The sequence below is a fragment of the Pseudomonas fluorescens genome, assembly GCF_902497855.1.
Taxonomy (GTDB): domain Bacteria; phylum Pseudomonadota; class Gammaproteobacteria; order Pseudomonadales; family Pseudomonadaceae; genus Aquipseudomonas; species Aquipseudomonas fluorescens_BI.
Genome location: NZ_CABVHU010000004.1, coordinates 115,344 through 228,202 on the forward strand (window position 1 = coordinate 115,344; position 112,859 = coordinate 228,202).

General features: G+C 60.2%; 106 protein-coding genes and 1 pseudogene (2 of these 107 cut by a window edge). 48 read left to right on the top strand and 59 right to left on the bottom strand.

What is annotated here, in order from left to right:
- The 4 genes in view from F8N96_RS10340 to F8N96_RS10355 are tightly spaced (at most 36 nt apart) and all read left to right on the top strand, a layout consistent with a single transcriptional unit that may run on beyond the window.
- Nucleotides 1-29 carry the final stretch of an extracellular solute-binding protein gene (locus F8N96_RS10340; RefSeq protein ID WP_150797714.1) on the top strand. The gene continues 1,099 nt to the left of window position 1, outside the view, so the window shows 29 of its 1,128 coding nt (coding positions 1,100-1,128); its start codon lies off the left edge, out of view; the stop codon is at nt 27-29.
- Nucleotides 30-53: 24 nt separating this feature from the next.
- Nucleotides 54-971 carry an ABC transporter permease gene (locus F8N96_RS10345; protein WP_150797715.1) on the top strand — a complete coding sequence of 306 codons (918 nt, stop codon included), beginning with the start codon at nt 54-56 and terminating at the stop codon, nt 969-971.
- Entirely contained in the window at nt 968-1,765 is a 798-nt protein-coding gene (locus F8N96_RS10350) for an ABC transporter permease (RefSeq protein WP_150797716.1), read from the top strand. The genes F8N96_RS10345 and F8N96_RS10350 overlap by 4 nt, the downstream gene beginning before the upstream one ends.
- Before the next feature lie 36 nt (nt 1,766-1,801).
- Nucleotides 1,802-2,890 (top strand): ABC transporter ATP-binding protein, encoded by a 1,089-nt coding sequence (locus tag F8N96_RS10355; protein WP_150797717.1) that lies wholly within the window; start codon nt 1,802-1,804, stop codon nt 2,888-2,890.
- A gap of 1,257 nt (nt 2,891-4,147) precedes the next feature.
- On the opposite strand, the gene F8N96_RS10360 is transcribed toward F8N96_RS10355, so the two are convergent.
- From F8N96_RS10360 to F8N96_RS10395, 8 genes are all read right to left on the bottom strand, one after another.
- Nucleotides 4,148-4,744: a cytochrome c3 family protein gene (locus F8N96_RS10360; protein ID WP_064677490.1), complete on the bottom strand. Its 597-nt coding sequence runs from the start codon at nt 4,742-4,744 to the stop codon at nt 4,148-4,150.
- Nucleotides 4,745-4,753: 9 nt separating this feature from the next.
- On the bottom strand, nt 4,754-5,239 hold the full coding sequence (locus F8N96_RS10365) for a nitrate reductase cytochrome c-type subunit (RefSeq protein ID WP_128870382.1): 486 nt from the start codon (nt 5,237-5,239) through the stop codon (nt 4,754-4,756).
- 11 nt (nt 5,240-5,250) lie between these two features.
- Nucleotides 5,251-7,755: a nitrate reductase catalytic subunit NapA gene (napA, locus tag F8N96_RS10370; protein ID WP_150797718.1), complete on the bottom strand. Its 2,505-nt coding sequence runs from the start codon at nt 7,753-7,755 to the stop codon at nt 5,251-5,253.
- Nucleotides 7,752-8,012, bottom strand: a complete 261-nt coding sequence (locus F8N96_RS10375) for a chaperone NapD (RefSeq protein WP_128870384.1) — start codon at nt 8,010-8,012, stop codon at nt 7,752-7,754. Before F8N96_RS10375 ends, napA begins: the two co-directional genes overlap by 4 nt.
- 33 nt (nt 8,013-8,045) lie before the next feature.
- Complete coding sequence (gene napE / locus F8N96_RS10380) at nt 8,046-8,213, bottom strand: periplasmic nitrate reductase, NapE protein (RefSeq protein WP_064677494.1); 168 nt, start codon at nt 8,211-8,213, stop codon at nt 8,046-8,048.
- Nucleotides 8,214-8,419: 206 nt separating this feature from the next.
- Nucleotides 8,420-10,864, bottom strand: coding sequence for a hypothetical protein (locus F8N96_RS10385; RefSeq protein WP_150797719.1), 2,445 nt, complete (start codon nt 10,862-10,864; stop codon nt 8,420-8,422).
- A 505-nt stretch (nt 10,865-11,369) separates the two neighbouring features.
- A complete protein-coding gene (locus F8N96_RS10390) occupies nt 11,370-12,269 on the bottom strand; it encodes a bestrophin family protein (protein ID WP_150797720.1) in 900 nt (299 codons plus the stop codon).
- Between the two features lie 308 nt (nt 12,270-12,577).
- Entirely contained in the window at nt 12,578-13,429 is an 852-nt protein-coding gene (locus F8N96_RS10395; protein WP_150797721.1) for a CAP domain-containing protein, read from the bottom strand.
- A gap of 141 nt (nt 13,430-13,570) precedes the next feature.
- Here F8N96_RS10395 and F8N96_RS10400 point away from each other — a divergent pair, with 141 nt between their 5' ends.
- Nucleotides 13,571-14,191, top strand: a complete 621-nt coding sequence (locus F8N96_RS10400) for a cell wall hydrolase (RefSeq protein WP_150797722.1) — start codon at nt 13,571-13,573, stop codon at nt 14,189-14,191.
- Between the two features lie 71 nt (nt 14,192-14,262).
- Here the strand turns inward: F8N96_RS10400 and F8N96_RS10405 are convergent, their stop codons facing one another.
- Nucleotides 14,263-14,748 carry an adenosine-specific kinase gene (locus F8N96_RS10405; protein ID WP_064677499.1) on the bottom strand — a complete coding sequence of 162 codons (486 nt, stop codon included), beginning with the start codon at nt 14,746-14,748 and terminating at the stop codon, nt 14,263-14,265.
- Nucleotides 14,749-14,949: 201 nt separating this feature from the next.
- On the opposite strand from F8N96_RS10405, the gene F8N96_RS10410 reads away from it, so the two are divergent.
- The gene (locus F8N96_RS10410) at nt 14,950-15,150 is read left to right on the top strand and encodes a YbdD/YjiX family protein (protein WP_064677500.1); all 201 of its coding nucleotides are present in this window, start codon (nt 14,950-14,952) and stop codon (nt 15,148-15,150) included.
- Here F8N96_RS10410 and F8N96_RS10415 read toward each other — a convergent pair.
- Entirely contained in the window at nt 15,147-18,635 is a 3,489-nt protein-coding gene (locus F8N96_RS10415) for a hypothetical protein (RefSeq protein WP_150797723.1), read from the bottom strand. The genes F8N96_RS10410 and F8N96_RS10415 overlap by 4 nt on opposite strands.
- A 125-nt stretch (nt 18,636-18,760) precedes the next feature.
- Between F8N96_RS10415 and F8N96_RS10420 the strand changes: the two genes are divergently transcribed.
- Entirely contained in the window at nt 18,761-19,693 is a 933-nt protein-coding gene (locus tag F8N96_RS10420) for a GlxA family transcriptional regulator (RefSeq protein WP_150797724.1), read from the top strand.
- A gap of 239 nt (nt 19,694-19,932) precedes the next feature.
- The gene (locus F8N96_RS10425; protein WP_150797725.1) at nt 19,933-20,910 is read left to right on the top strand and encodes a nitrilase-related carbon-nitrogen hydrolase; all 978 of its coding nucleotides are present in this window, start codon (nt 19,933-19,935) and stop codon (nt 20,908-20,910) included.
- Nucleotides 20,911-21,472: 562 nt separating this feature from the next.
- Here the strand turns inward: F8N96_RS10425 and F8N96_RS10435 are convergent.
- Nucleotides 21,473-22,171, bottom strand: a complete 699-nt coding sequence (locus F8N96_RS10435) for a dienelactone hydrolase family protein (RefSeq protein WP_150797726.1) — start codon at nt 22,169-22,171, stop codon at nt 21,473-21,475.
- Nucleotides 22,172-22,226: 55 nt separating this feature from the next.
- Nucleotides 22,227-22,742, bottom strand: coding sequence for a DoxX family protein (locus F8N96_RS10440; protein ID WP_150797727.1), 516 nt, complete (start codon nt 22,740-22,742; stop codon nt 22,227-22,229).
- 266 nt (nt 22,743-23,008) lie between these two features.
- Between F8N96_RS10440 and F8N96_RS10445 the strand changes: the two genes are divergently transcribed.
- Both F8N96_RS10445 and F8N96_RS10450 read left to right on the top strand, forming a co-directional pair.
- Nucleotides 23,009-24,511, top strand: coding sequence for an aldehyde dehydrogenase family protein (locus F8N96_RS10445; RefSeq protein ID WP_150797728.1), 1,503 nt, complete (start codon nt 23,009-23,011; stop codon nt 24,509-24,511).
- Between the two features lie 59 nt (nt 24,512-24,570).
- Nucleotides 24,571-24,921, top strand: a complete 351-nt coding sequence (locus tag F8N96_RS10450) for a BON domain-containing protein (RefSeq protein ID WP_150764254.1) — start codon at nt 24,571-24,573, stop codon at nt 24,919-24,921.
- Between the two features lie 74 nt (nt 24,922-24,995).
- Here the strand turns inward: F8N96_RS10450 and F8N96_RS10455 are convergent, their stop codons facing one another.
- Both F8N96_RS10455 and cynS read right to left on the bottom strand, forming a co-directional pair.
- Nucleotides 24,996-25,655 (bottom strand): carbonic anhydrase, encoded by a 660-nt coding sequence (locus F8N96_RS10455; protein WP_150764253.1) that lies wholly within the window; start codon nt 25,653-25,655, stop codon nt 24,996-24,998.
- Nucleotides 25,656-25,715: 60 nt separating this feature from the next.
- A complete protein-coding gene (gene cynS / locus F8N96_RS10460) occupies nt 25,716-26,183 on the bottom strand; it encodes a cyanase (RefSeq protein WP_150797729.1) in 468 nt (155 codons plus the stop codon).
- 123 nt (nt 26,184-26,306) lie between these two features.
- Here cynS and cynR point away from each other — a divergent pair, with 123 nt between their 5' ends.
- Nucleotides 26,307-27,212 (top strand): transcriptional regulator CynR, encoded by a 906-nt coding sequence (gene cynR, locus F8N96_RS10465; RefSeq protein ID WP_150797730.1) that lies wholly within the window; start codon nt 26,307-26,309, stop codon nt 27,210-27,212.
- On the opposite strand, the gene F8N96_RS10470 is transcribed toward cynR, so the two are convergent.
- The 3 genes from F8N96_RS10470 to F8N96_RS10485 form a co-directional block, all read right to left on the bottom strand.
- Nucleotides 27,198-27,500: a hypothetical protein gene (locus F8N96_RS10470; protein ID WP_150797731.1), complete on the bottom strand. Its 303-nt coding sequence runs from the start codon at nt 27,498-27,500 to the stop codon at nt 27,198-27,200. The two genes, cynR and F8N96_RS10470, sit on opposite strands and share 15 nt — an antisense overlap.
- Before the next feature lie 141 nt (nt 27,501-27,641).
- On the bottom strand, nt 27,642-27,971 hold the full coding sequence (locus F8N96_RS10475) for a hypothetical protein (RefSeq protein WP_150797732.1): 330 nt from the start codon (nt 27,969-27,971) through the stop codon (nt 27,642-27,644).
- A 533-nt stretch (nt 27,972-28,504) separates the two neighbouring features.
- Nucleotides 28,505-28,996 carry a GNAT family N-acetyltransferase gene (locus F8N96_RS10485; protein ID WP_150797734.1) on the bottom strand — a complete coding sequence of 164 codons (492 nt, stop codon included), beginning with the start codon at nt 28,994-28,996 and terminating at the stop codon, nt 28,505-28,507.
- A 283-nt stretch (nt 28,997-29,279) separates the two neighbouring features.
- Between F8N96_RS10485 and F8N96_RS10490 the strand changes: the two genes are divergently transcribed.
- The 18 genes from F8N96_RS10490 (at nt 29,280) to F8N96_RS10575 (ending at nt 46,218) form a co-directional block, all read left to right on the top strand.
- Complete coding sequence (locus tag F8N96_RS10490) at nt 29,280-30,626, top strand: outer membrane beta-barrel protein (protein ID WP_150797735.1); 1,347 nt, start codon at nt 29,280-29,282, stop codon at nt 30,624-30,626.
- A 105-nt stretch (nt 30,627-30,731) separates the two neighbouring features.
- Complete coding sequence (locus tag F8N96_RS10495) at nt 30,732-32,042, top strand: ABC transporter substrate-binding protein (protein WP_150797736.1); 1,311 nt, start codon at nt 30,732-30,734, stop codon at nt 32,040-32,042.
- Between the two features lie 25 nt (nt 32,043-32,067).
- Nucleotides 32,068-32,793, top strand: coding sequence for an ABC transporter ATP-binding protein (locus F8N96_RS10500; protein ID WP_150797737.1), 726 nt, complete (start codon nt 32,068-32,070; stop codon nt 32,791-32,793).
- 21 nt (nt 32,794-32,814) lie between these two features.
- Nucleotides 32,815-33,507, top strand: a complete 693-nt coding sequence (locus F8N96_RS10505) for an ABC transporter ATP-binding protein (protein ID WP_150797930.1) — start codon at nt 32,815-32,817, stop codon at nt 33,505-33,507.
- 2 nt (nt 33,508-33,509) lie between these two features.
- Nucleotides 33,510-34,373 (top strand): branched-chain amino acid ABC transporter permease, encoded by an 864-nt coding sequence (locus tag F8N96_RS10510; protein ID WP_150797738.1) that lies wholly within the window; start codon nt 33,510-33,512, stop codon nt 34,371-34,373.
- The gene (locus F8N96_RS10515; RefSeq protein ID WP_150797739.1) at nt 34,373-35,407 is read left to right on the top strand and encodes a branched-chain amino acid ABC transporter permease; all 1,035 of its coding nucleotides are present in this window, start codon (nt 34,373-34,375) and stop codon (nt 35,405-35,407) included. The genes F8N96_RS10510 and F8N96_RS10515 overlap by 1 nt, the downstream gene beginning before the upstream one ends.
- Nucleotides 35,408-35,557: 150 nt before the next feature.
- Nucleotides 35,558-36,475, top strand: coding sequence for a transporter (locus tag F8N96_RS10520; RefSeq protein ID WP_224794086.1), 918 nt, complete (start codon nt 35,558-35,560; stop codon nt 36,473-36,475).
- A 63-nt stretch (nt 36,476-36,538) separates the two neighbouring features.
- Entirely contained in the window at nt 36,539-38,266 is a 1,728-nt protein-coding gene (locus tag F8N96_RS10525) for an FAD-dependent oxidoreductase (protein WP_150797740.1), read from the top strand.
- Between the two features lie 61 nt (nt 38,267-38,327).
- Complete coding sequence (locus F8N96_RS10530) at nt 38,328-38,714, top strand: c-type cytochrome (RefSeq protein ID WP_150797741.1); 387 nt, start codon at nt 38,328-38,330, stop codon at nt 38,712-38,714.
- A gap of 35 nt (nt 38,715-38,749) precedes the next feature.
- A complete protein-coding gene (locus tag F8N96_RS10535; protein ID WP_150797742.1) occupies nt 38,750-39,211 on the top strand; it encodes a nuclear transport factor 2 family protein in 462 nt (153 codons plus the stop codon).
- Between the two features lie 116 nt (nt 39,212-39,327).
- Nucleotides 39,328-40,257: a LysR family transcriptional regulator gene (locus F8N96_RS10540; protein ID WP_150797743.1), complete on the top strand. Its 930-nt coding sequence runs from the start codon at nt 39,328-39,330 to the stop codon at nt 40,255-40,257.
- Nucleotides 40,258-40,385: 128 nt separating this feature from the next.
- Entirely contained in the window at nt 40,386-40,892 is a 507-nt protein-coding gene (locus F8N96_RS10545) for a hydroxyquinol 1,2-dioxygenase (protein WP_150797744.1), read from the top strand.
- Between the two features lie 45 nt (nt 40,893-40,937).
- Nucleotides 40,938-41,957 (top strand): hydroxyquinol 1,2-dioxygenase, encoded by a 1,020-nt coding sequence (locus F8N96_RS10550; protein ID WP_150797745.1) that lies wholly within the window; start codon nt 40,938-40,940, stop codon nt 41,955-41,957.
- A 104-nt stretch (nt 41,958-42,061) separates the two neighbouring features.
- Nucleotides 42,062-43,525 (top strand): aldehyde dehydrogenase family protein, encoded by a 1,464-nt coding sequence (locus F8N96_RS10555; protein ID WP_150797746.1) that lies wholly within the window; start codon nt 42,062-42,064, stop codon nt 43,523-43,525.
- A gap of 8 nt (nt 43,526-43,533) precedes the next feature.
- A complete protein-coding gene (locus F8N96_RS10560; protein ID WP_150797747.1) occupies nt 43,534-44,601 on the top strand; it encodes a maleylacetate reductase in 1,068 nt (355 codons plus the stop codon).
- 76 nt (nt 44,602-44,677) lie between these two features.
- Complete coding sequence (locus F8N96_RS10565) at nt 44,678-45,550, top strand: dioxygenase (protein ID WP_150797748.1); 873 nt, start codon at nt 44,678-44,680, stop codon at nt 45,548-45,550.
- Between the two features lie 3 nt (nt 45,551-45,553).
- Nucleotides 45,554-45,865 (top strand): YciI family protein, encoded by a 312-nt coding sequence (locus tag F8N96_RS10570; RefSeq protein ID WP_150797749.1) that lies wholly within the window; start codon nt 45,554-45,556, stop codon nt 45,863-45,865.
- Nucleotides 45,866-45,870: 5 nt separating this feature from the next.
- On the top strand, nt 45,871-46,218 hold the full coding sequence (locus tag F8N96_RS10575; RefSeq protein WP_150797750.1) for a Rieske (2Fe-2S) protein: 348 nt from the start codon (nt 45,871-45,873) through the stop codon (nt 46,216-46,218).
- 27 nt (nt 46,219-46,245) lie between these two features.
- Here the strand turns inward: F8N96_RS10575 and F8N96_RS10580 are convergent, their stop codons facing one another.
- Nucleotides 46,246-48,195, bottom strand: coding sequence for a DNA topoisomerase III (locus F8N96_RS10580; RefSeq protein ID WP_150797751.1), 1,950 nt, complete (start codon nt 48,193-48,195; stop codon nt 46,246-46,248).
- A gap of 767 nt (nt 48,196-48,962) precedes the next feature.
- Between F8N96_RS10580 and F8N96_RS10585 the strand changes: the two genes are divergently transcribed.
- Nucleotides 48,963-49,331, top strand: coding sequence for a DUF427 domain-containing protein (locus F8N96_RS10585; RefSeq protein ID WP_150797752.1), 369 nt, complete (start codon nt 48,963-48,965; stop codon nt 49,329-49,331).
- Nucleotides 49,332-49,496: 165 nt separating this feature from the next.
- Here F8N96_RS10585 and lldD read toward each other — a convergent pair whose 3' ends face one another.
- The 3 genes from lldD to F8N96_RS10600 all read right to left on the bottom strand — a co-directional run bounded on the left by lldD (nt 49,497) and on the right by F8N96_RS10600 (nt 54,177).
- Nucleotides 49,497-50,639: an FMN-dependent L-lactate dehydrogenase LldD gene (lldD, locus tag F8N96_RS10590; protein WP_150797753.1), complete on the bottom strand. Its 1,143-nt coding sequence runs from the start codon at nt 50,637-50,639 to the stop codon at nt 49,497-49,499.
- A gap of 98 nt (nt 50,640-50,737) precedes the next feature.
- Nucleotides 50,738-52,360 (bottom strand): MFS transporter, encoded by a 1,623-nt coding sequence (locus F8N96_RS10595; RefSeq protein ID WP_150797754.1) that lies wholly within the window; start codon nt 52,358-52,360, stop codon nt 50,738-50,740.
- Nucleotides 52,361-52,530: 170 nt separating this feature from the next.
- On the bottom strand, nt 52,531-54,177 hold the full coding sequence (locus F8N96_RS10600; protein WP_150797755.1) for a GMC family oxidoreductase: 1,647 nt from the start codon (nt 54,175-54,177) through the stop codon (nt 52,531-52,533).
- Nucleotides 54,178-54,310: 133 nt separating this feature from the next.
- Between F8N96_RS10600 and F8N96_RS10605 the strand changes: the two genes are divergently transcribed.
- Nucleotides 54,311-55,207 carry a LysR family transcriptional regulator gene (locus tag F8N96_RS10605; protein ID WP_150797756.1) on the top strand — a complete coding sequence of 299 codons (897 nt, stop codon included), beginning with the start codon at nt 54,311-54,313 and terminating at the stop codon, nt 55,205-55,207.
- 589 nt (nt 55,208-55,796) lie between these two features.
- Here F8N96_RS10605 and F8N96_RS10610 read toward each other — a convergent pair.
- From F8N96_RS10610 to F8N96_RS10625, 4 genes are all read right to left on the bottom strand, one after another.
- Complete coding sequence (locus tag F8N96_RS10610; protein WP_150797757.1) at nt 55,797-56,906, bottom strand: DNA alkylation repair protein; 1,110 nt, start codon at nt 56,904-56,906, stop codon at nt 55,797-55,799.
- A 153-nt stretch (nt 56,907-57,059) separates the two neighbouring features.
- On the bottom strand, nt 57,060-58,868 hold the full coding sequence (locus tag F8N96_RS10615; RefSeq protein ID WP_150797758.1) for a monovalent cation:proton antiporter-2 (CPA2) family protein: 1,809 nt from the start codon (nt 58,866-58,868) through the stop codon (nt 57,060-57,062).
- 181 nt (nt 58,869-59,049) lie between these two features.
- Complete coding sequence (locus F8N96_RS10620; RefSeq protein WP_150797759.1) at nt 59,050-59,373, bottom strand: protealysin inhibitor emfourin; 324 nt, start codon at nt 59,371-59,373, stop codon at nt 59,050-59,052.
- A complete protein-coding gene (locus tag F8N96_RS10625) occupies nt 59,370-60,434 on the bottom strand; it encodes a M4 family metallopeptidase (protein ID WP_150797760.1) in 1,065 nt (354 codons plus the stop codon). The genes F8N96_RS10620 and F8N96_RS10625 overlap by 4 nt, the downstream gene beginning before the upstream one ends.
- A 146-nt stretch (nt 60,435-60,580) precedes the next feature.
- On the opposite strand from F8N96_RS10625, the gene F8N96_RS10630 reads away from it, so the two are divergent.
- Complete coding sequence (locus tag F8N96_RS10630; protein WP_150797761.1) at nt 60,581-60,919, top strand: FKBP-type peptidyl-prolyl cis-trans isomerase; 339 nt, start codon at nt 60,581-60,583, stop codon at nt 60,917-60,919.
- Nucleotides 60,920-60,922: 3 nt separating this feature from the next.
- Here F8N96_RS10630 and F8N96_RS10635 read toward each other — a convergent pair whose 3' ends face one another.
- The gene (locus F8N96_RS10635; protein ID WP_150797762.1) at nt 60,923-61,954 is read right to left on the bottom strand and encodes a D-cysteine desulfhydrase family protein; all 1,032 of its coding nucleotides are present in this window, start codon (nt 61,952-61,954) and stop codon (nt 60,923-60,925) included.
- A gap of 203 nt (nt 61,955-62,157) precedes the next feature.
- On the opposite strand from F8N96_RS10635, the gene F8N96_RS10640 reads away from it, so the two are divergent.
- Complete coding sequence (locus F8N96_RS10640) at nt 62,158-62,634, top strand: MEKHLA domain-containing protein (protein WP_150797763.1); 477 nt, start codon at nt 62,158-62,160, stop codon at nt 62,632-62,634.
- A gap of 585 nt (nt 62,635-63,219) precedes the next feature.
- Here the strand turns inward: F8N96_RS10640 and F8N96_RS10655 are convergent.
- The gene (locus F8N96_RS10655; protein ID WP_150797764.1) at nt 63,220-63,504 is read right to left on the bottom strand and encodes a DUF3077 domain-containing protein; all 285 of its coding nucleotides are present in this window, start codon (nt 63,502-63,504) and stop codon (nt 63,220-63,222) included.
- A 444-nt stretch (nt 63,505-63,948) separates the two neighbouring features.
- On the opposite strand from F8N96_RS10655, the gene F8N96_RS10660 reads away from it, so the two are divergent.
- A complete protein-coding gene (locus tag F8N96_RS10660; protein ID WP_150797765.1) occupies nt 63,949-64,263 on the top strand; it encodes a hypothetical protein in 315 nt (104 codons plus the stop codon).
- Between the two features lie 12 nt (nt 64,264-64,275).
- Here F8N96_RS10660 and F8N96_RS10665 read toward each other — a convergent pair whose 3' ends face one another.
- The 7 genes and pseudogenes from F8N96_RS10665 to F8N96_RS10695 all read right to left on the bottom strand — a co-directional run bounded on the left by F8N96_RS10665 (nt 64,276) and on the right by F8N96_RS10695 (nt 69,165).
- Nucleotides 64,276-65,043 (bottom strand): anti-sigma factor family protein, encoded by a 768-nt coding sequence (locus F8N96_RS10665; RefSeq protein WP_150797766.1) that lies wholly within the window; start codon nt 65,041-65,043, stop codon nt 64,276-64,278.
- Nucleotides 65,040-65,537, bottom strand: coding sequence for an RNA polymerase sigma factor (locus F8N96_RS10670; RefSeq protein ID WP_150797932.1), 498 nt, complete (start codon nt 65,535-65,537; stop codon nt 65,040-65,042). Before F8N96_RS10670 ends, F8N96_RS10665 begins: the two co-directional genes overlap by 4 nt.
- 55 nt (nt 65,538-65,592) lie before the next feature.
- Nucleotides 65,593-66,125, bottom strand: a pseudogene (locus F8N96_RS10675) (tetratricopeptide repeat protein).
- 81 nt (nt 66,126-66,206) lie between these two features.
- Nucleotides 66,207-67,160 (bottom strand): D-2-hydroxyacid dehydrogenase family protein, encoded by a 954-nt coding sequence (locus tag F8N96_RS10680; protein WP_150797767.1) that lies wholly within the window; start codon nt 67,158-67,160, stop codon nt 66,207-66,209.
- Between the two features lie 13 nt (nt 67,161-67,173).
- Nucleotides 67,174-68,199, bottom strand: coding sequence for an alpha/beta fold hydrolase (locus F8N96_RS10685; RefSeq protein WP_150797768.1), 1,026 nt, complete (start codon nt 68,197-68,199; stop codon nt 67,174-67,176).
- Between the two features lie 85 nt (nt 68,200-68,284).
- A complete protein-coding gene (locus F8N96_RS10690; RefSeq protein ID WP_150797769.1) occupies nt 68,285-68,719 on the bottom strand; it encodes a YqaA family protein in 435 nt (144 codons plus the stop codon).
- Nucleotides 68,719-69,165 (bottom strand): DUF411 domain-containing protein, encoded by a 447-nt coding sequence (locus F8N96_RS10695; protein WP_150797770.1) that lies wholly within the window; start codon nt 69,163-69,165, stop codon nt 68,719-68,721. Before F8N96_RS10695 ends, F8N96_RS10690 begins: the two co-directional genes overlap by 1 nt.
- Nucleotides 69,166-69,590: 425 nt before the next feature.
- On the opposite strand from F8N96_RS10695, the gene F8N96_RS10705 reads away from it, so the two are divergent.
- Nucleotides 69,591-69,779: a hypothetical protein gene (locus F8N96_RS10705; RefSeq protein WP_064677543.1), complete on the top strand. Its 189-nt coding sequence runs from the start codon at nt 69,591-69,593 to the stop codon at nt 69,777-69,779.
- A gap of 19 nt (nt 69,780-69,798) precedes the next feature.
- Here the strand turns inward: F8N96_RS10705 and F8N96_RS10710 are convergent, their stop codons facing one another.
- Complete coding sequence (locus F8N96_RS10710) at nt 69,799-70,170, bottom strand: hypothetical protein (RefSeq protein WP_064677544.1); 372 nt, start codon at nt 70,168-70,170, stop codon at nt 69,799-69,801.
- A gap of 251 nt (nt 70,171-70,421) precedes the next feature.
- On the opposite strand from F8N96_RS10710, the gene F8N96_RS10715 reads away from it, so the two are divergent.
- Nucleotides 70,422-72,767 carry an acylase gene (locus F8N96_RS10715; RefSeq protein ID WP_150797771.1) on the top strand — a complete coding sequence of 782 codons (2,346 nt, stop codon included), beginning with the start codon at nt 70,422-70,424 and terminating at the stop codon, nt 72,765-72,767.
- 56 nt (nt 72,768-72,823) lie between these two features.
- Here the strand turns inward: F8N96_RS10715 and F8N96_RS10720 are convergent, their stop codons facing one another.
- Together F8N96_RS10720 and F8N96_RS10725 are read right to left on the bottom strand one after the other, a co-directional pair.
- The gene (locus F8N96_RS10720) at nt 72,824-73,825 is read right to left on the bottom strand and encodes a FecR family protein (RefSeq protein WP_150797772.1); all 1,002 of its coding nucleotides are present in this window, start codon (nt 73,823-73,825) and stop codon (nt 72,824-72,826) included.
- 171 nt (nt 73,826-73,996) lie between these two features.
- Nucleotides 73,997-78,892 (bottom strand): dermonecrotic toxin domain-containing protein, encoded by a 4,896-nt coding sequence (locus tag F8N96_RS10725; protein ID WP_150797773.1) that lies wholly within the window; start codon nt 78,890-78,892, stop codon nt 73,997-73,999.
- A gap of 238 nt (nt 78,893-79,130) precedes the next feature.
- On the opposite strand from F8N96_RS10725, the gene F8N96_RS10730 reads away from it, so the two are divergent.
- Nucleotides 79,131-80,171: an Ldh family oxidoreductase gene (locus F8N96_RS10730; RefSeq protein WP_150797774.1), complete on the top strand. Its 1,041-nt coding sequence runs from the start codon at nt 79,131-79,133 to the stop codon at nt 80,169-80,171.
- 152 nt (nt 80,172-80,323) lie between these two features.
- Here F8N96_RS10730 and F8N96_RS10735 read toward each other — a convergent pair whose 3' ends face one another.
- Nucleotides 80,324-80,641 carry a DUF883 family protein gene (locus F8N96_RS10735; protein WP_150797775.1) on the bottom strand — a complete coding sequence of 106 codons (318 nt, stop codon included), beginning with the start codon at nt 80,639-80,641 and terminating at the stop codon, nt 80,324-80,326.
- Between the two features lie 165 nt (nt 80,642-80,806).
- Here F8N96_RS10735 and F8N96_RS10740 point away from each other — a divergent pair, with 165 nt between their 5' ends.
- The gene (locus F8N96_RS10740) at nt 80,807-81,058 is read left to right on the top strand and encodes a hypothetical protein (RefSeq protein ID WP_150766575.1); all 252 of its coding nucleotides are present in this window, start codon (nt 80,807-80,809) and stop codon (nt 81,056-81,058) included.
- Nucleotides 81,059-81,112: 54 nt separating this feature from the next.
- Here the strand turns inward: F8N96_RS10740 and F8N96_RS10745 are convergent, their stop codons facing one another.
- On the bottom strand, nt 81,113-82,030 hold the full coding sequence (locus tag F8N96_RS10745; RefSeq protein WP_150797776.1) for a LysR family transcriptional regulator: 918 nt from the start codon (nt 82,028-82,030) through the stop codon (nt 81,113-81,115).
- Between the two features lie 84 nt (nt 82,031-82,114).
- Between F8N96_RS10745 and F8N96_RS10750 the strand changes: the two genes are divergently transcribed.
- Nucleotides 82,115-83,038, top strand: coding sequence for a carbon-nitrogen hydrolase family protein (locus F8N96_RS10750; protein ID WP_150797777.1), 924 nt, complete (start codon nt 82,115-82,117; stop codon nt 83,036-83,038).
- Between the two features lie 21 nt (nt 83,039-83,059).
- Here F8N96_RS10750 and F8N96_RS10755 read toward each other — a convergent pair whose 3' ends face one another.
- The 4 genes from F8N96_RS10755 to F8N96_RS10775 form a co-directional block, all read right to left on the bottom strand.
- Entirely contained in the window at nt 83,060-83,602 is a 543-nt protein-coding gene (locus F8N96_RS10755; protein ID WP_150797778.1) for a GNAT family N-acetyltransferase, read from the bottom strand.
- A gap of 51 nt (nt 83,603-83,653) precedes the next feature.
- Nucleotides 83,654-84,133, bottom strand: coding sequence for an LEA type 2 family protein (locus F8N96_RS10760; RefSeq protein WP_150797779.1), 480 nt, complete (start codon nt 84,131-84,133; stop codon nt 83,654-83,656).
- 112 nt (nt 84,134-84,245) lie between these two features.
- Entirely contained in the window at nt 84,246-85,697 is a 1,452-nt protein-coding gene (locus F8N96_RS10765; RefSeq protein ID WP_150797780.1) for a nucleobase:cation symporter-2 family protein, read from the bottom strand.
- A 215-nt stretch (nt 85,698-85,912) separates the two neighbouring features.
- Entirely contained in the window at nt 85,913-86,806 is an 894-nt protein-coding gene (locus F8N96_RS10775; protein ID WP_150797782.1) for a LysR family transcriptional regulator, read from the bottom strand.
- Between the two features lie 101 nt (nt 86,807-86,907).
- Here F8N96_RS10775 and F8N96_RS10780 point away from each other — a divergent pair, with 101 nt between their 5' ends.
- Nucleotides 86,908-87,999, top strand: a complete 1,092-nt coding sequence (locus F8N96_RS10780; RefSeq protein ID WP_150797783.1) for a polyamine ABC transporter substrate-binding protein — start codon at nt 86,908-86,910, stop codon at nt 87,997-87,999.
- 13 nt (nt 88,000-88,012) lie between these two features.
- Nucleotides 88,013-88,972: an agmatinase gene (gene speB / locus F8N96_RS10785; RefSeq protein WP_150797784.1), complete on the top strand. Its 960-nt coding sequence runs from the start codon at nt 88,013-88,015 to the stop codon at nt 88,970-88,972.
- Between the two features lie 125 nt (nt 88,973-89,097).
- On the opposite strand, the gene F8N96_RS10795 is transcribed toward speB, so the two are convergent.
- On the bottom strand, nt 89,098-90,150 hold the full coding sequence (locus F8N96_RS10795) for an aldo/keto reductase (protein ID WP_150797785.1): 1,053 nt from the start codon (nt 90,148-90,150) through the stop codon (nt 89,098-89,100).
- Nucleotides 90,151-90,455: 305 nt separating this feature from the next.
- On the opposite strand from F8N96_RS10795, the gene zapE reads away from it, so the two are divergent.
- From zapE to F8N96_RS10810, 3 genes are all read left to right on the top strand, one after another.
- Entirely contained in the window at nt 90,456-91,574 is a 1,119-nt protein-coding gene (zapE, locus tag F8N96_RS10800; RefSeq protein ID WP_150797786.1) for a cell division protein ZapE, read from the top strand.
- A 16-nt stretch (nt 91,575-91,590) separates the two neighbouring features.
- Nucleotides 91,591-92,172, top strand: coding sequence for a DinB family protein (locus F8N96_RS10805; RefSeq protein WP_150797787.1), 582 nt, complete (start codon nt 91,591-91,593; stop codon nt 92,170-92,172).
- Nucleotides 92,173-92,263: 91 nt separating this feature from the next.
- Entirely contained in the window at nt 92,264-92,674 is a 411-nt protein-coding gene (locus F8N96_RS10810; RefSeq protein WP_150797788.1) for a hypothetical protein, read from the top strand.
- A gap of 65 nt (nt 92,675-92,739) precedes the next feature.
- Here the strand turns inward: F8N96_RS10810 and F8N96_RS10815 are convergent, their stop codons facing one another.
- The 4 genes from F8N96_RS10815 to F8N96_RS10830 form a co-directional block, all read right to left on the bottom strand.
- A complete protein-coding gene (locus F8N96_RS10815) occupies nt 92,740-92,943 on the bottom strand; it encodes a hypothetical protein (protein ID WP_150797789.1) in 204 nt (67 codons plus the stop codon).
- 100 nt (nt 92,944-93,043) lie between these two features.
- Nucleotides 93,044-95,281, bottom strand: coding sequence for a TonB-dependent siderophore receptor (locus tag F8N96_RS10820; RefSeq protein WP_150797790.1), 2,238 nt, complete (start codon nt 95,279-95,281; stop codon nt 93,044-93,046).
- Between the two features lie 255 nt (nt 95,282-95,536).
- Nucleotides 95,537-97,282 (bottom strand): phosphoethanolamine transferase CptA, encoded by a 1,746-nt coding sequence (locus F8N96_RS10825; protein WP_150797791.1) that lies wholly within the window; start codon nt 97,280-97,282, stop codon nt 95,537-95,539.
- A gap of 198 nt (nt 97,283-97,480) precedes the next feature.
- Nucleotides 97,481-97,663, bottom strand: coding sequence for a DUF6026 family protein (locus tag F8N96_RS10830; protein ID WP_128869788.1), 183 nt, complete (start codon nt 97,661-97,663; stop codon nt 97,481-97,483).
- Between the two features lie 247 nt (nt 97,664-97,910).
- Between F8N96_RS10830 and gnd the strand changes: the two genes are divergently transcribed.
- Genes gnd through F8N96_RS10845 form a run of 3 tightly spaced genes read left to right on the top strand, consistent with a single transcriptional unit; the run spans nt 97,911 to nt 101,253 of the window.
- Nucleotides 97,911-98,915, top strand: a complete 1,005-nt coding sequence (gene gnd, locus F8N96_RS10835; protein WP_263596452.1) for a phosphogluconate dehydrogenase (NAD(+)-dependent, decarboxylating) — start codon at nt 97,911-97,913, stop codon at nt 98,913-98,915.
- Nucleotides 98,912-100,435 (top strand): glucose-6-phosphate dehydrogenase, encoded by a 1,524-nt coding sequence (zwf, locus tag F8N96_RS10840; RefSeq protein ID WP_150797793.1) that lies wholly within the window; start codon nt 98,912-98,914, stop codon nt 100,433-100,435. Before gnd ends, zwf begins: the two co-directional genes overlap by 4 nt.
- A complete protein-coding gene (locus tag F8N96_RS10845; RefSeq protein WP_150797794.1) occupies nt 100,432-101,253 on the top strand; it encodes an HAD family hydrolase in 822 nt (273 codons plus the stop codon). The genes zwf and F8N96_RS10845 overlap by 4 nt, the downstream gene beginning before the upstream one ends.
- A 130-nt stretch (nt 101,254-101,383) precedes the next feature.
- On the opposite strand, the gene nhaB is transcribed toward F8N96_RS10845, so the two are convergent.
- The 3 genes from nhaB to F8N96_RS10860 all read right to left on the bottom strand — a co-directional run bounded on the left by nhaB (nt 101,384) and on the right by F8N96_RS10860 (nt 104,803).
- Nucleotides 101,384-102,886, bottom strand: a complete 1,503-nt coding sequence (nhaB, locus tag F8N96_RS10850) for a sodium/proton antiporter NhaB (RefSeq protein ID WP_150797795.1) — start codon at nt 102,884-102,886, stop codon at nt 101,384-101,386.
- A gap of 78 nt (nt 102,887-102,964) precedes the next feature.
- Entirely contained in the window at nt 102,965-104,254 is a 1,290-nt protein-coding gene (locus tag F8N96_RS10855) for a hypothetical protein (RefSeq protein WP_150797796.1), read from the bottom strand.
- A 282-nt stretch (nt 104,255-104,536) separates the two neighbouring features.
- Complete coding sequence (locus tag F8N96_RS10860; protein ID WP_150797797.1) at nt 104,537-104,803, bottom strand: hypothetical protein; 267 nt, start codon at nt 104,801-104,803, stop codon at nt 104,537-104,539.
- Between the two features lie 341 nt (nt 104,804-105,144).
- Here F8N96_RS10860 and F8N96_RS10865 point away from each other — a divergent pair, with 341 nt between their 5' ends.
- Nucleotides 105,145-106,470 (top strand): sigma-54 dependent transcriptional regulator, encoded by a 1,326-nt coding sequence (locus F8N96_RS10865; RefSeq protein WP_150797798.1) that lies wholly within the window; start codon nt 105,145-105,147, stop codon nt 106,468-106,470.
- Nucleotides 106,471-106,521: 51 nt separating this feature from the next.
- Here the strand turns inward: F8N96_RS10865 and F8N96_RS10870 are convergent, their stop codons facing one another.
- The 8 genes from F8N96_RS10870 to pnuC all read right to left on the bottom strand — a co-directional run.
- Nucleotides 106,522-107,826 carry an autotransporter domain-containing protein gene (locus F8N96_RS10870; protein ID WP_150797799.1) on the bottom strand — a complete coding sequence of 435 codons (1,305 nt, stop codon included), beginning with the start codon at nt 107,824-107,826 and terminating at the stop codon, nt 106,522-106,524.
- 44 nt (nt 107,827-107,870) lie between these two features.
- A complete protein-coding gene (locus tag F8N96_RS10875; RefSeq protein ID WP_150797800.1) occupies nt 107,871-108,614 on the bottom strand; it encodes a hypothetical protein in 744 nt (247 codons plus the stop codon).
- A gap of 44 nt (nt 108,615-108,658) precedes the next feature.
- The gene (locus F8N96_RS10880) at nt 108,659-109,339 is read right to left on the bottom strand and encodes a C39 family peptidase (RefSeq protein WP_150797801.1); all 681 of its coding nucleotides are present in this window, start codon (nt 109,337-109,339) and stop codon (nt 108,659-108,661) included.
- A gap of 63 nt (nt 109,340-109,402) precedes the next feature.
- Complete coding sequence (locus F8N96_RS10885; protein ID WP_150797802.1) at nt 109,403-110,419, bottom strand: heme utilization protein; 1,017 nt, start codon at nt 110,417-110,419, stop codon at nt 109,403-109,405.
- 62 nt (nt 110,420-110,481) lie between these two features.
- A complete protein-coding gene (locus F8N96_RS10890; RefSeq protein ID WP_150797803.1) occupies nt 110,482-111,060 on the bottom strand; it encodes an adhesin in 579 nt (192 codons plus the stop codon).
- A 1-nt stretch (nt 111,061) separates the two neighbouring features.
- Nucleotides 111,062-111,505, bottom strand: coding sequence for a hypothetical protein (locus F8N96_RS10895; RefSeq protein ID WP_150797804.1), 444 nt, complete (start codon nt 111,503-111,505; stop codon nt 111,062-111,064).
- A gap of 353 nt (nt 111,506-111,858) precedes the next feature.
- A complete protein-coding gene (locus F8N96_RS10900) occupies nt 111,859-112,383 on the bottom strand; it encodes an AAA family ATPase (RefSeq protein WP_150797933.1) in 525 nt (174 codons plus the stop codon).
- Nucleotides 112,380-112,859: the 3' portion of a nicotinamide riboside transporter PnuC gene (pnuC, locus tag F8N96_RS10905; protein WP_150797805.1), read on the bottom strand. The gene runs 84 nt beyond the window's last position; the window shows 480 of its 564 coding nt (coding positions 85-564); its start codon lies beyond the right edge, outside the window; it ends in the stop codon at nt 112,380-112,382. The genes F8N96_RS10900 and pnuC overlap by 4 nt, the downstream gene beginning before the upstream one ends.

The window sequence follows — 112,859 nt, forward strand, 5'->3', positions numbered from 1 at the left end:
ACTTCTGGTCGCAATACAAGGGTGCCTGACGAGACGCGTGGGAGGTGGTCGCAATGATTTCAGACAAGCTTAAGACTTCACCGTCGGTGCTGGCCGACAGCGCACCCAGCCGACGGCGGGGCCGCAAAAGAACCGTGCGCCTGCCCTGGTACGGCCTTGGTTTTTCGCTACCGATCCTGATCTGGCAGTTGATCTTCTTTGTGTTCCCGCTGGCATTCCTGGTGGCGATCAGCTTCTGGCTGGTTCGCAACTTCCGCATGGTGCCGACCTTCGAGTGGCTGAACTGGAGCTACATGTTCAGTCGCGGCTTTTTCTGGGATGCCTACCTGCATACCCTGGCCATGGCGGCGGGCGCCACGGTGCTGGTGAGCCTGGTGGCGTTCCCCTGCGCCTATACGATCGCCTTCAAGTTCCGCGAGTCGACGAAACAGTTGCTGGTATTGCTGCTGATCACGCCGTTTTTCACCAGCTACCTGGTGCGCACCTATTCGTGGCAGGTGTTTCTCAGCGATAACGGCATCTTCAACGCCGCGCTCGGTCTGCTCGGACTGGAGCCCTTGGCGATGCTGAACACGACGTTCGGTACCTATGTCGGCTACTTCACGCTGTGTCTGCCGCTGGTGGTGTTGCTGCAGCTGTTCAGCCTGATGTACATCGATCGCTCGTTGATCGAGGCCGCGCACAACCTCGGCTGCGGACGCCTGCGCACGGTCATCCTGGTGGTGATCCCGTCGGCACGGATCGGTATCGTGGTCGCGGCGCTGTTCTGCTTCATCCTGACCTTCGGTGACTTCGTCAGCCCGCTGTACCTGGGCGGCGGCCAGCCACCGACCTTGAGCACCCTGATCACCGACACCACCAAGTCCGGCCAGCAATGGCCACGGGCGGCAGTGATCGCCACGATGATGATCCTGACGCTGCTGATCACGGCCTTTGCTGCGGTTCGCTTCGCATACCGGAGACGCCCATGAACGAGCATCGACTGATCAACTTCCTGCTGCGCAGCTTTGTCGTACTGGTGTTCATCTTCATCTTTACCCCCATCGCGGGCAGCTTCGTGTTCTCGTTCAACATCGACCGCTTTCCGTCGTTGCCCCTGGGCGGCTTCAGCCTGCACTGGTACCAGGCGATCGCGGCTGATCCGGCGGTCTGGCAGGCCTTCGGCAACAGCCTGAAAGTGGGTGTGGTGGTGTCGCTGGTCTCGACCCTGCTCGGGTTCACCGCGGCGTACACCGACTTCCGATACCAGTTCTTCGGCAAGTCGATCTACATGGCGCTCGCAATGCTGCCGCCGACCATCCCGGTGGTGATCATGGGCCTGGCCATGCTGGCCTTCCTGTCGCGGGTCGGGCTTTCCGGGGAGATTTACGCGGTCATGATCAGCCACATCGTCATGTGTGCGCCGTTCGCCATGGCGGTGATCAGGATGCGTCTGGCGCAGATGGATCCGAACATCGAGGCCGCTGCCTGGAACCTGGGGGCCAACCAGTGGAAGGCCATGCGTTACGTGATCCTGCCATTCACCGCGCCGAGCATCTTCGCCGCGCTGTTCGTGACCATGGCGGTGTCCTTCGATGAGTTCGCCGTCGCCTGGTTCGTCTCGGGGCTTAACGAGACGGTCCCGGTGCGCATCCTCAACACCTTGCAAGGGCAGGTGAGCCCGACCATCAACGCGATCGGCACCATTGTTTTCATCACGACCATGACCCTGGTGATTCTGGCGCAGCTGCTGTTGATGCGCCGGCGCAAGCCCGCGACGGCCTGATACCACCTCAACCATCCGAACCCGAAGGACTCAGCCATGACTCAACCGCTGGTGGTATTCGACAACGTGGTCAAGCATTTCGGCAGCTATATGGCCGTCGAACGCATGAACCTGGACATCTACAAGGGCGAGTTCGTCGCGATCATGGGGTCCAGCGGATGTGGCAAGACCACCACGCTGCGCATGCTCGCGGGGCTTGATAAACCCAGCGAGGGCGAAATCCGCCTGAACGGTGAGCGCATCAATGACCTGTGCTCATGGGAGCGGGAGACGCCGCTGGTCTGGCAGAATCTGGCCCTGTTCCCGTTTCTCAACGTGCTGGAGAATGTCGAATTCGGCCTGCGCATGAGAGGCATGGCCAAGGCCGAGCGGCGCAAAAAGGCCCTGCACTGGCTTGAGCGGCTGGACCTGGCGGAGTTCGCCACGCGGGATATCAGCCTGCTGTCCGGTGGTCAGCGGCAACGGGTGGCGCTGGCGCGTTCGTTGGTGACCGAACCGCCGATCCTGCTGCTCGACGAACCCCTGAGCGCGCTCGATGCTCACTTGAGCGTGCGCATGCAAGGCGTGCTGACCGGCCTGCAGAAGGACCTGGGTATCACCTTCGTCTACGTCACCCACAGTCAATCCGAAGCCTTTGCCATGGCCGATCGGGTGGTCATCATGAGCCGGGGCCGGGTGGAACAGATCGGCTCGCCGCAGGAGGTGTTCCTGGAGCCGCATAATCGCTTCGTCGCCGAGTTCGTGGGCGGTAAAAACATCCTGTGCGGCACGGTCGCCGGCTTCGACGATGCAGGGCTGGTTCGCCTCGATTCGGCGCACGGCCAATTCCAGGCGCGACTGCCCCAGGGTAAATCGGTGGTCCCCGGCGAAGACGTCACGGTCTGCGTCAGCGCCGAGCATATCGACCTGACCGCGCAACCGATGCGGCACAACCGGCTGGCGTGTACCGTCGTCGGCGAAGAGTTCATTGGTTCGATGGTCAACATCTACCTGGAAACCAGGGATGGGCTCGAGTTGCAGGTGCAGAAGCCGCATGCCGATTACCACCGGCTTGGGGTGAACTGCGGGCAGGAGATCTTCGCCGAATGGGACGGTGTGCACGCGCTGATACTGCGCGGCGACTGAAGAATCGCCCACTTCCGATCTTTGCCGGACGCAGCATTTGTGAACACCCCGATCCCATGTAGGAGCTGGCTTGCCAGCGAAGGCGGCATATCATTCAACATCTTCATTGACTGACCCACCGCTTTCGCTGGCAAGCCAGCTCCTACATTGGGTCTTTGCCGGACGCAGCATTTGTGAACACCCCGATCCCATGTAGGAGCTGGCTTGCCAGCGAAGGCGGCATATCATTCAACATCTTCATTGACTGACCCACCGCTTTCGCTGGCAAGCCAGCTCCTACATTGGGTCTTTGCCGGACGCAGCATTTGTGAACACCCCGATCCCATGTAGGAGCTGGCTTGCCAGCGAAGGCGGCATATCATTCAACATCTTCATTGACTGACCCACCGCTTTCGCTGGCAAGCCAGCTCCTACATTGGGTCTTTGCCGGACGCAGCATTTGTGAACACCCCGATCCCATGTAGGAGCTGGCTTGCCAGCGAAGGCGGCATATCATTCAACATCTTCATTGACTGACCCACCGCTTTCGCTGGCAAGCCAGCTCCTACATTGGGTCTTTGCCGGACGCAGGATTTGTGTACACCCCGATCCCTGTAGGAGCTGGCTTGCCAGCGAAGGCGGTATATCATTCAACATCTTCATTGACTGACCCACCGCTTTCGCTGGCAAGCCAGCTCCTACATTGGGTCTTGCCGGACTCGGGATTTGTGTACACCCCGATCCCTGTAGGAGCTGGCTTGCCAGCGAAGGCGGTATATCATTCAACATCTTCATTGACTGACCCACCGCTTTCGCTGGCAAGCCAGCTCCTACATTGGATTTTTGCCGGACTCGGGATTTGTGTACACCCTGATTCCTGTAGGAGCTGGCTTGCCAGCGAAGGCGGTATATCATTCAATATCTTCATTGACTGACCCACCGCTTTCGCTGGCAAGCCAGCTCCTACATTGGGTCTTTGCCGGACGCAGGATTTGTGTACACCCTGATTCCTGTAGGAGCTGGCTTGCCAGCGAAGGCGGCATATCATTCAACATTTTCATTGACTGACCCACCGCTTTCGCTGGCAAGCCAGCTCCTACATTGGGTCTTTGCCGGACGCAGGATTTGTGTACACCCCGATCCCCGTAGGAGCTGGCTTGCCAGCGAAGGCGGCATATCATTCAACATCTTCATTGACTGACCCACCGCTTTCGCTGGCAAGCCAGCTCCTACAGGGGATCTTTGCCGTTCGCGGGATTTGTGTAGGCGGATGAAAACCTACCAGCCCTTGACCCCACTCATGTCCGGCAGCTTGTGGGCAATCCCCTTGTGGCAGTCGATGCAGGTGGCTTCACCCTTGGCCAGGGACGTCGAGTGCATGGCAGCGGCGCGTTTGCCCTGGCGGGTGAAGTCCATGAACTCGAAGTTGTGGCAGTTGCGGCATTCGCGCGAGTCGTTGGCCTTGAGCCTGGCCCACTCATGTTCGGCCAGCTCGCGGCGCAGGGCGACAAATTTGTCGCGGGTATCGATGGTGCCGAAGATTTTGCCCCAGACCTCCTTCGAGGCTTGCATCTTGCGTGCGATTTTATGGGTCCATTCGTGGGGCACGTGACAGTCCGGGCAACTGGCGCGCACACCTGAACGGTTGGTGTAGTGGATCGTGTCCTTGAGCTCGACGAAAACGTTGTCACGCATTTCATGGCAGGAGATGCAGAACTTCTCGGTGTTGCTCAGCTCGAGCGCCGTGTTGAAACCACCCCAGAAAATGATCCCGGCGATAAAGCCCCCCAGCGTCAGAAAGCCCAGGCTGTAATAGAGGCTCGGCCGACGCAGGATGCCCCAGTAGTCCTTGAGCAGGGCGAACAGTGCTTTCATCTTGCCTCCTCAGGGTTTCTGCGCGGCGTTGGCGTCGTCTTGCAATATTTTATCGATGGTCTCGAAGTTGTTGCCTACCAGGGGCAGCACCTCCGTTTGCGGCACATGGCACTGGTTACAGAAGTACCGACGCGGTGACACCGCCGCCAGCGCCTGGCCGTCGCGGTCCATGTAGTGGGTGATACTGATCATCGTCGCCTGGCTGCGCGCGCTGTTGGCACGGCTGTGACAAGACAGGCACTTGTTGCCGTTGATGTCGATTTGATAACCGCGAATGCTGTGGGGGATGGTGGGCGGCTGGTCCGGGTAATTGCGTTCGCGCTTGAGGTCCTTGTTTTCTTCGTTGGCGATGGGCGGGGCCGGCATGCTCTGGGTCAAGGTGCCACCGGGTCGGCGCCCGTCCGGCCCGGAGGCATCGAGCGGGTAGTCGACGTCTGCAGCCATCACCACGCCGATCGCAGCGAGCAGGAGCAACGGCAGGATTCGAAAAGGCATGACGGTTCTCCTCAGGCCACGCTGATCAACTCGATGCGTATCGCGCATTTTTTGTAGTCGGTTTGCTTGGAGATCGGGTCGGTGGCGTCGAGCGTGACCTTGTTGATCAGCTTGTTGGCATCGAAAAACGGCACGAATACCAGCCCTTGCGGCGGTTTGTTGCGCCCGCGGGTCTCGATGCGCGCGCGGATTTCACCGCGCCGGCTGATCAGCTTCACTTCACTGCCGCGCCTTGCCTTCAATGCCTTGGCATCGTCGGGGTGCATGTACACCAGGGCGTCCGGCACCGCTTTGTACAGCTCTTCGACACGCTGGGTCATGGTGCCGGTGTGCCAGTGTTCGAGCACGCGGCCGGTGCTCAGCCAGAACGGGTAATCGGCGTCCGGGGCTTCGGCCGGTGGCTCGTAGGGCAGGGCGAAGATGATCGCCTTCTTGTCCGGGTAACCGTAGAACTGCACCTCGCTGCCTTTCTCCACGTACGGGTCCAGCCCCTCGCGATAGCGCCAGCGGGTTTCCTTGCCGTCGACCACCGGCCAGCGCAGGCCTCGTTCGCTGTGGTAACGGTCGAACGTGGCCAGGTCATGGCCGTGGCCGCGGCCGAATTGGGCGTATTCCTCGAACAAACCTTTTTGCAGGTAGAAACCGAAGGCCTTGGCTTCATCGTTCTTGTAGCCGGCTTCCAGTTGCTCGACGGGGAACTGGTCGACCTGGCCATTTTTGAACAGCACCTCGAACAGGGTCTTGCCCTTGTACTCAGGCGCCTTGGCCAGCAACTCGGCGGGCCAGGTTTCGTCGGTGGTGAAACGCTTGGAAAACTCCAGCAGCTGCCACAGGTCGGACTTGGCGTCCCCCGGGGCGGTCACCAGTTGATGCCAGAATTGCGTCCGTCGTTCGGCATTGCCAAACGCACCTTCCTTCTCCACCCACATGGCGCTGGGCAGGATCAGGTCGGCGGCCTGGGCGGAAACCGTGGGATAGACGTCAGAGACAATCACGAAGTTTTGCGGGTTACGCCAACCCGGCAGCACTTCCTGCATGATGTTCGGCCCGGCGTGCATGTTGTTGCTGGCCTGGGTCCAGTAGACGTTGAGCACGCCGTCCTTGAGCATGCGGCTCTGTTCCACCGCATGAAAACCGGGTTTCTCCTGAATGGTGCCGGCGGGCAGCTTCCAGATTTTTTCGGCGATGGCGCGGTGCTTGGGGTTGGTCACGACCAGGTCGGCGGGCAAGCGGTGGGAGAAGGTCCCGACCTCGCGCGCGGTACCGCAGGCCGACGGCTGGCCGGTCAACGAGAAGGGGCTGTTGCCCGGTTCGCTGATCTTGCCCGTGAGCAAGTGGATGTTGTAGATCAGGTTGTTGGCCCAGACGCCGCGGGTGTGCTGGTTGAAACCCATGGTCCAGAACGACACGACCTTGCGCTTGGGGTCGGCATACAACTCGGCCAGGCTTTTGAGTCGTTCAGCCGGGACACCGGTCTCCTTGGCGGTTCGCTCCAGGGTATAGGGTTTGACGAACGTTGCGTATTGCTCGAAGGAAATATCCGTCCAGGTGTTGGCCTTGGCCGCGTTTTTCGCCTTCATTTCCCGTGGGTCGTCAGGGCGCAGGCCGTACCCGATGTCATCGGCGCCTTGGGCAAACCGGGTGTGCTTGCTGATGAAGTCCTGGTTCACCGCACCGCTTTCAATGATGTGGTTGGCGATGTAGTTGAGGATCATCAGGTCAGTTTGCGGCTTGAACACCATGGGGATGTCGGCCAGTTCGAAGCTGCGATGCTCGAAGGTGGACAGCACGGCGACTTTCACGTGAGGCTGGCTCAGGCGCCGGTCGGTGACCCGGCTCCAGAGCACCGGGTGCATCTCGGCCATGTTCGAGCCCCAGAGAACGAAGGCATCGGTGGCTTCGATGTCGTCGTAGCACCCCATCGGCTCATCCATGCCGAAAGTGCGCATGAAGCCCATCACCGCCGAGGCCATGCAATGGCGGGCGTTGGGGTCGATGTTATTGCTGCGAAAGCCGCCCTTCATCAGCTTGTTGGCGGCATAGCCTTCCCACACCGTCCATTGCCCGGAACCGAACATGCCGACCGATCCGGGCCCTTTGCTCTTCAAGGCTTCCTTGAACTTGAGCTCCATGATGTCGAAGGCTTTTTCCCAGCTGATCGGCTGGAATTCGCCCTGCTTGTCGTACTGGCCATTGCTCATGCGCAACAGCGGTTGGGTCAGGCGATCGACGCCATACATGATTTTCGACAGGAAATAGCCCTTCACGCAGTTCAACCCACGGTTGACCTCGGCCTTGACGTCGCCGTGGGTGGCAACCACCCGGTTGTCCCGGGTCGCGACCATCACGCTGCAGCCGGTGCCGCAGAAGCGGCAGGGTGCCTTGTTCCAGTCCAGGGTCACCATGTCCGCTTCGGTCACCAGATTACTGGCGGAGGTCACGATCGGCAGGCCGGCAGCGGCGGCGGCAATGGCGGCGGCCTGGGCCTTGACGAATGCTCGGCGACTCATGCTCATTCGATGTCTCCTTCGGGTTCGAGGAGTTCGTGGTAGATCAACGCGGCGTTGAGTACGCCCGGCAGGTTGTTGATCTGTTCGATGCGTTGCAGAATCTGGCTTTCGTGCACGGCCTCGAGGACCACCACCAGTTTTCCGGCCGCACTTTCCTGATGCAGTTCCAGGCCCTCCAGTAGACGCAGGTTGGCTTTGACGGCGTCGAACAATTCGGGGCGGGCAAGTACGACAAGACTGGCAATATGCAGAGCTTCGTCCATGTGCTGGCTCCAATAGGCCTTGGGCAACGGCTATTAGTTGGGAGGGCCCGGTGGTCCATACAGCATCTGGAAAAACCAGACGAGAAAGCCGTAGCCGCCAACGATGGCGACCGACAGCAGCGGGAAGAGGCAGACGACAAGAAAGAGGAACAGCCGGGTTTCCTTGCGGCGCTCGGGTTTGCGTTCTTCAGCCAATGGCATCGAGCAATCTCCAGCCGAACTTTGCAATCAGACTAGATCACGATGTTTTTGCGGGTTTCCTGGCAGGGGTATTTAGCGACCGGCGGTGAATTATCATGACAACGGTGGTGCAGCCGCTATAAAACGGTAAACCATTACTTCGTTTGGTTACCGTTAATCAGGCGATGTCGGCACTTCAGTCCGTTTGCCGAGGCGTTCCGGGCCGGTCATCTCGACACGCGATCACACACGGCCTGCCTGGTCGCCAGACGAAAAAAATAATCCTGATACCAGCGCTTGTAGCTTTCCTGCGCTTCGGGATCGGCCTGTTGCAGGACTTCCATCAACCTGGCCTCGGGCACTTCTTCCCAGCGGATCGTTGGCTGGTAGGGGACGTAGCTGCGTGTGGCGTTCTCCAGTGCGATCAGCTGAATGATTGGAAAGTCTTGCCCAAGGCTCCCTGCCAACGCCGTACGAAAGAAGCGTTGCAGTAGCACGAAGTCTTCCAGCGGCGCCATGAAGTCGTCGTACGAAGGGCTGTAGAGTTGGGCTTTCAAGTAACCTGGCAGACGGCTCGATACTCGCTGGCGCAATTGCTGGAGTCCACGCGCAGGGAAATCCATCGCGATGGTGCTCGCTTCGCCATTCACCTTATCGGGAGCCTGCCCGCGCCCAAGGGAAAAGGTGGTGTGGACCCAAATGTCGATATTTCCAAGATGGTCGGGCGAGCGTTTCATCCAAGCCCAGTCTGGTCCTGCCGAGACTCGACGCTCCCGGAACTGCGGTGTGTGATCTTCCGTCAGCCGGTACTGCTCCGGCAGGCCTGGACCCGCTACATCGGGCACCTTGCCGGGAGAAGCGTAGGCAGCCGTGAACGTGTCGAGCAGCCGATCCGCCTCTGCCAGCCGGCAGCCCAGCGGGGTATCGGTCAGTACCGGATGGGTGTAGGTCACGCGGCTGATCAACTTCCCGTCACCGGGCGCACTCGTCACGGCCACCACTCGACCATCCCCGGCGTAGCGCAATGCCTGGTTGACGATAGCCGCATCATAGGCGCCAAGATTGACCCATTGATCATTCGACATGATCTCCAGAATGACTTTGGTGGTGGTGGCGGCCGTTGCTGGTTGAAGGGTCCAGCGAATCTGGTTGGCATCAATCCCTACCGGGTAAAAGTCCTGGTCGATCACTATTTTCCGGATGCGCAAGCCGCTTGAAGCCACTTCGAAGTCAGGGGCTCCAGGGAGCTGTGGATCGTAGCCACCCAGATGTTCTTGCAATGCTGCGTTCATCGGAGGCGGGTGCAATCCGGCGACCGCGGTGCTGACCGCCTCGGCGATTTTCGCTTCCCGCAGGGCTTCGGGGCTTGGCGTCCAGCCCTGGCCCTCGGCCGCATTCAGCGACCTGACCAGGGTGCGAGCGTCGTCTGTCGCTTCAAAGGAAGCCTGACGCGCCGCGACCGCAGGCACACCGGGCCGGGCAGAACGCCTGAGTGCTTCGGTTACCCAGTTCTTCGCCCAGGTGTGCGTCCAGGTTCTGACGGCGTTCCTGCCCAGGTCTTTAACCAGTATTTTGGCTTGCCTGCCCAACTCTGTCGTGGGTATGGCATTGACTGGCCCAAAGGCTTGGTCCAGCACTTGTGCAACCAGTTTTTCCTGGGCATCCAGGGGGGCGAACGGGGTGCCATGGCGCTGCTCGAGCACTGCGGTCAATGTTGCCAAGAGCTTGGGGTTTTGCTGTTCCAGGCGCGCGACCGAGGGGGCTAGCGCCTGCTCGATCTGTTGTTCTGCTTTGACAATGCCTGACTTGTCCTCGAGCACATCGCCGAGCGTCGCTGCGACTTCGCGCCGGATTTTCGTCGCGCTGTCGGCAGAGGCGGACACTTCGATGCGCTGACCGGTCAGGGCTGCACGGACAAATTCAGATTCGCTGCGGTTTGAATGCGTGACCTGCACCCATTGCTCGAAGACAGGGCTGCGGGTCATGTCACTGAGGGCTGCCCGGACGAAAAGCCGGGTGGCGGCCTGGACTGCAGGGACCGCAGTATCTGGATTGGCGGGTTCGGCGTCGGGATTTTTTAGTGGAGGAATGGCGGACAGTGCTTCTTCCATGTCCCGTTGCGCTAGTTGATCTGCCGCATTCATCCGAAGGTTGTTGACCATCAGCTGCATGTTGTAGACCAAGGGTTCGGCGCTCCAGCCAATCAGGGAAATAATGAACAGAGCGGTGGTGACATGAGGCACAGGTGTTCTCACCGAGGCGGGGTCTTTGCGCGATTCGTCGCTGGACAGCGTGGGTGCCTGGCGCGCCGCCACGTACAACGAAAGGCCAACGCCGAGTAAGCCGAGGATGCCCAGGATTGTGCCGTATTGGCCGATTGCCCTGGTCACGCCAAGGATCGACTGTGCGGGGTCAATGACTGTCTGGGATACGACACGGGTGCTTGAAGACAGGAAACGGCATGCCAGCATGAGCAGGATCACGGTGCCAATGATGATGGCCCCTTTCCACGCTAGATGTCGGACGCGTTTGAGCACCGTCAGGCTGCCTGTACGCGTCTTGCTTGCTGGACGATCGATCGTCTTGCGTCGAAATTTGCCGAGAACCACCAGCCAGACATGACACACGGCCCACAGTACAACAAGCAGTGTCAGGATGGCGTACGGGCGCATGGCGTTCTCCGGCAGACACGGCGCTTGCTTTCACAGCCTTGACCGCAGAACGCGACTGCCGTGCCGATCTTCCCCGATGCACAGAAAATCGAACCCCCACGTTGCTGTGCACGGCTGTCTGTACAGGGGCGCCGAAATCCTGATACCGCCGTGCCACCCTAGCAGTAAGGTTGCGAAATATTGACAGTGCAACCCGATGAGACGAACGGCCCGCTCGACGCATCGCTGACGGGTTTCTGCAAGCGGTTTAACGCAGCCTGTTCAGTTGGCGCTGCCCATCAGCTGTGACCCAATGCAATGGCAAACGAGACCACGATCATGCAGGCAAAGGCAAAATTGAGATTCATGAAGTTTTTTTGTCCTGACTATTCGAATGGGCGACATCTTGCACAGCCCAAGGCCAAATGAAAAATTCGGCTTCATGATTTGAATGATCGATCACATTGATGGCGGGGCGGCGAGTGCACGTCTGCGCAACCCAACCGTCCTGTTTTAAGGCGCGACCTCAGCGCAACACATAATCCACCGGCTCCAGGACCGGGGGAAGTTGCGTCGCGCCCAGCGCCGCCAGCACTTCCCGTTCGATGGTGCGCACCATGGCATCGGTGGGCAGGTCGTTTTCGTCGCGGCCGAACGGGTCCTCCAGCTCATCGCCGATCGCATCCAGGCCGAAGAAGGTGTAGCTGACGATCGCGGTGAACACCGGCGCGAGCCAGCCCAGCGGTTCGGCCATGGCAAAGGGCAGCAAAACGCAGAAGAGGTAGGTGGTTCTGTGCAGCAACAGGTTGTAGGCAAAGGGCAGGGGCGTGTGTTTGATTCGTTCACAGACTGCCTGGGACCGGGTCAGGTCGGTCAGGTGGTTGGCCATCAACGTATAGCGCCACTCACTGATCGCCCCCGACTCGCCCAGTGCCGAACACTGCTGGCCGACTTCGATCAGGATGCGACCGCTGAGATCGGGGACGTTGCCCGTGGGCATGGGTTCAAGCCAGTCACACGCGGCATCCAGTTCCTTTTCCGAACGCAGTCTGGCGTTGAGCGCATGGGCGAAACCGCACAGGTTACGCAGGATAATCTGCCGCTCGTTCGCGTTCTTGATGACCTGGGTTTCACGAATCATCGAGCGGATCCCGACGATCATTTCGCCCCAGGCTTTTCGCGCTTCATACCAGCGGTCATAGCAGGCGTTGTTGCGAAAGCTCATGAAAATCGACAGGGACAAGCCCAGCAAGGTGAAAGGCGTGGCGTTGACCTTGGCAAAGTAGCTGGGGTGCAGGGTTTCGACGAGCACGATGACGCAGGCCAGCAACGTGACCATCAGGCTGCGCAAGGCAATCCGCTTGGCGATCGAGCCCTTGAGCGCACTGAGGATGTTGATCAGGTTGGGTTTGGGTCTGACGATCATGCTGGTCTACCTGCGCAGGCGTCCGCCTGGATGGGGACTGCGCTGTTCACGGACGGGTTTGCGCAGGCTAAATGCAACGTGGCAGGGCGTCCAATCATTGGTTATGACCGGTTGATCGACAGAGTCTATGACTGGCACGCGTTGTGAGGCTGGCCCGGCCCCTTGTAGGAGCGAGCTTGCTCGCGATGGACGACAACGATGACGCGTGCTGTCTGGATGAACGCGCCGCTCTTGAGTCCATCGTCGGAACGCCGCCCGGAGCAAGCTCGCTCCCACTGATAGCTGTAGGGGCTTGAATATCCGGGGAATTATGGCGTACCAAACATCGCCGTCCAGTAGATCCCCGAATCACTCTTCGGATCAACCGCATACGCCGCGCCCAACTCCTGGAACCCGGGGTTCATCAAATTCGCGCAGTGACCAGGGCTGGACACCCAGCCATCCACCACCCTGCGCACGGTGTCCTGCCCGGCGGCGATGTTCTCGCCGATCTGCTGGCCGCTGTAGCCCGCCAGTTCAGCCCGATCCCCCGGCGTGCGGCCATCGCGGTCCTTGTGATCGAAGTAGTTGTTGTTAGCCATCGAGCGCGAGTGAGTCTCGGCCGCCGTGGCCAGCGTGGCGTTCCAGGCCAGTGGCGTGGTGGCGGCAAAGGATTGCGTACCGCACTGGCGTGCCCCGCTGCGGGCGACATTGATTTCGGCCAGCAACTTCTGGCCCTCCGCCTGCCAATCGCCGAGGCGCCCGCTCAACAGCGGACGGGCGAGCACGATGCGCCATTCACGGTCCTGGCGGCTGACACCGATGTCGACGAATTGCGGGTCCAGCACCACCTGACAGAAACTCTCGCGAATCGCCGTCATGGCGGACTGTGCGTCACGGGGACCGGACAGGCTGATCGCCTGCACATTGACCATCGGATACCCCGCCGTTGCCAACGCCTGCTGCAGATTGCCGATGCTGGTGGCGGACAGCGCCAGCCGTGGATCGCCCGCCAGCGGCGGCAACTCCGGTGAAGCCTGACCCGCGCATGGCTGCGACTGGCTGCGGTAGGTGTTGATCGAGTCGATCAGCTGTTTCTCGTCGGCCGCCAGCGCATTCACGGCGCACAACAGCCCCAGTGTTAACGTGGCAATACAGCTGACGGATGAAATGAAACGCATGGCAATCCTCCTTGAACGGACTGCGGCCATAATGCGCGAAGTTGCCCCCTTGAAGGCAACGGATTTTTCAGATTCCGTGGCGTGATTGCCATCATTTCACTACTACACTGAAGCGATACTGCCCACCGAGTCATTTCGATCATGCGCCCCCATTGGATAGCCACCTGCTTTGCCATGATGCTGCTTGCCGGTCCCGCCATCGCCGCTGATCAACAGAAAAAAATACAAGCGGCCGAGAGCAAGGCCGAGGTGCTTGAGCAAAAAGCCGCAGAGAACAGCGGTCCCGCGCCGGCGCCCAAAGCCGAAGCCATCACCCAGTCAGAAGTCCAGGCCGTGGACCCCGCCGGTGCCGCGCCGCTGGACGATGCGATCACCTGCCTGGCCCGTTCCATTTATTGGGAAGCCAAAGGCAAGAATTCCGCCGACATGAAAGCGGTCGCCAATGTCGTCATGAATCGACTGGGCCATGAGGGCTTTCCGGATACGGTGTGCGGTGTGGTCAAGCAAGGCTCCGAAACCAAGAGCTGCCAGTTCTCGTGGTGGTGTGACGGGCGCCCCGATTCGGTCCAGGAAGAGGTGCCTTACGCCCTCGCCAAGGAAATCGCGCGCAAGGCGCTGAACAAGCAACTGCCTGATCGTACCCGCGGCGCGCTGTATTTCCATGACCGCACGGTGAAGCCGGGTTGGGCCAGGGAGTACATCAGGACGGCGGATATCGGCTTGTTCCGGTTTTACAAGCCCCATGGAAAGTCGGCGAAGTAGCGCCACGCTTTTAGCCGGGCATTGCCATTGCCGCGCGGGTCTTGTTGTTGACGAGATGCCCGCACTGTCACTCAGAATTTGTAGCCAATTTGCCGCAACAGGTTTTTGCGCCCCAGGATGTCGTCTTCGCTTTCAATGCCCTTGGCACAGAACCCATCGACGACGCCCAGAATCGCGCGTCCCTGGTCCGTCTCGGCGAGTATCACTTCGGTCGGATTGGCCGTAGCGCAAAAAATCCGGCACACCTCCGGCACCATCTTGAGCGTGTTCAAGACGTTCAGCGGATAGAACCCGTCCCCGAGAAAAATGATGAAACTGTGGCCCGCGGCGATGGCCAGTGCATTCTTTTGGGCCAGTTCGATCATGGCCGGATCGGTGCCGGACCAGCGCACCAGGCATTGGCCGGAGGCTTCGCAGAACGCCACGCCAAACTGGATGCCGGGCACGGTATTGACCAGCGCTTCGTGGATGTCTTCGACGGACTTGATGAAGTGCGTCTGACCGAAAATGAAGTTCGTCGCTTCGGGTTTGTCGATGTTCACGGTGATGAGTTGCATGTCAAACGCCTCCTTTCACGGTGTTGCTGCAGGCTGTCGGCTACACATCAAGCATAGCTATTCACAGCCCGCTATCGTACTGGGGATCAGGTGTCACGGCTGTGGATACGTGAACATACAAAGGCCCCGTGGGCTGACACATTGCAGATACAAAACTGCGGTTACATGGGGGCGTCCCAACACTGCATAGAGAGATTTGCCATGTACCGCAGACTGCAGCAGGTCGCCAGGCTGTTTAGCCAGAGTGCGCGTTTGATGGTCGGGGTTCCCGATTACGACAACTACGTCGCGCAAATGGCGATCAATCATCCCGGCGAGCCGGTCATGACCTACCCGGCGTTTTTCCGCGAGCGTCAGGAAGCCCGCTTCGGCCGTGGCAAATGCAATACCCGCTGCTGCTAGAACTTCGCGTAGTTCAAGGCATCGACGATGGCCGAACCACCGATCCCGGTCAGCGACAGCAGCAGCGCCCTGATCAGCGGATCTTCGGAGTAGCGTGAGAACGAGCCGGTAGCGAGCGTCGCCACCCGCTCGCGGATCATCTTGAACTTGGCGTAGCCAGGCGTCGTTTCGGGTGTTTCCAGCAGGTAGGTGTCGAGCCGTTGCAAGGCCAGCGTACGGGACTTTTCCGCTGCACGGCGCAGCGACAGCGCGGAGACCAGCAGAATCAGCGCCGTCAGCAGGTATGAAAAGATCAGGCTTGGCGGTGTCGGCCAGTTATCGAACAGGCTGCTGCGCGAGGCGAACAGGATCAACAGGACCACCGTCGGCGCATAGATGAGGCGGCTGACAGCTGAGGTGCGCTTGGCGATCAGTTGCAAATCCACCCATTCGTCGATGCACGGATGCTTGAGCAGGCCAAAGGTTTTCTTGTGCTGCAGCTGCAGGGAGCCGGGCCAGATCGCATGATGCTCGCTGAGATGGCGGATGAATCGCGTCAGCAGCAGATTGGCGTCCACCACCCAGAACACCAGGAGCTGGAACACCAGGGTGGGAATCAGCCAGCTCATCATCCACGCCATCGAGTCACCCCGCACGGGCATGCCCTGCATGGGCCAGACGACAAACAGCACGCTGGTGACCACTACATAAACCCAGGTGGCGAGCATGGCCCGCAGCATCCGCGCACCGAAGGAACCACAGACGCAGTGCTCCCCCCAGAAGCGGGCGACGACGATCGTCTTGCGCCCATCCGTGCACGCGGCTTGTGCCGGTGCGCAGGACTTTGACCATTCCTCGCTCGCGTTCAGCAGCGGGAAGAAAATCAGCATGAGGAAATGTCCCAGCTCGTTGCTCCAGCGCCGACACTTCCAGTTTTTGCCTCGGCGAATCAAGCCTCGAACCTGGCCCCACAAGGTCATCTCGTATTGGCGCATGTGCAGGCGCAAATGGTACGCGGCTTCGATCTCGGCCCGGTTGATGCGCAGGTTGCGCCAGCCCCATGCCAGCGCCGAGAGGGAGATCAATACCGCCAGCAGTCGCAGGGCCATGGTGGGCCAGGCACTGATGCCTTCAAACAGGAACATCGGCTCGCCGAGCCCGTTGTCGGTCAAGGTGCTGCGCATCTGGTACGCCAGCATCAGGGCCAGGATGAACATGACCAGGGGGACCACGATGTACCAGGCCCGGGCGTTGTACAAGCCAGTGTCTGCGGTAGTCGTCGATGCCTTGGCCAACGCCAGTTGCCTGGCCGAGCGCCGGGTCAGGTTTGACGAAACGATACCCAGCAGGATCAGCACGAAGGTGAACCAGAGGAACTCCGCGTGCCAGAACCGTGTAGCGATAAAGGCGCAGGTCGCCGCCACCATGAACAGCGTGATCGGCACACCGCGGACCCAGGCCAGCCGCGCATCGTGATTAGCGTGCGGGCCCTCGATCCGCCACCAGACGATAAACCCGCCGAGTAACAGCAGGGTGAGCGTCAGCGGCCCGGCCCAGAAGAATGACTGGGACTGCTTGAATCGATCGCGAATCGATTGGCCGGGCTCGGGGTAGGGCGGTGGCGATCGGTCCTGCAGGCACCGCAGGGCCATCAGGTCGTGGGGCCGGACGCCTCGATCGGACTGCGATTGTGTCGGAGCTTCACAGGTTGCCGGACGCGATGCGGTGAGCCGACTGGCCAGGGCAATGAAGCCGCTGATGCCCACTTCATAGATGCCCGGCGACAGCAGCTCCGATTTCGAATAGTCGAATTTCGCGCGTTTGGCATCGAAGGGTTGCGGTGCCAGTGCGGCCAGCACCGAGATGAACACCGCACTTTGCAGGCTGTCGCGAAACGGCGGCACGTCCTGTTGCAAGGCGCGGGTCAGGGTCAGGCCATAAGGCGCGGCGAGTATCAGGTTGCGCGTGGTTTGCGCCTGGCCCCGTTGCAGCATGCGGGCATCAAGGTCGGTGGAAAAGTACAGTTTGTACGGCATCCGGCTCTTGAGCGCCTGCAGCACCAACAGCTTGTCGTAGGCGTCGACCCCCAGCACACCGATCGCGCCGATGCCGCTTTCGCCGTTGCGTCGGTAGGCTTCGTCCTCGCGGGCAATGTGGTCGGCGAGCCGCCGCAAGTAATCGAGCTGGGAGTTGCCGTCGGATTTTTCCAGGGGGCTGAGATCGATTTGCGTGGCGTCTTTATTTTTACCAGGACCAGCACCGGCGCTTTTATCATTGCTCGCGGACTCCTCCGGCAGGCGTCCGTCCAGGCCACGCAAATAGCTGAAGCGCAGAATCCACTGATCGACCACGTCCCTGTGGTTGTTTTCGTCACTGCCCAGGCGCGCATCATTGGTGACCTGCGTCTTGAAGCTTTCGATCAGGGCGCGGCTGTAGAAACTGTCCCATTCGGCAATCAAGGCAATGCGATTGCCACTGCGGCGAAGGTCGCGGGTACAGGGCGAGCCGATCCGCTGCAGCGTGCCTTGGCTACAACGCAAACCGGTGGCCGGATCGACACGGCGCAACTTCAGTTCCTCGAGCATCAGCTGCGTCATGGTGCCGTCGTCGCTGACGGTGCGCAGCAACTTCATGGGGACCCGGTTTTCCAGCGCTGGCGACAGTTTCCGGTAACCGCGCTCCAGGGTATCGTTATCGGCCGTGGCCAGCGGTGAGTAGATTTCCACGGTGGACGTGGCCTTGCCGACGTCCTGGTCCTGGTACATGTCGCGCAGGACGGTCGAGGTAGAAGGGCCGATGACCTTCAGGACGGCGTTGGCGGGTGGTTCGGAACATTGATCAGGCGTGCAGGCTGTACTGATTTTGCTGGTCAGGGTCTGGCGCAGTTGCTCCAGTTGCTGCAGCGGCGTTGAACCGAGCGCGTCCTGTTTCAACCAGAACACGATCGTTCGGTCAGGAGGCGGTGGCGCACCTTCGAGTGCCGTTGGCGGATCGAATGGATTGGAAACGAATATTTCATAGGGCACGTCGACGTAACCGGATTTGGGCGGGACCTCAGGCGACAGGCTGGCGGCGAGTCGCAAGCAATGGATGTACTGTTCCTGATCCGGTACCCGGTGAGAGTTCTTGAACCCCGCCAGCAGGGCGTAACGCATGCGCCGGCGCCGTTCGACTTCATCGGCGTAAGGGCCGCCTTCGACCAGCGCCACCATGATGTCGGGGGCCGGTTTTGCTCCGGCCAACGGTGATATGCCGGGGCTGCAGACGATCTCGGCATCCGGGTTCTTGCTGTCCGCGAGTTTCTTGCGATAACGCTCGACCGCATCGAACGGGTCTTGCCACAGCCGCGCTTCGATGGGCAGTTGTGCCTGGAACTGGGCGCCGATGGGGCGCGGCTCAAGGAAGGGTTCGCGGTTGAGGGCGAACATCGACACCACCAGACTGAGGATAACCGCACTGCCTGGCAGCCAGAAGGCCAGATTAGTGCCAGAACCATTGCTGTCCATGGCCTGTGCCTCGTGTTTTCGGGCAACTGTTAACAGTTAGGTATAGACCTGATTGGCGCGTACAGTGCAAAGTTGATGGCCTGAAAGTAGGTCTTGCAACATTTACAGCCAAACGAGACAACGCCATGCTCCACATCGGACTCATCGTCTACCCCGGATTTCAGGTGCTCGGTCTGGCCATGTGCGCCACCTTCGAGTTGGCCAATACCGCCACCGATGAACCGGTCTACCGCATTTCCTTGCTGTCCGAACACGGCGGCACGGTGCAGACCTCCGCCGGGTTTGGCGTGGAAACCACGGCGTTCGACCAGCGCTCGTTCGATACGCTGCTGGTGATGGGCGATAACCTGATCCGTCCGGTTTCTCCTGGCATGGTGGAATTCTTGCGCAGTGCCAGCCGGACCACCCGGCGCCTGGGGTCGATCTGCACCGGTGCGATCCCGCTGGCCGAGGCGGGTTTGCTCGATGGCCGGCGCGCGACCACGCACTGGTGTCATGCCCCGGCGCTGCAGAAGGCGTACCCCGAGGTGAAGGTCGAAGAGGACCGGATCTTCATCAACGACGGTAATCTCTGGACTGCCGCGGGGATGAGCGCCTGTGTCGATCTGGCGCTGGCCCTGGTGGAAAAGGACCTGGGCGCGGAAATTGCCCGGCGGGTGGCGCGGCAACTGGTGGTGTACCACCGACGGGCGGGTGGGCAGTCGCAGTTTTCGGTGATGCTGGAACTGGAGCCCAAGACCGATCGCATCCAGGCTGCGTTGACCTATGCCAAGCAGAACCTGAAGTCGGCGTTATCGGTCGAGGAACTGGCAAGTGCGGCCAATCTCAGCCCTCGGCAGTTCAGTCGCGTATTCCATGCCGAAACCGGGCAATCGCCGGCCAAGGCCATCGAAAACCTGCGGGTGGAAGCGGCGCGGTTGATGATGGAAACCGGTCGGCACCCTATCGACGTGGTGGCGACCGATACCGGGTTTGGCGATCGGGAGCGGATGCGTCGGGCGTTTATCCGGGCGTTCGGGCAGCCACCGCAGGTGATTCAGCGGGCCAATCGCGGATGATCACCGTCAGTACAGCGGGATTCCTGTGGCGAGGAGCAAGCCCCTGTAGGAGCTGGCTTGCCAGCGAAGGCGGCATATCATTCAACATCTTCATTGACTGACCCACCGCTTTCGCTGGCAAGCCAGCTCCTACAGGGGGGACGGTGTCCTGAAAGGTGGTGTATATGACATTTCAGTCGGAATATTATTAGCGTAATTTTAATCTCGTTGGAGTCCACTTCCTCAATGAGATCACCGTCATGACCCTCGTAAAAGCCGCCGCCGTACAAATCAGTCCTGTTCTTTACAGCCGTGAAGGCACCGTCGACAAAGTAGTGCAGAAGATTCTCGAACTCGGTGATCAGGGCGTGCAGTTCGCCGTGTTCCCGGAAACCATCGTGCCTTATTACCCGTACTTCTCGTTCGTGCAGTCACCGTTCCAGATGGGTGCCGAGCACCTCAAACTGCTGGATCAGGCCGTCACTGTTCCTTCGGCCGCCACCGAAGCCATCGGTGCCGCCGCCAGACAGGCCGGCATGGTGGTGTCCATCGGGGTCAACGAACGTGATGGCGGCACCCTGTACAACGCGCAGTTGCTGTTCGATGCCGACGGCACGTTGATCCAGCATCGGCGCAAGATTTCTCCGACTCATCATGAACGCATGATCTGGGGCATGGGCGACGGCTCGGGTTTGCGCGCCACCGACAGCGCTGTGGGGCGCATCGGCCAACTGGCGTGCTGGGAACATTACAATCCGCTGGCCCGCTACGCCTTGATGGCCGATGGCGAACAGATCCATGCGGCGATGTATCCAGGGTCGTTTGCAGGGGAGCTGTTCACTTCGCAAATGGAAGTCAACATCCGTCAGCATGCGCTGGAGTCGGCATGTTTCGTGGTCAACTCCACGGCCTGGCTGAACCCTGAGCAACAGGCGCAGATCATGGCCGACACGGGGTGTCCCCTCGGTCCGATTTCCGGTGGTTGCTTCAGCGCCATCATCAGCCCGGATGGGGTGGTGCTGGGGTCGCTGACCGAAGGTGAGGGCGAGGTGATTGTCGATCTCGACATGGGGCTGATCGACAAGCGCAAACGGATGATGGATTCCCGTGGGCATTACAGCCGGCCCGAGCTGTTGAGCCTGCTGATAGACCGTACGCCGACGGCGCACGTGCATGAGCGCAGTGCGCATCCGCAGCTGGCTGCCAATCGACAATTGGAAGAGATGTGCGCTGGCTGATGAAGGCAGCCTGATACTGCGGATGTACCCGGCCCCTGTGGGTGGTCTGCCAGCGAAAGCGGACTGGCATCCGACATCGATGTCGACTGTCACGCCGCCTTCGCCGGCAAGCCGGCTCCTACAGGGCATCGGGGGCGCACACAAATCCTGTGGCCGGCAGAGATCCCCTGTAGGAGCTGGCTTGCCAGCGAAGAGGCCGTGTCGGTCGACATCGATGCCGACTGTCACGCCGCCTTCGCCGGCAAGCCGGCTCCTACAGGGCATCGGGGGCGCACACAAATCCTGTGGCCGGCAGAGATCCCCTGTAGGAGCTGGCTTGCCAGCGAAGAGGCCGTGTCAGTCGACATCGATGCCGGCTGTCATGCCGCCTTCGCCGGCAAGCCGGCTCCTACAGGGCATCGGGGGCGCACACAAATCCTGTGGCCGGCAGAGATCCCCTGTAGGAGCTGGCTTGCCAGCGAAGAGGCCGTGTCGGTCGACATCGATGCTGACTGTCAGTCCGCCTTCGCGAGCAAGCCCGCTCCCACAGGAATCGCGGCGTACACGAATATCGCGACCGGACTTACAATTCCTGACCCAAAAAGATCAACGTATTGCCATGGGCCTCAGCCGCCGCCCGCTGGTTGTAGCTGTCACGATGGGAGCAGTTGAAGCCATGTTCGGCCTCCGGGTACACGACGATTTCCACGTTATCGTTGTTCTCGAAACGTTCGGCAATTTTCTCCACGGCGTCCAGCGGAATGTGGCTGTCCTCTTCACCGAAATGCATCAGCAGCGGCACTTCGATCTCATCGGCGCGCTCCAGTTGGTTCTGGATGCCGCCGCCATAATAGGCCACGGCCACGTCCACCAGCCCGTTCGCGGCGGTGTGGTAGGACAGCAGGCCGCCAAAGCAGTAGCCGATGGAAGCGATCCCGCCGTCCAGGCCCGGCTGGGCTTTCAATGCGTCGATGGCCAGTCCGATGTCTTCCTGGGCCTTGCCGACGTCGGTGGCGTTCATCAACTCGACGGCGCGTTTCCAGCCGGCTTCGTCGTAGGTCAGTTCGATGCGCTGGCCGCTGCGCCAGAACAGGTCCGGTGCGATGACCAGGTAGCCGTCGGCAGCGTATTGCTCGGCGACCGAGCGAATGTGTTCATTCACGCCGAAGATCTCCTGGATCAGCACGATCCCCGGACCCTTGCGGGTATGCGGGATGGCCAGGTAAGCGCCGAATTTACCGTCGGCGCTGTCGATCTCGATCCATTGGGTGGTCACGCTCATGATGGCTCCTGTCTACACAAGTGAAGTGGGAAGTGAAGCTTGCCACGGTAACATTTCAACGAGAGTTGTGACGCCAGAAGAATCGAGCCAGCAGTGCATCGACGCTGAGCTTGCCGGCGCCCGAGAGCAACAGCGGCATAAAGGCCGCCAGGTAGATCAGCGGCAGCTTGAAGTTGCCGTGCCCCTTGTCGCTGATGGCGTAACCCTGGGCAAGCTCACTCAATGTAGACCAATCGGCCGGCCAGTGAACGGCGGCGGTCGCGACAAGGGTCACCACGATCAGGATGAAGGCCGAGACCCGCGTTCCCAGGCCGATCAACAGGGCGAGGGCGCAAATCAGTTCGGCCCACATCGACAGTTCCCAGTTCAATGTGGCGGACACGTAATTGAACGGAAACGGGAAGCGGTCCTGGATATCGGCGAACCAGTTCTGGCCATTGAATTTTTCCAGGCCGGATTCGAAGAACTCCCAGGCGAGGAACACCCGCAAGGTCAGGGGCGCAATCCAGCTACCGGCACGATCGAGGTTCAGGTGCAGGCCTTTGACGGCCGAAGTGAGTGAGGTGCTCATGGACGTAATCTCCATTCAGTCAGGGAGGTGAAGCAATGGCCGGCGTGGCCGATCGAAGGGCATATTTCATCAGGCAGGTGTGTCTGCGGTGTGTCTTTTGCGGCGGGTTATAGGGGCGTGGTGTGTCGGCAAGGGGGCTGTACACAGACTGATACACAGGAAACGCAAATCAAAAAATGTGGAGCAGGTTTCAAGGCATCGATAATGACGCTCTATGGATTTTGCTATACATTTTCCAACCGCCCATTTCATGGTGTAACCGATTCATGTCTCTTGCGCTCGAACGTCTGGTTGCTGGCACCCCGATCCCTTTCGCCGGTAACCGTGTCACGGTGGTCAGCCCCGAACTGGCAGCGCGCTTCCAGCCCGGTGACCACTTGCTGGTGGAGCAGCTCAGCGGTGAATTGTTGCTGATTCCGGTGGCCGACCAGCAAGCGGCGACTGTCGCGATCGAACGGGCGCAAGCGGCATTCAAGGCGCTGTCCGCGGTGTCGGATCAGGCGATCAGCGCGTTCTTCGATCTGTTCGCCCAACGCCTGGAAACCCAGGATTGCTGGGCCTTGATCGAAGCCGCCAACCTGGCGGACATCGAACGCGCCAAGGCACGCGGACGTTCCACCACGCGCCTGCTGGCCGATGAGCGCATGCGCCGCGACATGATCGCCGGCCTCAGGGCCTGGCGCGATGCGGCGGCCACCCGGGGCAAAGTGATCAGCTGTGTCGAGCATGACGGCTGGAAAGTCGAGCAAGTGGTGTCGCCCCTGGGCATCGTCGCCTTTGTCTTCGAAGGCCGTCCAAACGTCTTCGCCGACGCGGCGGGCGTGTTGCGCACAGGCAACACCGCGGTACTGCGCATTGGCAGCGATGCATTGGGCACCGCCCAGGCGATCGTCGCCCACGCGCTGAATCCGGCACTGGCCGACGCCGGGCTGCCGACCGGCGCCGTGTCGCTGGTGGAAAGCGTCAATCACGCCGCCGGTTGGGCGATGTTCGCCGATCGACGCCTGTCGCTGGCCGTGGCCCGTGGTTCGGGTCGGGCGGTCAGCCAGTTGGGCAGCATCGCGCAACAGGCCGGCACGGCCGTCAGTCTCCACGGTACCGGCGGCGCCTGGTTGATCGCGAACCAGGACGCCGATGCCGGGCGCTTTGCCGCTGTGGTGCGCAATTCCCTGGACCGCAAGGTCTGCAACACCCTGAACGTTTGCCTGATCCACCGCGACCGCGCCACTGAGCTGGTGCCGCTGTTTCTCGAAGCGCTGCAGCAGGCCGGTGCCGCACGGGGCCAGGGCTGCAAGCTGCACATCGTCGAGGGCAGCGAGGCGTATTTGCCGAAAGACTGGCTGACCGCGAGCGTCGAGGTGTATCGCGCCGAAGGTTATCAATCCGAACCCTTGGCCGAACCGCTGCCCGAAGATCAGCTGGGCCGCGAGTGGGAATGGGAAGAAACCCCGGAAGTCAGCCTCAAGATCGTCGAGGACCTGGACCAGTCCATCGCCTTGTTCAACCGCTACAGCCCGCAGTTCACCGTGTCGTTGATCAGTGACGATGCCCAGGCACAGGAGCGCTTCTACAACGCGGTCAACGCGCCTTTTGTCGGCAACGGCATTACCCGCTGGGTCGACGGGCAGTACGCGCTGAACAAACCGGAGCTGGGTCTTTCGAACTGGGAGAGCGGTCGCCTGTTCGCGCGCAGCGCCATTCTCTCCGGTGATGGGGTATTCACCATTCGCAGTCGCATGACGCAGACCGATCTGTCGGTCAAACGCTGAATCGGCAACGGGCGGCCGCACTATAATGAAGGTATGTTCGTGTGGCGGAGGGTTGCACCATGAAACGTCATTCCTTTGAGCATTACTCTCATAACCTGGAAATGGTCGCGCACGACGCGTGGATTACCACCCGGGTGAAATCGGCGCTGGCGATGGCCAAACCAGGCCTGGGCCTGCATATCCATGTCAAGACCCTGGCGGGCAAGGTGCTGTTGAGTGGCCTCGTCGACACCCATAGAGAGTGCGAGCAGGCTGTTGCGCTGGCCCGTTCGGTCAATGGTGTCGTCGACATCGATGCCAGCGGCTTGCAGACGCACGTGTTCACACCGGGAAGTGTCCCAGGTGCGCCCGACGGCGAAGAGAGCACCGAGTATCGGGCACCCACGTCAAGGAAGATGGACGACAAATGATTGCCGCGATTGCCTGAGTGCAGCGCTCCCCTGAGCCGGGACGCTGCCTGGTTCGTTTCCCGGACCGCATTCGTTCAAGCTACTTCAGCCGCTTTGCCATAAACCGCACAGAGGGTCGGGTGCTCGGCCAGCGACACGAACGTGCGGCTGCTGCCATCCAGGGCATCGATCGAACCGGTTTCGATGTCATAGACCCAGCCATGCAAATTCAGCAGGCCTTTTTCCTGGGCCAGCCGTACGCTGGGATGCGTCTGGATATTGGCCAGTTGGGCAATCACATTTTCCCGCACCATGGAACTCACCTTCGCCGCGCCATTGGCGTGAGAGCGGGATTCGTTGATGACTTTTGCCGACTCGGCGTGTTGCAACCAACCGCTGACGGCCGGCAGGTGATCCATGCAGGTGCACTGGGCAACGGCGGTCATGGCACCGCAGTCGGAGTGGCCGCAGATCACAATGTCAGTCACGCCGAGCACGGCGACCGCATATTCGACCGTGGCCGATACACCGCCTGGATGCGGGCTGTAGGAGGGCACGATGTTGCCGGCGTTGCGGATGACGAACAGTTCGCCGGGCTCTTGTTGGGTCAGCAGTTCCGGCACGACACGGCTGTCGGAACAGGTGATGAACAAGGTGCCCGGATGCTGGGTGGTGGCCAGGTGTTTGAACAGGTCGGTCCGTTGTGGAAAGACCTCGTTCTGGAACTTTAAAAAACCTTCGATGAGCGCTTTCATACTGATGTTCTCCTGTGTGGCTCGGGGTCAGCCCGCACATGGGTGCGGGCCGGTATCCACTTAGAAAGGACGCAGCGGCAAGAACTTGCCGTCGAGGGTTATCACCGCGCGTGAGCCGCCTTCCGGGTCCTCGACCTTTTTCATGTCGAGCTTGAAGTTGATCGCACTGATGATGCCGTCGCCGAATTGCTCGTGGACCAGGGCTTTCAAGGTGGTGCCGTAGATCTGGATCATTTCGTGGAAGCGGTAGATGGTCGGATCGGTCGGGATCCCCGCGAGGCTGCCGCGCAGGGGAATGATCTGCAGGCGGGCCACGGCGTCGGCATCCAGGTCGAGTTTGTCGCCGATCACTTGGGCGGCGCTTTGCGGCAGTGGGTGCTGGCCGAGCAGGGCGGCGGTGACGTAGGCCAGGCCGAGGCCGGTACCCTCTGCCAAGTCCTGCCACGACAGATTTTTGCGCGCCTTGGCATCAAGGATCGAGGTAGTCAGGGCCAGACTCGGGTCGTTGTAAGCGTGGGACTGTTGCATGGGGAGTTCTCCTGTCGGCGTTGTGTTGCTTGGGTGTGGAGCAATATTCGGCTGATTGATCCATAGCGTCCAAGACCGATATACAATGCAATGCATAAGTACTGCCTATAGATAGGACTGCCCATGCTGCTGCGACATCTGCGCTATTTGCTGGCGGTCGCCGACCACGGCGGCTTCACCCGCGCCGCCGAGGCGCTGCACGTCTCCCAACCGACCCTGTCGCAACAGATCCGGCAACTGGAAGAAACCCTGGGCGTGAGCCTGTTCGACCGGACTTCGCGCACGGTCAAACCGACCGATGCGGGCCAGGCCTACATCGAGTGCGCACGTCGGGTATTGGTGGAGCTGGAGGCTGGCAAACGTGCGCTGCACGATGTGAAGGATTTATCCCGTGGCACCTTGCGACTGGCGATGACGCCGACCTTCATGGCGTACCTGGTGGGGCCGTTGGTGCGCGACTACGCGGCGCGGTATCCGAATATCCATCTGCAGATTTTCGAGTTGTCGATGGACGATATCGAAGCCGGTCTGGTGGATGACTCACTGGATATCGCCATCGCGTTTACCCAGGTCAGGCATACCGACATCGAGGCGATCCCGGCGTTTACCGAAACCCTGGGGGTGATGGTGGGACGCGATCATCCCCTGTACGAAAGTCAGGCGGCGTTGTCTGCCGACGAGTTGGCGCGGTTGGAGTTTGCGCTGCTGACCACCGACTTCGTCACCCGTAATCGCATCGATGAGTACTTCGCCCTGGAGCAGATCACACCGAAGGTGGTGATCGAGGTCAACTCGGTGAGCACCTTGCTCGAAGTGATCCGGCACACGGCCATTGCCACCATCCTGCCGGAACCCATTGCCACCCAGGACCGTGCGTTGCGCAAAATTGCGCTGCTGGGGGAGGCGCCCAGGCGAGGTGCTGCGCTGCTTCGGCGCAAAAACAATTATCACAGTGCGGCGTCGGTGGCCTTTATGGAGCTGGTGTTGGCTGCGGTTGCGGAGGAGTCGGCGAGTTCAATCATCCACTGACTGGCACACGCCGTTGGGTGCCTTGCCGGTCGAGGACACGGTCACGGAGTCGTCATCGGCGAGGACGATATAAATCGTGACGCCCGAACCCTTGGCTTCGAAGCGACGATCGTCGATGGCTTTGGTGGTGGCTTCCTTCTCGTTGATCAATACGGGGCCGTCCTGATCGGCGTGGACGACAATCGTACCGGGGCAGTCCACATCGAATGAGGGAATGCCAGGGACGCTGTTGGCCTGGGCAAGATGGGTCATGACCAGCAACACCAGGAATGTCAGGGTACTTTTCATCGCAAGTCTCCAGGGACCAACAGCGCATAGGGTTAACGATAGCTTTGTTTTGCTGTGCCCGAGACAAACAAAAAGGCCCCGCTCGATTTGACGAGCGAGGCCTTTTTCATTAACGGGGTGGAATAAAACCCCAGGGAGGATTCAGTAGAACCGGTCAATCACCCGAACTTCGTTCTGGTTCTGCATCGAGGCCCACGCCTGTTTCAGCGTTTGCAGGACATTACCGATGAAGTCCTTGTCCGCCGCGGCTTTCTTGCCGACATAACCCTGGCCGCGACGGTACATCTTCAGTCGGGCAAGCAGGTTCTGGTTGTTCCGGTCGAACTCGGCTTCATGGGCATGCGGCGACAGGCAGTCGATATGCACCTGGCCCGACTTGCTGATCCACAGGATATGGCTGTCGTGGCTGTCTTTTTGCGCCGCGAACATGCGAGCCAGTTCATCGATGGTGGGTTGATTGTTCAGATTCATAATAAAGCCCCTTGACCATTTGGTGATCTTTCAAAGTTGATTCGCTAATACAGGTAGCCCATCGGTTAGTTGATCCCTGGCACCGAAACCAGGACGTCAGCGGTCGACCGACAAAAATGACGGGGTCCGCGTCTGTTGCATGTAGTCGTGTTGAATAACTGCTACGCAATTGCGTCACAACGAAGAGAAGCAGCGAAAACCTTCAGGCCACTGCCGACATTTTCAGGGTCGGCCACAAGCTTCATGAGGATTGATCGCCAGCGCTTCTCGCCCTTGTACTGGACGTTCAGGCCAGGTCAGCTTCTTCAATCTGCCTTGTGGGCAGCGTGCATCCGGGAAAAACAGCTCGGCGGTCAGACGAGCTTGCTCAAACGTGTTGCCTGTACTCCCGATCGGGGAGACATCTGCATCATGCAAGGGCAAAGCGGAGGCGTCAACGGTTTTGTAGTGATTATTTTTGCTCACTACATATTGTCGGACAAAGCTGTTTGGAATTAGCCAGGCGGCAGGAAAAGCGCCATTCAGGGTAACGGCTACGTGCGCTGGAAGCGGTAAAAGGTACAGGGGTAACCGTCCACCGGTCTTTGATGCAGGGTGAACTCGCCACCGGTGAATTGGGGCATCACGATCGCCCAGAACAACCGCGCCGGCTGGTTCGCATCGATGTGGAAAATCTGCCATTGACCGGGGAATCGGTTCAAGAGGGTGGAAACGACAAACCTCGCGACGCCTTGGCCACGAAAACGTCGACTGACGAAAAGGTAGCCGATGTTGAAGTGGGCGCCCGGTAGATGGACGACGTCATCCACAGTTACGAAACCGGCCAGCTCGTCGTCGACCTTGATCAGGAAAGGCCTGGTCGCGGGGTTGCGCCAGTAATCCAGCAGCGGCTGGAAATTGAAGAAGCCATGCCCACCGAGTTTCAACGGCAGCCACTCGCTGACGTCATACAGGTAGAACTGCATCAGGTTTTCTATCGTCTCCAGGTCGTCGCGCTGGGCGGCGTGCAGTTCTATAGATGGCATGGGGGCTGGCTCCTGATGGTGGGCTACGGGAACACTAGACCATTCTGAGCGAAGGGTTTTCGTGCCGGATTGTTCTGAATACGCAAACACTGAAGTCGCCGAGAATGGAATTGTTGGCGTAGTGACGGGCTTGTAGCCTTCAATACGCCGAACACTGCGATCTGCTGAGGATCGAGTGGAGCCCAGGCCAGGGCTCATCAAGTCAGACACCTTCACGTCATACCTTGCTTTCGGACTTTTCCCCCTTGGGGGTTGGCTCCTGATAACAATAAGGAAGGCAGGTATGAGTATTCGTGCATGGGCATGTGCAGCAACCCTGTTCGCCCCCGTTTTGGGTGCCGGCATATTATTTCCCGCAATGGCTTGGGCCGCAGACGACCCGATGGGCTCACTGGTACGTGGGGTTTTCGGCGATAGCCTAGAGCGTGAACATGGCATCAAGGTCTACGGCTGGGGCCAGGTGGGTGTGAGCTACAACAACAACGGCACGGATGACGTCAGCAAACAAAGCTTCTTCACCTCCGACGAAGGCGTGAACCTCAACCAGTTCGCCTTGGCCGTGGAAAAGAAACCCAAGGGCAATGTGATCGGTCGTGTCGGACCGTTTCCCGGCCCCATGCCGCAAGAGGCTGACTGGGGCTTCAACGTCACGGCGCTGTACGGCAAGGATGCGCGCTTCTTCAAGACCTACGGCTGGGACGAGGACTGGAGTGTCAATCGCGACAACAAGGCCGAAGACGAAGCGTTCACCATTGCACAGGCCTATGTCGACTTCTACTTTCCGGTGCTCGGCGGTTCGAACCTGATGATCGGGATTTTCCACACGCCGCTGGAAAACGAAATCGGCTTCGCCTTGCCGTCCCCGGCGCCGAGCGACTTCTACTCGCACACCTATTCCTTCATGCACGGCCCGGCCAAGCACGCCGGTGCGCTGTACTCGTTCAAGCTGCCCTCGGCGCCCGGGGAAAGCATGCTGGGTTTCGAACTGGGCGTGGTGCAGGGATGGAACAACCTGCAGGACCCCAACCATGATCCAGACATCATCGCCAACGTGCGCTGGCGCTCGGCGGATTTCACGACCTGGATCGATTGGGAAAACATCTATGGCAACGGCGCCGGTGACAGCTTCGCTGACTGCAGTTGCGGCTCGCCATTGCCGGCCGGCACCAAGGATGACGATTACAAGCGCGTGGCCTCTTACCTGACCCTGTCGCAGGTGCTCGACCCGAACAACCGCGTGGCCCTGGAGTTGAACTACGGCAAGCAGGAACAGGGGGCTTTCGCCGGGTTTGCCAATAAAAACGATGCCACCTGGTACGGGACGGACATCAACTGGTATCACCGAATCAGCGAAAATCTGATGTGGAACAGCCGCGCCGAGTGGTTCTACACCGATGCGCCCGTGCACGTGTTGATGGCCAATATCGACCCGCACACCGGGATACCCGATCCAACCTGGGGCAGTTTCTACGGCGTGACCACCAACCTGGCCTGGACGCCGACACCCAACGTTCGCCTGCGACCGGAATTGCGTTACGACATCCATTCGGGGCCCGGTCGCGATGCCTACGCCGACGGGCAAAAGGACTCGCAACTGGTCGCATCATTCGACGTCAGCTTCTTCTTCTAAACCGACTCTTTTCGTTTACCCCTGACCCTGCGTGATGGCCCGGCCGCCGCGCTGCGAATGTGTTCGTCCGGACTTTGCCGACCTGCAGCCGCCCTGGAGTACTACATGACCGACAACAACGATAAAAACCTGTTTGGCCGCGACTTCTCGCGCCGTGATTTCCTGCGTAGCACCGGCGTGGCTGCCGGTGGCGTGGCGCTGGCCAGTGTGCCGTTCAACTTTGCCCTGGGCAGTGAGCGGGTGATCAAACTCGGTTACGTCAGCCCGCAGACCGGTCCCTTGGCACCGTTTGCGGCGGCCGACAATTACATCATCGAATCGCTCAAGCAGGTGTTGAAGAACACGATCAACGTGGGCGGCAAGGCCTATCGACTGGAAGTCATCGTCAAGGACAGCCAGTCCAACCCCAACCGCGCGGCGGAAGTGGCGAGCGCGCTGATCCTGTCTGATCAGGTCGACCTGATGCTGGTGTCGTCGACGCCGGAAACCACCAACCCGGTTTCCGACCAATGCGAAATCAACGAGATTCCGTGCATTTCCACGGTTGCGCCGTGGCAGCCGTGGTTCTTTACCCGCGGTGGCAAGCCGGACCAGGGGTTCGAATGGACCTATCACTTCTTCTGGGGCCTGGAGGATGTGATCGGCACTTACAGCGCCATGTGGGGCGCCATGCCGTCCAACAAAGTGGTCGGCGGTCTGTTCCCCAACGATGGCGACGGCAATGCCTGGGGCGATTCGAAACTCGGCTTTCCTCCGGTGTTGGCGCAAAAGGGTTTCCAACTGGTCGACCCCGGTCGCTTTCAAAGCCTGACCGACGACTTCTCGGCACAGATCGCCACGTTCAAGAAGGCTGAGGTCGAGATCGTCACCGGTGTGGTCATTCCACCGGACCTCAGCACCTTCTGGACCCAGGCTCGCCAGCAGGGTTTCAAGCCCAAAGCGGTGTCGGTCGGCAAGGCGTTGCTGTTTCCCACCGCGGTCGAGGCATTGGGCAAGGCCGGCAACAACCTGTCGACCGAAATCTGGTGGAGCCCGACGCACCCGTTCAGTTCGTCATTGACCGGTGCCAGCGCCGGGCAACTGGCCCAGGGTTTCACCCAGGCCACCGGCAAGCAGTGGACGCAACCGCTGGGTTTCGTGCACGCCCTGTTCGAACTGGCGGTGGACATCCTCAAGCGCACCGAAGAAATCGGCAACCCGCACGCAGTCCGCGACGCCTTGCTCAAGACCGACCTCAACACTGTGGTCGGGCCGATCAACTGGAACAACGGACCGGTGAAGAACGTCGCCAAGACACCGTTGGTCAGCGGCCAATGGCGCCTGGGCAATGACAATAAATACGACCTGGTCGTGACCAGCAATGCCACCGCCCCGGCGATTCCGTTGGGTGGCGAGATGCAGGCCATTACCTATTGATCGCTGGAAAAGACACGGGTGCACCATGCAACAGCCACTTCTGCAAATGAACGATGTGCACAAAAGCTACGGAGCGGTGAAGGTCACGGACGCGATGAGCCTGACCCTGCAACCGGGCGAAGCCCTGGGCATCATCGGTCCCAACGGCGCGGGTAAAAGCACGCTGTTCAACCTGATTGCCGGGGGCGTGGCGGCCGACAGCGGCACGATCCATTTCGAAGGCCGCAACGTCACTCGCGAACCGGTGTTCAAGCGGTGCCAGCAAGGCATTGGCCGCTCCCACCAGATTCCGCATCCGTTCGTGAAAATGACCGTGTTCGAGAATTTGCTGGTCGGCGCTACATTCGGTGCGCGATTGCGCGACAAGGAGGCCAATCAGTGGTGCGCGCAGACCCTGGAGCTGACGGGCCTGATGCACAAGGCCAATGTGCTGGCCGGCTCGCTGACACTGCTCGACCGCAAGCGCCTGGAAATGGCCCGCGCGTTGTCGACCCAACCGCGGCTGTTGTTGCTGGATGAAATCGCCGGTGGCCTGACCGAACCGGAGTGCCTGGCGCTGGTGGAAACCATTCAGGGCATTCACAAGGCCGGCGTCGCCATCATCTGGATCGAACACATCGTGCATGCCTTGCTGGCGGTGGTCAGCCGCCTGACGGTGATCAACTTCGGCGCCAAATTGGCCGAAGGGGAGCCGCGCAGCGTGATGGCCGATCCTCGGGTCCAGGACATCTACATGGGCATCGGGAGCTGAAGCATGTCGACGAATGAAAACCTGTTATCGATCGAAAAGCTCTGTGCCGGCTACGGTGACTTTCAAGCGCTGTTCGATATCAGCCTGACCCTCGAGGCGGGCGAAACCGTGGCGATCATCGGTTCCAACGGTGCGGGCAAATCGACGTTCCTGCGCTCTCTGGCGGGGCTGATCAGGAACCAGCCCGGCGCCATCACCTTCAAGGGCCAGGCCATTGGCGATCTGGCGGCGAATCAGGTGCTGGAGCGAGGCATCGCCCTGGTGCCGGAAGGCAGGAAGCTGTTTCCCTCGTTGAGTGTCGAGGAAAACCTGCTGATCGGCGCCTACAGCAAGCGCCCGGGTTCCTGGACGCTGGCGCGGATCTACCAGCTGTTTCCGGTGCTGGAAAAACTGCGCAAGCGCCCCGGCACCGCACTGTCCGGTGGCCAGCAGCAAATGGTCGCGATTGGCCGGGGCTTGATGGCCAACCCGCAACTGCTGTTGTGCGACGAGATCAGCCTGGGCCTGGCGCCGACGACGATCAAGGACATCTACGCTGCGCTGCCTTCGATCAAGGCTGACGGCACCACGGTGATTCTCGTCGAGCAGGACATCAATCAGGCGCTGAGTGTCTGCGACCGTTTCTATTGCTTCCAGGAAGGGCGCGTGTCCCTGACTGGCCGGCCCGGGGACGCGGACAAAGCGCAAATCAAAGCCGCGTACTTCGGGATCTAGTGATGGAATGGCTCAATACTTTGCTTCAAGGCATGTTGCTGGGTGGCCTCTACGCGATGTTTGCGGTGGGGCTGTCGCTGATGTTCGGCATCATGCGCCTGGTCAATATCGCCCATGGCGACTTCATCGTGCTGGCCTCTTACCTGGCGCTGATGGTGGTCAACCATCTGGGCTTCAGCCCGCTGGCAAGCCTGCTGATCGTGGTGCCGCTGATGTTCTGTTTCGGCTATCTGCTGCAGCGGCTGTTGCTCAACAGAACACTGGGCCAGGACATCCTGCCGCCCCTGCTGGTGACCTTTGGCCTGTCGATCATCGTGCAAAACGTACTGCTGGAATTTTTCAGCGCCGACAGCCAGAAGCTGTCCCAGGGCGACCTCGAAGTCGCCAGTGTCGGCTTCGGCAGCTTGAGCGTCGGCGTCATGCCGCTGATTGTGTTTTGCAGTGCGTTGCTGATCATCGGCGGTCTGCAGTTGCTGTTCTACAAAACCGCAGTGGGCCGGGCGTTTCGCGCCACCTCCGATGACCAGCAAACCGCACGGCTGATGGGCGTCGACAACGCGCATATCTTCGGCCTGGCCATGGCACTGGCGATGGCCGTGGTGTCGATTGCCGGGGTGTTCCTGGCGATTCGCACCAGCTTCGACCCGACGGTGGGGCCGGCGCGTCTGTTGTACGGATTCGAGGCCGTGATCATCGGCGGGTTGGGCAGCCTGTGGGGCACCCTGGCCGGCGGGGTGATCCTCGGTGTGGCCCAGGCGTTGGGCGCAAAAATCGATCCTGGCTGGCAAATTCTCGCCGGTCATCTTGTGTTCCTGCTGATCCTGGTCGTGCGCCCGCGTGGCCTGTTCCCTCGGAGTGTCGACTGATGAATGCCCTGAATAATCCCGCGCTCGGCTATCGCGTACAACGCACGACCACCAGCAGCCTGGTCGGTCTGTCATTGCTGGGCCTGTGTGTGTTGGTGTTGATCAGCGCGCCATTCTGGGCCGATCGTTCAAGCCTGCGGCTGGTGGTGGAGTTCGCCTATTACCTGGCGCTGGCGCAGATGTGGAACCTGCTGGCCGGTTACGCCGGCATGGTTTCGGTGGGGCAGCAGGCGTTCGTCGGTCTCGGCGGTTACCTGTTGTTCATGCTGGCCAGTCAATTCGGTGTGCCGCCATTGTTCGCGGTTTTGCTCTCGGGCGTGCTGGTGGCGTTGTTGGCGATTCCCACGGCCTTGATCGTGTTTCGACTGCGCGGTGCCTACTTCGCGATTGGCACCTGGGTCGTGGCCGAAGTCTTTCGCCTGGGCCTGGCGCAGATGAGCAGCCTGGGCGGCGGTTCCGGGCAGAGCCTGACGGCGGCGATCGTGCGGCAGATCGGCAACGACCGCGACGAGCGCGAGATGCTCATTTACTTCACCGCATTGGCCATCGCCATTGCCACCGTGGCGGTAGTGTTCTTTGTCCTGCGTTCGCGACAGGGCCTGGCGTTGGCTTCGATTCGTGACTCCGAACCGGCGTCCGGCAGCCTGGGGGTCAACACCTTCCGCACCAAGTTGATGGTGTATGTGCTGGCGGCCGGTTGCACGGGCGTGGTCGGCGCGCTGATCTTCCTGCAAAAACTGCGTATCTCCCCGGATGCCGCGTTCAGCCTGCAGGACTGGACGGCAGTGGTGATCTTTATCGTGATCATCGGCGGCATCGGCACGCTGGAGGGGCCATTGATCGGCACGCTGATCTACTTCCTGTTGCGCGGCTGCCTGGCACAGTTCGGCGCGGTGTACATGATCATCCTCGGCGTGGTCGCGGTGGTGATGATGCTCAAGGCTCCGCAAGGGGTGTGGGGGCTGATCAGCGAGCGTTTCGGCTGGCAGGTTTTCCCGATGCAGCGGCGGTTGTCAGTCCACACCACCCCATAAACGCGCCCACCCACACTGTTTGCAATTCACGAACACAGAAGTCGCTGACATTGCAATTGTTGGCAGGCAGCGCCGCGCTTATCGTCCGCTGCGCAATGACAGCGCCGGGCATTGAACACAAACAACAATAACAATAACTGGAGAATGTCGATGAGAGCTGGATTCGGTCTCGCGATGAACATGGCAGGTGTTGGGCTATGTGTTTTGGGTAGTTCGTTTTATCCGGGCGACAAGGCGCAAGCGTCGGGCATTCCTTTTGCCAGCAACAGGCCGCAAAGTTTTCAATTCAGTTCCGACTTCACAGAGCCCTATAACTCGGTCGGCCAGGAGTTTGAATACAACGACGACCGTAAACGCTTTGACGATCATGGCAACAAGGTCGATGGCAGCAATACCGACACCTTCGTTGGCCTGACGTCGTTGCTGCACTACTGGAAGATGGACGGCCTGCCCAATACCGGCTTTATCGCCAGCATTACCCTCCCGGAGATCGCGGTTCGCGGCAATGGCACGCGGGTCAGCGGGTTCGGCGATCCGCTGGTTGGCGGCCTGGTCTGGTACAACCCGACACCCTTGCGCACCCTCGGTATGCAAGCCTACGTGCAGCTGCCGACCGGGGCGGACTCGGTCAGCAGCGATACCTATGCCTTGTGGCCTTCACTGTTCTACAACGAATGGCTGGGCAAGGTGAACATCGACCTGTTGGTGGGCGCGATCATTCGCGGCAAGGGCCCGCACGACACCGACCCCGGCGACACCGGTCACGCCAACCTGCGCCTGGGCTACAACATCGTCGATCGTCCGACATACCAGGTCACGCCCTTCATCAGTGCCGATTACCAGAAAACCTTCAGCTCCGATGATCGCGACAACAACACCATCGCGTTCTCTGAATCCAACGAAACCGCGCTCGGCGCCGGTGTGCTGTTCCAGCTCAAGCCCGGTGTGCAGAAGGTGTTCGCCCAGAAAATGTGGGACCAGGTCTCCATCCACTATTCCAAAGGCGTGGAAGGGCGCAATACCACCGTCACGGACGGCTTGTTCGTGCAGCTCTGGCATTACTGGTGAGTCATCGACGCCTGCCTGCGTCCTGTGATTTGCCGTTGTGACCTATTGTTCCGGAGAATAAAAATGACTGAAGAAAAGCAGAAACTTGCCCTGTCTCGCCGCAGCTTTATCAAGGCCGGCGCTGCCGGTACTGCGGTCGCCGCGCTGTCGGGTGTGGCGGCGCGGGCGATGGCCAGCGACGAACTGCCGTTTGACACAGAGCACGACATTGTCGTCGTCGGCGGTGGTGGCAGCGGGTTGCCGACCGCCTTGTTCTCTCGCTGGCTGGGTAACGACGTGGTCATCCTGGAAAAGGCCGGCAGCCCTGGCGGTACCGCGGCCAAAGCGGCGTTCTGGTACTGGGTGCCGAACAACAAGCCGATGCGTGACGCCGGCATGGTCGATGAAAAACCGGATTACCTGCGTTATGTCGCCCGTCTGACACGCCCGCAATCCTACGATGCGTCGTTGCCTAAACTCGGCCTGTCGGACTGGGAATACGAGATGTGCGAAGCGATCTATGACAGCGCCTCGCCCGCCGCCGAACTGTTGGCCGAACGCGATGCGCTGCCTTACCGCCATTGCCCGGACGTGCCGGACTACTGGGCTGAATTGCCCGAAGACAAAGCCAGCAAAGGCCGGGTGTTGCTGCCCAAGGAAGCCCGACCGAGCATGTCGGACGGCGGTCGGGTGGCGATCCGCACGCTGACTGCGGCGGCCAAGCGTGACGGCGTGCAGATTCGCACCGGCGAACGCGTGGTGAAAGTGATCCTCAACAGCAAGGGCGAAGCGGTCGGTGTCGAAGTCGAAACCGAAGAGGGCACGCGTCAACGGGTCAAGGCGCGCAAAGCGGTGATTTTCGCCACCGGCGGTTTTACCCACGATCCGGAACTGCGCCGCAACTTCCTCAACGCCCCGGTGTACGGCGGCTGCGCGGCCCTGACCAATGAAGGCGATTTCATCCGGATTTCCAGCGAACTGGGGGTGCAATTGCGCAACATGAACTACGCGTGGTCGTGCCCGATCCTGTTGGAAAAAGCCTTGGCCAAGGACGGTTCGATGTCCGGTATTTTCACCATGAACGGCGATTCGATGCTGATGGTGAACAAGTACGGCAAGCGCGTCGTCAACGAAAAAACCGTTTACAACGAAATGGTCCCCACCTTCTTCCAGTGGGACGGCGATAAAGCCGAATACCCGAACCTGGTGATGTTTTCGATCTGGGACCAGCGCGCCCAGGACTACTGCAGCAGTGACGAGTACGGCTCGCCCATCGTGCCCAAGGGCGGCAACGACCGCCATGTGGTCCGTGGCGAAACCCTGGAAGAACTGGCCACGAACATTGCGGCACGGCTCGACAAACATGCCAGCGATATTGGTGGCATGAAGCTCAGCCCGCAATTCAATACCAATCTGAAAGCCACACTCAAGCGTTTCAATGAACTGGCGAAGAAGGGCAAGGACCTGGACTTCCAGCGTGGCGAGCGGGTGATTCAGGGGGTGTTCACCGGCCCGGTCAAACCCGACCGCAGCGGCAACCTGACGCTGTACCCGTTGGCCGCGAAAGGCCCGTATTACGCGGCGTTGATCACTGGCGGCAACCTTGACACCAAGGGTGGGCCGAAAACCAATTCCCTCGGCCAGGTACTGAACAACGCCGATGCACCGATTCCCGGGCTTTACGGCGTCGGCAACTGCGTGGCATCGGCATCCGGTCGCGCCTATTGGGCTGGCGGTTCGACGCTCGGCCCGATCATCGCCTTCGCCTATCGCGCGGCCAACCAGGCCCACAAAGAACCGACCCGAAGCTGAATCAATCCCGAGCGGCGATCACTCGCGGCTCCCACCACCGTGATTGCATGAGAACAACGACATGACGCATTTTCTCCTACGCGCCCCGGCCCTGTTGATGCTGGCGGCAAGCTTGGGCCTGACGGGCATCGCTCAGGCTGACGATCTGGCGCTCGCGCAGAAACTGGCGACCAACCATTGCGCGGTCTGTCACACCTTCGATAAGGGCGGACCACCGGGGCAGGGGCCGAACCTGTTCGGGCTGATCGGTCGCAAGGCCGCAAGCGAGAACTTCACCTACAGCGACGGCTACAGCAAAACCATGTCCGGCAAGGTCTGGGATGAACAACTGCTCGACGCCTGGCTGACCGACGCCCAGGCCGTCGCGCCGGGCAGTGCCATGGTGTATTCCCAGGACGACCCGGCCAAACGGCAGAAGATCATCGCGTACATCAAGTCGCTGCACTGACAACCATCCTTCCCAAACACAAGACGCAGATAACCATGATCAGCACCCTGACAATGACCGACGAGCAACGCAAATCCATCGCCCTTGAATACCTCAAGGCCTTCGACAACGGCGGTATCACCTCCACCGGCGGCAGCATTCTCGACCTGTTCGCCGACGACGCCCAGGTGCTGTTTCCCAAGTGGGGACTGGCCACCGGCCGCGAGCAGATTGGCCAGATGTTCACTGACCTGGGCGGCCGCTTGAAGTCGATTACCCACGACTACGCGCATTTCAACTGGATACTCACGGGCACCGACACCCTGGTGTGTGAAGGCACCAGTTTCGGCGAACATGTCGACGGCCACTGGCGTGCAGGCGTCCCTACACCGGCCGGCGCCGGTTACTGGGCCGACGTATTCGAAATCCGCGATTTCAAGATCCAGCGCTGCTTCATTTACCTGGACCCTGATTACGGCAACAAGGACACCGCGCGCTACCCCTGGCTGAATCGCTGATCAGCGGTAGACGCGCTTGCCCGGGATACGGCCGGCACAGGGATGTGGAGTGCGACGGGCCGACAGGCTAACCTCGGTGTTCCTGTAAGAACAAAAACATCCAGAGAGCCTGCCCCATGGATCGTTTACTCAGTGTCGAAGCCTTTGTGCGAGTGGCCGAAACCGGCAACTTCGCCAAGGCGGCCCAGCAATTGGGCGTGACTCGCTCGGTGATCACCCACCGCATACAACAACTGGAACAGTTCATCAACGCGCCGCTGTTCCATCGCAGTACGCGGCATGTCCGGCTTTCCGAGGTGGGAGAGACGTATTACAAGGAATGCGCGGACATGGTCGCGAGTTTCAACTCGCTGACCGAGCACATGCGCGAGTTGCGCGCCAAGCCCACCGGCAAGCTGCGGGTGCAGATGCTGCCCGGCTTTGCCATCGGTCACTTCGGCAGGTTGCTGGCCGAGTTCACGCGGCTGTACCCCGACATCGAGGTCGACGTCATCGTCAATGACCGGGTCGTGGACCCGATCGAGGAGGGCTTCGATGTGGCGTTCCAGATGTTCCCGCCGATGGCCGAAACCCTGATCGAGCGCAAGTTGTTCAGCGTGCGCCGATTGTTCTGCATGTCACCCGATTATGCCGCCGAGTTCGGCGTGCCCACGCACCCGCAGGAATTGCTGCAACACAAGATTGCCTTGTACGAGGGCTACCCGTCGCGCAACCGCTGGATCTTTACCGGCGCGGACGAGCAAGTGGAGCTGAGCCTGCCGGGCCAGGTGCGCTCGAATTCGGTGCATTTGCTGCGTGATTACGCGTCAACCGGGGTCTGCATTGTCTGTTTGCCGACACTGGTGGCCAGTGACGATCTGCTCAGTGGGCGGCTGATTCCGGTCCTGCCCGGGTACGCACTGTCGTCTTTCAATTTTTCTGCGGTATACCCGGCCACCCAGCGCCGGGCCTTGAAGGTGCGCACGCTGATCGATTTCCTGGTGGAAAACTTCGGCGATGAACCCTGCTGGGACAAGCCCCTGCTGGAGCGTGGCTGGGTACGCTGAGCGGTACGTTCGCGGCGCCAGTGTTTGCGTTTCGCGAACACTGTTGTCGGCGACTCTCTAATTGTTCCTGACGGAGCGGCGACGTACTGTTGGCTCACTGTTACTACAACAACAAAACGGTGAAAACCATGAGTAGCGCGGCAATCGAAACGGTCTTCGGCTCGCTGGACAAGTACAGCAAAGGGTCGGTTGAAATCATCAGCGGCCAGGCCAGTCATTACGCCTTTTCGAACATTTTCGAAGTGGCGGAAAAATCTCTTCCTTATGAAAAAGTCGTCGTCGGCCTCAACCTCGGCTACGTCATTGAAACCCTGCGCGCCGAAGGCCAGTCGCCTTGGTACACGGCAGCGCACGACGAGTTCGCCATCGTCATGGACGGTGAAGTACGGGTGGATTTCCTCAAGCTCGATGCGCCTTTGAAAGACGGCGAGGGCACTCGCCTGGCCGGTGAAGTGGCTGGTGAAGTGCAGGGGGGCAAACCTATGGGTTACGTGTTGCTCAAGCGCGGTCACCAGTGCCTGCTGCCAACCGGCACTGCGTATCGCTTCGAAGCCAGCCGTCCGGGCGTGATCCTGCAGCAGACCATCAAGGGACCGTTGTCGGTCGAGAAGTGGGCCGACATCTGCTTCAAGTGATCACCGCCTTCCCATCCAACAAAAAGCAACAAGAGGAATCCCGTCATGGCCATGCTTGAAAACGCTGCCGATAACACGGCTTTCGCCGACGACGAAGTCCAGGTCAGCGCGCCCCATGCCGTCACTGGCTATAGCTCCTTCAAACTCGGTGCCTTCGAACTGTCGCGCGACGAGTATTTTGCCCGTATCACCTGGCCGGCCAAAGGCCAGACCCGTTCGCACCTGATTCCGGTCGATGCCTTCCTGCGAGCCATGATGCGCGACGTGGCCTGGGGCTTTTTCTATGGCTGGGTCAACTTCGACCACGTCATTGGCACTCGCAATTACTACGGCAAAGTCGACCTGTACGCCGGCACCTTCAATGGCACGCTCAAGGCCGCAGGCGTCAACTACACCGAAAACTTTGAAACACCGCTGATCATGGCAACCTTCAAGGCCATCCTGCGGGACTGGACCAACGCCACCTTTGACCCGTTCGCGGCGCCGGAAGAAACCGGCTCGGCATTCGGTCGCAAGAACGGCGACAACATCGAGGCCATCGAGCGTTTCCGCATCGCCACCAAACGCATGCCTGGCCTGAAAGACGATTCGCCACTGCGTAACGATTTGCCGATCAATCGCCAGTTCATCGACGTTGACCAGGATGAACCGGAAGTTCACGCGGCCGAAGGTTTCGAAGGCGAGTTGCATGCCTTCAGCCTGTTCAAGTACCTGTCGCGCTCCGACGTGACCTGGAACCCGTCGGTGACTTCGGTGTGCAAGGCCAGCCTGTTCTGCCCGACCACCGAGGAATTCATACTGCCGGTGTTCCATGGCAATGACCGGGTCGAGTGGTTCCTGCAGATGTCCGATGAAATCATCTGGGACGTCGGCGACAAGGACGACGGTAACCCGCGGGCGCGCATCACCATGCGTGCCGGCGACATTTGCGCCATGCCGGCGGACATTCGCCACCAGGGCTATTCGACCAAGCGCTCGATGTTGCTGGTGTGGGAAAACGCCACGCCGAACCTGCCGCAACGCTACGAAAGCGGTGAGCTCAAGCCGTACCCGATCGAGTTTTAAGACCTTTGTCTTGCCCGGCATCACGTTGGGCCATTCAGCAGGGCATGCGCTCAAGAATCAAGTCGTCAGACACTGCGCCATCGGCGCGGTGCGAGGGAAATATTATGCAAAATCAGCTCTATATCGATGGCCGGTTCGTGGATGCGGTCGCCGGCGGCACCATTGACGTCGTGTCGCCCCATGACGGCTCGTTGATCACTCGCGTCGCTGCCGCCGAAGCCGCTGACATCGAACTCGCGGTCGCCGCGGCCAAACGTGCATTTGCGGCCTGGTCCGCCCTGGGCGCCGCCGAACGCGGGCGCTTGTTGCTCAAGCTGGCCGACAAGATCGAAGAGTGCGGCGAAGAACTGGCCCAGCTCGAATCCCTGAACACCGGCCATCCGATCCGTGATTCCCGAGGCCTCGACGTTCCCCGCACGGCGGCCTGTTTCCGGTACTTCGGCGGCATGGCCGACAAGATCGAAGGTTCGGTGATCCCGGTCGAAGCCGGGTTCCTCAATTACGTACAGCGCAAACCGATCGGGGTGGTCGGGCAGATCGTGCCCTGGAATTTCCCGCTGATGTTTACCAGTTGGAAAATGGGCCCGGCACTGGCCGCGGGTAACACCATCGTTATCAAACCCTCGGAAATCACACCGCTGTCGACATTGCGCATTGTCGAACTGATGACCGAAGTCGGCTTCCCCAAAGGCGTGGTCAACGTCGTGCCGGGTTACGGTCATACCGCGGGCCAGGCGCTGGCCGAGCACCTTGATGTGGGCAAGATTGCCTTTACCGGCTCGACGGCGACTGGTCGGCGGATCGTTGAAGCGTCGAAAGGCAACCTCAAGCGCATCCAGCTGGAGTTGGGTGGCAAGGGCGCCAACATTGTGTTCGAAGACGCCAATCTGGAAGCGGCGGTCAATGGCGCAGCCTGGGCGATCTTTCACAACCAGGGGCAAGCCTGCATCGCCGGTTCGCGGTTGATTCTGCATAAAGACATCGCTGACCGGTTCCTGGAACGCTTCATCGCCCTGGCCAGATCCATTCGCCTTGGCGATCCGATGGACCCCGAAACCGAAATGGGTCCGCTGACGTCGGCGCTGCATCGCGATCGCGTACTGGCCTACATTGAGATCGCCAAAGAGCAGGGCGGCAAAATCCTGGCCGGTGGCAAAGCGCCAGACGATGAAAGATTGGCCAATGGTTTTTATGTCGAACCGACCGTCGTAGAGGCATCACCCGAGGATCGTGTGTGCCAGGAAGAAGTCTTCGGCCCCTTCGTCACCGTCGTGCGGTTCAGCACCGACGAAGAAGCCCTGGCCATCGCCAACAGCACTGAATACGGTCTCGGCAGCGGCCTGTGGACGCAGAACCTGGCCCGCGCGCACAAAATGGCCGAGGCCATTCACGCCGGCATGTGCTGGGTCAACTGCTATAAACGCGTCAGCCCCGGCAGCCCGTTTGGTGGCGTCGGACAATCGGGCTACGGCCGTGAAATGGGTTTTGAAGCGATTCACGACTACACCGAAGCCCGCTCGGTCTGGGTCAACGTCGACGCGAAAATCCCTGCGCACTTCAAACGCTGAGGCCTGTCATGAATCCTTTTGTTTACCAAAGCCTGCCGACCCGTGTGGTGTTCGGTTGGGGCAAGCTCTCGGCGCTGGCTGAAGAGATCGAGCGCCTGGGCGCCAAGCGCGCGCTTATCCTCACCACGCCGGAACAACAAGCGCTGGGCGAACAGGTCGCGGCCTTGCTCGGTGATCGCGCTGCGGGTGTCTATCCCAAGGCGGTGATGCATGTGCCGTTGGAAGTGGCGCAAGCCGCTCGTGTCGAAGCGGCCCGTCTCGATGCCGATTGCTGTGTCGCCATAGGCGGTGGTTCGACCATCGGCCTGGGCAAGGCGATCGCGATGGATTCGGGGCTGCCGATCGTGGCGATCCCGACCACTTACGCCGGTTCGGAAATGACCCCGATCTACGGGCTGACCGAAAACCGTCTGAAGAAGACCGGGCGCGATCCCCGGGTTTTACCGAAAACCGTGATCTACGATCCACAACTGACGCTGACCTTGCCCGCGCAGATTTCCGCCTGCTCGGGGATGAACGCCATGGCGCACGCGGTTGAAGCGCTATATGCCCAGGACGCCAACCCGATCATCGGTTTCATGGCCGAAGAGTCGATTCGCTCGCTCGCGCTGGCACTGCCGGGCGTGGTCAACGATCCCCAAGACCCTGAAGCTCGCAGCCAGGCGTTGTATGGCGCGTGGCTGGCGGGCATTTGCCTCGGTTCAGTGGGGATGGCCTTGCACCACAAGCTCTGCCACACCTTGGGCGGAACGTTCAATTTGCCCCACGCCCAAGCCCATGCGATCGTTTTGCCACACGCTGCGCATTACAACCGCGAGTCTGCCGCAGGGCCGTTGCAGCGTGCCGCTCGCGCCTTGGGGGGCAGTGAGGCCGGCGAGGTCGGTGCATTGTTGTATGCACTGAACCAGAAGCTGGGCATTCCACTGGCCCTGGCTGATCTCGGCCTGCCTGAAAGCGGACCGGCCGACGCGGCGCAAATCGCCTGTGCCAGTCCCTATTACAACCCGCGGCCGTTTGAACAGGGCCCCATCGAAGCGCTGCTGACCCGCGCCATGAAAGGCCTGGCGCCAGCCTGATCCACCCCGCGCCGGGGGATATACTCCCCGGCATCCGGGGTTGGCCATAACATTTATCCTCGTCGAAATAACAACAATGACCGATCAAGATAAAACCGTGGAAACATTGATCTCCGAGCAGGCGGTCAACAGCTTCAGCGCCGCTCCCGACGCACGTTACAGGCAGATCATGCAAAGCCTGGTGCGTCACCTGCACGCGTTTGTCAGTGACGTCGCACTGACGGAACAGGAGTGGTTTGAAGGCATCCGCTTTCTGACTGAGACCGGCCATAAGTGCGATGGCCTGGTGCGCCAGGAATTCATCCTGCTGTCCGATACCCTGGGCGTGTCGATGCTGGTCGATGCGATCAACCACCGGCACAGCGCCAACGCCACCGAGACCACCGTGTTCGGACCGTTTTTCATCGAAGGCATGCCGGAGCGTGAGTTCGGTGAAAACATGGCATTTACCCCAGGCGAGACGGCGCTGGTGCGCGGTCGCGTAGTCGATACCCAGGGCAATCCGCTGGCCGGTGCCGTACTGGACGTCTGGCAAACCGCCGACAACGGCCAGTATTCAGGTCAGGACACCGAACAGCCCTTTGGTAATCTGCGCGGTCGCTATCGGACCGATCCAGATGGCTATTTTGCGATTCGCACAATTGTCCCGGTGTGCTATCCGATCCCCACCGACGGTCCGGTCGGGCGCATGCTCAATGCCGCCAACCGGCACCCGTGGCGGCCTGCGCACCTGCATTTCATGATCGATGCGCCGGGTTATCGCAAACTGGTCACTCACCTGTTCAATCACGATGATCCGTACCTGGAGTCCGACGCGGTATTTGGCGTCAAACAGTCGTTGCAGGTGATCTATGAGGACCGAGTGGTGCACGATGACTTGTCCGCCAGACTGGGTATGAACCTGCCGTTCAAACGCGCGTGTTACGAATTCGTCATGGAAGCAGAGTGAATCATGGGACAGTTTTTTGCGGTATTCGCTACCGATCACCCGGGCTCTCTGGCTTTGCGCCAGCGCTTGCGACCCAGTCATCAAGCGCACCTTCGAGCGACCGATAGGCATCGGGTCATCGTCCGGCTCGGTGGGCCGACGCTCGATGAGGCCGGGGCAGCAATGAATGGCACCTTGCTGGTGATCGAGGCGGGCAGCCTGCCGGAGGTGGAAGCGTTCATCCGGGACGACCCGTATGTTCAGGCCGGACTGTTTGCCAGTATCCAGATCCGCCCCTGGCACTGGAGTCTTGGCAATCCGGAATTACGCGGCTGATCACCATGACGACCATTACGTTGTGCCAACTGGATGACATCCCTGACGGTGGCGCCCTGGGTTTACCCCAACACCGACAATTGCATCCGGCCGGGCTGGTGGCGGTGCGTCAAGGCGAGCAGGTGTGGGTCTACATCAACCGCTGCCCGCATTTTTCGGTACCCTTGGACTACCGCCCGCAAGAATTCTGCACCTATCGCGGCAAGGTCCTGATGTGCGCGCATCACAGCGCGATGTTTCGTTTCGAAGACGGGCACTGCATCGACGGGCCCTGCAAGGGTGCGCAATTGGAGTCCGTGCCGGTGCGGTGGGTCGAAGACTGCCTGGTCATACAGGTGGTGAACGCGCAGTGAGTGACTGAACATAGAGCGGTTTCAGCCCTACGCCTTGCTCGCCGGTTTCGCCGCGCGTCTGGTGCCCGTCGAAGGCTTGCGCTTGGCGGGTTTGCGTTTGTTTTTCCATGGCGTGGCGGCACGACCGGCCGGGCTGGCCGGCCCGCTGATGGTCAGGTTCAAGCCGGCGCAACGGGCGACTTGCTTGCTCATCCAGGCGGCCTGTTTGGTGACGAATTCTTCCAGGCTCATTTCCCCGCTTTGCACCATGTCCAGCGCCTGTTCCCAGATCGCTGTGGTCCCGGGGTCGGCAATGGCGCGCGGCACCGCATCGATCAGGCTGAACGCGGCCGGGGTCGCGGCCAGGGCCTTGCCGTTCTTGATCAGGTAACCGCGGTCGAGCAGACCCTGGATGATCGAGGCCCGGGTCGCTTCGGTGCCGATGCCGGTGGTGTCCTTGAGTTTTTGCTTGAGCAGCGGATCTTCCACCAGTTTGGCGACGTTCTTCATGGCCTTAATCAGATCGCCTTCGGTAAATGGCTTGGGCGGTTGGGTCCAGAGGTCCTTGAGCTTCACCTCGGCCACTGCGCAATCGCGCCCTTCGGCCAAGGCCGGCAAGGTTTGCGGCGCCGGCGCCTCGCGACCCTTGGCCGGGGCAAGGGCCTCGGGCAGGGCGCGTTTCCAGCCGGGCTCGACAATCTGCTTGCCCACGGCGCGCAAAGCCTCACCGGCACAGTCGAAGTCGGCCTGGGTGCGGTCGTATTCGTGGTTGGGCAGAAACTGCGCCAGGTACCGCGCGCGAATCAGCGTGTACACCGCCCGCTGCTTGCCCACCAGCCGCTCAAGGTTTTTTGCCGCCGCGGTGGGAATGATGCCGTGGTGAGCGCTGACCTTGGCATCGTTCCAGGCCCGTGAGCGCCGCTGGGGCTCCAGGTGGTCGTTCAAGGCGTTCAGCGTCGGGTCGGCCTGCCTCAGCGCCGCCAGGATGCCCGGCGCTTCGCTGTGCTGGCTCAGCGGCAGGTAGCCGCAGTCGCTGCGCGGGTAGGTGATGACCTTGTGGGTTTCGTAGAGCGCCTGGGCGATATCGAGGGTTTCCTGGGCGCCCAGGCCAAGTTTTTTTGAGCAGACTTCCTGCAAGGTGCCGAGATCGAACGGCAACGGCGCCACTTCGCGCATCCGCTCGGTCCGCAGCTTGATCACCCGGGCACTCGCCGCGCTGCTCATTGCCGCCGCCGCTTGCTGCGCCAGCGCCTGATTCAGGCAGCGGTCCTGATCGTCGCACGCGTCGGAGGCCGCCCGCCATTGCGCGGTGAATGCGGTGCCGTCGTGCAGCAGTTGCACGTCGATGGCCCAATAGGCGACCGGGACGAAATCGGCAATGCTGCGATCGCGATCCACCACCAGGCGCAGGGTCGGCGTCTGCACCCGGCCGACAGGCAATACGCCCTGATAACCGGATTGACGCCCCAACAGCGTGAACAGCCGACTCATGTTCATCCCGATCAGCCAGTCGGCCCGTGAGCGCCCCAGTGCCGAATGATAAAGACTGAAGGTTTCGGCCCCCGGCTTGAGCGCCGCCAGCGCCTTGCGGATCGACGCATCGTCCAGCGCCGACAGCCACAGTCGCCGGATCGGCCCGCGATACCGGCAATGTTCCACCAGCTCCCGGGCAATCATTTCGCCCTCACGGTCGGCGTCTGTGGCGATCACCAGTTCGGTGGCCTCGCCGAGCAAGCGTTTGACGGCCTTGTACTGGCTGGCAGTACGTGGCTTGACCGTCATTTTCCACTTCTCTGGAATGATCGGCAGGTCCGCCAGCACCCACCGCTTGTAACGGGCGTCGTAGGCGTCCGGCGGTGCGGTTTCCAGCAGATGGCCGATGCACCAGGTCACCGTGACATTCGTTCCCAGCCAACAGCCGTCGCCGCGACGCCTGGCGCCGAGCGCGGCCGCAATGTCTTTGGCCTGGGAGGGTTTTTCACAGAGGTACAGCTGCATGGCCACCGTCGTCGATCAGTGTTCGAGAGGTGTACAGAATGGCCGGTGATGAGCGCCGGAGCAATCTTTATCTGTATGGATGTACAGGCCGTGCGTTGCCGTTGATTGCAAAGGGTGTTTTCTACCCTGTGCCAGGGTTCGTTCTACCACTGTAGCAAGGGTATAAATGACCCTGGCCAGAGCGGCCGCCTTGATAAACAGACTGTTATGGTCTGGCACGAATAATGAGTTGCATAAGAGCAAACGGTCCATCGGCAAAACATCCTGCGACGATGGCCACACCCAGTGGGGCGATTCTTATGTTTGAAGTTTTCGGTGGCAACCTCGAGCAGACTGCCGAGTGTTTTGCAGCGCAACTTGCTGTCTCCAGACGCCCGGACCCCGTGGACGATGCGTGTTCAAGGTCGCGAAGACGATGGTCGATCGCCGGCCTGTTGTGGGCGGGCGTCGTGGGATGCCTGCTGGTTCAGTCATGACTCAGAACGTACGAGCCGGCAATGCTCGCAGCCTCAGCGTCGGCCTGAATTACCGCTTCTGAAGGGCAATGCCCCTTGTCGGGTATAGGGCATCCCTGGTTGACTCCCCGGTGGTGAGGTAGCACGCTCCCGTTTGGCTGCGAAGCAGTCGCGATGGCGAAATCAGGGTTATACCTGAAGTCAATGTTGCAGATTTTGCGGCCGTTGCGCCCGAAAACGCTGACCGGCCCGCGAGACCCCACGGACCCTCGCCGCAGTAGCGTGGGCGCTCCCGATAACCAGGAGAATCCGATGAAAAGCTCCGGTCCCAGTCCTGTCATCACCATTGCAGAACAGCCAGGCTGCCTCCTGGTGAAGTTTCATGGTATCCAGGTAGCCGCGTCCTCACGAGCGCTGGTGCTGCTGGAGGCCAATTATCCTCCGGTGTACTACGTGCCCCGGGAGGACATCGACGAAAAATGTTTCGCCCGCACCGACCACACCAGCTATTGCCCCTACAAAGGCGATGCCAGCTATTTCAGCCTGCAGATCCCGGGGCATGAAGGCGCCAATGCGGCATGGAGCTATGAAGATCCGAAAGTGTCTGTCGATCAGATTAAAAACTACGTGGCGTTCTATCCAGATCAAGTGACGTTCGAGGTTCTGAAAGACGTCGAGTGATGGTCGCGCCCAGGACATGAACGCCCCGTATAGGCGTAACGCCGTTCATTGTTGGAGCGAGCTTGCTCGCGATGGACTAAAGGGCGCCGCGTTCAGCCAGTCAACACGCGTATTCGTTAACGACCATCGCGAGCAAGCTCGCTCCTACAATGAACAGGGTTCAACTCATCGAACAGCAGCAACCAAGGTGGATTCATCGATCTGACCAATTGAAGTCACCCCGGTCAATGTCATCGCCACGCGCATCTCCTTGGCGAAGATAGCCAGCATATTCTCCACCCCGCGTTGACCGTCGACAGCCAGTGCATAGGCCATCGAGCGCCCCAGCATTACGCCTTTTGCGCCCAGCGCCAGCATCCGCACGACATCGAGACCCGAACGAATCCCGGAGTCGACCAGCACCGACAGATCATTGCCGATGGCTTGCATGATCGGCGGCAATGCCTTGGTGGTGGAGAGCACGCCATCGAGCTGTCGCCCACCATGGTTCGACACGACGATGCCATCGGCGCCAAAACTGACCGCGTCCCTGGCGTCCTGGGGGTCGAGAATGCCTTTGATGATCATCGGGCCTTTCCAGAACTCACGAATCCACTCCAGGTCGCTCCAGCTGATCGAAGGGTCGAAGTTGTTGGCCAGCCAGCCCATGTAGTCTTCGAGCGTGACCGCCTTGCCCAGGTACTTCGACACATTCCCCAGATCGTGAGGGCGGCCCATGACGCCTACGTCGAAGGCCCAGGCGGGGCGGGTCATGGCCTGGAGAATTCGCCGCGAGGCGGCAAAAGGCCCTGACATGCCCGAGTGTGCATCCCTGTAGCGGGCGCCGGGGGTGGGCATATCCACGGTAAACACCAGGTTCTGCACCCCGGCGGCCTTTGCCCGCTCCAGCGCGTTTTTCATGAACCCCCGGTCTTTGAGCACATACAGCTGAAACCAGAGGGGTTGTTGGCTTTGGCTCGCGACTTCCTCGATCGAACACACAGACACCGTGGACAGGCACAGCGGGATGCCTTTGTTTTGCGCCGCTTTCGCGGCCTGCACTTCACCCCGACGGGCGAACATGCCCGTCAGGCCGACCGGCGCCAAAATGATCGGCATTGCCAGCGGTTGGTCGAAGAGGGTGGTTTCCAGGCTCAGGGTCTCGACGTTTTTCAGAATGCGTTGACGCAGGCTGATGTCGGCCAGGTCGGCGCTGTTGGCCCGCAGCGTATGCTCGGCATAAGCGCCGCCATCGATGTAGTCGAACAAAAAACGCGGAAGTTTGCGGCGGGCTGCCTCGCGATAGTCGGATGCGGATGAAATGATCATGGTGCCTCGGTCTGGAGAGTGGCGGGGCGATGGTTGCGTCAAGCGATCAGATTAACGAAAACGCCCCGGGTTGCGGGGCGTTTTTTTTGCACTTGCTGTCAGTTGGTGTCCAGATCCACGTTCTTGGTCTCACGCAGGCAGATCATCCCCACCACCAGGCTCACCCCGGTAATCAGCACCGGGTACCACAGCCCGTAAAAGATGTCCCCGGTGTACACCACCAGGGCAAACGACACGGTCGGCAGGAAACCGCCGAACCAGCCGTTGCCGATGTGGTAGGGCAGGGACATCGAGGTGTAGCGGATGCGGGTCGGGAACAGTTCGACCATCAGCGCCGCCAGCGGGCCGTAGCACATGGCGGAGATGATGATCAGCACCACCATCAGCGCCACGATCATGGACTTGTTGACCTGTTGCGTGTCGGCTTGTGACGGATACCCCGCCAATGTCACCGCGCCGCGCAGGGCCGCTTCGTCGTAACCATCGATTTTCACGTCGCCGACACTGACCTGCACGCCGCTGCCGGCCGGGGCCGCTGCGCTGGTGTAGGGCAAGCCCTGTTTGACCAGGAAGGTCTTGACCTTGTCGCACGGGCTGTCGAATTTCGCCTTGCCCACCGGGTCGAACTGGAAGGTGCAGGTGGCCGGGTCCGCCAGCACGGTGATCGGTGCCTGACGGCTGGCCTGGTCGATGGCCGGGTTGGCGTAGTGGGCGATGGACTTGAAGATCGGGAAGTACAGCGCGGTGGCTAGCAGCAGGCCGATCATCAGCACCGGTTTGCGCCCGACCTTGTCCGACAGCCAACCGAAAAAGATGAAGAACGGCGCGCCGATGATCACGCTGACGATCAGCAGGCTGTTGGCCAGGGCCGGGTCCATTTTCAGGAACTGGGTCAGGAAGAACAGCACGTAGAACTGCGCGGCGTAGAAGGTCACTGCTTGCCCGGCGTTGATGCTGAACAGGGCGATCAGCACGACTTTGAGGTTTTCCCATTTGCCGAAGGAATCGCGCAGCGGCGACTTGCAGAGTTTGCCTTCCTCTTTCATTTTCACGAAGGCCGGCGACTCGTGCAGGCTCATGCGAATCCAGGTCGAGATGCCCAGCAGGATGATCGAAAACAGAAACGGAATCCGCCAGCCCCAGACTTCGAACTGGTCACCGGTGAAGTAGCGGCACGCCAGGACCACCAGCAACGACAGCAGCAGGCCGAGGGTTGCAGTGGACTGAATCCAGCTGGTGTGAAAACCGCGCTTGCCCATGGGCGCGTGTTCCGCGACGTAAGTGGCAGCGCCGCCGTATTCACCGCCCAGGGCCAGGCCCTGAAGCATGCGTAGCACCACCAGAATGATCGGCGCGGCAATGCCAATGCTGGCATAGGTCGGCAGCAACCCGACGCAGAAGGTCGCCACGCCCATGAGAATGATGGTGGCGAGGAAGGTGTATTTACGCCCGATCATGTCCCCGAGCCGGCCGAACACCAGCGCGCCGAATGGCCGCACGATGAAGCCGGCGGCGAACGCCATGAGCGCAAAGATGAAGGCGGTGGTGTCGTTGACCCCGGCGAAAAACTGTTTGCTGATGACCGCCGCGAGGGCGCCGTAGAGGAAAAAGTCGTACCACTCGAACACCGTCCCGAGTGATGAGGCAAAGATGACTTTCTGGGTCTCGCGGCTGGTCCCCGCACTGCGTACGGCTTCCAGTGGTTGAACATGTTCTGACATATCGTATCCCTCACAGTGATTGTTTTTGTTGTTCCACTGTCGGCACCGGCTTGGTGCCGCTACTGTCGATGTATCGCGTGTAATCGTCCTGCAGGCGTTCATGTTGTTTGTGCCTGACACACAACCCCTGTAGGAGCTGGCAAGCCAGCTCCTACATGGAGTGTTCATGTTCAGGCATTCGTGACCCGTTCCATGGGTGAGATCAGGCTCCTTGCGGTGGGGTTTAGGATCAATTGCGCGGCTTTCTCGCCAATCATCAGCGTCGGCGAGCAGGTGTTGCCCGAGGTGATGCGCGGCATGATCGAGGCGTCGGCGATGCGCAGGCCGGGGATGCCATGAACGCGCAGCTCGGCGTCGACCACTGCGTCCGCGTCATTGCCCATGCGGCAGGTGCCGACCGGATGGAAAATCGTGGTGCCAATTCGCGCGGCGGCTTCGTGCAATTCTTCTTCACTCTGCAAGCTGTCGCCGGGCAGGTACTCGACCGGTTTGAAGGCTTGCAGGGCCGGAGCCGACACGATGCGCCGGGTCAGGCGAATGGCGTCGGCCGCGACCCGCAAATCTTCTGGATGGCTTAAATAATTGGGCTGGATCAGCGGCGCTTCCTGCGGGTCGGCAGAGCGAATCTCAATGCGACCCCGACTTTGCGGCCGCAGATCGCAGACCGATGCGGTGAACGCGGGGAAAGCGTGCAAGGGTTCGCCGAAGCGTTCCAGGGACAGCGGCTGCACATGGTATTCAAGATTGGCCGAGGTCTGCTCCGGCCCCGACCGGGCAAAGGCGCCGAGTTGGCTGGGCGCCATGGACAGCGGGCCGCTGCGGTCATACAGGTAACGCAGGCCCATGCCCATCTTGCCCCACAGGCTGCCGGCAATCTGGTTCAGGGTGCGGGCGTTCTGCAGTTTGTAGATCATCCGCAGCTGCAGGTGATCCTGCAGGTTGCCGCCAACACCGGGCAGCTCGTGGGCGACGCCGATGCCCAGGCGTTGCAGCAGCGGGCGCGGGCCGATCCCGGAGCGCTGGAGGATGCTCGGTGAACCGACGGAGCCGGCGCACAGGACGATTTCCTTGCGTGCCTTGAAGGTTTTCGCCTGGCCTTGCCAGCGTGCACTGACTGCGCGTGCGCGACCATTCTCCAGCAACACACGGTCGACTTCGACGTCGGTCAACAGGGTGAGATTGGGACGGTTGCGAATCGGTTTGAGAAAGGCTTTGGCCGCATTCCAGCGGACCCCGGCCTTCTGATTGACCTGGAAGTAGCCACAGCCTTCGTTGTCGCCCTGGTTGAAGTCTTCGATGCTGGCGATGCCGCTTTGCCCGGCTGCCCTTTGGAAGGCATCCAGGATCGGCCACGACAGCCGTTGACGCTCGATCCGCCATTCCCCGGCTGCGCCGTGATATTGCGAGTCGCCGGCAAAGTGGTTTTCGCTTTTCTTGAACAGCGGCAACACATCGTTCCAGCTCCAGCCGGGATTGCCGTCGGCGGCCCAGCCATCGTAGTCGCCGGCCTGGCCGCGCATGTAGATCATGCCGTTGATCGAGGAGCAGCCACCCAGCACCTTGCCTCGCGGATAGCTCAGGGCGCGGCCTTGCAGCCCGGGTTGCGCTTCGGTCTTGAAGCACCAGTCGGTGCGCGGGTTGCCGATACAGAACAGGTAACCCACCGGGATGTGAATCCACGCATAGTTGTCGCGACCGCCGGCTTCGAGCAGCAGCACCCGGTGTTGCGGGTTGGCCGACAACCGATTGGCCAGCAAACAACCGGCCGGTCCGGCACCGACCACTATGTAGTCGAATTCATCAAGGGAAGTCTGCATCCCTGACCTCGTAGTGTTGTTCTTGTCGTCAGTCATCCTAGTTGTTAGCTTTCGTCAAAAGAATGTTAGTTTTTGCGCAGCCGCTGTGCGTTTTTAGACAGCGCCTTTAACAGCGAAGCTTCAAGGATGATTCATGTTCGACTGGAATGACCTGCGGTTTTTTCTCGAATTGCAACGCAGCGGGCGTTTGCTCACCGCTGCGCGCCGTTTGAACACCACCCACGCCACCGTGGCCCGGCATATCGAGGCCATTGAAAAGAGCCTCGGCACCGCACTGTTTGTCCAGCACGCCCAGGGTTATGAACTGACCCCGGCCGGCGAAGCGCTGCTCAAGCACGCCGAAGCCATGGAAAACGTCGCCTTGCTGGCCCAGGAAGAAATCACCCAATCCACCGCGCCCCTGGGCAAGATTCGGGTCGGGGTCACCGAAGGCCTGGGCATCATGTTCCTCGCCAGCCGCATGAACGGCCTGTTCGAGCGGTATCCGGGGCTGGAAGTGGAGCTGGTGGCGGTGCCGCGCTTCGTCAGCATCCTCAACCGCGAAGCCGAGATCAGCATCCACCTGGAACGCCCGGCCGCCGACATGCTGGTCACCCGCAAACTCACCGACTATCGCCTGGCGCTCTATGCCAGCCAGGACTATCTGGACCGCTCGCCGGCGCTGCACAGTCGCGAAGATCTGGGGCGCCATGCCTGGATCGGTTATGTCGACGACCTGCTGTTCAGCCAGGAATTGATGTTCCTCAACAGTTTTTGCCGCAACCCGCAGGTGGTCTTCCACAGCACCAGCGTCATCGCCCAGCAGCAGGCCGCGCGCTCGGGGTTGGGGATCGCCGTGTTGCCGTGCTACATGGCCAGCGCCGATCCCGGTCTGGTGCCGTTGTTGCCGCAGGAAAGCATCCAGCGCAGCTACTGGATCAGCACCCGGCGGGAGTTGCACAAGTCGGTGCGGCTGCGGGTGTTGTGGGATTACGTGGTGCAGCTCTGCGAAAGCGAACAGGCGTTGTTGCTAGGCCTCGATCCCCTGTAGGAGCTGGCTTGCCAGCGAAGATCTATTAGCCAATACATATGTCGACTGACACACCGCCTTCGCTGCGGTGCGGCGATCCGACAAGCCAGCGCCTACAAGGGTGGCGGTGTATCAGCCAGTTTATTTATCGACTGACACGCCGCCTTCGCTGGCAAGCCAGCTCCTGGCTTGCCAGCGAAGATCTATTAGCCAATACATATGTCGACTGACACACCGCCTTCGCTGCGGTGCGGCGATCCGACAAGCCAGCGTCTACAAGGGTGGCGGTGTATCAGCCAGTTTATTTATCGACTGACACGCCGCCTTCGCTGGCAAGCCAGCTCCTACACGGGGGCGGTGTGTCAGCCAATTTATTATCGATTGACATACCGCCTTCGCTGCGGTGCGGCGATCCGACAAGCCAGCGCCTACAAGGGTGGCGGTGTATCAGCCAGTTTATTTATCGACTGACACGCCGCCTTCGCTGGCAAGCCAGCTCCTACACGGGGGCGGTGTGTCAGCCAATTTATTATCGATTGACATACCGCCTTCGCTGCGGTGCGGCGATCCGACGAGCCAGCGCCTACAGGGGGCCTGTTCCAGGTGGAAATCAGGGTGTTTCGGGCGAGATTTCGAAGGCGGTACTGGCCAGGCGCTCGCCATTTACCAGAATATGCACGGCGTGCCTGCCTGCGTAATGCCGGCGGGTGGTGAGCTCCTTGATGTGCTGGCCTCGGGCAATGTATTCGGTGGCCTGGCCCGGTAGCGTCAGTGCCTTGAGCTTGAATACTTTCGCCGAGCTGCTGCCGTTGGCTTTGACGTAATCGATGGCATAGTCGATCACCAGTCGCTGGCTGTCCGGTACCCTGGATTTCACGGTAAAGGACAGGCTGATTTTTTCGCCCAGCCGGATCACCGCGGGCTCCACCTTCACCCCGATGATCTCGACCTCAGGCTTGCCGCCCGCGCCAATGATCGCCAGCGCTCGCTGGTTGCCTTGCTTGATCAGGCTGCGCAGGGCATGCCTGGCGATCCAGGCGGTGTGTTTGTTTTCCAGTGGCCAGCGCTCGAGCAGGTCGAGCACCCAGTCGGGATGGTCCTTGGTGATGTCGTTGAGGTGATTGGCCACCGACTTGCGCACATACGGGCTGGCGTCGGCCTTGAGATTGTCGAGAATGGCGGCGGCGAGTGTCGGGTCGGCCTGGATTCGCTCCAGGCGAAATGACCACGGCAGACGCGGTCGGCTGCCTTCGCTGGCCAGGCGCCGGACATGTTCGTTGGCATCCAGAGACCAGTGGTGCATCTGCGCCAGCGTGGGTTTCGGATCGCTGCGCAGGAAGTGCCGGATCGCGAACTCCGATGAACCGAACGCGGTGAAGTATTTGAGTGCGTCCATGGACAGCTCGAACTTTTCAGTGCCGTAGGTCGCGACGTAATGCGGCAAGGAGATGCTGACGAAGCCGCTGTTCAGCCGTGGGGCGAGGGCGTAAAGCACCTCGAGTGTCTCTTCATAACTCAACGGCAGCACGGCGTGCAGGCACTCGCTGACCCTGGCCATGCGCTGCATGATCGACAATTGCTCGAGGCCTTCGTTGGCCATTGTCAGGAAGGCCTTGGCGTTGAACGCGGGGTAGACGGCGGTCATCTCGGTGGCGATGTGCTGCAGGCGCTCGCTGTTGAAGATTTCCTTGAGGGCGGGGGAGGATGTATCTGCAGCCATTTTGGATTCCTTTACAGTTGTTGTTTGTCCGATGCACCGCGTCATCGTTCATCGCGGACAAGCCCGCTCAGTGATCTCAGGTGCCTCCAATGCTGTGTACACCCATAACCCTGTGGGAGCGGGCTTGCCCTCGATGAGGCCCGCACATCCACCTCAATTTTTCGCCGATTGCTCTTCCAACTGATCCGACTCAAACAACCTTGCCAATTCCGCCCGCGCTTCCTGCGCAGTCTGCAACACCTTCGCTGCATCGTCATACACCGCATGCTGGGCTTCCAGCACCTGTTCATCGTGATGCTTGAAGCGCTTGATCCGCGCATCCGCCTGGGCCTGGGTCAGCCCCAGCCCGACCAGCGTCCGCCGGCTCATTTCCAGGCTCGAGTAATAGGTCTCGCGAATGGCCTCGGCACCGACATCCATCAGGCGGTGCACATGCTGACGGTTGCGGGCCCGGGCGATGATTTTCATGTGCGGATAGAGTCTGTGGACCAGTTCGGCGGTCTTGATGTTGGTGTCCGGATCATCCGTGGCGATGATGAAATACTCCGCCTGCCCGACCTTGGCCGCGTTGAGGATTTCCGGGCGCATCGGGTCGCCGTAGAACACCGGCACGCCGCCGAAGCTGCGCGACAGTTCGATGGTTTCCACCGAAGTGTCGAGGGCCACGAACTTGATGTTCTGCGCCCGCAGGATCCGCGCTACGATCTGCCCCATACGGCCCATGCCGGCGATCACCACGCGCGGCGCGTCGGTATCGATTTCGCGGAATTTCTCCGGCACCACCACCGGTTGCACCTTGGGACTGACCAGCCGCGCGCACAACAGCAACAGCAACGGCGTGACGGCCATGGACAAGGTGATCGTCAGCACCAGCAAGTCGTACAGGCGTGGCTCGAACAAGCCTTGATCGCGGCCGATCTTGAACACCACGAAGGCAAATTCACCGCCCGCTGCCAGCACGATGCCCAGGCGAATTGCATTGACCTTGCCCAGGCCACCGGCCAACCGGCCGACGACAAACAGCAGCGGCAGTTTGATTGCGATCAGCAGCAGGGTCAGGCCCAGTACCACGATCGGTGCGCTGAGCAGCAGGCTCAGGTTGGCTCCCATGCCGACGCTGATGAAAAACAGCCCCAGCAGCAAGCCCTTGAACGGCTCGATCTGCGCTTCCAGTTCGTGGCGGTATTCGGAATCCGCCAGCAGCAATCCAGCGAGGAAAGCGCCGAGGGCCATCGAGACGCCGACCAGATCCATCAGCCATGCCGTGCCGATGACCACCAGCAACGCGGTGGCTGTGGAGACCTCCGGCAGACCGGTCTTGGCCACTACCCGGAACACCGGGCGCAGCAGATAACGCCCGCCGATCACCACCACCGCGATGCTACCCAATACCCGCAAGCCGTGGTTCACGTTTTCGGCAGCGGTGCTGCTGTGATCACCGCCAGCCAGCAGCGGCACCATGGCGATCAACGGGATCGCGGCGATGTCCTGGAACAGCAGGATCGCGAACGCCAGTCGACCATGGGGACTGGTCAGCTCCTTGCGTTCCGCCAGGCTCTGCAGCCCGAACGCGGTGGAAGACAGTGCCAGTCCCAGCCCCAGGACAATGGCGCTGTTCAACGGCTGGCCGAATACGAACAACGCACACACGCCAATCACCGAACCCGTCAGCAGCACCTGCGCCAGGCCGACGCCGAACACCGCTTTGCGCATCACCCACAAACGTCGTGGCGACAGTTCCAGGCCGATGATGAACAGCAGCAACACCACCCCGAGTTCGGAAATGTGGCTGACGCTTTGCGGATTGTCGATCAACCCCAGCACCGACGGCCCGATGATGACGCCGGCAAACAGATACCCCAGCACCGCCCCCAGTTGCAGGCGCTTGGCCAGGGGCACGGTGAGCACCGCCGCGAACAGAAACACGACAGCGGCTTGCAACAGGTTGCCTTCATGGGGCATGGCGAACTCCAACGGATGCGGTACGGCGGGGGCGACAAGGATAATGGCTGAGACGAAACGCGTCAGCCATCAATGCGCATTGAGTTAGCGCGATTCTGTGCCTACCGATAGTCCATTGTGGGAGCGAGACCGGCTTGCCGACGAAGGCTATCTCAGGTTCACTTCACCCTAAGCAGCCGATTCATAACACCTCGCCTTTATCCCATAATTGCACCAATCCCCCCGGTGCCTGATTTTCAGGCACTTTCATCACCATCCGGTCATCTTGCTCACCAATGCGATAGCGTACTTCAATTTGATAAAAACGCTGATCACCTCGACCCGAGGCCGGGTCGGCAAGCGGCAGGCAACCTTCCAGTACCGAACAAATACGCGAGCGCTGGTTGATGTCGCATTGTGCGAACTCGATTTCACGAGGACGAGTCAAGGCATGGATCGCTGCCACGCCGCCCTGGCGGGAGAGGCGTACCACGGCATCATCCCCCAGCGTTGGCAGGCTTTTCATGATTGCTCCTGAGTCGGGACCACACCTGTTTCAGACCAGGCATGCTGCACCACGTCAGCTTCATCGGTACCAAAATGCTGGCGGGCATGCTCGATTGTCAGCGCCGCGAAGTCACTGAATGACGCCTCTTTGTTCAAGCCTTGGTCGCACAGGGTGTCGTACCAGATATGACCGGTTTTCTCCCAGGCAAAACCGCCGAACGCCTTGGCGGCGAGGTAAAACGCCCGATTGGGGATGCCGGAATTGATGTGCACGCCACCGTTGTCCTCCTGGGTGATCACGAACTTGCGCATGTGATCCGGTTGCGGGTCCTTGCCCAGCAGCGGGTCGTCATAGGCCGTGCCGGGATGGGCCATCGAACGCAAGCCGACGCCTTTTATCCGCGGGGTCAGCAGGTCGGCTCCGATCAGCCAGTCCGCCTGGTCGGCGGTCTGGCCCAGGACATGCTGCTTGATCAGCACCCCGAACACGTCCGATATCGACTCATTCAAGGCCCCGGACTGATTGGCGTAGACCAGGCCGGCTTCGCTTTCGATCACGCCGTGGGTCAACTCGTGCCCGATCACATCCAGCGAGCGGGTGAAGCGCTCGAAAATTTCGCCATCACCGTCGCCAAAAACCATCTGCGCCCCGTTCCAGAAGGCATTCTCGTAGTCCTGGCCGTAATGCACGCTGCCGATCAGCGCAAAACCCTTGTTATCGATGGAGTCGCGGCCGAGCACCTTCCAGAAGAAATCATGGCTGGCGCCCAAGGCATCGTAGGCCTCGTCGACCGCCGGATCGCCAGTCGCCGGCTGCCCTTCAAGCCGGGCAGGCATCCCCGGCAGGAGCATTTTCCCCTGGGCATCATGAATGCTGCGCCGGACCTGACCGGGTTGATCGGAAGGCGGCAGGATGGTCGCCGCAGCAGACCGCACCGGTGGCAGTGGCGTGTGGCGAAGGGTGCGCACATGGGTCAGGGTAATCAGCGCACTGGAGCGCTGCCGCTCGGAGCCATGGGCAATAATGCGGTTGAGGATGTAAGGCGGAATGAAACTGCACAGTGATCGTGAGTCGGTCATCAGAGCATCCTTTCCTGAGTACGAAGTCGATACACATCTGAGCGGCAGGCGGCGATTCGGTTCCATGGATTGCCAACAGCGGCGGATTCTGCGAAAACCTCCGTCCGCGCCCCTGTGACCCGGGCGACAACGAACGAGCAACCCGTATGAATGAAGAATTGCAAATCATCGATCTGCAGCCGGGCGATGGCAAAGCCGCCGTCAAGGGCGCGCTGATCACCACGCAATACCGCGGCTGGCTGGAGGACGGCACTGAATTCGATTCCTCCTACAGCCGGGGCAAGCCGTTCCAGTGCGTGATCGGCACCGGTCGGGTGATCAAGGGCTGGGACCAGGGCATCTTGGGGATGCAGGTGGGCGGTAAGCGCAAGTTGCTGGTGCCGGCGCACCTGGCCTATGGCGAGCGGACCATGGGCAAGATCACGCCGAATTCGAATCTGATCTTCGAGATTGAATTGCTGGAAGTATTGACCCGGGATGATTGATTGTCAGGGCTGAAAGGTATCCCGGTAGGCATAGAGGCCCGGTGTTCCGCCGGTCATCACGAACAGCACATTGTCCCCGGAACGGAAGCGTCCTTGCCCGAGATCGGCCAGGAGCCCGGCGAAGGCTTTGCCGGAATACACCGGGTCGATCAACAAGCCTTCGGCCTGGGCCATCAGGAGTACGGCGTCTTGCATGGCCTGCGTCGGCAGGCCATAACCGTCACCCAGCTGACTGCCATCGATGACAATCTCTTCAGGCTGCACGATGGCGCTGGTGCCCAACAGCGTCAGTGCGTCCCGGGTCAATTGCAGGGTCCTGGCCGCTGACGTGTCTCGATCGGATAAAACCGAATAGGACTTGACGATCGATGTGCCGCGACCCAGCAACTGGAAGCCGGCCGCGAGCCCGGCATGGGTGCCGGCGCTGCCGTTGGGCACGACCACCTGATTGAAACTGAGACCGAGTTCGGTCTCCTGCTGCGCGATCTCTGCCGCACAGCGCGCATAACCGAGACTGCCCAGGGGAGTTGAACCGCCCGTAGGAATCACCAGCACCTTGCGCCCCGAATCCCGCAGTTGCGCGGCGCGTATCTCGGCCGCCGCGACCGAGTCGCTGCCCCCGGCCAGCACCTGCAGGTGTGCGCCGAACAACTGATCGAGTAGGACGTTGCCGTTGAGTTCGTAATCCACATCGGGTTTGGGGACCGACCGGGTCAGAATCAATTCGCAGGTGATGCCCAGGCGAGCACACACGGCTGCGGTCAGGCGCGCATGGTTGGACTGGAGACCTCCCACGGTAATGACCGTATCGACCCCGACCAGCTGCGCCGCGCCGATATGAAACTCGAGCTTGCGCAGTTTGTTGCCGCCACCGCCGATCAACATGTGATCGTCGCGCTTGAGAAACAGGCCGATACCCCTCGACTTCAGGCCCAACAGCTGTTCAAGGCGTTCAGCCCGCTGAATCGGGGTGGGACCTTGCAACAGGTCTGCCCGCGCAAAAGGGCTCAGTGACTGGTCCAGTAGGGTTTGCATCAATAAAGCCTCGTTGTTCGCATTTTATTCATGGGACTGTATGAACAAAGGGCTGCGGTGATAAACCCATCGCCAGTTATTACTCTTCTTACATGATGTAATTAATAGAGTGTGGCTTGATCGCTGTGGTGGCGGATTTTTCCGGCCGGTTTCGATAGGCTAAGCCGCCTCGGATAATCATTGCTTTTGCAGGGGGAGGGCGAGTGTCGCCAATCAATGAGTACATCGCTTACGTGCAACTACTGGACGACGCTTATCGGCACTGGACCGGTGAAAGCCTGCCGGCTCCCCGGGTGTTGACAGGACCTGAGCGCTTGCACTGGTTGCACGCACATGCACCTTACAGCCTGCTGGCCCATGGCACTGAGGACGACCCTTGTTTCTTCTACGCCAATGAACGGGCGCTGGCCTGCTTCAAATATCCGCGCTCTGCGTTCCTGGGCATGCCGTCACGGTTCAGCGCTTCGCCGTTGGATCGCGCCATGCGCCAGTCGCTGCTGGAGCAGGTCACGGCCAACGGCATTGCCCATGGCTACAGTGGCTATCGGGTGGACCGTGAGGGTAATGCATTCATGATTCATGAAGGAAAGGTCTGGACGCTGATTGATCAGCGCGGCGAAAACCGGGGCCAGGCGGCGTTGTTCTGGCCGGATGAGCGGAGCATTGGCCGGGTCGATTGAGGCGTGGGCAGGACCGCTTCGCCTCGCGAAGAGGCCGGTACATTCAGCATTTTTGTCGGCTGACATACCGCTTTCGCTGGCAAGCCAGCTCCTACAGGGGGCTGTTGTGAGCCCGGGTCGTGGGACCACCGAAGACCCCTGTGGGAGCGGGCTGGCTCCGGGTGGCTTGCCCGCGAAGAGGCCGGTACATTCAGCATTTTAGTCGGCTGACATACCGCTTTCGCTGGCAAGCCAGCTCCTACAGGGGGCTGTTGTGAGCCCGGGTCGTGGGGACCACCGAAGATCCCTGTGGGAGCGGGCTGGCTCCGGGTGGCTTGCCCGCGAAGGGGCCGGTACATTCAGCATTTTTGTCGGCTGACATACCGCTTTCGCTGGCAAGCCAGCTCCTACAGGGGGCTGTTGTGAGCCCGGATCGTGGGACCACCAAGGATCCCTGTGGGAGCGGGCTTGCCCGCGAAAGGGCCATCACATTCAATATCAATGACGATTGACCCACCGCTATCGCGAGCAGGCTCGTTCCCGCAGGTCACCATCAGGCGAGCGAGGCAGCTATTCAGTGCTGCGCACGGATCTGCATGTGCGGGTTCATGCGTCAACTTGTGCTTGAGCGGCGTGGAGGCCGTCGATTGAAGCCTGGACCAATGAGCGTGCTGTGCCGAGCATCTGGGAACTGGCCCAGCGTAATGAGGCAGTGTGTTCGGGACGGCTGGCGTTGCGGGCTTGGTGGGCGAGGTCTTCGGCACAGTTGAGATAGGCCGAGGCATGCTCCAAGGCGTCGAGTAACGGGATATCGGGCTGAACGGCGAACAGGTGATGGTCGACGTGATCGCAGCGGGCGAAGAGGGTGGATTTTGTAGTTGGTTCGGTCATGTGCATCTCCCAGGAAGTGGAGTTGCCACGTCATCGCCGTCAAACGATTTGGGTGGCAACTGTACGCAGGTTGACGGACCGGTCCTAGGAACCCGGCGCACTCGAAAGCGCCCCACGCACAGCTGCCATAGCGCTGAGCAAGGACCTAGGAAAAAACGGAGCCGTCAAACCCCATCACGAATGAGTCGTGACAGGCGCGAGGATAGGGAGTGAGGCTGGAGCAGTCAACCGGCGGCGCCTGTGGTGCAGAGCATTGCGCAGCTGATTGCAGGAATATGAGCGCTTACATCCCTGTGGAGAGAAAATCGACAAGCGGTAGCCTTTCGCTCTACGTTCTCGGGCCGCACTGTCAAACCTGACAGTAGTCACTTCCATCACTTGCGCGTTTCAATGACTCCCTGCGGTCAAGCCGTGGTGGCATGAACTGGTGCAGGGAGAGCAGAAATGAAAGAGCCCGTCACTCCAACAATCAGAATGGGTACGATCAGCGCTTTGACGGTGGTCGAGGTCGGGTCGATCCCGACGACCTTTGCCATGGTCGCTACCGAAGGTTACTCTTCCAGATTGGCGGTCCGGATAGGCGCCAATTGCACTGTTGAAGGCGAACTCTGTTTTTCCGTTGGGGACGAAGTGGAATACACATTGATCCAGGGGCCAGCCGGAGAACCGCCCAGAGCCTGTGACCTGATTAAATCGGCATACCATCGCGACGCCATTGTCGATGAGTACTGCCAGCCGATCCGCAACATCCCTGCATAGTGACCCTTGTGCTCAAGCACTGAGTCGGGTTTGCAACAGCCTGGCCATGTCCTCCAGTTCTGCCGCCGGGTTATTTCCTATCAGCATCCACGCGTGGTCCAGGTCTGCCCAGTAAACGACGTTGAGCCCACGCCGCCGTTCGTGCGCAAAGGGTCGACTGCCGCTGCTGGCGCGGGTCACGCACAGCGCCAGCGGGCCGTGCGCCGGGTCCAGCCAGGTCATTTGGGCGATGGGCACGCCGTCGTATTCGAGGATTTGCGCGCGCTTGAATTGCGCGCGCGGCAAGGTCATTTTGGCCGGCGTCAGATTAAGCCCCAAACGCGCGTCGATGGTCCGCAGTTGCGCGCGCTGGGCAGCTTCGTCACCCGGCAGATGGTCCAGGGTCTGCGGCACGTAGAGCGCCATGTAGTCCGCGACCCGTGCCCGCCAGTTGTTTTTCTGCAGGCTCGACTGCCAGTTGAGGAACAGCCGGTCCGCCACCACACCGCTGACCACCAGCCCGGCTGCTGCGGCAAGGAACCAGCGCCGATTCAGCGCCGGGCGCTCAGGGCTGGGCAAGCTGTCGAGCATGGACTGCAAACGTTCCACGGGCGCTTGTCGGCCCACTTGATCGTAGGCGTCCTTGAACGGCAGGCTGCTGCGGGCCAGCCATTGCAGGCGCAGGTTGAGCAGCGAGTCTTCGGCGATGGCGGCATCGATACGGCTGCGCTGTTCGGTGTCGAGCTGGTCGTCGAGGTAAGCCACCAGTTGCTCATCCGAAGGGATCCCGTGATCGTTCATCGACGTTCTTCTGTGGAGGGGCCCGGCACGGCGTGCAACGGCGGGTACTCGGCGAGCTTCACCCGTGCGGCGGTCAGGCGGCTCATCACGGTGCCGATGGGCACTTGCAGCACCTCGGCGACCTCGCGATAGGACAAGCCTTCGACATAGGCGAGAAATACGCATTCACGCTGGGCTTCGGGCAACGCGTCGACGCGCCGAATCACCTGGGTGGCGAAGACATTGGATTGCGCCGGATATTCACGGTCGAACGACAAGGCACTATCGGCCTCGACCAGGCCCTGGCCCTGACGCACCCGGCGCGAGCGGACTTCGTTGTGCCAGATCGAATGCAAAATGCTCAGCAGCCAGCGGTCCATGCGGGTGCCCGGGACAAACTCCCCGGCCCGTCCGAGCGCCCGTACGCAGGTGGCCTGAACCAGTTCTTCGGCGACATGCCGTTTGCGGGTCAGCAGCAGGCCGTAGCGCCACAGACGCGCCAGATGCTGGGCCAGTTCGGCCCGTATTGCCTGATCGCTGGCGATGGCGACCTCCGTCCGCTTTGGGGTGTCAGGTTTTCGACGAGTCGCTGATGGCGGCGGCCAGGTCCTGGTATTCCTCGCAACTGCTGCCACAGATTGATTTGATCTGCTGCAATTGCTCCTGCGCCAGGTCCAGCCGACCCTTGATCACATAGGCTTCGCCCAGGTATTCACGCACTTGCGCGTACTGAGGGTCGAGTTTTACCGCTTGCAGGTAATACCCGATGCCTTCGTCGGTGCGACCCAGTTTACGCGTAGCGTAACGCGATAGTTCAAAGCCTTGGCGGTGTTCGGTTGTTGCAGCGTGTCGAGCAGCGCGAGGGCTTCTGCGTAGCGACCGCCCCTGACCAGGCGATAGGCGTAATCGGTGCGGTCGGCATCGGGGACCAGGCTGCTGTTTTGCATCAGGCATTTCTGCTGCTTGCTGTCCCAGACCTGGCCTTTGGGGCAGCTGGGTTTTTCCACAGGTTCCTCTTCATCACCCTCGGCGAATGCAAGCGAACCGGACAGGGCGAAGGCCAGCAGCAGCGGGGTAGTGAAAGCAGCAAGACGGATGTTCATTGGCGATGCTCCACGGGTTGATGCGTTTCAGTTCGAACCAGTCAAGGTTGAGACATCGAGCAGGCCAACATAGTTGAATGTTCAGCACAGCAGGCGAATCGGAGCGCCCGCCGACCAGGCCTGGATATTCTCGATCATCTGCGAAAAGAACTGCTGATAGTTCTGCCGACTGACGTACCCGATATGCGGCGTGGCCAGTACATTCTCCAGGGTCCGGAATGGATGAAGCGCGGGCAGCGGTTCCTGCTCGAACACGTCCAGTGCAGCGCCGGCCAGTCGTTGTTTTTGCAAGGCCTTGATCAACGCCGGTTCATCGACGATCGGCCCGCGGGCGGTGTTGACCAGCAGCGCGGTGGGCTTCATCCAGTCCAGCGCCTGGGCGTCGACCATGCCACGGCTGCGCTCGCTGAGCACCAGGTGCACCGACAGCACATCGGCTTGTTCGAACAGTTCCTGCTTGCTGACATAGGTGACGTCGACTTCGGCCGCGCGTTCGGCGGTCAGGTTTTCGCTCCAGGCAATCACCCGCATGCCGAACACCTGGCCGAACCGGGCGACACGCTGCCCGATGCTGCCCAGGCCGAGAATCCCCAGGGTCTTGCCGTGCAGGTCGCCACCCAGGCCTTGTTGCCAACCGCCTGCGCGTAAGGCGTTGGCTTCGGCGACCAGGTTGCGGGTGGCGGCCATGATCAGTGCCCAGGTCAATTCCGGCGCGGCGTGTTTATAGCTGTCGGTGCCGCACACCTGAATGCCCAGTGCGGCGGCGGCCTCAAGGTCCAGGGCGGCGTTGCGCATGCCGCCGGTGACCAGCAGCCTGAGGGCCGGCAACTGCCGCAACAGGTCCTCGTCGAACCGGGTGCGCTCGCGCATCACGCAGATCACCTCGAACTCACCCAGGCGCTGCGCCAGGGTTGCGTTGTCGGCAGGGTAGTCATGAATAAAGCTCACCTGGCCAATGGCGTCCAGCGCCGACCAGTCCACCACGTCCCGGGCTACATCCTGCCAGTCATCGATTACCGCAATCTGCACCGCCATCAGCCTTACCTCATCAACGAAGGGGGTCAGTCTTGTCCAGCCAGGCCAGCAGCGCCTGGTGGAATTTCGCCGGTTCTTCCATCTGCGGCGCGTGGCCCATGCCCGGGAATTCGACCAGCGTCGACTGGGGAATCAGTTTCGCCACTTGCTTGCCGAGTACCTTGTAATGACCGATTTTCGCCTTGACCTCGGGCGGCGCAAGGTCCTTGCCGATGGCCGTGGTGTCGGACGTGCCGATCAGCAGCAGCGTCGGCATCTTCAAGTCCTTGAACTCGTAGTACACCGGCTGGGTGAAGATCATGTCGTAGATCAACGCCGAGTTCCACGCCACCTGAGTCTTGCCCGGCCCTTTGCTCAGGCCCGCGAGCATGTCCACCCAGCGGTCGAACTCGGGCTTCCAGCGGCCGTCGTAATAGGTGCTGCGCTCGTAGTCGCGGATGCCTTGGGCGGTGACCTTCAGTTCGCGCTCATACCATTGATCCACCGTGCGGTAGGGCACGCCGAGGGCTTTCCAGTCTTCCAGGCCGATGGGGTTGACCAGTGCCAGTTGGTCGACCTGATCGGGGTACAGCAGCGCATAGCGAGTGGCGAGCATGCCACCGGTGGAATGGCCGAGCAATGTGGCCTTCTGGATGCCGAGGGCCTTGAGCAGTTGCTGGGTATTGGTGGCCAGTTGCTGGAAGCTGTACTGGTAGTTGTCCGGCTTGCTGGACGTACAGAAACCGATCTGGTCCGGGGCGATGACCCGGTAACCGGCGTCGCTCAGGGCCTTGATCGAGGTGTCCCAGGTCGCGCCGCAGAAATTCTTGCCATGCAGCAACACGATGCTGCGTCCGTTGGCCTTGCCGTTGGCGGCGACGTCCATGTAACCCATTTGCAGGGTTTTGCCCTGGGACTGAAAGTCGAAATGCTTGACGGTGTAGGGGTACTCGAACCCTTGCAACTGCGGACCGTATTCCGGGCCTTCGGCGTGTGCGATGACCGGCAGGGCGGCGGTCAGCAGCAGGCTGGGCAGCCAGCGAGAGCGTCTCTGGGGCATGGGTAAACTCCATTGGAAATCCGCCGATGCTGGATCGGCATGATTAGGGCGACATTAAACACAGGCAATCACGGCGCAAGATCGTTCAACCCATCCAGCCCAGAGTGGCCAGGGCCAGTACGCCATAGCGGGCGCCCTTGGCCAGGGTGACGATCAGCAGGAATCGCCCCAGCGGCTCGCGCATCACCCCGGCCACCAGGGTCAGCGGATCCCCGATGACGGGCACCCAACTTAGCAGCAAGGACCAGTGACCGTAGCGCTGATAATGGATGCGGGCTTTTTCCAGATGGCGGGGACTGACCGGAAACCAGCGCCGATCGCGGAAGCGCTCAATGCCACGGCCCAGCCACCAGTTGACCAACGACCCCAGGACGTTGCCCAGCGTGGCCACCGCCAGCAACAACCAGAGCCAGTACCGGTCGCTGACCAGCAACCCCACCAGCAGCGCTTCGGACTGCAACGGCAGCAGGGTCGCGGCACCGAACGCGGCAAAGAACAGCCCGATGTACGCACCGGACATCAATGTGCAGGGTAGTCCGCCACCACCACGTCAGTGCCGTCCTTTTTCAGGCCGATCACTTGATAGGCATCGCTCATGCCGTCCATTTCCATGCCGGGCGAACCCATGGGCATGCCGGGGGCGGCGACACCCAGCAGATCGTTGCGCTTGCTCAAGGCCAGTACCTGATCCGCCGGCACATGGCCCTCAACGAATTTGCCGTTGATCAGGCCGGTGTGGCACGACGACAGACGCGGCGGCACGCCGTGCTGTTGTTTGAATTCGCTCATGTTGGTTTCGACGCGATCATCGACCTTGAAACCGTTGGCCTCCAGATGGCTGATCCATTTTTTGCAGCAGCCGCAGTTGGCGTCGCGATGGACTTCGATCGGGATCAGGTCGGCGGCCTGGGTCAGGGAGGAAATGAACAGGGCGCTCAGGGCGGCCAGACGCAAATGGGTTCGCATGGGGAGTCTCGTTTCGGGTTGCGGCCAGAAAAGTGCATTCTGACCATTCTAAACAACTACGAGGCACGAGACTGTTTCGAAGTAATACCGGATTCGACGCAACGTTGGAAAATCCTCATGGTGATCGCCGCAAGAAGCCAAAACGTTTCATCGGCTGTAACATGAGACCGTTTGCAGCCCCATCCCTGTAAAAGCCAGGAGCTTGGCTTAACGCCGGTCAGTTAAGGAAATTGTAGGAGCGAGCTTGCTCGCGATGGACTCAAGAGCGCCGCGTTTAACCAGCTAACACGCGTTATCGTTAACGACCATCGCGAGCAAGCTCGCTCCTACAGGAGCCGCATTCGCTTAACTGACTGGCATTAGGGGCGAGACTCGCATGCGGATACAACATTTTTCAGCTTCACGCACACATTCAGGAAATGGCAATGACTCAGTCGCAACGTTTGAAATACTCGATTCTGATCTCCCTGGTCGTGCTGGGCATCATGTTTGGCCTTTCTTATCTGCAGAACACCGGCGTCATCGACGAAAAGCTGTTCCAGTACATCGCCATTGGCGTAGCGGTGCTGGTGGTGGTGATCAATGGCGTGATGCGCCGCAAGGTCAAGCCCTGAACGGCGCCCATCGGCCGGGTTACTCGTGGTGGAGAACGGCGGCGGCCTGTGGATGCAGGCTGTAGCTCTTGTCCGGATTCAGGGTGATTACGCCTTCGCCGCACAGGCGCTTCAACACTTCCCGCACACTGAGAAACGACAGCGGGATGTCCAGGTCCAGCAAGTGACTGTGCACGCCTCGCACCCCCAGGCTGCGGTCGCTGTCGGCGGCGGTGAGCAAGGCGTCGATGACTTTCAGGCGAATCAGACTGGTGCGCAGGCCAAAGCTCTTGAGCAGGAACCTGATCCGCTCGTTGCCGTGGCGCTCGGTGCGTTGATCGAAAACGCCGGAGCCCATGGCGGTGCTCTTTGGCGCAGTGCTACCGTCCGTTGGCAGTTGCGAGTTGTACATGCAAAAACTCCTTTTCAGAGCCTGAACCGGAAAATGTGATGAGTGCTCTCATTCAATTAGACGTATGAGCCGGGCAAATCATGAAGGCTCAGATGTAGAAATTTTGTCGCCATCGCGTCAGCACCACGTCAGATGCCGTAATGGCGGGGGCCAAAGCCCTAAATTTTTTTTGTTCGTTTCGTTCTTAGGGGGAGGCACATTGCGGGCAACGACGCAGGGTGTGACCTTCGTTTATACGATCAGGAGCGAGCGTGATTATTTCCAGGCAGTTAACCAGGTTGAGCCTTGCCGCGATGTTGGTGGGCTTGAGTCTTGCGGCAAACGCGCGTAGCCAGCCGGAGCAGGCGACTGCCGATATCCGTCGCACCAGTTTCGGCGTGCCGCATATTCGCGCCGAGAACGAGCGCGGCCTTGGCTACGGCATTGGTTATGCCTACGCCCAGGACAACCTGTGCCTGCTGGCCAATGAGATCACCACGGTGAACGGCGAACGTTCACGCTATTTCGGCCCCGATCAGTTCACCGTCGAAGAGCGCGAAAACCGGGTGAGCGATGTGTTTTTCAGCTGGTTGAACACCCCCCGGGCCGTCGACGCATTCTGGCGGGCGCAAACCCCGGAAATTCGCCAGCTCATGGACGGTTACGTGGCCGGTTACAACCGCGCCCTGAAAGAGCGTCGGGCCCAGGGTTTGCCGCAGCAATGTCAGGGCGACTGGGTGCGGGAGATCACGCCCCAGGACCTGGTCAAGTTGACCCGTCGCCTGCTGGTCGAAGGCGGGGTCGGGCAGTTCGCCGAAGCCCTGGCCGGGGCCACCCCACCCAAAGCCACGGCTCAAACAGCCGCCGCCCCTGCGTCGTTCCAGGTCGCCGATTCGCGCATGCAGCGCTTTGCCCTGGATCGGGGCAGCAACGCGGTGGCGGTGGGCAGCGAGCGCTCCTTCAATGGCCGCGGCATGTTGCTGGCCAATCCGCATTTCCCCTGGGTCGGCGGGATGCGCTTCTATCAAATGCACCTGACCATTCCCGGCAAGCTGGACGTCATGGGCGCCGCGTTGCCCGGGTTGCCGATGATCAACATCGGTTTCAACCAGCACCTGGCCTGGACCCACACTGTGGACTCGTCCAAGCATTTCACCCTGTACCGCCTGCAACTCGACCCCAAGGACGCGACCCGCTACCTGCTCGACGGCCAGTCGTTGCCGATGAAGCAACAGACGGTGACCGTGAACGTGAAGCAGCCGGATGGCCAGACCCGGGCGGTGTCCCATGTGGTCTACAGCTCGCAATTCGGCCCGATCGTGCAGTGGCCGGGGAAGCTCGACTGGGACCGTCAGTTCGCCTATAGCTTGCGCGATGCAAACCTGGATAACGATCGGGTGCTGCAGCAGTGGTACGCGATGAACCGTGCATCCAGCCTCAAGGCATTGCAGGCGTCGGTGCATGAAATCCAGGGCATCCCCTGGGTCAACACCCTGGCGGCGGACGATCAGGGGCAGACGCTGTATATGAACCTGTCGGTGGTGCCGAACGTCAATGCCGACAAACTGGCCAAGTGCAGTGATCCCCGGGCGGGGTTGCAGATGATCGTGCTCGACGGGTCCAACAGCGCCTGCGCCTGGGATATCGACCCGCAGGCGGCGCAACAAGGCATTTATGCGGCTGACCGGTTGCCGCAACTGTTGCGCAAGGACTTTGTGCAGCACTCCAACGATTCGGCCTGGATGGCCAACCCGGCACAACCGCTCACCGGTTTCTCGCCGCTGATCAGCCAGGATAGCCAGCCTTTGGGATTGCGTTCCCGCTTTGCCCTGGATCGCCTGGGTGCCTTGAGCAAGGCCGGCCCGATTGCGGCGGCGGACCTGCAACGGATGGTCATGGACGACCAGGTGTATCAGGCTACCCAGGTGATGCCGGACCTGCTGCAATTCTGCGCGGCGGACCTGGGCGGCGATGCGCCGACGCTGGCGTCAGTGTGCGCCAGCCTCGAGGCCTGGGACCGCAGTGCGAATCTCGACACTGGCATTGGGTGGGTGCATTTCCAGAACGTCATGGAGGCGTTGCAGGAAACGCCAGATGTCTGGCGTGTCGGGTTCGATCCAGAAGATCCGCAACACACGCCCCGTGGCCTGGCGGTGGATCGTCCGCCAGTGGCGCAGGCCGTCCGCGAGGCGATGCTGGCATCGGTTGAGCAGGTCAACCAGGCGGGTCTCAAGGCTGACAGCCGCTGGGGTGACATCCAGGTGGTCAGCAGTGGCGGCCAGCAAACACCGATTCACGGCGGACCCGGTACCCTGGGGGTCTACAACGCCATCCAGAGCGTGCCGAGGACCGACGGCAAACGCGAAGTCGTCAGCGGCACCAGCTATTTGCAAGTGGTGACCTTCGATGACCAGGGGCCGCAGGCCCAGGGGCTGCTGGCATTCTCGCTGTCCAGTGACCCGGAATCGAAGTACTCCCGGGACCAGACCCTGGCCTTTTCGCAGAAGCAGTTGAGTGTGTTGCCGTTCACCGAGCAGCAGATCACGGCCGATCCGCAGTATCAGGCCCTGACGATTCGCGAGCAGGACGAAAAAGCCGGGAAGGTGGCCAAACAGTAAAACGATTGGTACTGGAGCGAAGAATGAAGGCCGCACCCCCGCAAGGGCTGCGGCCTTCAGCTTTTCGGCGTTTGTTGCGGAATGGCGTTGAGGACCGGGTTGCCGTCCTTGTTGCGGGTCAGGTAGACCGGCAGCACCTTGGGCAGCGACGCCACCAGGCTATTGAGTTCCTTGATGTTGTAGATGCCGCCAAGGCGGATCGAGCCGGTACTGTTGTCGGCCAGCATCAGCGGCTTGTCCAGGTATCGATTGATCAAGGGCAGGGCATCGGACAGCGCCAGATCATCGAGCACCAGTTTGCCGCTGCGCCAGGCCAGTGAATTATCGTTGGCGTAGGTCTGGCTGATCTGCGGTGTGTAGTCGCCATGTTTATAACGGGCCTGCATCGACGGCCCGAGACGCAAGCCATCGCCCGGAAGATCATCATTGCTGCTCACCAGCACCGAACCTTCTATCAGGTTGACGCGCACCTGATCCTCATACATCCAGACATTGAACCTGGTTCCGGTGACCCGAATCCTGCCGTCCGCTGCCCTGACGATAAAGGGGTGAGCGGTGTCATGGCTGACGCTGAAGAAAGCTTCGCCCTTATCCAGCGTGACCCGACGATGATCCTTGTAGTTGCTGAACGTCAGTTCACTGCCCAGGTTCAGTTCCACCTGGCTGCCATCGCTCAGGGTGACTTGCCGAACCGTATCGCCAGCCTCGAAGTGTTGGTAGGAATCGGGTAGCCAACCGAGGTTCCAGCCGCTATAGGCGGCCAGTGGCAACGCCAGGGCACACACGGCGGCGGCGATGCCGACCGTGCGCCAAGGCGTTGCTGGCTTGATCCGGACTGCAGGCACGATGGCGTCGGGACGAGGCAAATCCCCAGCGACTTCCCAAATGTCCAGCATGGCCTCGTACTCCAGCACATGAAGCGGATGAGCATCACGCCATTGTTCGAACGCCAGGCGCTCTTGCGCGGAGCAGTCGCTGGCGTGCAGACGCATGCACCAGTGCGCAGCGGCATCGGTGATGGCGTCATATTGGGCTTGCGAGAGAGGGCTGTCGGTCATTGACTCATCCTGATTTCCTGCATTCTAACCTTGAGCGAAGTCGACGAGAACAACCGTCATGGCAATTACCCATCAAACAGCAATGTTTTTCAATTAAACACGCTGAAAAACCGGTAGTTGCCATGCAGCATCCATAAAAAGAGTGAAAAAATAATCAAAAGCCTTTGGTCTTCAAGGCACGACTGCCGGTGTAACCGGTACTGGATCCAGTTGCCGGCCCATTTCACAGATGAGCATCGCTACCGAGTCCCCATTGCTCAGAATCGTATCGATCCGGATATGCGGATTCACACGGTCCAGGAAGGCGGTTCGGGCGTCGTTCAATGTTTTGGTACCGGTGATTTTTGTGATTTTCTTGGCGATATGAGCGGTTTCGGGAATGGAATCCATGCTTTCCCATGACCTCGTATCCTGGTTCTTTCGGGCAAACAACTGATCACGGGGCGTTGCCATCGACAAGGCTTCACGCTGGATTCGCTCAGATTTTGCTTTCAACTTCGATCCGGCTTGCGTGACAGTGTCAATGAGATCGGTGAATGGAAATCTTGCCTCCAGATAGGCGATGTCGATCGTCTTGGCGAAATGGTGTGAAAACTCATGGATCAACGTCTCTGCCTGAGCATGAGCATCGACCTCGAAATGCTCCGGCACAAAAAACTTGTAGTCATCGAGATCCTGTTTGAAGAAGGCATTTGAGAAGTACACTCTTTTTTGCATGTCGGATTGGACGGCAAATGCAATCACATTGTCAGTCGGTGAAGAGTTGGAACCAACGACGAACCTGTTGGTATCGAGTTCGTCCAGTCCCGGGTCCACCAGCGCTTGGCAGATGGGCACGATCACTTTTCTGATTTTGTCCAGAATCGGGGCGTCGATTGCGTTCACGTCAAAAAACGCTCTCAGAAAGATGTCAAGTCGAGTGCCTGGAGTGGCGGTACGCAACTGTGTAAAGTTGTGAAGGCAATTAAAGGCGTAGTACCTGGCCAAATCCATTGCTTGCACGATAGTCTGGGCTTTGGCGGGATATTTACGCCGTATTTCGTCCATGCCCTGTGCTTCGATATTAAACCCTCTCGATGCTATGAAACGGGTTGTGGCATTGTTCGCAAATCGGGATATCGCCTTGCCATAGTGAATGGATTGCGGGTCGGCACCGAGTACCAGCTGAGGACCAGGGGCTTTTTCCAGAAAGGGGCCCGTTTGCGTTTCGTTCACCATGCGCCAGGCCCCGCCGTGCTTTGCGACGCGATAGACTTTGCCCAGAACAGGGGCGTAGTGATGTGTGGTCGTAGGGTCGCGATAGGTGCCCTCCGTTGCATCTTTCTGAAACTTTTCCAGATCGACTGTCGGCGCTTCATACGCTTGCGCTGTTGTCCGGCTCGCGGAGGTGGTGTTGATGGCTGACCACTGCGGCGCAACGACAGGCTGTTCCGCCGGTTTGTTTACAACTTGTTCTACAGATTGTTCTACAGAGTGTTCAGCAGGGGGGGCAGCGGGTATTTCTGTCGAAGTGACTGCCGCAGGGGTAGAGGAGGCCGGATTTTCCTGCATCATCCGCCCCATCGTGACCATCTGCGCCACACCATAGATGAAGGATTTGAATGCACGTTTCCATTCCTGGTCTTGCAACGCCTCTGCAGAATCCTTGAAATCCTTGTAGGCCTGCCACAGAAACAGACCACAGGACAATTTGCCTGGCAGGAATCCAGACACCAGCTTGATCCCGGAACTGAACAGTTCCTTGGCTTTTTCCCAATCGGTTCGCGCGGTAACCGTGGATTGACTGCCCAGCATCTGCTTGAGCAGCAGGATGTTGTCCTGAAAAAGACGCTCCAGCACATTGCCGGTAATGGGGTTTGAAGCGAGGGTGATTTCGGTGGTTTCGCCCACGGTGGAATTGAGCAGATTTTGAAACGTCGCCCGGGACGATTGGGGCAGGCGCCGGATCAACAGGTCCTGCAATGGCCCTGGGGTATTGAGTGCGACAAGCAGACCGGTCTCGGTCTCGAATTCGGTGAAGGGTGGCCCGACAAAATAGGGCGCGTAGAGCACCTGCCGACCGGCCACGTCTTTGCCCGGGCTGATCAGGTACATCCCCAGGGCCTCGATGGCTGTGGCGCCGGCCGTGGATATCAACTGCAGCGGGCGGATGATCGCGTCTGCCCCTTTGACCGCGGCCCGCGCCGTGGCATTGGGCATGTCCAGTAGCTGCTCGATTGCGTCGAACGCCTTCTCCGACAATTGCTCTTGCAGTTTGAGCGCGTGGGCCTCTTGCAGGAGGTGCCAGGGCAACTGTCGGAAGTAGCGTAGCTTTCGTGCTTTGGCATCGTCGCTGTCGCCCGACAATTGCTCCGAAAGCAACTGTTCATACACGGATTTGATGTTCAGCTGTAACAGCATTTGGTTGACAGCCGTGGTATCCATCCCTTTCGGCAGTGGCTTTGAAGTGGTCGAGGCTATGGAGAAACTTGTTCCCTGGAGCACATTGACGTGATTCAGCGCAAATTCGCTCAACGATTGTGCGGGGCCGGCGATGGCTAACGCCGGTGTAACCTTGATATTGTCGGGGTCAATGAAAGTGCCCTTGAAACGGGTTTTTTGCAGGGACACCAGCTGCTCATGCACATAGGCAGTGAGGGTTTTTATGCCATGCAGATAGTCTTTACCGTCCTCCAGGCTATGGCGGTGTTGCTCCATTATTTCGATATGTTTTTGCTGCTCGACCAGTGATGCCATTCCCAGCCAGGCAGGCAAATTTTGCCGAGTGGCGATGGCCTCGCCAATATCCTTGGCTCGCTGCAGATTGGTGTAGATGGGTTGCCGCTTGAGTGCGTCCAGGGCTTTTGTCTGTTTCGTTGCTGTCAGTTTCAGCGCGCGAACCTGGTCGCCAACCGCAAGAAAGTGTTCGATGGCCGTCTGTTGGCGGTGGAGCAGCAGATTGTTCTCGATTGGCCGAAAATTACCCAATTCGTACTTTTTATGGAACATGCGCTCGGCAGGCAGGAGATTTTCAAGCAGCATCAGTCGCTTGATCGGGTCAAGCAGGCGTCGTTGCAGCTCGGTCCTGGCCGTGGCGACCGACTCAAAGGCCTCCAACCCAAGCGCCGGGGTCCAGAGAATCGCCCGGCCGGAATTGGGTGTGTCCAGGCCCCCGCGTTCGGTGAGCATGAAACAATGGTGCACGGCCAGCGACGATGTATGGCCCTCGGTTTCAAGGCTGAACCAGTAGGCATCCGGGCGAAATCCATTCAGCGCTTTACGCTGGCGGCGGGTGGGGCGGTCGGGGTCGAGTACCGTATCGACAATAGCCCTATCGACTTCCGACAATGTGCGGTTAAGTCGACGAAGGCTGGCCTCGCCACGAATACCTACCGACAGGGCATTGGCCAGTGCGGGTTTCATGTCTTCCAGGCTGGTTCTCTGCAGCGCACCGGTCGCCACAGGTTGCGCCTGCCACTGCTCTTCGAGAGCTGATTTCACGCTATCGAAGGTTTTAGACAGCGTTGTCGCCTTGTCGGCCAGAACAATTGACGGACGCGATTGCCCCGTAATGACCTGCTGGGTGCTCCACCGACCCTGGGTTGGCATTTCCAACAACTGATTGTCGATCATGCTGCGCACGTCCAGTGCCTTGTCGAACAGCGCCGCAATACTCACGTCACCGTCGCTGTGCCGGAACACCCCCAGCGCGTATTCGACGTTATGCAGCTGTTTGTCGATGATTGAGTCAAACAGCGACTCGAACACTGAACCTGCGATCGCGTCGCCGGAAACCTGAGCCTCCTTGAAGCCGAGAAAACGATGACGGTCTTCTTGTGTCAACAATTCGTACAGTTCATCGTCATGCCCTTTGGCAACGGCCTTGGCGCGCACGGTGTCGTGCAAGTCATCAGGGCCATCAAGCACCTGCAATCCGCTGGCGGGGGTAAAGAGATAGGCATCCGGTTGAGCAATCATGAATGAGCCGGCCAGCTCAACGAAATCCGCGGTGTGTTCCCACAGGCGCACAGCTTCGGGAACCAGCGGTGATTGTGTGGTTCCAGTGGTACTGCGGTCGAATAAAACCTCCAGTGCCCGACTCTGTTCAGGACTGATGATCTTGTCCTGTCGCTTGAACAGGATGTCCGCCCGAGCCTTGTCGCTGATGGCCTGGATGAACAGCTTGCGTCGGGACTGCCCGTTCGGCAGCACATGATTCCAGTACGTCCGCAGTTTTTCGCCGAGCAACCAGGCTAGCCCGGCGGACGCGGTCTTGACTGCCTTTTTCCATATCTCGTTGTCGCGCTCGGCCTGGTCCGGATCGTCGGGGGCCAACGTTCGGTCCGGGTGGTTGAACGCTATGGTCTGGTCTGATGGCCAGCCTTGGTGGCGATAGAAAAGCATGAGGGCGTCACTGAGGGGCATCGATATTCCCGATGCGGAGTTCACACTCGAATCAATCCCGAAGTCGACCCGGGTGTCGCGTTGCTTCAGTCTTGCAAAAGAGCGGCCTAACAAACCGTCAAGAATCTCATTCAGCGAATCTGTCAACGGGGGCAGTTGTATTAACGCCTCCAGCAACCGCTGTGCATTCTGTTGCTGATGGTTCTTGATGACTGTTTTTTGGTCTTCGAATACCTCACCCTTGATGATTTCGCGAGTGATCTCGGTGATCGTTTCGCCTTCCAGTTCGATGCGTTGGGCTATCGAGGCAAAACGCAACAGTTCATCGCGCTTGGACTCGTTGGTCAGTCGCAGAATCAGCTCTGCGGTGAGTGAATCGACGTCATCGAACTTCTCGATCCCGCCATAGGGCGTATACAGAATCGCATCTTTGTCGTCGGGCGTGGACGACAACATGAAACACCCGGCCAATGGCACCGGCGCCTTGTCCTTTACCTTCAAAAACAGTTTTTCGGCAGACATGGGAGGCGTCTGCTTTTGTCGAAGTTCATCGCTCGCCAACTCGATATGGCTGAGCCAGGAAAAGTCCTTGCTTGAAAGGGAGTGAGTTTTTCGGAGTTCTTCGTGCGTACCCGGCTCATCCAGCACTTGCGGAAAAAATAATGGGGAGGGAGAAGTGGTCATGGAGGTCTCGATAGGATCGCCATATCGGCGAATAATGAATGAGCCTCCAACCTAGGTGATGCCCGCGCGAGCAAGGTGGTAAATAGTTATCGCAGTGTGCCGTGCCGGGTCGGTTACATTGAGCCGGTTGAGCGGCATTCAATCGAAAGATTGACAGCTGGCTCGGGTCGCGTTGTTAATCGGTTTGCTTAACCCTCGTACGCTGTTGCCCCCTCCAATAATTAGTCTGGAGCTTCAGATGTCTGCGCCACACGATCAAGTGTCTACTGCTGTCTCGCAAAACCTGTCCTTCGAAGCGCTGACGGGCTTGCTTGAGAAGATCTTCCTGCGTCACGGTACGTCGGCCGAGGTCGCTCGCGTACTGGCGCAAAACTGCGCCGGCGCCGAACGCGATGGCGCCCATAGCCATGGCGTATTTCGCATCCCCGGGTACGTATCGACATTGCAAAGCGGCTGGGTCAATGGCCAGGCGGTGCCGGTGGTCGAGGATGTGGCCTCGGGTTTCGTCCGGGTCGACGCCGGCAACGGTTTCGCCCAACCGGCGCTCGAGGCGGCACGTGCGTTGCTGGTGGAAAAGGCCCGCAGTGCCGGCATTGCGGTGCTGGCGATTCGTAACTCTCACCATTTCGCCGCCTTGTGGCCGGATGTCGAACCCTTTGCCTATGAAGGGCTGGTGGCGCTGAGTGTGGTCAACAGCATGACCTGCGTCGTGCCGCACGGCGCCGATCGTCCCTTGTTCGGGACCAACCCGATTGCCTTCGCCGCGCCGCGGGCCGATGGCGAGCCGATTGTCTTCGACCTGGCCACCAGCGCCATTGCCCATGGCGATGTGCAGATTGCCGCCCGCAAGGGCGAACGCTTGCCCGTGGGCATGGGTGTGGACAGCCTCGGCCAGCCGACCCAGGATCCGAAAGCGATCCTGGAAGGGGGCGCGCTGTTGCCGTTCGGCGGGCACAAGGGCTCGGCACTGTCGATGATGGTGGAACTGTTGGCGGCCGCGTTGACCGGGGGGAATTTTTCCTTCGAGTTCGATTGGTCGAACCATCCGGGCGGCAGGACCCCCTGGACCGGTCAGTTGCTGATCGTCATCGACCCGAGCAAGGCGGCTGGACAGAGCTTTGCCGAGCGCAGCCAGGAACTGGTGCGGCAGATGCACGGTGTGGGGCTCAAGCGTTTGCCGGGGGATCGACGCCATCAGCAGCGGGCCAAGGCCGCTACCGATGGCATCCAGCTTGATGCTCAGACGTTGGCGGGTCTGCGGGAATTGGCTGGACTGTGAAATCTGCTGTTCATACTGGAACGGCGAGTTCGATGGGTAACGCTAGTCAGTGTAGGAGCGAGCTTGCTCGCGAAGGTCTCAAGCGCGCCGCGTTTATTCAGAAAACACGCGTCATCGTTAACGTCCATCGCGAGCAAGCTTGCTCCTACAGCTTACCGCCGCCCCAGCAACAATCCGACCACCAGGCCAAAACCGGCGGAGATGGCCACGGTCTGCCACGGATGGCCACCAATATAGGTCTGGGTGGCTTCGACCGCAGGCAGGGTCCGGTCGCGGACGCTGGTCACCGAGTCCCGGGCCTGCTGGAGTTTCTGGGCGATTTGCCCACGAAGGGTATCCGCTTCCTCACCGACCAGTGAGGCACTGCTCTTGAGCAGTTTTTCCGACTCTTCGATCAGAGCCTGCAGTTCGCTGAAGGCCTGATCCTTGATTTGATCTTCGGCGACTTGTGCGGCGGTTTTCCGGGCCATTGAGGTACTCCTTGCAGATGAATGGACAGTGAACAATGGAGTCTGCGACCGTGGGAAAAGTTGCAGCGAATTTGCCTGCCGGCGTCATCCTGATGAAAAATCCGGCGCAGGAAATTTCTTTCTACAGTGTAAGATGTCGCCTATTTTACGCAGCAGGTATTCCCCATGAGCTTCAATCTGGCCGACAGACCCCTCCCAGAGCGCGCTGCGCTTGAAGATGAGAAATCCCGTCTGTTCGAACTCTGGCAAAACAACCTCGGCAAATCCAAGGGCGAGGCGGCGCGGTTGTTTGGCGAACGGGCCAAGCGCAAAGGCAAATGGGCCGAGTGGGTGCGCGCCGAACTCGACGGCATGTCGCCGCCGGAATTCGCGAACATGGTGCGCAGTGAAGTCAATCGGCTGATGGCTGCCAAGTAACCTGACCCCGACGTACATCCCCACCTACGGGTTTTTTGTACAATCGCAACATTGTTATTGGGTGTGCGCAAAGCTCGTGACGATTGCTTCACGCACTTTCAATACCACCGGATCAAGCTGGGTGCTGGTGCGCCAGCCCAGTTCGATCGGGTAGCGCGGCAGGTCCAGCGGGCAGGGCAGCAGCGCCAGGCCGCTGAGCGCCGCGATGCTTTGGGCGGCGTGGGCTGGAATCGTCGCCACCGCCTGACTGCCCTTGAGCAAGTGCGGCAACGCCGCAAAGTGCGTGGTCGAGGCGCTCACCCGTCGACTCAAGCCCAGCGCCGCCAACCCTTCATCGGTGATCCCGATAAAACCGCCGGACGACACCAGAATATGCTCGCGGGCGACGAACTCTTCCAGGCTGATGCTGTGCTGTCCCTCGGCCAGGCTCAGCGGATCGACCAGGCACTGGTAACTGCCTTCACCGAGCACCTGACGGCTGAGCAATCGTTCGGCAAAACCGCCGGCGGTGATCGCCAGATCGATGCTGCGCTCCATCAACGCCTGGGCAACGATCTGACTGTGAGTCTGGCGGAAGATCAGCCGCAGCCCTGGTGCGCAGAGGGCGATTTCTTCGATCAATCTGCGCCCGTAGGCGATCTCGAAATCATCCGACAAGCCCAGTGTGACCGAGCGCCCGTCGTAGTGATCGGCGGCCGGATCGACCATCGCCAGGCTTTGCCGGCATTTGTTCAGCGCGTCGCTGACTACCGGTTTCAATTGGTTGGCCTTGAGTGTCGGCGCCAGGCCGCGGCCGGTGCGCACGAACAATTGATCGCCATACAACTCGCGCAAACGGCGCAACGCGGCACTGACCGCCGATTGCGTCACGCCCAGCCGCAATGCGGCACGACTCGCACTGGACTCCTCATGCAAGGCTTCAAAGACTTTAAGCAGATTGAGATCGACAGTGGCGATATTCATTGTGTTCATATCATTCAGCAGTGAATCGGTCTTTATTCATGATCCAGTGACGGCCGAGAATGAGCAACACCTCATTACCTTTCGGAGACTGCCATGCCCAAGTCAATTGTTGCTGCGCTGCAAATCGGCGCCTTGCCGGGCGGCAAGGCCGAGACCCTGGAACAAATACTGTCGTATGAAAACGCCATTGTTGAATCCGGCGCCACGCTGGTGGTCATGCCCGAAGCGCTGCTCGGCGGTTACCCCAAGGGCGAGGGTTTCGGCACCCAACTGGGTTATCGACTGCCGGAAGGCCGTGAAGCCTTTGCCCGGTATTTCGCCAACGCCATCGACGTGCCCGGTGTGGAAACCGAGGCGTTGGCTGGCTTGTCGGCGCGCACCGGGGCCAACCTGGTGATCGGTGTCATCGAACGCGCCGGCAGCACCTTGTATTGCACCGCGTTGTACTTCGATCCGCAGGCCGGGCTGGTGGCCAGACACCGCAAGTTGATGCCGACCGGTACCGAACGGCTGATCTGGGGCAAGGGCGATGGTTCGACCTTGCCCGTGATCGACAGTCAGGTCGGGCGGATCGGTGCGCTGGTGTGCTGGGAAAACATGATGCCGTTGTTGCGCACCGCGATGTACGCCAAGGGCGTGGAGGTCTGGTGCGCGCCAACGGTGGATGAGCGGGAGATGTGGCAAGTGAGCATGCGCCACATCGCCCACGAAGGACGTTGCTTCGTGGTCAGCGCCTGCCAGGTCCAGGACTCACCGCAGGCCTTGGGCGTGGACATCGCCAATTGGCCGGCGGACCGGCCGCTGATTGCCGGCGGCAGTGTAATCGTCGGGCCGATGGGCGACATTCTGGCTGGACCTCTGCGCGGCGGGCCCGGATTGTTGACCGCCGAGATCGACACTGACGAGCTGGCTCGTGCGCGCTATGACTTCGACGTGGTCGGACACTACGCGCGTCCGGACGTGTTTGAACTGACGGTGGACGAGCGCGCCAAGCCCGGCGTCCGCTTCATCGCATAACACCCACGGTGAAGTGAGGGTTCAGCGCTGTTGACGCCACTCCTCGCGGGTGATTTCCCAGATTTCTCTCGGTAATCGCCCGCTGACGAAGTCGCCCTCGTCGGTGCCGATCAAGCGCATGCCCGTGCGCTGCGAGAGTTTGCGCGAGCCGATGTTCGGCACCGCTTTCGGAACATGCAGCACTGACCGACCGAGCGTCTCGAACCAGTAGTCGGTCGCGGCGGCACTGGCTTCGCTCATCAAGCCCTGGCCTTGCCATAGCGGTGCGAGCCAGAAGCCGCGGTTGTTGTCCTGCTCATTCATCAGGCTGATAGTGCCGATCAGTCGCCCGGGTGCCGACTTCAAACGGATCGACCAGTGCCATTCCTCGCCGCGGGCCATCGCTGGCAGGGCGCTATCGCGCAGATAAGTCAGCGCACCGTCGGCGGGATAGGGCCAGGGCACCAAGGCGTTGAGATAGCGCACCACTTCCCAGTGCGGGAACTGTTGCTGGATCGCCTCGGCATCGGCCAGCTCCAGCGGGCGCAGGATCAGGCGTTCGGTGTAGAGCGTGGGAATGTCCATGGGTGCTGCCTCCTTGTCTGTCCCTATTGAACGTTATCGCCAGCGCCGGATTTAGCGGGGTGTGGCATTCGGCCCCGACAGGCTGAGCTTGCCAGTGTCGACAAAGCGCAGGGTACCGAACAAGCCGCCAGCCAGTTTGCCGCGCAGCACGTAAGGCACGTTGTTCAGCGTCTGCGTCTGGCTCAGGCCCAGGCCCAATGTCTGGCGCAATACCGAGAACGCCGAAACGCTCACCGGCACGGTCAGTACAGTGTCGGAAAAGCGCGCGATCGTGCCCGACTGATCACTGACGCCCGAGGCCAGTGGCTGGCCATTGACCTCCAGGTCCAGGGCTACGCCGTTGTAGTTGATCGCGGTTTCATTGGGATTTTGCACGCGTATCTTCACGGCAAAACGCACTTCCATGTCCTGGCTCGGCAGCGGCTCGAAGCTGACCACGTTGATGTTCAGCGGATCGCGATTGGGCAGCAGGGCACAGGCGCTCAGGGAGAGCAACAGCAACGGGAGGCATAAAGCGAGGAGTCTGCGCATGAACGGGCTCTCGACAGAAAAAGGGATCGAACCACCGATGGCTCGATCCTGAACTCAATTGGGCGGTTCACCTGTGCGACCACGTTCACTGTGAGGGGTTCGCCGCAGCCTGTCACTTGTTGATGCGCAATGTGCCTTCGGCAAGCGCCGGCGGATTTTCCATGACTTGCAGGATCGAGGCTTCCGGATCGAAATCATCCTCTTCCAGCTCGATGAATTCTTCGGGCAGGAACACATTGAGCATGATCGCGCACAGCGCCCCGACGGTGATCGGCGATTCGAATATGTTGTGCAGCGCCTTCGGCAATTCACGCAGCACTTCCGGCACGGCCGCCACCCCCAGGCCCATGCCCAGCGAAATCGAAACGATCAGCATGTTGCGCCGATGCAGGCCGGCTTCGGCGAGGATCTTGATTCCGGCCACCGCCACGGTGCCGAACATCACCAGTTCGGCACCGCCGAGCACGGGTTTGGGCATCAGTTGCAGGACCGCGCCTATCATCGGGAACAACCCCAGCACCACCAACAGGCCGGCAATGAAAAAAGCCACGTAGCGGCTGGCGACGCCGGTGAGCTGGATCACCCCGTTGTTCTGGGCGAAGGTCACCATCGGCATGCTGTTGAACACCGCCGCCATGGCCGAGTTGAGACCGTCGGCGAGCAGGCCGGACTTGATCCGGCGGATGTAGATCGGGCCTCTGACCGGCTGCCGGGAAATCATCGAGTTGGCGGTCAGGTCGCCGGCAGCTTCCAGCGGCGACACCAGGAAAATCACCGCCACCGGCACGAACGCCACCCAGTCGAAGGAGAAGCCGTATTTGAACGGCACCGGTACGCTCATCAGCGGCACGTCGGGCAGGCTGGCGAAATTGACGTCACCCAGCAGCCAGGCCACGGCATAGCCGAGGGTCAAGCCGATGACAATCGCACCGAGGCGCAAAAACGGCACATCGACGCGGTTCAACACGACAATGGTCCCGAGGACCAATGCCGCCAATCCCAGGTGGCTGGCCGCGCCGAGATCCACCGCGCCGAAACCGCCGGCGATGTCGGTCATGGCGACCTTGATCAGCGACAGGCCCATGAGGGTGATGATGGTCCCGGTTACCACCGGGGTGATGAGCATGCGCAGTTTGCCGATGAACTGGCTCAATACGACTTCGATGAACGCCGCGAAAAAGCACACGCCAAAGATCGTCGAGAGAATTTCATCGGGGCCACCGCCCCGGGCCTTGACCATGAACCCGGCGCTGAGAATCACGCTGATGAACGAGAAGCTGGTGCCTTGCAGGCACAGCAGCCCGGAACCGACCGGCCCGAAGCGCCGCGCCTGGACGAAAGTGCCCAGGCCCGAGACGAACAGCGCCATGCTGATCAGGTACGGCACTTCGCTTTGCAGGCCCAGGGCGCTGCCCATGATCAGGGTGGGGGTGATGATGCCGACGAAACTCGCCAGTACATGTTGCAGGGCGGCGAAGACCGTGGCGGTCAGGTGCGGGCGGTCGTCGAGGCCGTAGATCAGGTCGTTGTGGCGCGGGGCAGGGGCTTTTTCAGAGGCGGTCATGTGGTGTGCGTGCCAGAAAGGCGGGCCGGGTCAAAAATGGAGGCGCAGGATGCCAGAAAGACCATTTAGTGGCGAGCGATGAGTCCGATGCCCAGGCACAATCCCCTGTAGGAGCTGGCTTGCCAGCGAAGAGGCCGGCACATCCAACATTGATATCGACTGACACGCCGCTATCGCGAGCAAGCCCGCTCCCACAGGGGGCCAGCGCTGTTTCCTCAGGCAAACGCCGCGAGCAAATCCTCCTCAAACGCCTTCTGCGCATCCCCCGGTACCTGCGCGCGATGGCGGGCCAGATGAAACGCCACCTCGAAACTCATGTCGCCACGGCGCACGCTCCTGAGCAAGCCCTTGTCCTCCCAGCTCCTGGCGAAGTGACTGGGCAGATACCCCACATGCTTGCCAGAGAGAATGAAGGCGAGGGTACCTTCGACCTGCTCCGAGCGCGCCGAACATAGCTTGCCCTGGAAAGGTTCGTCGCTGCGCAGGAAGCGGTAAGGGTGATCGACCGGGTCGCAGGCCTGGAGTGCCTGATCGTCCGGCGCATCATCCGTGAACAGCGGATGGCCGGGGGCGCAATACAAGTGTTGGGTTTCGGTGAACAGTTCGCGGTAGTCAAACGCGCTTTGCACCTGGGAGAAATAGCCGATCGCGAGGTCCAGCCGCTGTTGCAACAGCAAGCGCTCCATTTCGCCGGGCATCGCGCTGATCAATTCGATGCGTACCGATTCGTCCCGCTCGCGAAAGCGCCGGATGGCCCCGGCTACCCGCTGCAGCACCGATTGATCGAGCGCCTCGGACAGCCCCAGCCGTACTTCGCCGATCAGTCGACCCGCCACGCCGTTGGATTGATGGCGGAATGCTTCGATGGATTCGAACAACCCTCTTGTCGCCGTCAGCAGTCGTTCGCCCTTGGGCGTGACCTTGAATCCGCCCTTGCCGCGACTGCACAACCGATAGCCGAGCCGGGTTTCAAGCTTGGCCATTTGCTGGCTGATGCTCGACTGGCTCAAACCCAATTCACCCTGGGCCGCGCTGAAGCCGCCGCATTCGACCACGCTGACGAACAGCCGTAGCAGGTGCAGATCGAGATCGTGCAGTTGGCCGAGCATCAAACATTACTCCGGGATAAAGTCAGGTTAACAATCTTTATATTTTTCCAATGTATCCGACGCGGCATCCTGCAACCACTTCTTCCGGTCAGGTGTTCGTCATGGCTCCTCTATTAAGGCTGTGTTTACCGGCGCTGTTCCTCGCCATGGCCGTCCCGTTGCAGGCCGGGGACAAGGTCGTCAATCTGTACAGTTGGGCCGATTACGTGGCGCCGGAGACGCTGCAGCGGTTCGAGCAGGAAACCGGAATCCACGTGCGTTACGACACCTTCGATTCTTCCGAAGTCCTGGAAACGAAATTGCTCACCGGTGGCAGCGGATATGACGTGGTGGTGCCTTCGTCGAGTGTGCTGGCCCGTGGGCTGGCGGCCGGTGCGCTGAGGGAAATTCCCCACGAGGGCCTCAAGGGCTACGCCAATCTCGACCCGGACTTGCTGGAGAAACTCGCCGCCGTCGATCCCGGCAACCGTTATGGCGTGCCCTACACCTGGGGCACCCTGGGTCTGGGGATGAATGTCGAAGCGGTGAAACAACGCTTGCCGAATGTGCCGCTCGACAGCCTCGATCTGCTGTTCAAACCTGAGTACGCCAGCAAACTCAAGGATTGCGGCATTGCCATTCTCGATTCGCCCCAGGAAGTGTTTGGCCTGGCGTTGCATTACCTGGGTAAAGACCCCTACAGCACCGACAAGGCCGATCTGTCGGCCGCCGAGGCGTTGTTGCATCAGCTGCAGCCCAATGTGCTGTACGTCGCCACCGGTCGGCAGATCAGCGATCTGGCCAATGGCAGCGTCTGCCTGGCGTTGACCTACAACGGTGACGCCAGCATGGCCGCCGATCAGGCGCGCAAGGCCAGCAAACCGTTCGAGGTGGCGTACCGGATTCCGCAGGAGGGCACGCTGGTCTGGCAGGACAACCTGGCGATTCCCAAGGATGCGCCTCACCCCGAAGCCGCCCGTGCCTTTATCGAATTCATGTTGCGTCCGGAATCCGTCGCGGCGCTGACCAATACGCTGTTCTTCGCCACGGCGAACCAGGCGGCAACCCCGCTGGTGGATGAGGCGGTGCGCAGCGATCCGGATATTTACCCACTGGCCGACGTGCGACAACGGCTGTACGCGGACCGCAGCATGAGCCTCAAGGACATGCGCCAGCGCACTCGCCTGTGGACCACTTTCCGTAGCCGCCAATAATAAGGAGCCTTCAATGGACGTCCCTGTGCAGAACGATCAAGCCCTCACCCGTGACAGCCTTTACGGAACAGCCGCCGAAAGTACCTACGCCGGCATCACCAGTTTCATGCGTCGTCGCTACAGCCGCGACTTGCGCGGCGTCGACGTGGCGGTCAGCGGGGTGCCGTTCGACACGGCCACCAGCAACCGCCCCGGCGCACGTTTCGGACCGCGGGGCATTCGCGCTGCATCCACCGGGATTGCCTGGGAGCGCCACTGGCCATGGACGTTCGATCCGTTCGACCATCTGGCGGTGGTCGACTACGGTGATTGCGCCTTCGATTACGGCACGCCGCAGTCGGTGCCGGAAAGCATCGAGGCCCATGCCGAGCACATCCTCAACGCCGGCAGCGCGATGCTGACCTTTGGTGGCGATCATTTCATCACCTATCCGCTGCTCAAGGCCCATGCCCGCAAACATGGTGCGTTGTCGCTGATCCACTTCGATGCCCACAGCGATACCTGGCCGGACGAGGGCGGCAAGCGCGTCGATCACGGCACTATGTTCTGGCACGCAGCCAGGGAAGGCCTGGTCGATCCGTTGCGCTCGGTGCAGATCGGTTTGCGCACCACCAATGACGATCATCAGGGCTTCGCGGTACTGGATGCGCGACAAGTGCATCGGCGCGGGGTTGATGCGATTGTCGAGGCGATTCGGGCGCGGGTCGGGGATAACCCGGTGTACCTGACGTTCGACATCGACTGCCTCGACCCGGCTTTTGCCCCGGGTACGGGGACGCCGGTATGTGGCGGCTTGAGCACGGTGCAGGCGCTGGAAATCCTCGGCGGCCTGCGCGGGATCAATCTGGTGGGCATGGACGTGGTGGAAGTGGCGCCGGCGTACGACAGTGCGGATATCACGTCATTGGCGGCGGCGACCCTGGCGATGGAAATGCTGTGCCTCTATGCGGCCAGGCACAAGGTCGACAGGTAAAACACAACCCCCCTGTAGGAGCTGGCTTGCCAGCGAAGGCGGCACATTCAACACACATGCTGACTGACCCACCGCTTTCGCGAGCAAGCTCGCACACATGTTGATCTCCCACCTGTTGATCCGTATCAGGCCACTGGAATGATGGGCAAGTCCAGGGTTTCAGCCCCGGTAAACCGCGTCATCGATCCGGCAATGGATTCATGGGGCACGCCCATTGCCACGTCGCTGACCCCATCAAGCCGCGCCATCTGCTCAACACTCAATTGCACCTCCAGCGCTCCCAGCGTCGCATCCAGTTGCTCACGGGTCCGCGAACCCAGAATCGGAATCAGCGCGGTGGTCGAACGCCGGGCCTTTTCCCGCAGCCAGGCAATGGCCACATGCGTCGGGCTGGCTTGCAGTTGCGCGGCGACGTCCAGCAAGGCGTCGAGCAGGGCTGTTTCCCGGGCGCTTTTTTCGGCGTGAACCAGCATGCCGAGTTTAGCTGCGCGGTTGTCGCTATCATTGCTGCGGTACTTGCCGGTGAGAAACCCGCCACCCAGGGGCGACCATAACGTCGCGGCCAGGCCGAGGGCTTCGGCCATGGGCAGTTGTTCCCGTTCGGCGGTGCGTTCGGCAAGGCTGTACTCGACCTGAATGGCGGCAATCGGCGCAAAGCCGCGAACCTCGGCCAGCACGTCGGCCCGGGCGATGCGCCACGCCGGGAAGTTCGACAGCCCGGCGTAATGAATCTTGCCGGCGCGCACCAGATCGTCGAAACCCCGCAGGATCTCTTCCATGGGCGTTACGCCGTCGCTCATGTGCGCCCAGAACAGATCGATGTGATCGGTTTTCAGTCGAGTCAGACTTTCTTCCACGGCACGGATCATATTCTTGCGGTTGTTGCCGGTGTGGGAAATGCCCGCAGCCGGTGTAGTCCCCAAGGTGTATTTGGTGGCGATGACCAGACGCTCGCGTTCCGCGGCGATGAACTCGCTGAGCATAATTTCCGACTGCCCACCTTGATAACCATTGGCGGTGTCGATGAAATTGCCACCGGCTTGCAGATAGCCGTCGAAAATGCGCTTGGCTTCGTCACGTTCGGCGCCGTGCCCCCATCCCGTGCCGAAGTTACCGGCGCCCAGCGCCAGTTCCGAGACCCGCAAGCCGGTTTTGCGGCCAAATACTTTGTAATGCATGGGATGACTCCTGACAGGAAGGGCACTGGGCTGGATTTAGATGTCGTGCGATATTTGATCAATATGATGATCATAATATAATTCGTCAAGACCCTTTTTCATTCGCTCTCGTGCCTTTCAGGCATAACCTTGTGGAGCGAGCGAGTGGCGATTCGAGTTGCCCGCGAAGAAGCTGTCACATTCAACGAATGTATCGGCTGCCATGACGCCTTCGCGGGCAAGTCGGATCGCCGCACCGCCGCTCCCACAGGGATTATATGTCCGGCTGGAGATCTCCCTGCAGCGGACGTGGCATACTGCCGCGCATGAATCCAGACTCCCCCCTCAGCGCCTGGCAGCACGCCATTGAACACAAGGGCTTCGTCCAGGACGAGGCCCAGGAACATGCGGTCTGGGCCTTGCAGAAATGCTACGAAGCCCTGCATCAAGGGCGCACGCCGATCACCGGCGTCTACCTGTGGGGCCCGGTCGGGCGCGGCAAGACCTGGTTGATGGACAAGTTCTACCAGAGCCTGCAGGTTCCGGCCCGGCGCCAGCACTTTCATCACTTCATGGGCTGGGTGCATCAGCGCTCGTTCCAGCTGACCGGCACCGCCGACCCGTTGCAGGCACTGGCCCGTGAACTGAGCCAGGACGTGCGGGTGTTGTGCTTCGATGAGCTGTTCGTCAATGACATCGGTGATGCGATCATTCTCGGGCGCCTGTTCCAGGTGATGTTCGAGCAGGGCGTGGTGGTGGTCTGCACCTCCAACCAGCCGCCGGACCAGCTCTACGCGGATGGCTTCAACCGTGACCGGTTCATGCCTGCCATCGCGGCGATCAAGCAGCACATGCAGGTGATCGAGGTCAACGGCGGCGAAGACCATCGCCTGCACCCGGGCACAGGATTGCAACGTTATTGGGTCGCAACGCCTGGGCAGACCGCCGCCTTGGCGGACGTGTTCAAGGCCCTGACCGTCGGCCAGTCGCTATCCAGCGAGCCGATCAAGGTCGGCTACCGTGCTCTCGATGTGGTGCAGTCCAGTCAAACCGTGCTCTGGAGCCGTTACTCCGACCTCTGTGAGCAGCCCTTTGCCGCCATGGATTTCATGGCGCTGTGCGACACCTTCAAGGCTATTCTGTTGAGTGAAGTGCCCAACCTCAGCGCGCAGAAACGCGCCGGACGCATCGCCCGCGGTACCGAAGATGGCGTCGAGCGGGTGGCGGCGGGCGATCGCGAGTTGCCGCAATTGTCGGTGAATGATGACGGTGTGCGGCGTTTCATTGCCCTGGTGGACGAGTGCTACGACCGTAAAGTGCCGCTGTACCTCGAAGCGCAGGTACCGATGGAATCGCTCTATACCGAGGGTTATCTGGAGTTTCCGTTTCGCCGCACCCTCAGCCGCCTACAGGAAATGCAGTTGCAACGTTTCGCCGACGCTTGATATTTGCGAGGAGAAAATGAACCAGCCGCTGTCTCACCATTTACTGACCATGGCCTATCAGAATGCCTGGGCCAATCATCGACTTGCCGGGGCCTGGGGCCAGTTGAGTCCGGATGAACTGACGGCGCCCAGGGTCAGTTTCTTCCCCAGCCTGCGCGCGACGCTCAATCACATCCTGACCTGTGACTGGTTTTACGTGGATGCACTGGAGCGGGAATTGCGCGGCGATGACCCGCATCCCGATTGCAATGTGTTTTTCAAGCACGACGAGCCTTGTTCAACGGCCGCCGACCTCAAGCGCGAGCAAACCCTGGTGGACCGTCGGCTGATCGCCTACTGCGAGCAAATGCGTGACGCAGACCTCGGCAAGATCGTGACCATCGCCCGTGACACACCCCAACATGACAGCCGTTTGCGCCTGTTGTCGCATCTGTTCGAGCACCAGATTCATCATCGCGGGCAGGTGCATGCCATGCTCAGCGGCACCCCGGTCAAGCCGCCGCAACTGGACGAGTTTTTCTGTGCCGGTGAGACGGGGTTGCGGGCGGCGGATTTTGCCCAACTCGGGTGGACCGAGGCCTTGATCTGGGGGCATTAACGTCGAAAAATCGCAGCCTGCGGCCGGACGCGTCCTCCATGGATGGGGTGTACATCGGCCCTGTAGGAGCTGGCTTGCCAGCGAAAGCGGTGTGTCAGCCAACATCTCTGCCGAATGTGCCGACGCCTTCGCCAGCAAGCCGGCTCCTACACGGGACCGTTGGCGTTCACCGACCTGGCGTGCGCTGAAAATCCCCTGTAGGAGCTGGCTTGCCAGCGAAAGCGGTGTGTCAGCCAACATCTCTGCCGAATGTGCCGACGCCTTCGCCAGCAAGCCGGCTCCTACACGGGACCGTTGGCGTTCACCGACCTGGCGTGCGCTGAAAATCCCCTGTAGGAGCTGGCTTGCCAGCGAAAGCGGTGTGTCAGCCAACATCTCTGCCGAATGTGCCGACGCCTTCGCCAGCAAGCCGGCTCCTACACGGGACCGTTGGCGTTCACCGACCTGGCGTGCGCTGAAAATCCCCTGTAGGAGCTGGCTTGCCAGCGAAGGCGGTCCGTGAGCCAACACCTCTGCCGAATGTACCGCCGTCTTCGCCAGCAAGCCGGCTCCTACACAGCGGATCGGTCATTTCGGCTTGTAGGACTCGGTCACTTGCGCGGTCTGATCGTCCGGGACCCGGAACTGCGAACCTGTGTGCTCCTGGGCCTGCTGCTGACTGAGCCGCAGGCTGTCGTAGTAATACCGCATCCGTTCTGCCCCACCTTCGGCCAGTGCGGTGGCCGAGACGAACGTCATCAGGCCGGCGATGATCAGGGGTGTACGTTTCATGGTGTGCCTCCCATCAGGAATTAGGGTGCCTTTCGTCCATGCTCCAATGCAATGTCGAAGGTCCATTATCTGCCGATTCCGTTAAGCGGGCGTTAAAACGCTAGAGCTTCCAGTCCAGGCTCAGGGTGACCGTGCGCGGGTCACCCCAGAACACGCCGTTGTAGAAGCCGACGTTGTCGTAATACTTTTCGTCGAACAGGTTATCGACATTCAGCGAAGCGGACAGATGCCGGTCGAACTCATAGCGCGACATCAGTCTGACGACGGAATAAGCCTCCTGGCGGATGTTCGCGCTTGCGGTGATCACCTCACCGTCGGCGTCGCGTCCGATCGGGCGACTGGCGGCGCGGTACACGTCGCTCTGCCAGTTCACCGCGCCGCCCACGGTCAGTGCCTGCCAGTCGCCGGGCAGGCGATAGGCTGTGGACAGGCGCAGCATATTCAGTGGCTGGTTGGTGTTGGCGCGTTGCTTTTCGCCATTGGCCGAATGGGTGTAGGTGTAGCCGGCCGTCATGTTCCAGCCGGCCATGACCTCGCCCGAAACCTCGGCTTCGAAGCCCTGGACCTTGTTGCCTTTCCCGCCTGACTTGAAGAACTCCTCGCCGGTCACCGGGTCCGGGGGCACCGAATCGTCAAGCTCCGCGACGTTGTCCTGTTTGCTCCAGAACAGCGCGGTGGCCAGGTTCAGGCGCTCTTCCAGGAGGCTGCCCTTGAGCCCCAACTCATAGTTGCTGCCCACCACCGGTTCGAGGTATTTGCGGTTGCTGTCGCGATTGGACTGCGGTTTGAAAATGTCGGTGTAGCTGACGTACACGGTGTATTCGGGTGTGAGGTCGTAAAGCAGCCCGGCGTAAGGCGTCCAGATGTCGTTGTGTTGCTGGCGGGTGGCATCGACGCTTTCCAGCTGCAGGTTATCGTCATAGCTGTTGGTCTTGCTCGAGGCTTTCCAGCTGCCATAACGACTCCCGAGCACCGCGTGCAGCTCATCCGTCAGGCTCAGACGAGTGGCCAGATAACCGGCTTTCTGGCGGGTACTGTCTTTTGATCCTGTAAGGCCGGTGACGGTATCGGGATACTTGGCGATGTTGCCCATGTATTTCCAGTCGGGAATGTTCAAGTAGTCCGGCGGCAGTGCGCCTTGGACCAGGTAGGGGCTTTCTTCACTGCGCTCGGCTTCGCCATACCCGAGCATCATTTCGTGTTCCCGTCCGAACAGCGAGTAGGGCCCCGCCACGTTGAAGTCATAAGCCTTCATCTTCTGCGTCCCGAGCATGTGGCCCAGGTAGGCGGTCATGCCGCTGCGGTCCTCGTTCGGGAAGCCGCCACCACCGTAATACAACTTGCCGTCGGTATCGCTTTCGCGGTGGGTGTAGGCCGCTTTGAAATGCCAGCCGGCGCCCAGTTGTTGCTCCAGCGTGGCGAATGCTGTCTTGTCCTTGATCGGCCAGGAACTCCAGGACGTGGCCATATTGGTGGAGCGTCCCAGGTTCGCTTTGCCACCGTCGGAATTCCAGTACGGCAAGGTGCCATAGGAGGAGCCCTGCACGTGTTTATTCTGATAGTCGTAACCCACGGCCAGCACGGTGTCGTCGGTCAAATCGGCTTCGAGAATGCCGTAACCGACTTCCCGTTGTTGCTGATACTTGTCACGGAACGAGTCGGCATCGCGATAGGCCAGCACGCCGCGACCCCGCAGGCGGCCGTCAAGGGCCAGCGGGCCGCCGACATCCAGGTAACTGTAATAGTCGTCATAACTGCCACCGCTGACACCGGTCTGGACTTGCCACTGCGCTGTCGGTCGCTTGCGCACCATGTTGATGGTGGCCGACGGGTCGCCCGCACCCGTGGTCAGGCCGGTCGCACCGCGAACCACTTCGATGCGGTCGTAGATGATGGTGTCCGAGTCGGATTTCATGTAGCTGAAGGTATTGAGCATGCCATCGACCTGGAAATTGCTGATCGTATAGCCGCGGGAGGAATAGCTGACCCGGTCCGAGTCGTTGTGCTGGACCACTATGCCTGTGGTCTGGCCCATGGCTTCGGACAGCGAGCCGAGCTTGAAGTCGTCCATCTGCTGACGGGTGACCACGGACACCGATTGCGGCGTTTCCTTGATCGACAGGTTCAGGCGGGTGGCGGTGCTCATGGCGCCGGTGGTGTAGGACTCGGTGTTTTCGGTGGTGCTGGCCAACCCCATGGCGGTCACATTGGTGGCGCCCAGTTCAAGGGCGCTGCCGGATTCTGGATCAGAACCGGTTTCAGCCAGCAGATCAGGGCACAGGGCGGCACTGCAAAGGCCCAGGGTAAAGGTCATGGAACGGGTGATAGGCGCGAACATCGCAGCCGACTCCTTGTCTTCGAGGGAAAAATTCCGTTTGCTCAAAGACGAAGGGGAGAGCGGGGATTTAGCTTTAAACGAGAATAATTATTATCTTTGCGATGTTGCTGTCAGATTAATCCCTGGTCAGGGCGCTGCGATGGATTCTTTGTAGGAGCGAGCTTGCTCGCGATGGATGTTAACGATGACGCGTTTTAACTGACTGAACGCGGTGCTCTTGAATCCATCGCGAGCAAGCTCGCTCCTACAGGGGATCTACTTCTGGACAAGCTCCGGGGCAGGTGGCAATGCCTTTGGTTTCATCAGGCTGAAGTCGATCAGCGGCCGCTGCTGGCGCTCGTAGGGGTTGCCGATCATCAAGGGCCGGGGCTTGAAGCTGTCGCTGACCAGGCTCTTGCTGCGATCGAGTTCATCGAAGCTGAGCCCTGCGAGATCGGCCCAGGTATGAATCAGGTGCGAGCTGCTGTACGGCCGCCCCAGATCGCCGGCAAAGCTCCAGTCATGGGTTTCGCGCCATTTAGGCGAGGCCCAGGCCATGAACGGGATGGTGTACATCGGCGCCGTCGGCTTGCTTTCGTTGCGTCCCAGGGTGCTATGGCCAGGGGAGTCGAACACATCTTCCCCATGGTCGGAAAGGTACAGCAGGAACCCGTTCGGATCGGATTTGGCGAAGTCCTTGATCAGGCTCGAGACCACAAAGTCGTTGTACAGCACCGCATTGTCGTAGCTGTTGTAGGTCGGCAACTGATCGTCGCGCACGCCTGGCGGAACACCCTGGCGGTCCTTGAACTTGTCGAAGGTCGATGGATAGCGGTATTGATAGCTCATGTGCGTGCCGAGCAGGTGCACGACGATCAGCTTGCGCGGCGCGGCGTCTGTCAGGGCCTTGTTGAACGGCGCGATCACATCGCCATCGTACTGGGCGGCGTTCTGATTGCGGTTGTTGTTCAGGTACACCTGCTCGTCGGCCTGCTGGGAGAAGGTCGTCAACATGGTGTTGCGCTTGGTCATGGTCTGCTGGTTGGTGATCCAGAAGGTCTTGTAGCCCGCCTGTTTCATCATGCTCACCAGCGACGGGGTCGACAGGTACAGGTCCGGGTTGTCTTCGTCGGCGAAGGTCAGCACCTGTTGCAACGCCTCGATGGTGTACGGGCGCGGAGTGATTACGTTATCGAAAACCGCCAGCTCATCCTTTAGCTTGTCCAGCTCCGGCGTGGTGTCCCGAGGGTAGCCGTACAGGCTCATGCGCTGACGGTTGGTGGATTCACCGATCACCAGCACCAGGGTTGACGGCTGATTGGCCGCCGAGTCCTTGAGATTGTGCAATGGCGGGATCTTGCTCGCGCTGGTGAGCATGTCCTGCATGCCGGCCAGCGTGTCGAGGTAGCGGTGATAAGCCACGGCCATCTGCCAGGGCACGGCAGGCTCGATGCGGGTCTCGAATTTCTCGAAACCACTCGCCAGGCTGCCGGTGCGGACGGTGTGTTTGATCAGCGGATAACCGATCACCGCCACCAGAATGGCCGTTGCCGCGACCAGCGCCTGTCCGCGGGGCATGTACACCGGACGCAAACGCGTCCACAGGAACCAGGCGAACAGCGTGTGGGCGAGGAAGGCCGCCACCATCCACCAGGCAAAGTACTGGGTCATGTACTCGCCCGCTTCAGAGGTGTTCGACTCGAACATGATGAAGATGACGCTTTGGGAGAATTCCTGCTGGTAAATGAAGAAGTAGCCGAGGCTCGCCATGGAGCAGGCCCACAGCACCACGCCGATCAGCGCGGCCAATACCCGGGTCTGTCTGGGGAACAGCAGCATCGGCGCCAGCCAGATGGCGCTCATGATAAAGGCCTGGCGGAACCCGGTGAAACCGGAGGTGCCCGTCAGCTGGATCAGTAGCTGGGTAATGCCGGAAAAATACCAGAAGAACAGAAACAGCCAGAGAAGTCCTGCCCAATCAAAACCTTTCGCAGACGTGGTGCTGCGTTTAAACAAAGCCATTCATCGCTCCAACCTGAAATCACTGCCTTCGCCGAGACGTGAATATCACCGACGAACGGGGGGCGCGCGGATACCGAGCGGCCACAATGAGCCGGAGTATCGACAGGTGTGTGTGAAAAAATTGTGATTGCCGCAGTCAGGGCAGCATGGGGGCGTATTGGAAGCAGCAGAAGGCCGCTTCCGGTTCAAGCAAAAGGATCAGGCGTGGGGAGCACGCTGTGTGACGGGCCAGGACTGAGCCTGGGCATCTTGTGTCAGCAAGCGCAGCTGCGCGACTTCCTGCCTCAACTGGTCGCGCTCGTCTTTCAACTGGCGCAATTCATCGCGACGGATTGTGACGTAAAGGGTTTGTGCTGGCCGTGCTGCTAGTAATGTGCCCATTGCTCACCTCGCAAATGGCTGATTCAACTGTAAATCCGCTCCGACGTCGGATGCTGACTTACTATCGGCGCCGATTTTGATTTCTTTTGCACAAGAATGGAACTTTTTTATTTTTCATGGTCGTTGTGTCTTCGGCACGATTTCTGACGTTATGAGTCTGGATCGGGCACAATGCCCGGAAACTTCGTCCCGCCGCTCTGGACTAACCCACATTAGTCGCGTTGGGCTATAACCTTTGACACACTTTATTTGTAGTAGGGAGCATCAGAACATGCAACTCGGGATTATCGGACTGGGCCGCATGGGCGGCAATATTGCACGGCGCCTGATGCTCAACGGGCACACCACCGTTGTTTACGACCGCAATACCGCCTTCGTCGAAAACCTGAGCGAAGCGGGCGCCACCGGCGTTGCCGACCTCCCAGCCCTGGTTGCCGGCCTGGCCAGGCCACGGGCGGTCTGGGTCATGTTGCCGGCCGGCGCACCGACCGAAGACACCATCGACACCCTGAGCACGTTGCTCGAATCCGGCGACACCATCATCGACGGCGGCAACACCTTCTATAAGGACGACATCCGCCGGGCGAAAACCCTGTCGGAAAAAGGCCTGCACTACATCGACGTCGGCACCTCGGGCGGCGTCTGGGGCCTGGAGCGCGGGTACTGCATGATGATCGGTGGCGATGCCGAGACCGTTAAACGTCTCGATCCGCTGTTCGAAAGCCTGGCACCGGGCCTGGGCGACATTCCGCGTACCAAGGATCGCAAGTCTGATGACGATCGTGCCGAACGGGGTTATATCCACGCGGGTCCCGCAGGTTCCGGGCATTTCGTGAAGATGATCCACAACGGCATCGAATACGGCATGATGCAGGCCTTCGCCGAAGGCTTCGACATCCTCAAGACCAAGGCCAGCACCAACCTGCCGGAAGACCAGCGTTTCGACCTGAACGTCGCCGACATCGCCGAAGTCTGGCGCCGTGGCAGCGTTGTCTCGTCCTGGCTGCTCGACCTGACCGCCGACGCATTGGCCAGCGATCCGAAGCTCGACGGGTACTCGGGCTCGGTGGCGGACAGCGGCGAAGGTCGCTGGACCATCGAAGCCGCCATGGAGCAATCGGTGCCCGTGCCGGTGCTGTCGAACTCGCTGTTCTCCCGCTACCGTTCGCGCGGGCAAGGCACCTTTGGCGACAAGATTCTCTCGGCCCAGCGCTTCGGCTTCGGCGGCCATGTGGAGACTGCGAAAAAATGACCCGCCTGATCCGCAATAAATCCAAGGCAGAACCCGCACCACCGACCACGCTGTTCCTGTTCGGTGCCCATGGTGACCTGGTCAAGCGTCTGCTGATGCCGGCGCTGTACAACCTGAGCCGTGACGGTCTGCTTGGGGATGGATTGCGGATCATCGGCGTCGACCACAACGCCATCAGCGATGAGGGCTTCGCGAAAAAACTCGAAGACTTCATTCGCGCCGAAGTGGCCTCCAAGGTCGGCAAAGGCGATCAAGCCCTTGATCCGGTGTTGTGGGCCAAACTGGCCAAAGGCATCAGCTACGTCCAGGGCGACTTTCTGGACGACAGCACCTATCAAGCGTTGGCGGCGAAAATCGCCGACAGCGGCACTGGCAACGCGGTGTTCTACCTGGCCACCGCGCCGCGTTTTTTCAGTGAGGTGGTGCGTCGACTTGGCGCCGCCGGTTTGCTGCAAGAAACGCCTGAAGCGTTCAGGAGGGTGGTGATCGAAAAACCGTTCGGCTCCGATCTGCCTACCGCCGAAGCCTTGAACGCTTGCCTGCTCAAGGTTATGTCGGAAAACCAGATCTACCGGATCGATCACTACCTGGGCAAGGAAACCGTACAGAACATTCTGATCAGCCGGTTTTCCAACAGCCTGTTCGAAGCGTTCTGGAACAATCATTACATCGACCACGTGCAGATCACCGCCGCCGAGACCGTCGGCGTGGAAACCCGTGGCAGTTTTTATGAGCACACCGGCGCCCTGCGGGACATGGTGCCCAATCACCTGTTCCAGTTGTTGGCAATGGTGGCCATGGAGCCACCGGCAGCCTTTGGCGCCGATGCGGTTCGCGGCGAGAAAGCCAAGGTGGTCGGGGCGATTCGCCCCTGGTCGGTCGAGGAGGCGCGGGCCAACTCGGTGCGCGGCCAATATGCGCCCGGTGAAATCGACGGCAAGCCGTTGCCGGGGTATCGCCAGGAAAACAACGTGGCACAAGACAGCAACACCGAAACCTACGTGGCCCTCAAGGTCATGATCGACAACTGGCGCTGGGTCGGCGTGCCGTTCTACCTGCGCACCGGCAAGCGCATGAGCGTGCGCGACACCGAGATCGTCATCTGTTTCAAGCCGGCGCCGTACGCGCAGTTCCGCGATACCGAGGTCGATGAGTTGCAGCCGACCTATCTGCGGATCCAGATCCAGCCCAACGAAGGCATGTGGTTCGACCTGCTGGCCAAAAGGCCTGGGCCTGCGCTGAAGATGGCCAATATCGAATTGGGGTTTGCCTACAAGGATTTCTTCGAAATGCAGCCGTCCACCGGCTACGAGACCTTGATCTACGATTGCCTGACGGGCGATCAGACGCTGTTCCAGCGCGCCGACAACATCGAGAATGGCTGGCGCGCCGTGCAGCCGTTCCTCGATGCCTGGCAGCAGGACGCGAGCGTGCAGAGCTACGCGGCCGGTGAAGACGGGCCGCAGGCCGCAGAAGATCTGCTGACCCGCGACGGTCGCGTCTGGCACGGCCTGGGATGAGTGAGCCGACGCAACAGCCCATTCGTTTTCTGCTCAGTGACATGGATGGCACCTTGCTGCTGCCCGATCACAGCCTCAGCCAGCGCACGATCGAAGCGGTCCGTTCGTTGCGCGAGGCGGGCGTGCTGTTCAGCCTGGCCACCGGCCGTCCACCCAAAGCCATGCTGCAGCAGATCGAAGCCCTGGGTGTCGATCTGCCGACGGCGGCGTTCAATGGCGGCACCCTGGTCAACCCCGACGGTAGCATTCTGGTCGCGCATTACTTGCCGGCCACGGCCGCGCTGACCACCTTGACGCTGTTTGCCGATCTGCCGGATATCGAAGTCTGGGTGTTCAGCGGCGGCGACTGGCTGGTGAAAGACCCGTCCGGGCCCATGGTGCCGCGCGAGCAGCATGGCCTGGGGTATCCGCCGGTGGTGGTGGAAAGTTTCGAGCCGTATCTGGAGCAGATCGACAAGATTGTCGCGGCCAGTCACAACACTGGACTGTTGATCGAACTGGAAGCGCAACTGCTGCCCAAGGTTGAGGACCAGGCGCAAGTCTCGCGCTCGCAGCCGGTGTACCTGGACGTGACTGCGATGAAAGCGAACAAGGGCGAGGCGCTGGCGACATTGGCCGCGTATCTGGGTGTGCCGCTGGCGCAGACGGCAGCCTTGGGCGATGGCGGAAACGACCCGGCGATGTTTCATCGCGCGGGATTGTCGATCGCCATGGGGCAGGCGGAAGAGGCGGTGCAGCGCCAGGCGCATGTGATCACGGGCAGCAACACCGATGATGGCGCGGCGCAGGCGATCGAGCGCTACATACTCCCGCGCTGACGACACCAAACCCTGTGGGAGCGGGCTTGCTCCGGGCGGCGTTCCGACGAAGGCGGTGTGTCAGGCGATATGGGTGTTGAATGTGCCGCCATCTTCGCGAGCAAGCCCGCTCCCACATTTTTAATCGGTGTTACAGCCAGTAACTCACGGCATACCAGCCAAGCAGCCCCATCACCACCGTATACGGCAACGCCATCCACACCATCCGCCCATACGACAGGCGAATCAACGGTGCAATCGCCGACGTCAGCAGAAACAGAAACGCCGCCTGACCGTTGGGCGTCGCTACGCTCGGCAGGTTGGTGCCGGTGTTGATCGCGATCGCCAATGCCTCGAAATGCTCGCGGCTCATGTGGCCGGAGAGGAAGGCCCGTTTCACTTCGGTGATGTAAATGGTCGCGACGAACACGTTGTCGCTGATGGCCGACAGCAAGCCGTTGGCAATGAACAGCATGCCCGGCTGTTGCTCCGCCGGCAGTGCCAGCACCCACTGGATCAGCGGCGTGAACAGTTGCTGATCGTGAATCACCGCCACCACCGCGAAGAACACCACCAGCAGCGCCGTGAACGGCATGGCGTCCCTGAACGCGTTGCCGATGCGGTGCTCGTCGGTGATGCCGGTGAATGAGGTGATCAGCACAATCACCATCAGACCGATCAGGCCGACCTCGGCGATGTGAAACCCCAGCCCCGCAATCAGGATCAACGCCGCCAGCCCCTGCACGATCAGTGCGGCACGTTGGCGTGCGGTGCGTGCGGCGTTGTCTTCGGCGGCGTAGTTGGCCAGCACCGAACGCACGTTGTCCGGCAGCAGCGTGCCATAACCGAACCAGCGCAATTTCTCCAGCAACACGCAGGTCACCAGGCCCGCCACCAGTACCGGCAACGAGACCGGGGCGATTTTCAGGAAAAATTCGGCGAAGTGCCACCCCATCTCATGGCCGATCAGCAGGTTCTGCGGCTCACCGACCAAGGTGCATACGCCACCCAGCGCTGTACCCACGGCGCCGTGCATCAGCAGGCTGCGCAGAAATGCGCGGAATTGTTCCAGGTCAGCGTGATGCAGCTTGGGCAGATTCTGGTCGTTACCGATCGGGGTGTCTTGCCGCGGATCGTCGCCCGAGGCAACGCGGTGATACACCGAGTAGAAGCCCACCGCCGCACTGATGATCACGGCCGTCACGGTCAGGGCATCGAGAAACGCCGACAGAAACGCCGACAGAAAGCAGAACATCAGCGCCAGCATGGTTTTGGAGCGGACCCCGAGCAGCAGTCGCGAAAACAGGAACAACAACAGGTCTTTCATGAAGTAGATGCCGGCCACCATGAACATCAGCAGCAGGATCACCGGGAAGTTGTGCACCAGTTCGTCATAGAGTGCCTGGGGCGTGGTCATCTTCAACAGCAGGGCTTCAACCAGCAGCAGTCCGCCGGGCATCAACGGATAACACTTGAGTGCCATGGCCAGGGTGAAAATGAACTCCAGCACCAGCAGCCAGCCCGCTGCCACCGGGCCGACCGTCCACAACACCAGGGCGTTGAGGATCAGGAAGCCGACAATGCTGGCCTTGTACCAGCGGGGGGAATGCCCAAGAAAATTGTGCGCGAACGCCTGGGCCATTGAGCCGGACATTGGCTACTCCTTGTATTAAGAAGCGCGCAAGTTGCCGTAAGTGCCAGGGAAGATCAAGTGTAGGAAAAATCCTTTGGATTAACCCAAGTAACGTGCGACTACAGCCCGATAGTTGCCGTCCAGTGAAGAGCCGGCTACGACGATGCTTGCATTCGTTTGCACGGCCAATGCAGTGGCAATAGCCAGACTGCGACCCTGATGAGTGCGAACCCAGCCGGTACCCTGGCCAAAGCGAAAATCGAGCTGTCCGTCGGGCATGTAGCGGGCCAGGATGAAGTCGCCCTCGACGCCGCCGAGGGTTGCGCCTGCCGTCAGCACGCAGCCGTCCGACAAAACCAGGGCGGCGTTCCACTGGCAGCCACTGTGGCCGATTTCCAGCAGTTGCGGATGGCCGCCGTTGCAATGCCTGTCCGGCCGGCCGTTGCTGTGTACTTTCAATGAAAGGCAGTGCATCGGGTCGCGGCTGCTGCCAAAACACTGCAAGTCGCCATTGTCGTGCTGGATGATCTGGCTGATCTGAGCACTGCGCTCCTGTGCCTTGAAACTCATGAAGCCGTCCACGGCGAAACTTTCGTCGAGCCGGCCATCGGTGTGGTAGCGGGCCAACAGGCCTTCCTGGGGGAAGTTGATCGAGCCGCCCACCAGAATCCGGGCGTCTCGTTGAACCATCAGGCTGCTGATCCAGGTATTCATCAGCAAATGCCTGACCATGACGAAGCCACGACCATTGAATGTGCGATCGAGTGAACCGTCGGCATCGAGTCGTATCAGCATGCCGACATGATCGGCCAGTTCAAAGTGATGATTGGCCAGTAGCAGGATGCGACCATCCTCCTGCACGCAAACATCACAGGCTTCGGTGCCTGGCATGCCAGGGGGCAGCCGGCAGTCGCGCGCGCCCATGGAAAGATCGCCTGGCAGGCGCACCACGCAGCGACCATTGTCGCCAAAGCCTTGGACCGGCCGGCCATGCTGATCAAACAGTGCGAGGGCGGGCAGTGTCCGGTGCGCATGCTCGTAATGCAGCCCGGCCAGCAGAATGCGCCCATCGGCCAGGACATGGACTTTTCCACCCATCGCCTCGAAGCCGTGTTCGAACTGCCCGACGACGCTGCCTTGATGACCGAATACCAGATCGGCCGAGCCATCTTCCAGCAGCCGAGCCAGGCCGAAGCGGCTACCGCCTGGCGTTCCGACCTTCGCCGCTACCAGCAACCTGCCTTGTGAATCGATCGCCACCCCGTTGGCCATGCTTGAGGTGCTGCCGGCGAAATACACTTGGGTCGTGCCATTTCCGGCGAAGGATAAATCGAGTGCTCCGGCGTCGTTCAGTGTGGGCGGCAAGGTAAAGGCGGTCTGGATTGACATGCACACGGCTCCCTGCGAGTCGGCCTGATCCAGAAGTTGGGCGGCGACTTTCTATAGGGGAATCATTCAATCCCTGAATGCACGGATGCACAAAGTGAGAACTAACGGACGGAGGGTCGTTTTGTGCCAGAACAGTGTCTTTTCGAACCACTGGCAAGCCTGGCAATCAAAGGGGCTTGCACAGGTTCAAAATAACCATGGTGAAGTGCAGATGACCATGCAACGCCAGCTGCCCATGATAGAGGAGGGAGCGGGTTACATGAAGTAACCCGCAATTAATGATTAGTGCGGCATCGACCACGATTGCAGGGTATAGCCTTCCTCGCTCAACTCGGCACGTGCCTGATTGAGCAGGCTTTCAAGTTGCGCGGGATCGGTATAGGCACTGCTTGGAATCTGCCGACGACCGATGCGGGTGTTGGTACGGTCGATGACGCTCAGGCAGAGTTCGCCATTACCGTCCAGGGGGGCCCAGGCCACGCATTGAAAGGGTTTGAATGCGAGGTCGGCGATCAAAAGAGCTTCGTTGATACGGAGCGGGGCGTTCATGGGATCGTCTCTCTGTATGCCCAATCAAGTGAAGTGCCGCCGGTTGGGCTTACCGTTCGGCTCGTTACTTGTACTGATGCCCGCAACCGGGGGGCAGGTCACATTCAATCCTGAGTTATTTCAACTTTCTTTCTTTGGGCAGAGGTTTAGAGGGATCGTGAAGCTGAATGAAAGGTTGGAGTCGTTAGGTGACTAACAAAGCTGCTTCTTATAACTATTCACTTAACGGTCATATAGTCAAACGATACAAGGCCCCGTCAAAATATTGCTAATGTTACAGTCAAGATCGCCAAATGACTGTTTTTAATAATATTTCAAATATTTGGCGCCAAGGAACAGTCATGAGCGAAGCGCCTGCCTTACGCCGTCTATTAGTAGTGGACCCCTGCGATGACTGCCATCGGCTCTTGCCGGGTTTACGCTCTGTGGGATGGGATGTTGACAGCTGCACCCTGGAAAACGCCGCCGACAAAACCTGCGATGTCGGCCTGTTACGATTGCAACCTTTTCACCTCGAACGACCGGACGCGGTCAAGGAACTGATCAGCCGCAGCGGCACCGAGTGGATCGCCGTGCTCAATCAGGAGGTCCTGCGCCTGCAGAATGTCGGGGACTTCGTTTGCGAATGGTTTTTCGATTTCCATACCTTGCCGTTCGATGTGTCCCGGGTTCAAGTGACCCTGGGCCGGGCATTCGGCATGGCGCGCCTGCGCGGCCAGGGCACGGTGCATATTGATCAGCCTGAGCATGAACTGCTCGGCGACAGCAAACCGATTCGAGAACTGCGCAAGCTGCTGAGCAAACTGGCACCCACCGAGTCTCCGGTATTGATTCGCGGTGAAAGCGGGACCGGCAAGGAACTGGTCGCCCGCACACTGCACCGACAGTCCCAGCGACACAGCAAACCCTTTGTCGCCATCAATTGCGGCGCGATTCCCGAACACTTGATTCAATCCGAACTGTTTGGCCACGAGAAGGGCGCCTTTACGGGCGCCCATCAACGCAAGGTCGGGCGGATCGAAGCCGCCAACGGCGGGACGCTGTTTCTCGACGAAATCGGTGACCTGCCCCTGGAGCTGCAAGCCAACCTGCTGCGGTTCCTCCAGGAAAAACACATCGAGCGTGTCGGCGGCAGTCAGCCGATTCCAGTGGATGTGCGGGTATTGGCGGCGACTCACGTCGACCTTGAGGCCGCCATCGAGAAAAAACGCTTCCGCGAAGATTTGTACTACAGGCTCAACGTCCTGCAAGTCGTCACCGCCCCCTTGCGCGAGCGTCACGGCGATCTGTCGATGCTGGCCAATCATTTTTCCCATTTCTACAGTCATGAAACCGGTCGCCGCCCTCGCAGTTTCAGCGAAGACGCCTTGATTGCCATGGGCAAGCATGACTGGCCGGGCAATGTTCGCGAGTTGGCCAACCGGGTACGCCGCGGGCTGGTGCTGGCTGAAGGACGGCAGATCGAGGCCCGGGACCTGGGACTGATCAGCCAGCATGCGATCGTCGCACCGATGGGCACCCTTGAAGACTACAAGACCCGCGCCGAGCGCCAGGCGTTGTGCGATGTATTGAACCGTCACAGCGACAATCTCAGCGTCGCTGCCCGGGTGCTGGGCGTGTCGCGGCCGACCTTCTACCGATTGCTGCACAAGCATCAGATCCGCTAGACGCAGGATCAAAAGATCGCAGGCTGCGATCTTTTGGTCCTGCAACGTGGGTCAGAAGTAATACGGGAATTTCAGGCTGAAGGTAAAGTCCGGGGCATCGTCCGTCATGCCGATGGACAGGTTGGGGACGATGGTCAGGTTGTCACTGGCCGCAATGGTCATGCCGACGTTGAAGTAACCGGCGTTGGCATCGCTTGAAGTAACCGATTGCCAATCACCGCCATTTTCCCTGATCTTGCTTTTGCGTTGCACCAGGTCAGACACCGAGAACGACATACTCATCTTTTCGTTCAACGCAAACGCAATACCGGCGCCGATCTGGAAGCTGTCGCCGATACGCACGTCGCCTGGGGTTTTCTGGTTGACGGTGGAACTGATGTCGTCGAAGGAATCCTCGAAGTTGTGGGTGTAGGAGAGACTGCCGAACAACACGGCCGGGTCGAAGGTCTTGACCAGCGAGATGCCAGGGGTGATCGACCAGACGCCGTTGCCGGTCGGCAGGGACTCAGGGACGAACAGATTGGTGTTGGCATTATCCTGCACCAGCTTGATACCGAACGGATCCTTGCCCGTAGGTGCCTTGACGCGCAAGGTGACCACCGCATCCGGGGTGTTGACCGACTCGTCGAGGAACTTGTAGGCAATACCGAAGTTGACGTCGCCAATGGTTGGATCGCGTTTGACGGTGCTTTCGGTGGTGACACCTGCGGACCCCTCGTTACCGCCGCCGGACTGATAGGTCGATTCGCGGTAGATCACCGGCACGTTCAGGTCGAACTGCCAGCGGTTGTCGAAGTTGTAGCGGCCGGTGAGGTCAAGCGTCCAGGTGTCGGCCTTGATCCGGTCCAGGTTGATGTTGCCCAGAAAGATCGAATCCAGCGCAAGGAAGCCGTTGAGGATCAGTTGGCGCGTATCGTACCGGGAATAGGTCAGCCCGGTCTCAAGGCTGAACTTGCCGCCGCCGAAGAACCCGCTGGCCTCGTCGTACAGGTTGGAAACACTTTGTGCCGGCTGCGAATCATCGGCCAGCGATTGCCCATAGGAACTGCCGCCCCCGGCCGCGCCCCCTGAAGCCGCCGCAGCACCGGTGCCGGTCGCGACTTGTGAATTGCCTTTGAGGTCGGCTGGCGACTTGGCCAGACGTTTGGGTTGCTCGGTTGCCGGTTGATCTTCGACCTGGCGGACCCGTTGCTCGAGGATCGCCAGTGCTTTTTGTTGTACTTCGTATCGTTGCTTCAGCTCCATTAGTTCCTGTTTCAGAATCTCCACATCCGAAGCGGGTGCTGCTTGCAACATCGCCGCGGGGAGTAAAGTGCTCAAACATACAACTGCGCGCAGTGATACTGATCGATACATGAATAGCCGTCCCTAAATGCCCAATGATCGAGACTCAGCGTAGTTCAATATCCCAGGGTGCGTAGTGCGTTGAGTTGAGTCAGGTTGCAGTCCAGTGCACCTGCGCTCGGGCCATTATTGTTCAGCACTACATTAAGCTGAGTCAGGTTATTGACCGCATTGCTGCTGCCCAGTAACCGCGTGTTCTGCAACAGGCCACCCTGGGCAACTTGCTGCATGGACGAGCCCTGGTTGTTGTTGGCCTGAATGGCCATCTGGATGCCGCCGCCGGTAGCGGAAACGGCCACACTGCCGGCCGCATTGCTACCGGTAATGGTTTGCCCGCTCATCAACACCTGGCCGTGGCCAGGGTTGAGAGTCGGGGCATGACTGGCCTCTTTGACGTCGATCGAGACGTTGTTGTAGGCGGTGTTGCCATCGCCGGCGGCGCGCACGCTTTGGGTGATCCCTTGCGCGCTGTTCAAGCCAGCGCCGCCAATGACGTTGCCGGTGCCTTGTCCGGGGGTAGTGCCGTCACCGGACTGGCTAAAGGTTGACACGTAGAATTCGGGTTTTATGGTGCCTCCCTGGATCTGCATCGAAGTGGCCGCCCCGATCAAATCTCCACTGGCATTACGCCAGGTACTGCTCATGACAATACCGAAGCTGATGATCCGTCCCGGCATGACGTAACGGCCGCGCAACTCGCCGAGCTCCCGGTCGTTGATTTCGATGGGTTTGAATCCGTTGGCATAGCCTGAAGCACTCGCTGCCAGACAGGCAGCGGCCAGCCAGTATGAGGTTTTCATCTGCTGCTCCCGGAGCATCCCGCCCCACTATCATCTTTAGGCGATTAAAAGAAGTCGCTCTGTATGAAACCGAAATCCATCAATTCAGCATCTTTGACCGGATTGAAGTTATCCAGCTTGTTCTTGGCCGTCAGGGGTTCTGGTGGACTGCGTAGTGCATTGGTCTTGTCATAACCGGGACCTACGATAGCGAAGACTATGCCGTTCCAGCCTTTGACAAAGTCATCATGGGAGTAGCGTTTGTGACCGAGGACGGGGTCGCCGATATAGACCCAATCCTTGTCTGCCCGCTGCATCACCACGAAGTGTTTGTAGCCGCGAATTTCCATCAGGACCACCACCGGAATCGTCACTGCATCCAGTTTTTCAGTAGGGATCTTGTAGCCCCGGGCGCGCATGCCGATGCTTTCTATGTAGCGCTTCATGTCCAGCATGGAAAAACCTTGGGTACGAACAAGTTCCTGGTCAGCGGTGACCAGCATGCCTTTGATGATGTGCTCTTCATCGACGTCGAGCCAATAAGCCTGGCGCAGGACCGTCGCCAGTGCGGCGGCGCCGCAGCTGAAATCAGTTTTCTGTTCGACGATGTCGCTGAACTTGCGCTCACGCAAACTCTGTACTTCCTTGTAGACCAGCATACCGCCAGGCAGGGCGGCCACAGGCATCTGTGCGGCCTGAGTCAGGCCAGACAGGCAGAGCAGGGCGAAAAGGGCAGTCTTACGCATGATCGATACGCCTTTGCGGACTGTGGAAAAGCCCCGTTGCCGGGGCTTTTATTTCGATTGCGATTACAGGCAGACATTGCAACCTGCAGCGATGGACAGCGAGTTGCTTTGTTGGTTGCCTACACCCGATGCTACGTTGGCGCCGCCGTTGCCGGAGAAGCCGTTCATCGAGCCCGCCATGGTGGCGGTGTTGGTTACAGGGGTTTTCCAGCCATCTGCAGTCAGTTGTTGTTGAGTGGTTACGCCAGCCAGGCCGAATACGCCGACAGCGACGAAATCAGACTTGGTGACATCGTCGTCATGGCCGCCACGGCCACCTTTGTTGCCATAACCATGGCCGTTACCGTGATGGTCATCCTCTCTGGACACGGCTTTGCCGGCTGCCACGAACGCACCCGCAGCGGTAAAGGTGCCTGTGAGCGTGTCTGTCTTGTAAACCTGGGTGCCGTAGTTGTTGACCTTCAGCCCGGTGGAGCTTTGGTTGGCTGCCGCCGCCGCGGTTGCTACACGGCCGCCCGATACAGCAATGGCCAGGTTGTTTTTCTGTTGGTTGAAGCTGCCGGAAGCCACGTTCATGCCGATGTTGCCGGAACCGTTGCTGCCTGCGTTGTTGAGGGTCGACGTGTTGCCACTGGAATAGTTGTTAGCCTCGTTTCTGGTGTTGAATTGAGTCGCGGCTGAAACGGCGGTTGCAGTGCCGAAGATGAAGCTTTCGTCGGAAGTGGCCAGTGCAGCGGCGTTGTCTTGCTGGTTACCGTCACCGGCTGCAACGTTGGCGCCCATGTTGCCGTTGGAGCCATTGAGTGAGTTGTCGCCTTTAGCGTCGTTTTTGGTGCCTTGGTTCAATCCTTTGTTGCCATAGCTGTTTTGCACGTCCAGCACGGCAGCCTTGGCGCCGGAGCTGAGTGACAGCAGTGTTTCAAAGCTTGGGCCGCGATCATGCCCATTGTTGTTGCCGTGACCATTGCCGTGGCCATTGCCATGACCGCGATCATCATCGCGACCGCCTGCTTGTGCCGCGATTGCCATCACTGCTGCCAGTGCGAAAACCAGTGGTTTGAGAGCCATTGTAGGTTTCATGGTGTTTCTCCGTGCTTATTAGTTGGTTAAGTGTTTACTTTCTAATTGCACTGCGTTTGGTCTCAGTCAGAGACCCGGATGCTCAGGGTGTTAGCCATGCGGTTCCCCACCCCGGCACTCTGGTTCACCTGAATCACTCCTCGGCTGCCGGTGAAGGCCTGGTCGCTGATAGCGACCTGGCGACTACCGATTGAAGTGCCAGTTGTTCCTGAGTCTGGTTGCAACGCCACGTTCTGTTGAGAAAGGGCGCTATCGTCGACGCTTTGCGGTCCGGCACTGATGCTGATGCGCATTGCGTTGGCCATTTGGTTGTTGGCCCCGGCACTCTGGTTGACGCCCAGTACACCGTTGCCATTGCTGAAAGAGGTGCCACTTATTGTTGCTTTCGCATTCATCGACGGGTTGGCGGCCGTGTCGATTGCCTGGATGACCTTGGTCGTCGCTCCCGCATCGGTGCCGATGGCGATGGCACGCACGTTGGTTTGCTGCTGTTGATCACCGGCTGCCTGGTTGACGTTGAAGTTGCCTTTGTACTGGGTGCCGGAGTTGTGAATGTCGGCGTTGTTAACCACGCGAACACCGGAATCAGCCATGGCGCTGGTGCAGCCCAGCAGAGCAAGTACGATCAGGGAGCGCGTCATGTCATTGGCCTCCAGCCAGTTTGCTCAGGGGGGCGAGGCCGGAAGTCATTGCCCGATTGATGGTTCCCGAAATCGCGCCGCCACTGCCGCCACCATTCACTGCTCTCATGCCGGGCATGCCGCTGGGGTTGGTGATGACGTTGAGGCCTTGCATGCCTCCATTTTGGGGAATGTTGCTGCCAATGGAGGAGCCGCTGGCGACGTTGGCGAATTCGCCATCGCTGAGCTCGGAATTGCTGAGGCTTTGGGTGACTCGTTCGGAAGGATTGACGTTGACAGCAGTCGGGTTGGGGTCCTTGCCTCCGTCGCGGCCGATGTGCACCGGCTGAACGTCACGCCTGACCACGATGACCCCATTGCCTTCAGCTTGAACATTGAAGCTGAATATCGAGGTGGCGAATCCGACCAGCAGGAGGTGGGTTATTCCGTTATTGAAAGTTCCCATGGCAACTATTCCTTCTTCTGCGAGCTGGACCTTGTCAGCGTTATGAAGGAGGGAGCGAAAGCTGTGCCGCTTTTTGATAGTCGTGGTAATTCAATAGCTTGCGAATTATGTCGAGAGGGGGTGTGTTGGGCGTTGTTTCAGATTTGAGACAGTGCTAAGTGCCTGTATCAGGCCAAAGCAGTTGCGATGCTCTAGATCAAGGGTTGACGGCAATGTGTTTCATTTGCTTAACAGCGCAGGTGTAAAGATTATGAAGCCGTTCAAATGGCGAGTTTGAGCTCGGAAGGGTGTATCAAAAATGGACACTTTCCCCCAAAAACAGGGGAATACCGCGCCCGGATTCGCAAAAACAGTCAGGAATCGAGTAGAAGCTCAACCGCCTTCAGGGCCTGGGCGCGACGCGCTGCCCAATCGCCCTGCAGCACTTGAACCGGTTGTCGATGGCGCTGCAGCCAGGCGAGGGTCTGATCGAAGAACGCCCGGCGTTGGCTCAGTTCGGGTTGGCAACGCTGGCCGTCGTCCGTCCAGGCGACATCGTCGGGAGACAATAGCAGGTGTAAATCATACTGCCTGGTCAACAGCGCCTGTTCGATCCAGACCGGGCAATCGCCAAACAGGGTCCGGCTCCAGAGGATGTTGCTCAGCAAGTGAGTGTCGAGCAGCAGCAGCCGCGGCTGCCGGGCACGGGCCTCGTCCTCCCATTGCAGTTGTCCACGGGCGATGTGGTCAATGTCGGCCAGGCAGGTATCGCGCGGGTTCTGCTCGATGAACCAGCGCACATATTCGTCCACCAGTACGCCGCCGAAACGCGCTTGCAGTTCGGCCGCCAGCCAGCTCTTGCCACTGGATTCGGGACCGGTGAGCACCAGGATTTTCATGTGCGCAATACCGGGTCGGTGCGCCATTCCCGCCAGCCTTGCACGGCAATCAGGGCAAACAGCGCGTAGAGACCGGCGGTCAGGTACATCCCCTTGTAGACAAAAAGCCCGACGAAAATCACGTCCAGGGTGATCCACAGTGGCCAGCATTGCACGCGTTTCTGCGCCATCCAGACTTGCGCCACCAGGCTGAAACCGGTCAACGCCGCATCGAGCCAGGGTTGCGCAGCATCGGTCCAGTGCGCCATTGCCGCGCCAAGCAGCAGACTGCCGATCGCACCGACGGCAAGACTGACCGTTATCGTTTGAGCATCGAGCCGGCTGACCTGCCGCCCCTGGCGGGTTTCGCCCGCACGCGTCCACTGCCACCAGCCATACAGCTGCAAGGCGGCATAGATCACCTGCAGCAGCATGTCGGAGTACAGCTTCACTTCAAAAAAGATCCAGCTGTAGAGCAGCACCATGACCAGGCCGAT

Excerpts from the sequence above, each read along its gene's own strand:
- F8N96_RS10425 (WP_150797725.1), top strand. The coding sequence starts at position 19,933 with ATGACCCTCGTAAAAGCCGCCGCCGTACAAATCAGTCCTGTTCTTTAC.
- F8N96_RS10685 (WP_150797768.1), bottom strand. The coding sequence starts at position 68,199 with ATGCCCCAGAGACGCTCTCGCTGGCTGCCCAGCCTGCTGCTGACCGCC.
- F8N96_RS10555 (WP_150797746.1), top strand. The coding sequence starts at position 42,062 with ATGCAAAATCAGCTCTATATCGATGGCCGGTTCGTGGATGCGGTCGCC.
- F8N96_RS10815 (WP_150797789.1), bottom strand. The coding sequence starts at position 92,943 with ATGAAACGTACACCCCTGATCATCGCCGGCCTGATGACGTTCGTCTCG.
- F8N96_RS10795 (WP_150797785.1), bottom strand. The coding sequence starts at position 90,150 with ATGCATTACAAAGTATTTGGCCGCAAAACCGGCTTGCGGGTCTCGGAA.
- F8N96_RS10730 (WP_150797774.1), top strand. The coding sequence starts at position 79,131 with ATGTCTGCGCCACACGATCAAGTGTCTACTGCTGTCTCGCAAAACCTG.
- F8N96_RS10515 (WP_150797739.1), top strand. The coding sequence starts at position 34,373 with ATGAATGCCCTGAATAATCCCGCGCTCGGCTATCGCGTACAACGCACG.
- F8N96_RS10450 (WP_150764254.1), top strand. The coding sequence starts at position 24,571 with ATGAAACGTCATTCCTTTGAGCATTACTCTCATAACCTGGAAATGGTC.
- F8N96_RS10485 (WP_150797734.1), bottom strand. The coding sequence starts at position 28,996 with ATGCCATCTATAGAACTGCACGCCGCCCAGCGCGACGACCTGGAGACG.
- F8N96_RS10375 (WP_128870384.1), bottom strand. The coding sequence starts at position 8,012 with ATGGACGAAGCTCTGCATATTGCCAGTCTTGTCGTACTTGCCCGCCCC.
- F8N96_RS10540 (WP_150797743.1), top strand. The coding sequence starts at position 39,328 with ATGGATCGTTTACTCAGTGTCGAAGCCTTTGTGCGAGTGGCCGAAACC.
- F8N96_RS10805 (WP_150797787.1), top strand. The coding sequence starts at position 91,591 with ATGAACCAGCCGCTGTCTCACCATTTACTGACCATGGCCTATCAGAAT.
- F8N96_RS10520 (WP_224794086.1), top strand. The coding sequence starts at position 35,558 with ATGAGAGCTGGATTCGGTCTCGCGATGAACATGGCAGGTGTTGGGCTA.
- zapE (WP_150797786.1), top strand. The coding sequence starts at position 90,456 with ATGAATCCAGACTCCCCCCTCAGCGCCTGGCAGCACGCCATTGAACAC.
- F8N96_RS10525 (WP_150797740.1), top strand. The coding sequence starts at position 36,539 with ATGACTGAAGAAAAGCAGAAACTTGCCCTGTCTCGCCGCAGCTTTATC.
- zwf (WP_150797793.1), top strand. The coding sequence starts at position 98,912 with ATGACCCGCCTGATCCGCAATAAATCCAAGGCAGAACCCGCACCACCG.
- F8N96_RS10725 (WP_150797773.1), bottom strand. The coding sequence starts at position 78,892 with ATGACCACTTCTCCCTCCCCATTATTTTTTCCGCAAGTGCTGGATGAG.
- F8N96_RS10550 (WP_150797745.1), top strand. The coding sequence starts at position 40,938 with ATGGCCATGCTTGAAAACGCTGCCGATAACACGGCTTTCGCCGACGAC.
- F8N96_RS10900 (WP_150797933.1), bottom strand. The coding sequence starts at position 112,383 with ATGAAAATCCTGGTGCTCACCGGTCCCGAATCCAGTGGCAAGAGCTGG.
- F8N96_RS10470 (WP_150797731.1), bottom strand. The coding sequence starts at position 27,500 with ATGAAAAGTACCCTGACATTCCTGGTGTTGCTGGTCATGACCCATCTT.
- F8N96_RS10500 (WP_150797737.1), top strand. The coding sequence starts at position 32,068 with ATGCAACAGCCACTTCTGCAAATGAACGATGTGCACAAAAGCTACGGA.
- F8N96_RS10625 (WP_150797760.1), bottom strand. The coding sequence starts at position 60,434 with ATGACCGACTCACGATCACTGTGCAGTTTCATTCCGCCTTACATCCTC.
- F8N96_RS10665 (WP_150797766.1), bottom strand. The coding sequence starts at position 65,043 with ATGAACGATCACGGGATCCCTTCGGATGAGCAACTGGTGGCTTACCTC.
- F8N96_RS10895 (WP_150797804.1), bottom strand. The coding sequence starts at position 111,505 with ATGGGAACTTTCAATAACGGAATAACCCACCTCCTGCTGGTCGGATTC.
- F8N96_RS10410 (WP_064677500.1), top strand. The coding sequence starts at position 14,950 with ATGTACCGCAGACTGCAGCAGGTCGCCAGGCTGTTTAGCCAGAGTGCG.
- F8N96_RS10775 (WP_150797782.1), bottom strand. The coding sequence starts at position 86,806 with ATGCTCGGCCAACTGCACGATCTCGATCTGCACCTGCTACGGCTGTTC.
- F8N96_RS10680 (WP_150797767.1), bottom strand. The coding sequence starts at position 67,160 with ATGGCGGTGCAGATTGCGGTAATCGATGACTGGCAGGATGTAGCCCGG.
- F8N96_RS10760 (WP_150797779.1), bottom strand. The coding sequence starts at position 84,133 with ATGCGCAGACTCCTCGCTTTATGCCTCCCGTTGCTGTTGCTCTCCCTG.
- F8N96_RS10880 (WP_150797801.1), bottom strand. The coding sequence starts at position 109,339 with ATGCGTAAGACTGCCCTTTTCGCCCTGCTCTGCCTGTCTGGCCTGACT.
- F8N96_RS10610 (WP_150797757.1), bottom strand. The coding sequence starts at position 56,906 with ATGGCTGCAGATACATCCTCCCCCGCCCTCAAGGAAATCTTCAACAGC.
- F8N96_RS10830 (WP_128869788.1), bottom strand. The coding sequence starts at position 97,663 with ATGGGCACATTACTAGCAGCACGGCCAGCACAAACCCTTTACGTCACA.
- F8N96_RS10865 (WP_150797798.1), top strand. The coding sequence starts at position 105,145 with ATGAGCGAAGCGCCTGCCTTACGCCGTCTATTAGTAGTGGACCCCTGC.
- F8N96_RS10385 (WP_150797719.1), bottom strand. The coding sequence starts at position 10,864 with ATGCGCCCGTACGCCATCCTGACACTGCTTGTTGTACTGTGGGCCGTG.
- F8N96_RS10740 (WP_150766575.1), top strand. The coding sequence starts at position 80,807 with ATGAGCTTCAATCTGGCCGACAGACCCCTCCCAGAGCGCGCTGCGCTT.
- F8N96_RS10690 (WP_150797769.1), bottom strand. The coding sequence starts at position 68,719 with ATGTCCGGTGCGTACATCGGGCTGTTCTTTGCCGCGTTCGGTGCCGCG.
- F8N96_RS10390 (WP_150797720.1), bottom strand. The coding sequence starts at position 12,269 with ATGATCGTCAGACCCAAACCCAACCTGATCAACATCCTCAGTGCGCTC.
- F8N96_RS10455 (WP_150764253.1), bottom strand. The coding sequence starts at position 25,655 with ATGAAAGCGCTCATCGAAGGTTTTTTAAAGTTCCAGAACGAGGTCTTT.
- F8N96_RS10355 (WP_150797717.1), top strand. The coding sequence starts at position 1,802 with ATGACTCAACCGCTGGTGGTATTCGACAACGTGGTCAAGCATTTCGGC.
- F8N96_RS10780 (WP_150797783.1), top strand. The coding sequence starts at position 86,908 with ATGGCTCCTCTATTAAGGCTGTGTTTACCGGCGCTGTTCCTCGCCATG.
- F8N96_RS10620 (WP_150797759.1), bottom strand. The coding sequence starts at position 59,373 with ATGAAAAGCCTGCCAACGCTGGGGGATGATGCCGTGGTACGCCTCTCC.
- F8N96_RS10365 (WP_128870382.1), bottom strand. The coding sequence starts at position 5,239 with ATGCCTTTTCGAATCCTGCCGTTGCTCCTGCTCGCTGCGATCGGCGTG.
- F8N96_RS10765 (WP_150797780.1), bottom strand. The coding sequence starts at position 85,697 with ATGACCGCCTCTGAAAAAGCCCCTGCCCCGCGCCACAACGACCTGATC.
- F8N96_RS10660 (WP_150797765.1), top strand. The coding sequence starts at position 63,949 with ATGAAAGAGCCCGTCACTCCAACAATCAGAATGGGTACGATCAGCGCT.
- F8N96_RS10600 (WP_150797755.1), bottom strand. The coding sequence starts at position 54,177 with ATGCAGACTTCCCTTGATGAATTCGACTACATAGTGGTCGGTGCCGGA.
- F8N96_RS10825 (WP_150797791.1), bottom strand. The coding sequence starts at position 97,282 with ATGGCTTTGTTTAAACGCAGCACCACGTCTGCGAAAGGTTTTGATTGG.
- F8N96_RS10615 (WP_150797758.1), bottom strand. The coding sequence starts at position 58,868 with ATGCCCCATGAAGGCAACCTGTTGCAAGCCGCTGTCGTGTTTCTGTTC.
- F8N96_RS10605 (WP_150797756.1), top strand. The coding sequence starts at position 54,311 with ATGTTCGACTGGAATGACCTGCGGTTTTTTCTCGAATTGCAACGCAGC.
- F8N96_RS10750 (WP_150797777.1), top strand. The coding sequence starts at position 82,115 with ATGCCCAAGTCAATTGTTGCTGCGCTGCAAATCGGCGCCTTGCCGGGC.
- F8N96_RS10635 (WP_150797762.1), bottom strand. The coding sequence starts at position 61,954 with ATGCAAACCCTACTGGACCAGTCACTGAGCCCTTTTGCGCGGGCAGAC.
- F8N96_RS10435 (WP_150797726.1), bottom strand. The coding sequence starts at position 22,171 with ATGAGCGTGACCACCCAATGGATCGAGATCGACAGCGCCGACGGTAAA.
- F8N96_RS10870 (WP_150797799.1), bottom strand. The coding sequence starts at position 107,826 with ATGTATCGATCAGTATCACTGCGCGCAGTTGTATGTTTGAGCACTTTA.
- F8N96_RS10535 (WP_150797742.1), top strand. The coding sequence starts at position 38,750 with ATGATCAGCACCCTGACAATGACCGACGAGCAACGCAAATCCATCGCC.
- F8N96_RS10755 (WP_150797778.1), bottom strand. The coding sequence starts at position 83,602 with ATGGACATTCCCACGCTCTACACCGAACGCCTGATCCTGCGCCCGCTG.
- F8N96_RS10405 (WP_064677499.1), bottom strand. The coding sequence starts at position 14,748 with ATGCAACTCATCACCGTGAACATCGACAAACCCGAAGCGACGAACTTC.
- F8N96_RS10580 (WP_150797751.1), bottom strand. The coding sequence starts at position 48,195 with ATGCAGCTGTACCTCTGTGAAAAACCCTCCCAGGCCAAAGACATTGCG.
- F8N96_RS10655 (WP_150797764.1), bottom strand. The coding sequence starts at position 63,504 with ATGACCGAACCAACTACAAAATCCACCCTCTTCGCCCGCTGCGATCAC.
- speB (WP_150797784.1), top strand. The coding sequence starts at position 88,013 with ATGGACGTCCCTGTGCAGAACGATCAAGCCCTCACCCGTGACAGCCTT.
- F8N96_RS10560 (WP_150797747.1), top strand. The coding sequence starts at position 43,534 with ATGAATCCTTTTGTTTACCAAAGCCTGCCGACCCGTGTGGTGTTCGGT.
- F8N96_RS10720 (WP_150797772.1), bottom strand. The coding sequence starts at position 73,825 with ATGACCGACAGCCCTCTCTCGCAAGCCCAATATGACGCCATCACCGAT.
- F8N96_RS10575 (WP_150797750.1), top strand. The coding sequence starts at position 45,871 with ATGACGACCATTACGTTGTGCCAACTGGATGACATCCCTGACGGTGGC.
- F8N96_RS10820 (WP_150797790.1), bottom strand. The coding sequence starts at position 95,281 with ATGTTCGCGCCTATCACCCGTTCCATGACCTTTACCCTGGGCCTTTGC.
- F8N96_RS10530 (WP_150797741.1), top strand. The coding sequence starts at position 38,328 with ATGACGCATTTTCTCCTACGCGCCCCGGCCCTGTTGATGCTGGCGGCA.
- F8N96_RS10595 (WP_150797754.1), bottom strand. The coding sequence starts at position 52,360 with ATGTCAGAACATGTTCAACCACTGGAAGCCGTACGCAGTGCGGGGACC.
- F8N96_RS10395 (WP_150797721.1), bottom strand. The coding sequence starts at position 13,429 with ATGCGTTTCATTTCATCCGTCAGCTGTATTGCCACGTTAACACTGGGG.
- F8N96_RS10885 (WP_150797802.1), bottom strand. The coding sequence starts at position 110,419 with ATGAAACCTACAATGGCTCTCAAACCACTGGTTTTCGCACTGGCAGCA.
- cynR (WP_150797730.1), top strand. The coding sequence starts at position 26,307 with ATGCTGCTGCGACATCTGCGCTATTTGCTGGCGGTCGCCGACCACGGC.
- F8N96_RS10400 (WP_150797722.1), top strand. The coding sequence starts at position 13,571 with ATGCGCCCCCATTGGATAGCCACCTGCTTTGCCATGATGCTGCTTGCC.
- F8N96_RS10415 (WP_150797723.1), bottom strand. The coding sequence starts at position 18,635 with ATGGACAGCAATGGTTCTGGCACTAATCTGGCCTTCTGGCTGCCAGGC.
- F8N96_RS10510 (WP_150797738.1), top strand. The coding sequence starts at position 33,510 with ATGGAATGGCTCAATACTTTGCTTCAAGGCATGTTGCTGGGTGGCCTC.
- F8N96_RS10855 (WP_150797796.1), bottom strand. The coding sequence starts at position 104,254 with ATGTCAATCCAGACCGCCTTTACCTTGCCGCCCACACTGAACGACGCC.
- nhaB (WP_150797795.1), bottom strand. The coding sequence starts at position 102,886 with ATGTCCGGCTCAATGGCCCAGGCGTTCGCGCACAATTTTCTTGGGCAT.
- F8N96_RS10630 (WP_150797761.1), top strand. The coding sequence starts at position 60,581 with ATGAATGAAGAATTGCAAATCATCGATCTGCAGCCGGGCGATGGCAAA.
- F8N96_RS10735 (WP_150797775.1), bottom strand. The coding sequence starts at position 80,641 with ATGGCCCGGAAAACCGCCGCACAAGTCGCCGAAGATCAAATCAAGGAT.
- F8N96_RS10875 (WP_150797800.1), bottom strand. The coding sequence starts at position 108,614 with ATGAAAACCTCATACTGGCTGGCCGCTGCCTGTCTGGCAGCGAGTGCT.
- F8N96_RS10360 (WP_064677490.1), bottom strand. The coding sequence starts at position 4,744 with ATGAAAGCACTGTTCGCCCTGCTCAAGGACTACTGGGGCATCCTGCGT.
- F8N96_RS10845 (WP_150797794.1), top strand. The coding sequence starts at position 100,432 with ATGAGTGAGCCGACGCAACAGCCCATTCGTTTTCTGCTCAGTGACATG.
- F8N96_RS10440 (WP_150797727.1), bottom strand. The coding sequence starts at position 22,742 with ATGAGCACCTCACTCACTTCGGCCGTCAAAGGCCTGCACCTGAACCTC.
- napA (WP_150797718.1), bottom strand. The coding sequence starts at position 7,755 with ATGAGCATGAGTCGCCGAGCATTCGTCAAGGCCCAGGCCGCCGCCATT.
- F8N96_RS10890 (WP_150797803.1), bottom strand. The coding sequence starts at position 111,060 with ATGACGCGCTCCCTGATCGTACTTGCTCTGCTGGGCTGCACCAGCGCC.
- F8N96_RS10545 (WP_150797744.1), top strand. The coding sequence starts at position 40,386 with ATGAGTAGCGCGGCAATCGAAACGGTCTTCGGCTCGCTGGACAAGTAC.
- F8N96_RS10420 (WP_150797724.1), top strand. The coding sequence starts at position 18,761 with ATGCTCCACATCGGACTCATCGTCTACCCCGGATTTCAGGTGCTCGGT.
- cynS (WP_150797729.1), bottom strand. The coding sequence starts at position 26,183 with ATGCAACAGTCCCACGCTTACAACGACCCGAGTCTGGCCCTGACTACC.
- F8N96_RS10490 (WP_150797735.1), top strand. The coding sequence starts at position 29,280 with ATGAGTATTCGTGCATGGGCATGTGCAGCAACCCTGTTCGCCCCCGTT.
- F8N96_RS10350 (WP_150797716.1), top strand. The coding sequence starts at position 968 with ATGAACGAGCATCGACTGATCAACTTCCTGCTGCGCAGCTTTGTCGTA.
- lldD (WP_150797753.1), bottom strand. The coding sequence starts at position 50,639 with ATGATCATTTCATCCGCATCCGACTATCGCGAGGCAGCCCGCCGCAAA.
- F8N96_RS10745 (WP_150797776.1), bottom strand. The coding sequence starts at position 82,030 with ATGAACACAATGAATATCGCCACTGTCGATCTCAATCTGCTTAAAGTC.
- F8N96_RS10495 (WP_150797736.1), top strand. The coding sequence starts at position 30,732 with ATGACCGACAACAACGATAAAAACCTGTTTGGCCGCGACTTCTCGCGC.
- F8N96_RS10705 (WP_064677543.1), top strand. The coding sequence starts at position 69,591 with ATGACTCAGTCGCAACGTTTGAAATACTCGATTCTGATCTCCCTGGTC.
- F8N96_RS10475 (WP_150797732.1), bottom strand. The coding sequence starts at position 27,971 with ATGAATCTGAACAATCAACCCACCATCGATGAACTGGCTCGCATGTTC.
- F8N96_RS10345 (WP_150797715.1), top strand. The coding sequence starts at position 54 with ATGATTTCAGACAAGCTTAAGACTTCACCGTCGGTGCTGGCCGACAGC.
- F8N96_RS10860 (WP_150797797.1), bottom strand. The coding sequence starts at position 104,803 with ATGAACGCCCCGCTCCGTATCAACGAAGCTCTTTTGATCGCCGACCTC.
- F8N96_RS10695 (WP_150797770.1), bottom strand. The coding sequence starts at position 69,165 with ATGCGAACCCATTTGCGTCTGGCCGCCCTGAGCGCCCTGTTCATTTCC.
- F8N96_RS10710 (WP_064677544.1), bottom strand. The coding sequence starts at position 70,170 with ATGTACAACTCGCAACTGCCAACGGACGGTAGCACTGCGCCAAAGAGC.
- F8N96_RS10445 (WP_150797728.1), top strand. The coding sequence starts at position 23,009 with ATGTCTCTTGCGCTCGAACGTCTGGTTGCTGGCACCCCGATCCCTTTC.
- F8N96_RS10570 (WP_150797749.1), top strand. The coding sequence starts at position 45,554 with ATGGGACAGTTTTTTGCGGTATTCGCTACCGATCACCCGGGCTCTCTG.
- F8N96_RS10565 (WP_150797748.1), top strand. The coding sequence starts at position 44,678 with ATGACCGATCAAGATAAAACCGTGGAAACATTGATCTCCGAGCAGGCG.
- F8N96_RS10585 (WP_150797752.1), top strand. The coding sequence starts at position 48,963 with ATGAAAAGCTCCGGTCCCAGTCCTGTCATCACCATTGCAGAACAGCCA.
- napE (WP_064677494.1), bottom strand. The coding sequence starts at position 8,213 with ATGCCATTGGCTGAAGAACGCAAACCCGAGCGCCGCAAGGAAACCCGG.